This window comes from Chryseobacterium sp. SG20098, from assembly GCF_031844745.1.
Classification (GTDB): Bacteria; Bacteroidota; Bacteroidia; order Flavobacteriales; family Weeksellaceae; genus Chryseobacterium; species Chryseobacterium cucumeris.
In genome coordinates this window covers 1095761-1211103 of record NZ_CP134622.1, presented here as the reverse complement: position 1 = coordinate 1211103, position 115343 = coordinate 1095761, and the positions used below count along the sequence as shown (strand labels likewise).

The following is a 115343-nucleotide window of genomic DNA, read 5'->3' as shown; positions in this document are numbered from 1 at the left end:
TCTTTTTCAGAGCTGTCTAAAACCAGTTGATATCCGGAATCTTTTGACTCAGCTTTGATGATCTTTGTTTTCCCGTATTTTGGATTCGGAATAGAATTTCTTCCCTGTGGAGAAGGCACCATCATTAAAGGAATCTCTCCTGAACTCAGCTTTACACTTGTCCCTTTAAGTCCCTCAATAATCTTATGATCCATATAACTCTGAGGAATTTCTTCCATCGGAAATACATAGTCTCCATAATATTCTTGCGTCTTCTCTGTAATTGGATACTCCTGTCTTGAAACATCCCCGGAAACCCCGATTTCAAACTCAGCCATCTCATAATAAGGCCTTAATTCTTCATAACTTATCGGCCAGTCGACAGGGGCTTTCTCATCAGAATCTGGTTTTGGAATCTTGATACCATATTTTTCGGTAAGTTTAAAATCGTTGGGAAGCATTCTGGGTGTAGTTCCCAGCCAGTGAAGGGTTGTTCCTCCACCTACTCTTATCGCATCACTAGCAAAGGGCATTGGTCCAAATTGTACAAGATATCCTTTTTTATCTTGATAAGGCTGAACAATGTGTTCCATATCCAGAACGTTGGGAGAAGGAGCCTGCTTTAAGTTCGGATAAGGAGAGTTGGGAACTTTGGCTTCCTCTCTGTAAAAAGTACGGATATATTCATTATAAGTGGTCATTGAGGATACGGAATCCAGCTCAATACCAGCCTCCAGGCCAGCTTCATACATTAGGATTGATATTTCCCTGATGTTATCGGATTTTCCGGCATCTGCACGATGGACCATTTTTCCTTTGGTTATGTCAAATACATGATCGGATAATAGCTTTGCGATCAATGATCCTGCGATCCCCGTTCCTACGATGATCACATCTTTTTTGTTGGTAGTCTGGCTCATGAGTTGCTGTTTACAGGTTTAATATTCCATGATTTATATCCCGGCTGCTTGGCTCCCGGAGGATGGGAGTGCATCAGATTCCATACAAGCCCTTCCTTATAAGAGAGATCATTGATATAGGCTCCTTCCCAGGTTCCCAGATACCACATAGTGATTACTTTTCCGGCAATGTCATTCATTCCCGGGTTGCTGATAATTTCAGATTGAATGGTCTTTTTTAATTCCTCTTCACCGGAAGAACGTTCAAGGATATTTTTAGAAACGGTAAGGAATTCTACGAAGGTTGCTGCTTCCAGGCTTTTTAAAACATAAGTGTAATACGTTTCTGCAAGCCCTGTTGATTGTAGTTCGTTTACCGTAAATCCGGCAAGTGCTTCCGAGATAGACATAAACACGTCGAAATAATAATCGTCGACGTTGAGAATTTTGTTAATAATATTCATTTCGTGAAAAATTTGGGGTTAGATATCTTCATCTCCTTTTAAATGGAGGTTATCATGCCGATCGATCTACAGTTGCAGGATTTCAGGTAGCACCTCTTTTTCAGAAATGATTGAATGTATTTCAAGCGATCCATAGTTATCAATTTTGTTTATTCGAAATTAATCAGAACTCAGCAGATGAGATTCAGTATTTCTACGTAATTTGTGCTTATTTAAATTTACTTTTTTGTAAAAAATCCTTTCTATTAAGCTGTTTCAAGAGGTTTTGTTTTCACATAGTTTAGAATTATTTTAAATAATGTGGTATTGAATAGAGAATTAGATTTCACTGTTGGTAAAGTCAATATTCTAAAAAACAATAATAAATTGATGATCAGAATGTAACGAAAGCGAAACGGCAAATGTCTAATCTGTATAATTGAACTTTTTACCCAATTATCACTGGCCATGAAAAAAATTACCGTAACTTTATTATGCTTTGCTTCCTCTGTTTTGCCCGCACAAGGATTTAATAACAAAAAAGAAGAAGCTATTCTTTTCAAAAATTTGAATGAACAAACAGTTCATCAGTCTATTCAAAAGGAAACAGATAAGATATTCAATAAGTTGGTGAATATCAGACGGGATTTTCATGAAAACCCGGAGTTGGCAGGGAAGGAGAATCAAACTCAGGAAAAAATTAAAAAATATCTCCTGGATCTTGGAATGGAAGTTCAAACAGATACGTACGGACATAGTGTTGTAGGAACTCTGAAAGGAGATAAAAAAGGTAGAAAAATTGCCTGGAGATCCGATATGGATGCCCTTCCGAATGATTATCCCGATCCTGAAACTTTCAAATCAACAATAAAAGGAATTCAGCATGGTTGTGGTCATGATATCCATATGGCGATTGGATTAGGAATTGCTGAGGTTCTTGCAAAAAATAAGCAATCATTAAAAGGAACCGTCTATTTTATATTCCAGCCCGAAGAGGAAACTTTCAAAGGAGCAAAAGAAATGCTTCATAATGGATTACTTTCCAGAATAAATCCTGATGAAATCTACGGGTTGCATGTGACTGCTACACCAGTCGGGCAAATTATGGTGAAGGCCAATGAAATGTTTGCTTATCAGAAAAAAATAAGAATTCAGCTAAAAAACGGATTATCAGAAGACGAGCTCAACGACCTGGGAAAAAAGATCAGCAATTCATTATTCCGGACTTCTAACGGAGGCAAACCCTGGGAATTACAATCTATCGTAGATCCTAAAACAGGACTGACAAATCCTGATACCATTTTTAAAGATTATCTGTTCACAGACGGAAAATTCAATAGTTATTCCAAAAATAACGAGTCTTTTCTTGAAACTTACCTGTATGAGACGAATTCCTTTAATTTGGACAAAATAATTCCTACCGTTCAAAAAATTATTCAAGACAGCGGATATAAAGATCATCTTCTTTCCGTTTCATTTGTCCAGGGAAATCCAACTGTTGTTAATGATGAAAAACTGACCCGTTCATCAACAGAAATACTTCGGAATCTGTATGGCAAAAATGCAGTTGCTCCGGATTATGGTCAGGTTCCGTTTTTTAATGATGATTTTTCTTATTTTCAAGAAAAAATCCCAGGAGTATATTTCTTCCTGGGTGGTTCCAATTTTGAAAAAGGCGTGATCGCCATGAATCATTCTCCGAATTTTCAGGTGGATGAAGAAAGTATCAGAACGGGAGTTAAAAGTTTTGCATCCTTAATCGTTGAGCGTCTTAACAGAAACTAATTTTTCACCGCAATGGCATCAATCTCAAACAACATTCCGGGTAAAGCCAGCTGACTTACGGGAATAAGAGTACTGGTTGGCAGCCATGAAGACGTCCATGTCTTTTTAGCTTCCTCTGCCCATATCTCAAGTTTTTCCTGATTGTGGTCTACAATAAGCAAGGTGATTTTAATAACATTTTCAAATTTCATTGAATGGCTCTGTAAAACGATCTGTAAATTTTTTAAAGCATCCTGAACCTGAGTTTTGAAGTCGGCTGCCAATACATGATTTTCACCTACACCGCCGCTCTGTCCGGATATAAAACACATTCTGGAAGGAGATTCCACAGAAATACTGTGAGAAAAACCATAAGGACCGGGATTAAATAGCCCGGTAGGATTAATCAGTTTCGGTTGTTTATTATTTTCCATAATCTTTCATTTAATAAAGTAAAAGTGAGAGAAAAAAATCGGAAAAGTCTTTACATATGTTGAGAAAAATATTCTATTAATTCTGTAATATTGCTTGAATTGATCACGAGATTTCAATACAAAAAATGCTGTTCAGAGGAACAGCATTTTTAATTTTTACTCTACAACAATACTTTCAATTCCTTTCTGCAGAGCGGTATCCTGAATAACCGGAACAGAAAGCCCCTCTGCACGGACAACAGAAATGTCCGTCATTCCCATAAACCCAAGAGTTTTTTCTAAGTAAGGAACTACAAAATCATAGGCCTGTCTTTCCCCCTCAGAATACACTCCTCCACTCGAAAAAGCAAGATATACTTTCTTATTTTTTACAAGACCTTCAGGACCATTTTCACTATAGCTGAATGTTTTTCCTGCTCTGGCGATATGATCGAGCCATGATTTCAATGTTGAAGTAATACTGAAGTTGTATAGAGGAGCTTCAATAATGATAATATCAGCCTCAAGCAATTCATCAATGACGGTATCCGAAAGTTTTACTGTTTCCAACTGCTCAGAAGTACGGTTTTCAGCTGGAGTGAAAAATGCATTGATATGCGTTTCTTCTAAATGAGGAAAAAGAGGATTGGCCAAATCACGTTTCTTTAAAACACGGTCAGGATATTTGTCCGTAATTTTTTCTACAACAGCATTTCCCAGCTTTTTACTGATGGATGACTCGCTTCTTGGGCTTGAAGTAATATGAAGTACTCGTTTCATTTTTTTATTTTTTTTAAAATTGATGTTTCAAAATTATCTATATTTACTAATAAAAAGATAGTAGTTACCAAAAGGTTAGTGATAACATTTAGGTTAGTAATAAGTGAAAACAGAAACAATGGAAGAAGAAAAAATAGTGTATTCAAAGCCGCAATGCAGTAATCATCTGTCTGCTACAGAGGATGCTTTGTATGTTCTGGGAGGTAGATGGACCATCCGGGTGATGATTGCTATTCTGGGTGGACATACACGCTTCAATGAACTCCAAAGAACCATCAGTGGCATTTCAGCAAGAGTATTATCCAGTGAATTAAAAAAACTGGAGGTTAATCATTTGGTTGAAAGAACCGTTATCACAGACCAGAAGCCGGTGTTGGTAGAATATGTTCCCACGGAATACAGCGAGTCATTGAAAGATGTGATTGCAGCACTGGCAGATTGGGGCGCAAAACATAAAAAGAAAATTACAGCCTGATAAGTGGGTAGAAGAGTGGTGTTGAAATTAGAAATACTGTGTTTTTGTGGTATTTGATAAGTTGTAGCATTGCTTGCACTTTAAGTATTTTTGCTCAAATTAGTAACAAGATGGTCATAAGCGAAGATTTATTATTTTCTCACGAAGCCACTCTGGAAAATTATGAAGCAGGAGATGCTGTTTTTCAGGAAGGTACTGCAGCGAAATATTATTTCCAGATCAGACAAGGCACCGTGAAACTGAATACGTTTTTGGAAGACGGAAAAGAATTTGTTCATGGGTTCCCCTTTGACGGGCATTGCATTGGTGAAAGCTATTTATTTACTGATCATCATTATGCCATTAATGCCATTGCTGTGACCCATTGTGAAATTATTAAAATTTCCAAAACCAAAGTTCTCGAAATACTGCTGGAAAAGCCCGAATTAATACTTGAGATTAATAAATATATGGCTGACAGAATGCATTTCAGGTTTATGATTTCAAGTTTTCTGGCCATTTCAGATCCTATCGTAAAGCTGATGAAGCTGTTTGATCATATTAAAAAATATTTCGGATTTCAAGAACCTTATTCATTTCTGGTTCCCTATACCAGACAGCAAATCGCAACCTTAACCGGTCTTCGGGTGGAGACGGTGATCCGGTATGTCAAGAAAATGGAAGAGCAGAAAATGGTTAAAATTGAAAGTACTAAAATTTATTATTAGCTTTCCGTTATTCACTTTCCGTTAGATTATTATTTTAAAATTAAAACAGGCTGATGGGTATTCTGGTAAATTCCCTCGGAAATACTTCTGCTTGCCAGATAGTACAAAAAGCTGTGTTTACCGGGCAGTGCTATAATAAGGTCTGCTTTATCGGATGCTGCAAAGTTCAGGATACCCCTGATAATATTTTCATCATGAGAATAATGAATGCTGCTTGGAATCTCTGTTAAATGTTCGCGGATATAATCTTCCAGTTCCTTTTTCTGGCTTTCGTCCTCTTTTTCGCGGCTATTGATATTTAAAAATGAAAGACGAACATCTTGTTTGTGAATAACAGATTTGTGATGAAACAGTCTTTCCAATCTTTTAATACCCTTGATATCACAAGGAATAAATATATTCTTAACAGTAGTATAATGATAGCTGTGCGGTACAATTAGTGTTTTTACAGGGCTTGTTCTGGCAATACTAATAATATGCTCCGAAACAAAACTCTCAGTGGTAGAAGTCTGATCATCACTTCCCAGAATAATCAGTTCTACAGACGGCTCATTTTTTAAAAGCTCATTAATACTTCTGGTTAATGTCCAGTCACTCAATACCTTGGAAACCTTTATTTCTGGTGATTTTTCAGCGACAATTTTCATCAGCTGAGCGAATAGCAATTCTGTCCTTTGCAAGAGATTATTCACACTTTCTTCATTCACAAATGAATGCCCTTCTGCGATATGCAGATAATCAAATTCAGATTCTCCTGCGGTTTTGAGCAGGATAATATTTTGATATTCGTAGGCTTTTGCCCAATCTGCTGCAATTCTTACTGCATTTTCCGTAGTTGATGTAAAATCAACAGGTACAAGGATTGTTCTCATATTGTATGATGTTTTGGTCCTGATTCTTCCAGGTTTGCGGTCATTTTTTTTACCAAAAGCAGAGCTTTGATGATTTCTTCTTCCTGAATGTCATCAGCTGCCTTTTTATAAAGATCCAATGCCCAGGGATAAACAGTTTCTACAATCTGTTTACCTTTTGGAGTTAAAAAGATCTGTTTATTTCTGCGGTCATTTCTATCAGCTATCCGTTCAACAAGATTTCGTTTGACAAGACTGTTGATAAGATAAGTAATACTTGACTTGTCTTTGCTTACTTTGTTTCCTATTTCCTGCTGGTTGATACCATAATTTCTTGATAGCAAGCCGAGGATTTCAATCAGTTCAAAAGACAAATCCGAATCATATTCATTAATAATGCTCTGAATTTTCTGTCGAAGACGGCTTTTCATTTCACTCATGGCAAGGCCAAGTTCCAAAGCAAGTTCTGATATGTTATTCTGTTTTACGGACATACTTTTATAATGATATAGGAGGCTAAAGCCCTTTCCAAAGGGTTTTTAGCATGACTTATTATAACAAATATACGAAAAATTAGTTTTAATTGAAACTAATTAATTATGAAATATTACATTGTAAACAAAGGAAACGTGAATCTACAGGAACAGGTTTTGCACTCTTAAATGTAGTAAAAGGTGTTAATTTAAAAATCTTACTCCGTCAACAGGATTAAGACTTCATGAAAGTAATCTTGAGAATGATTTCCTAAAACAACATGAAAAAATTACCTTGCTATATGCTGCTAAAGACGATGAGCATTGTCATGCGATTATTTTGAAAAAATACCTTGAAAGTATACAACAGATATAAAAAAAACAGAGACTAGTTCTCTGCTTTTTCTTTTTTAACGGCCTGGTGCATAATAAGAATGATCCCCAAGAGGAAACATGCAATAATCAGATAACGCCATGAAAGCCCTTTTTGATCCGTTACAGTTCCGCTTACCGAGATGATAAAACTTGTTACAGAAGTGATCACATATACCAATCCGCCCATCAATCCACCGGCAGTACCTGCATTTTTCGGAAAGTAAAGCATACTTGTCGTAAAAAAGGAGGTAAATAAAATTCCGGAACATATATGAATAAAAAAGGCAAATGGAATCATAATAAAAAGGCTTTCTGCAAAATAGCTGGTAGTGATCAACCCTGCAATCAGAATCAGCTGAAGAAGGATAGGTTGCAATATTCTTGGTTTAAAATCAAGAGTCAGCCTGCGTTTTCCTATAAAACCTCCAATCATCCACGAAAATCCTAAGATTAACGTACAGTATCCAATGACTACCGGTGTAAAATGAAAAGTGTTTTCAATAATAAATGGTCCGGTAATATTAAATAACATTACGATAGAGTAGCTGAGCCCCAAAATGAAAATACCCAGCATGAAAATTCTGTTCTTAAGCATCATTTTGTAAAGACTTATATTCTCTGAAAGATCCAGCTTCTTTTTCTGGGGAAGGCTCTCTCCGCTAAAAAACCACTCAAAAAGAAACAAAAATCCGGCATAAGCTGCCAGAAAATAGAAATTAGCATGCCAGTTAAAGATTTTCTCAAGATATCCACCAAGGAAAGGCGCCAGAATAGGACCACAAGACCAGACAATAGTAAAATAACTCAAATAATGTTTTACCCTTTCCGCATCGTAAATATCCACAAAAATAGCACGCGTTGCCACAACAAGTACTGAAACCGCAGCTCCCTGAAGAATACGAAGCAGACAGATCAGTAAAATACTGTTTGTCATCGTAATTAAAATACTGGTCAGAATCAAAAGGAATAATGCTATTAATTTGGGACGGTAACGACCAATGCTATCAAGAATTCCTCCTACAAACAATTGGGAAATTCCGTAGCTCAACAGATATGAAGTCAGGGTAATTTGAATATCTTTTTCCGAAACCATCATTTCTTTAGCCATAGAAGGGAACGATGGTAAATAAATATCAGTGACAAACCCTGAAAGCGGGATAGACACGAAAGCCATAATGGTAATTAATCTGATTCTTTGCTCAGATGCTTCTCTCAACATATTCATTCATTTTTTACATTGCAAAAATAAGTCAAGAAATACAAAACCGGATTTTAAAAGACAAAGTAAAAATTACAAAAATCAAATATTAAGATAAATTCTTAAACTTTAAGGGTGAAGTGCGGGCATACTTTTTAAAAAAATTATTAAAATGAGCAGGCTGGTCAAACCCTAAAGTATAGCCTATCTGGGCAATATCCCAATTGGTATACTTCAGCAGGTTTTTAGATTCTTCAAACATCTTTTCTTTAATAATCTGTGTTGTAGTAAGGTTCGTTACAGATTTCACCGAGGAATTCAGATGATTGACATGCACATTCAGATGCTCGGCAAAATCAGAAGGTGTTTTTAATGCCAGTGGATAAGCAGGAGAGTCTAAAGGAAACTGTTTGTTGAGCAACTCATCGAATAACTTGTATAAACGAACATTTGCAGGAAGTTCATGGGGATTGATGTCTTCCACGCGGTTTTCCAGCGCCAGATGCATTACAGAGGCTAGATTGCTTTTAATGCTGCTGCAACGGAAAGGATAGGGAGAATTGTTCATTCTGTAAATCTGATCAAAATAAAGAGTAGCCAGCTGAGCTTGTTCTTCTGTCAGGAAAATAACAGGCTTGCTCCATTCCTTGAACATTGATGTTTTTTTAAACAGGTTAAATTCTGAATTTCCATTAAAAAACTCCTGGTTGAACAAACAAAAATATCCTTCCTGTACATCGCTTTCACACTCCCATGAATACGGAATACTGGGAGAAGGGAAAAATAAAGCAGGACCATCTATATACAGTTGATGCGCACCATAATGAATAGTGCCTTTTCCAATGATAAAGCTTATTTTATAATAATCACGACGGTTGTAAGGACTTTTGAAACTACAGTATCTCCGCATAGAGATATTGAAGTGGGATTTTCCGGTTTCAAAATCCTCAGAATCAAATATTTTAATCTGATCTTTACGGATGCGTCTGTAATAATCTTCTATCGTTTCCAGCTGATCACTCATAGGTAAAAATTATAAAAATCAAAGATAAGTAAACTATTGTTTGCTTAAAATAATTTTAAATGAGATAATAGAAATAGTAATTATAGCTTTGCTCAATAGTATCAATACTAAGGTAACAAACTATTTATTATAAACTATCTGTGCAAATCTGTGGGCGAAAATAATTAAATCAACTTTTATTAATTTCCATTTCTAAAATATGAGAAGGAAGTTGAAAAGGTCCGGCCTTTGAACTGCTTGCTGCCACAAATCCGGATTCTTTTAAAAATGCTGCAAGCGGATCATGATCAAGCATATTGATCCAGATGATATCTGTGAAACTCACTGCGGATCTGCATTTCTTCCAAAGAGACTGTCTTGTTTCCGGAGAATCAAACTCTGATAGAATTACAAAGCTGATTTCTGTAGCTCTTTTCCCTTCAGGGACTCCTGGGTGTAAAGAACCACTTTTTATAATGCTGTATCCGATTGGCTTCTGGTCAGCATAGGTCATAATCAGTTGATTGGAAAGATTGTTCAGGTCATTGATCATTTTTCTCGGATCAATTTCGTGCTGAATATATTTTTTGATGTCTTCCTCACTTACAAACTCTTTGTACAATGTATAAACGGAAGAATCGATAATGGTTATAAGATCAGAAATTCCCTCTTCAGAACCCACTGTAAATTTTGAAATGATATCCATAGAATTTTTTTTATTCAAAATTATAAGATTAATCTATTCAAAAAGGATACAGTTCACTAAAATATCATCGGTACAGAAAGGTATTTTAGTAAATTTGTTCAGTACAGTTGTTGTGTTATGATGAAATCTTATAAGTACGAAATTTTTACGGCTGAAATAGAGAAGCAGATCTACAGTGGAATTTTACAGGAAAATGACAGACTTCCCTCCGTTCGTGATATCAAAGAAAAATACAAACTGAGTACAAGCTCTGTGCAAAGTGGATTTGAATACCTTATGATTAAAGGATTGATCAGAAGCCATCCACGGTCTGGCTATTTTGTCACAGGAATTCAGGAGGAGAATATTCCGGAAATAAAGACTCAACTTCCGGCAGTGGTGAGGGATGAAGTATTTATGAAAAATATGATACTTACTTCCAAAAGAACTTCAGAATTCAGCTCTTTTAACACGGCAGTGCCCGGAGATCTTCTGATTCCGCAAAAGCTTATTCTCAGAACAATGCAGGAAGTCATTCGGGAGAAAGGAGCATCATTGCTCAGGTATTATCCTTCAAACGGATTGGAGCCATTAAGGAAATATATTGCAAAACAAATGGGAACTTATGGCTGTATATTAAATCCAGACGAAATAATTATCACTGATGGCGCTCTGCAGGCCCTTACAATTGCTTTGAAATCGGTTACAAAAGCACGCGATGTAGTGGCTGTTGAGAGTCCATGTGTGTTTTCTGTATTGGAAGTCCTTGCTCATCTCGAACTGAAAGTCATTGAGATTCCTGTGCATTATAAAACAGGCTTTGATGTTGAATATTTTCAAAAAATCTGTAAGGAAAATAAAATCAGCGCTCTTGTCACTACTCCCAATTTTCACAATCCCACAGGTGTTATAATGAATGATGAAACTAAAAAAGAAATTCTGAGTATAGCAGAAATTCATCAGTTCTGTATTATTGAGAATGATATGTATTCCGATCTTTATTTTGAAGAACAAAGACCGCAAAGTATAAAAAGCTTTGATAAAAAGGGAATTGTGATGACGTATTCATCCTTTTCAAAGACGTTAGCTCCAGGAATTCGTTTAGGCTGGTTGCATGCCGGAAGTTTTTATGCAAAATCCGAAAGAGTAAGATTTGCTTTAGGGCGTTCGGTTTCTCCCATTTATCAGGAACTGGTTCTAAAGCTGCTACAGGGAAACAGTTATGAAAGACACCTTCGGGTATTCCGGAAAAAACTCAATAAGCAGGCTGTTCAGGTATTGGATATTTTAAGAAAGTCCTTTCCTGAAGGTTCTTATTTTCACAGACCGAGAGGTTGTTACAGTATTTGGGGAAAGCTTCCTGAGAATACGGATATGAAAAGATTCTATCAGTATTGTGAAGAGCATCAGATTTTGTTTACTCCCGGAAATACCTTTTCGTTCACTGACAGATACCATGATCATTTCAGGATTGTTTTTGCCGAAAGAATTACTTCTGAAAGCATTGTTTTATTAAAAAATGCAGGTAGGAGAGCGAAAGAACTGCAGTCTTAAACCATTAAAAATAATTAACTATGATAAGGAAACCAAATGGCTTTGTCAATAAGCTTTTTTAAGAAAATCTTATTTATTGTTTTTTTGATTCTTATTGATTTTGAGTGGTTTATTTAAAATTTTACGTTGGCTGTATATAATACCCAACTATATGGCTGATTTTCTACAATAATTTGATTTTATTTTAAAAATTAAATTGAATTTAGGAAAGACTCAGAAAAAATGATTAAATCCATTATTTTTTTTCGACACAATTAGGCTGGAATCACCATAAAACCTATATTTGCAGCCTAAATTTTTAAATAAATGAAAGAACTAATTGAAAAAATCAACGCAGAATTTGAAGCGTTCACAACTGAGGCAAACCAACAAGCGGAAAAAGGAAACAAGGCAGCTGGTACAAGAGCTCGTAAAGCAGCTTTGGAACTTAGCAAATTGTTCAAAGAATTCAGAAAAGTTTCTGTAGAAGAAGCAAAGAAATAATTCACCTTTAGCCGGCTTTTGAAGCCGGTTTTTTTATTTCCGAATACAATAACTGTTTTAGCGTGAAATATGTTAAAAATTCCCAGTTTTAGAATGTGTTTTGCTGAATTTAAATAGTTAGTGTTAAATAGTATTAAAGTGTATTAAATTTCTATTCTTCTATACGCTTCCAGGTTTATATTTGTGGTATTAATTAAAACTAATATAACAAATAACCATGAAGCCCTTTTATCTTCTATTCATTTTCTTTTTCGGTTTTTTTTCTGCACAGAAATTAAGAGTAGTTGATTCCGAAAATGGAAATCCTATTCCCAATGCAAGAATTATCTTTCAGGATCAAATCATTTATACCAATGAAGATGGTTTTGCTCCAGTAAATCCAGATGCTGTTAATTTTGAAGTTTCTGCTTCGGGTTTTCAAAAAGAGAAAATACAAGCCTTTAACGCTCAGGTAAAACTTAAACCTATCTATAAAAATATCGATGAGATCAAAATCATCAATGTAGACATTAAGAAAATATTTGAAGACATCAATAAAAATTACCATAAAAAATATTATGATGATCCTTCTCTTTATGACGTTGTATACAAGGAAAAAGGTTTTGATAACAATAAACTCTACTTTCTGGTCATTGCAGAAGCGAAGTTCTGGAGTAAAAATAACCAATATAATTTTAAAGATGGTTTTCGTAAAAACTATGATGAAATCCTCCAGATGCAGCTGAATAACGTTAAATATCTGAAGAAAGTAAATACTGATAGTGTTTTCACGGGAAAAACCAATGAGTTTTCTCATGAATACCTAGGAAACCTTTTCCTGAATTATGAACTTTACAGAACACTCCAGCATTTAAGAATGAAGGACTGTAAATATAACGGAAGGTTGATTTTTGAGGAAGGTGATGAACAGTTGATTACCTTTAAAATAGAGTCGGGAAGGGGAATTCAGATGAACGGGGAATTTAAATATAATAAAGCAGACAAAGTGATTACTTATTTTGAAACGCATTATTTTCAGACAGATTTTCCTACCATGAAGAAAATGACCACAGATGGAAGAGAATTTCAGTACAAACTTGGGGATGCCACGCTGATTTTTGATTTTTATAAGAAAGACGGTGTCTATGTACCTGCATTGACGAAGTTGGAAGGAGATGGTTTTACCGTTTTTTATAAAGATGAGACCCATGTAAGGAAATTCAGTCGTGAAATTATCTTTACTACTTTTACCAAAACTGATAAGAAAGGACTTAATCCGAAGGTTGATTTTAATATCAGTATCTGGAGTAATGTTCCTGTAAAAGAAGAAAAAGCTGGAACAACAATCCTTTCCAAGGAGGAACAGGCGTTTCTCAATGAAAAATAAAGTGTCATCTCTAAAGGCCATAAGACTGTCATATTGATGGTCTTTTTTATTAATTATAGCTTCTTTCGGAATTTTATTATTTCTTTTGAACAAAAACATTGATTATATAATTAAAAAACCTCTTTTTTAGGCTTAATCCTTCACTATCTCCCTAATTTCTTTTATCTTTAAACCAATCAATAAATAGTATGAGGATAAATAGATTTTTTGCAGTGCCTGCGGTAATGCTGGCCGCTCAGTTTTCATGGGCTCAGGTAAAGGTTGACCCAAAAGAAAGGCTTAGCCCTATCGTAAAAAGTTTTGTAGATGAAGTAAATAATAATTCCCAGCTGGAAAATCTGGCCTCTGAACTGCTGGATGGGATCGGACCTCGCCTTGTAGGAACTCCCGAAATGCTGGCCGCAAATGAATGGAGTGCCAATAAACTTCGTTCCTGGGGAGTGGATGCCAATCTTCAACAATTCGGAACCTGGAAAGGATGGCAAAGAGGGACGACTCATGTTGATATGACATATCCGCGCATAAAATCCCTTTCCGCAACGCAGCTGGCATGGAGTCCGGCTACTAAAAAAGCAATTGAGGCGGAAGTGATTATCCTTCCAAAAGTATCTTCTAAAGCTGAATTTGATCAATGGCTTCCTTCTGTGAAAGGGAAAATTGTATTGATGGCACAATATCAGAAAATAGGACGCTCTGATGAGCAGATTAAAGAATTTGCCACTCCTGAATTGTATGAAAAACTTAAAGCTGAAAAAGAACAGGCTGCCAAAGATTTTACCGCTTTTATAAAGAACATAGGTTATGATAATAACACGCTGCCGGAGGCATTGGAAAAAGCAGGGGCGGCAGGTATTGCTATTTCAAACTGGACCGGTATTATGGGAGCTAACAGGATCTTTGGAGCGAAAACAACCAGAATTCCAATGATTGATATCGACGTGGAAGACTATGGAATGCTTTATAGAATGGCGGAAAAAGGGACTCAGCCTAAAATCAAAATTGATGCTCAGTCAAAAGTGCTTCCTGAAGCCAAAAGCTTTAATACAATCGGAATGATCAAAGGAAAGGAAAAGCCTGATGAATATGTGATTCTTTCAGCTCACCTTGACTCATGGGACGGAGCTCAGGGAGCTACAGATAATGGAACCGGCACAATCACCATGCTGGAAACCATGAGAATTCTGAAAAAATATTATCCGAATAATAAAAGAACTATTGTCATCGGACTTTGGGGAAGTGAGGAACAGGGATTAAACGGTTCGAGAGGCTTTGTAATGGATAATCCGCAGATTATTAAAGGGGTACAGGCTGCTTTTAATCAGGATAACGGAACAGGGCGCGTTGTCAATATCAGCGGGCAGGGATTTGTAAAGGCTTATGATTACGTAGGAAGATGGCTTGATGGCGTTCCAAAAGCTGTAAGAAGTCATATTAAAACTGACTTTCCGGGTATGCCTGGCGGAGGAGGTTCTGATCATGCTTCGTTCGTGGCAGCAGGAGTACCAGGAATTTCTTTAGGTTCTCTGAACTGGGGCTATTTTGGATATACCTGGCATACAACGAAAGATACTTATGACAAGATCGTTTTTGATGAGGTCAAAAATAATGTGATTTTAACTGCGGCATTAGCTTATATGGCATCCGAAGACCCTGAATTCAGCAACCGAGAAAAAAGAGTAATGCCTCAGGATGAAAAAGGAGAGACTGTAAAATGGCCGGAAGTAAAAGAGCCTAGAAGAAGCTCTAAAGATTATAAATAGTTTTCTTTATTTGAAAACACGAAAAGAATAGATGTGATATTCTGATATACTATTCTTTTTTGACCGTTATTAGCTAAAACATTTATTTTATAGTTAAATAATATCTGTTGTTAGCCAATAACGGTTTTTTTATTATGAATTTTCTAAGAAATAGAATGTTTCTCATAACCTAAACCTAATAGTGATAAGATTTTGTTATCTTTAATATGAGATATACTTTAAACGGGCTATAAGAAGTATATTGTTTTAATCAGAAATGGATTTCATAATAAATGTATAGAGGATGCGAATTGATTAAATATTAAATAAATTTTTCCATTTTGCAACGGTATTGCGACTCAGCTTAAAATGTAGAGCCAATTGCGTATTATTAAGATAATTCTTTTTTTGATATTCAAGAATTTTATAGATGGTTTCCTTATTGTAAGAGCGGTGTGACTGATTAGCCTTAATGTTTTGGCTATAGTTAAATATGATGCTGTTAATTTCTATTACATCAAACGCTGACAGATTCTTCTTCGATAAAATTTTTGCGCATTCCTGCTTTTTTTCCGGATATTTCATGTCAACAAGATCACTGTAAATTCTTTTGTAATCAGGCGTCATTGAGGGCGATTGTTTGTGATGATTCATGATGTAGATTTATCAATTTATAGTCCTTTTTTTAGTAAGCTGTTTTTTGAATACAAATAAATACTAGAGTTCATAAATTAATTAAAGAGGGTGTCTCAACCAATCATAAGAATGCCTTCAATATTTGAAAATAATAAAGTAAACTGCTTTTCAGCTTTACAATAGCTTTATTCTTTAATGCTGCTTACGACTCTAGTATTTGGTCTTAATATTAACTCAACAATAAAAAGTGTATAACATTTGTGTTTTAATGTAAATGTATATTTCTATTCTAAATATTGCAAAATTTTATATACATCATTTATACATCTTTTTTTAAATGGCAAAAACAGACCAAAATCTATCACCAGTATAAGCTAATTAATTCCTAAAATAATTCAAAGGTATTTACTTGAAATCATGCATGTTTCATTGTGCTGTATCTGTGATGTATGTGTTATTTAATACATCGCAATGCTTATTTTATACTTTTACGACGAAACAAAAAGCAGTATAGTATGGAAAAAAAGAATGTATTAACCTTGTTAGTATTGTATTCTCCTGATACGTATTCCCAAATCGGGATTAATACTACTGATGCTAGAATTACTCTGGATATAGCAGGAGCTCCTACACAACCAGCTATACTGGTAAATCCCTTTTCCAATGCAAGAGTAAAACTCGGAGTTAATTCCAATGGCTCCACCATGTAGACAGCAAAATCCAAATTTGTTGATCAGAATAATGTTATCTAAAGTTTTGATATGTGAGTAGTACGGGCTTTTACATATAACAAATAAACAATGAAAAATATCATCATAATTTTAATAAGTACACTACTAATCTCTTCGTGTACTGTAAATAATACGCAAAAAAATATTTCTTATAAATCAGCAAGGAAGTATTTTGCTAAAAATACCTATGATAATAAAGATTTTACTGAAAAAATAATGAGTTCACAGGAGGAGTTCGAACGACTTTTTGGGGCTGCAGTAACAATGGGTACCGATGGGAAACCAACGCCTATTGATTTTTCAAAAGAAAATGTACTTGCTCTCATTTACCCTAAAACCAATTTGGAAGTGAAAATTATTCCTGTAAGTCTTCAGGAAAATAAGCAGAATACAGTGTATTCTTATAAAGTGCTTGAAGGTGCTCCAAATGGTTTTATCACTATTCCCAACACAATTATTATCATTCAAGAACCAAATTCAAAAAATAATTTTTCATAAAATAAAAGAATGATAACGGGAAATATTTCCGTATCAATTCAATCTAGTATTGACAGAACAGTATTTGAATATACAATATGATCAGAGCGAGTATAAAAAGAATATTTCAATTTTTAATGATGGTATTTACCTGTCTGTCTATTTTCACTGTCTTATATTCGCAAAATTATACTCCAGGGCAAATAGACAATGCATTAATAATTAAATCCGAGAATCTTAGAATAAGAGGTCAGAAAAAAGAATTAATTTCTTTAAATGAAAAATATATTACTATTTCCAAAAATCAGAATTATCTAAAAGGGGAGATTTTAGGTTATATCAATATTGCTAATATTTATGGAACTATAGGTGATTACAAAAATTCTTTTTATTATTTACAGAAAGCTGAAAAGAAAATTAAAAAGATTAATAGTGCTTATTTATCTGCAAAGCTTTACCAGGAGTATGGACAGGTGAATTATGTTATTGGTTTATACGTAAAAGCTTTGAAATACAATGCGCAGTCTATTTATTATGGTAAGATGATTTCTAATCATGGTGAAAAGGAAATATTATCAGGAATTTATGCAAATAGGGCAGATTTTCTGCATAATGTTCACCAGGATGACTCCTCACTTATTTATTTGCACAAAGCATTAAAAATAAAATCAAGCCCGGTAATTAATTCATTGATAGCAGATCATTATATGGTTTATAAAAAAAATATAGATTCTTCCTCATATTATTTAAATAATGCATTGAAGCTATTGCAGAAAATGAATTACTGGAATATTCAAAGAGGGCAGACCTATTACTATTATGGAAATTTTTTAAATAAGAATAAAGAGCCTGAAAAAGCATTGTTTTATTATGAAAAATCTGTTGCCATTCTAGAGAAAACCAAGAGAGTGTATAATATTCCTCTGCTTTATAAGACAATTTCAAGTACTTATAGTGAATTAAATGATGAGGAGAAAGAAAAGGAATATCTTGAAAAGTATACTAAACTAAAAGATAGTTTGAGCAGAGTCTGCAACGAAAGTGTTAACACTTCAATTGATGAAATTATAAGAGAAAAAGAATCTGAAAATACTTCAAAAAAGAATTTGTTTTTATTTTATAATATTGTGGTGTTTTGTCTTATTGTTATTTTGCTTTTTGTTTATATCCGTTATCAGAAGAATAAAAGCATTATAAAACAGAAGGAATTTGAGGCTCATGTTTTAAAAGAAAAACTCTCTCACTCTTACGATTGTATTATTGATCTGGCTAAAAAAAATGATCCTAATTTTCTCAATAAATTTCAGGAAGCATATCCGGACTTTGTTAAAAAGTTGCTGGCAATAAATTCTAATTTGTCGAAATCTGATTTAACGTTTTGTGCAATGATATGGTTGGGATTTTCATCAAAAGAAATTGCACAATATACTTTTGTGGAACATCGATCTGTTCAGAATAAAAAGAACAGGCTTAGGAAAAAATTAAATATTTCTTCAGATGTTGATCTGTACCTTTTCTTTAAAAATCTTTCTGATGGTCACGCTGAAAATAGCATATTAACATGATGTGTTATTTCTTTAAAATAAAATATGTAAACACCGTTTTTAGCTTTATAGCTGTTGTTTCTAAATGATGTATTTGTGATGTAGGTGGGTTTTGTCGCAAAAGCAGTATTGTGTTATATTTTTGCAAAAGTTTAAAATACAATACTAATTATGAAAAAGAAGGTTATACTTGTTACAAGTATTTTTTGTTCCTTATGTTATTGTTCCCAGGTTGGAATTAACACATCTACACCTATGAAAGCACTGCATGTCAACGGAGCTTTGCAGGTTGTAAATGAACTGAATGTGGGAGGGACTGCTTCTACTGCCGGTTCGGCAGGAGTTGCCGGACAGGTTCTTAAGTCTAACGGACCAGGAGCTGCTCCCACATGGCAAAATTTCGCAGGGGTTCCCACTTCTACAGGGACGGTTATTGTAGTAAATGGACAATTTCTGGTGGCTCAGGAAATTATTGTACAAATGACTAATGATTTTACAGTTATAGGTGGTTCCAATGGGGGTATTCCGGTTGCTATAGGAAGTTTAAATAATGAGATTGTGGATAATGAAAACCAGTATACGGGTTCAGCCGCAGGTAATTCATTTAGAGTGTCCGCTGACGGTGTGTATCAGGTGACAATGAATGCGCAGTTATCAACAGTTAACGGATCATCTCCTGTACTAGGTATCTGGGATGATACAACCGGTAACTGGGTTGCCCGTGTTAATGATTTATATGCAATAACAACTGGGAGTTTACAAACGTATACGCTTCTTACTTCTATTCCTATGTTGGCTGCTCATACTTATTCATTCAGACTCTATAATACAGATAATGTAACGATTAAGTATTTAAGCTCTGGGACTACAGGGTCTGGTCCTGTTACCCAAATGTCTTTACGAAGATTGAAGTAGAGTCTTTTATTTAAATTACTATTACTATATAATAAAAAAAACAGACTAAAAAATTTAGTCTGTTTTTTATATATCTTATTCTTTTTTTTCATTCATTGCTTTTTTAACAATTTATCGCATGAGTATAAATGATAGATTTAATTTATCTATGATAAATTGATATTAAAGTATAATTATACAAAAATTGAGTTCTTACTTGTTTTTATCTGCATACTTTGCAATCCATTTATAGAGTGTCGTTTTGGGAATTTTATAATCATTTATTATTTCCAGTTTTGTTTTCTTTCCTGTTTCAATTTGTTCCAGGATAAATTCTATGATTTCCTTAGTGTAGATATTTTTCCTGAATTCAGGTAAAGACGATATTTTTTTATGAGAAGCATTAGAAGAAAATTCCTTTTTAGGTGGAGAAAATAGAATAAGATGTTGTGAGTAGGCCCGGAAAAAATCATACTCTAACAGTTTGCTCCATCTCAATAATTTATCAGTTGTCAGATCTTCTTCAAGGAACATTTTTTCAATTTCAGATTCAGTACATTTCATAAAATTACATGCTCTCTGCATGTCCAATGCTTCTTCCAGAAACTTAGCTTTAATAATGCTGCCAATATGTATTTGTTTAAAGTTCAAAATAAACGGTATTATATGATTAAAATTATTTTCGCAAAATTGTAAACCTTAGGGAATTTATTGTGTCGATGTTAAAAAGAGTCTGAATTATAATGAATATCATCATAATTATAGATAGACAATCTTAATTCCTACTTGAGAAGATAAATAAGAGTAAAATTTTTCATCATTTTTGTTTTGTTCAAATTTAGCATGGATTATTTTTCTTTTATCAAATAGTCATACAACATAAGTACATCATTTTTTATCAAATGTTTATGGATAAAAAAAAACTCCCGAAAAACGGGAGTAGCAACTTTGATCAGTATTATAGATCTCTATAAAATCAAAAATGAAAACTGATTGTGTTATTAAAATATTAAAAGAGTTTGTTTTTTTGTGGGAATCAAACACTTTAGCCAGGTTGTTAATCTAACAATATGTATTTGTGTTTATGTGTCAAATAGTGTTAAAAAATTTTCCTGGTTTAAATTTATGTCTGATATTTTAAGTAAACAAAATTTTAGATACATCAAAGGTACATCAATTAATTTTTGACTTGATAATAGAGGGATTCTAGATGATGAAAGATCTTTCCTGAGAATGATCATAGAGTTTTATACAAGAGAGAAATTTATCAGATTGTTTCCAATATCAAATAGTTTGTATTGTGTAAATCAAGCTATAGTGAATTTTATATATTTAAATATTATTTCATTAATGATTTTTATATTAATTATTATATAGTGTTTATTTTAGAGAATATATTTGTATTTTAACTAAATTTGGGAATAATTTATGATTGTTTTTTGTTAATATTTTTATTTTATTTAATTTTGTGGCAACGAAATTGTAATTGTATAATTTGGATGGGAAATTTATTATCATATTCTGTTAATTTATTTATGTTAAGGATTGATATTATTTTTTTGTCCCTTTGAAACTTATTATTAATTTACTATGCAAACACTAAAGCTTAATCAATTTTTGAAAATATTGGTAAGCATTCTGATATACCTTTCATTTTCTACGTTGCTTTATTCTCAGGCATATACACATAAGTATATAGACAGTATGCTGATAAAAGTTAATGAGGATTTAAGAATAAGCGGTAGAAAAAAGGAATTGATTGACCTTAATAATAAATTTTGCAATATCAGTAAAAAACAAGATTACAAAAAAGGGGAGATACTTTCATATATTAATTTGGGTAATATTTATGCTACTGTTGGAATGTATGAAAAAGCATTCAAATATCTACAGGTTGCTGAAGAAAACCTTGAAGGGATTGATGATTATTATTTGCATACGAAATTATATCAGGAGTATGGTCAGGCTAATTATGTAATAGGACTTTATAAAAAAGCAGTTAAGTATAATTCGAAATCCATTTATTATGGTAAGCAAATAAAAGATCAACATGATCGAGAAATTTTATCTCTGGTTTATGCTAACAGGGCTGACTTTTTAAGAGAAAGTAATTCAATTGATTCTTCTTTAATCTATTTACAGAAAGCTTTAGAGATAAAGCCTACACCGGTTATCAATTCCACGATTGCTAATCACTATATGCTTTTTGCTAAAAATGAAGATTCAGCACAAATGTATTTTAACAGAGCGTTTTCTCTTTTAAAACAAAGAGAGTACTGGGATCCTCAAAGAGCTCTTACTTATTTCTATTATGGCAATTTTTTATTTGAAAGACAGGATTATACTTTGGCTTTAGACTATTACATTAAATCAGTGGAAATACTCAAAAAAACCCGAAGAGTTTATCAGATTCCTATGTTATATCAAACTATTGCCAAGACCTATAAAAAATTGAACAATGCCTCCAAGGAAAAAGATTATCTGGAGAGATATGCTAAATTAAACGATAGTCTGGGAAGGGTGAGGGATGAATCCATAAATAATTCTGTTGATAAAATAACTCGGGAAAAGGAGAAAGATGATGTAGACCAACAGAACTCAACCATACTGTATAACGTAATCATTTTTTCATTATTTTTCATTATTATTATTGTATATTATGTCTATAATAAAAAGATTACTAAAAAACGTAAAATCATAGAGGAGAAAGAATTAGAGACAGAACTTTTAATGAAAAAAATGTCTGTTGATGATGAAAGGCTTGTGTCTTTAGCCAGAAAAAATGATCCTTTATTTTTTAATGAATATCAAAATGCTTATCCTGAGCTAGTTGGAAGACTTTTAGAAATTAACCCGAAACTATCAACCAACGAACTTTCATTTTGTGCTATGATACAACTGGGCTTTTCTTCTAAAGAAATTGCTCAATATGGATTTATGCAGCACAGATCCGTACAAACAAAGAAAAACAGGTTACGAAAAAAATTACATATTCCATCCGACGTGGATATATATTTTTTCTTACAAAATTTAAATTCAAAATGATGCTTTTAACTGCACATACGGTATCTTACAGCAGCTTATCTGAAAATAAAAAGGCTTCCATGAAAAGAAGCCTTTGTGTTATAATTTAAATATGAACTTTCAGTTGTGAAAAGGTAAGAATTGCCGGTTCATATAATGGATCAGCCAGTTTTCCAAACCCATATTTGCAGAAAATAAATGATAGTCCATTGAATGTTGCTGAATCATAATCGGTTTGAGTATCACCAATGTAAACGGAATCTTTGGTAGATAACTGATTTCTTTCCATAAGAAACTGTATGTTTTCAGATTTATTTTTTTGGGTTCGTCCGTGAGACTCAAAATCAACAAACAGATCATTGAATTGATAATAATCTAAAAATGATTCAATATATCCATCCTGACAGTTGCTCACTATGAAAAGTGCATAAGTGTTGGCCAGATTCTTTAAAGTTTCTTCTACGCCATCGTATAAAGTCCCGCCTTCTAAGTGAAGTGTTTTATTTTCTTCGGCTACAATTTCAGAAAGAATTTCTTTAGCTTGCAGATCCGAAATGCCGGGAATAATATCTTTTACAATATCATGGGCTAACAGTCCCATATACTGATCCATGTCTTCGGGTTTCAGTTCTCTTTGGATTAACTCATGTTTGATCAATATCTTATTCCATATTTTGATGATGGTAGCTCTGGAATCCCATAATGTTCCATCCAGATCGAAGATTAGATTCTTTGTTTTCAAAATGACTAATTTGTGGTTTAAATTTAAGTAGGGTAACGTTTAAAAATTACAAAATCATAGTCAGCTGGACTCTTTTTCTTGCTTCATCTACTTCTGTTACTTTTACACGAACATGTTGATGAAGTTTTACAACCTCATTTACATCTGATACGAATCCTTCTTTCAGCTGGGAAATATGAACCAGTCCGCTTTCTTTGATTCCAAGATCCACGAAACATCCAAAAGCGGTAATATTATTGACAATTCCCGGAAGAATCATTCCTGCTTTTAAATCTTTAATGCTTTTGACATTCGGGTCGAATTCAAATACTTTTGCTGCTTTTCTTGGATCTAGTCCCGGTTTTTCAAGTTCTTTTAAAATATCCTTAATTCCTAAGATTCCAACTTCACCTGTAATGTAGTTTTCGGGTTTTATCAGGGCTATTTTTTCTTTATTGGCTATCAGTTCATTGGTTTTAATACCCAAATCTTTTGCCATTTTCTCTACAATTCCATACGCTTCCGGATGTACTGCAGAGTTATCCAGTGGATTCTTGGCATTGGTGATTCTCACGAAAGCTGCGGCTTGCTGGAAAGCCTTTTCTCCAAGTCTTGGAACTTTCTTTAGCTGTTTTCTATCTTCAAAAGCTCCGTTTTCAGTACGGTAATTCACAATGTTTTCTGCCATTTTTTCTCCGATTCCGGAAACATAACTTAATAGTGATTTGCTGGCAGTATTTAGATTAATTCCCACGGAATTTACACATTTCATCACGGTAGAATCCAGCTCATTTTTCAACTGGGTCTGGTCTACATCATGCTGATACTGTCCAACCCCGATGGATTTGGCATCAATTTTTACCAATTCCGCCAACGGATCAGAAAGCCTTCTTCCGATAGAAACTGCTCCACGTACTGTTACATCATATGATGGAAATTCATCTCTTGCAATTTTACTTGCAGAATAAACGGATGCTCCTGCTTCTGAAACTACAAAAACCTGCAAAGGTTTATCAAAAGCAATTTTTTTTATGAAGAATTCTGTTTCGCGGCTTGCTGTTCCATTACCAATAGAAATCGCTTCGATATGATACGCATTCACCATAGAACGGATCTTTTTCATAGCCATTCCGCTTTCATTTTGCGGAGCATGAGGGTAAAGGGTTTCGTTGTGTAATAGATCACCCTTTTCATCCAGGCATACTACTTTGCATCCGCTTCGGTATCCGGGATCTATTGCCAGAATCCTCTTTTCTCCTAAAGGCGGAGCAAGAAGGAGTTGGCTTAAGTTATCAGAGAAAATTTCAATGGCTTTTTTGTCTGCTTTTTCTTTAGCTTCCTGTAAGGCTTCATTTGAAATAGCAGGTTCCAGAAGTCTTTTATAACTATCTTTTATGGCCAGTGCAATTTGTTCAGAACTTTCATTATTAGATTTGATAATGGCCTTTTCAATAAAATCAATGGCTTCTTCCTTGTCTATTCCTACATTTGTTTTTACAAAACCTTCTGCTTCTGCTCTAAGCATGGCTAAAAGCCTGTGAGAAGGAGTTCTGCTAAGGCTTTCTTCCCATTCAAAATATTGGGAGAATTTCTGGGCTTCTTCTTCGTCTTTTTTAGCTTTTACAACCTTGGAGGTAACTACTGCTTTGCGCTGAAATAGTCTGCGAAGGTTTTTACGGACATACATGTTTTCGTTAATCCATTCTGCCATGATATCTCTTGCGCCTTGAAGCGCTTCTTCTTCAGAAGCAACTTCATTGTTCAGGTATTTTGAAGCCAGAAACTGAATGTCATTACTTTTCTGGCTCATAATGATTTTAGCTAAAGGTTCCAGGCCTTTTTCCTTGGCTGTATCAGCTTTGGTTTTCTTACGCTTTTTATAAGGCAGATAAAGGTCTTCTAGCTCCTGGATGTCAAAGCTTTCTTCTATTCTCTGTTGAAGTTCAGGAGTCAATCCATTCTGTTCTTCTATTGATTTTAAAATAGATTCTTTTCTCTTAACAATTTCATCAAATTGCTTACTGATTTTTGAGATCTGTTCGATTTGTGTTTCATCAAGGTTTCCGGTTTTATCTTTTCGGTAACGGGAAATAAAAGGAATGGTACAGTCTTCAGATAATAGTTGTAAGGTATTGTTGATGCTCTTTTCAGAAATATTGAGCTGTTTCTGTATAAATTCTACGGTCGTCATTGTTCTGTTTTCGGAAAGCTAAAATAGGGTTTTGGAATGAGAAAATGTAAATCGAAATGTATTAATCTCTTTTCTCCGGTTTATTAAAGATATTTTAATGGATTGATAACTAATGTTTAATTTTTTGTTTGCGATGTGATCATGTTTAAATATTTACTTATTTATGCTTGCTAAAATCTAATAACCGCAATAATAAACATGAAAAAAATATTTACATTATTCATCTGTTATTCTTTTATAATATCTTGTACAGTCACGGAATATGAGGAGCCTAAAAAGTGTAATTGCACAGTACAGAAATATGAGCGGACCGTGATTTTAAAAAACGGCAATGACGGTACTTATAGTGATTATTCTGACACAGGATGGGTAGTTAAGGGAAACCCACAGAAAGATAATTCTGCTGGATGCTCAAGAAATGGAACTCAAAAAGATACGGAATTCTCCAGTAGTTACGATTCTCAATACAGATGGGATGTATATCGTAAATGGGTGTATGATTGCAAATAATTTGAATAAATTTATATTTCTTGATATATGTTAAGATGATGCAAAGCAGGTTTTTCTATTTTTGTACCCGAAAACAACAAAATTTCAATAAACTTTTTTAAAACAGTTCAATATGAAAAAAATTAGCGTAATTGCATTAGTAGGAGTAGGATTGCTTTTGGCATCATGTGATAAAGGAAAAACAGCAGAAACAGCAGCTACGGCTCAGGAACAAACTGTAGCAGAGAGCAAAGGAGAAACACTGGCAGTAGATACAGTAGGTTCTGTAGTAAACTGGAAAGCTTTCCACAAAGGAGGAATGGCACCTCGTTGGGGAACACTTACAGTGAAGTCAGGAGATATCAGTGTTGATGCAGGTCAGGTTTCTGCAGGAAACTTTGTAATTGATATGAATTCTATCAAGGTAGATCCGGCTTCAGTAACAGAAAAAGATAAAAAACCGGCTGATCTTGAGGCGCACTTAAAAAATCCTGATTTCTTTGATGTGGCTAAAAACCCTACTTCAGATTTCAAAATTACAAGTGTTACAGATTTGAAAGAAGCACCAAAAGATGCTGTAGCAGGAGCTAATAAAACGGTAAGCGGAAACCTTACTTTATCAGGAAAAACAATGAATGTTACGTTCCCTGCGAAAGTAGAGGTGGCAGAAAATTCAGCAGCGATTCAGGCTAAATTCACTGTAAACAGAGCCGATTGGGGACTTAAATTTGGTACTTCTGAAGCAGATCCTGCAGAATGGATGATCAGCAAAGACATCGAGATTGCAATTGACGTAAAAGCTAAAAAATAAGTTATTTAAACATTTATAACTACAAGAGCTGTCTTTATGAAGACAGCTCTTTTTATTTGAAAATTTTTTTGCTCAAATGGAAAAGGAAATTAATTTACAATCTTGGAGTTCTGGATTCTTACACAATATTCACTTCCCAGATATAAAGGATTTCCGTGCTTCTCAGACCAGAATCCATCCAGTACGTCTCTATTCAGGCACCGGTACACAGCAACTCCTTTATAGGTTTTGTCATCTTCTCCTTCGTAGTTGAAATTAATCACTAAAATTTGGTCTTTATAAAATCCTGTCCCGTTTTGCTGATGGTCGCCAATCATCCATTGAGCAATAATGCGATTATTTTCATCAACAGATAAGGTCAATATACCATGATAAGTTGGCAGGAAAGATTCCTCCTGATTGCTTCCTTCAATAGAGTAGCTTCCCGCCAGATCGTGTACTGTCATTGATTTACTTTTTGAGAGCAAATTTAAAACATTAAGATCATATTGAATAATATTCATTGTACACTTAAAAATTAGAATGATTTACCTTAACTACACTAAATATACTTTACTTTGTAAATCTTCCTTAATGGTTTAAAAATAGTGAAGGTGTAAGTATATTTTTATAAATTAAGCTCTATTTTTGCGGCAAATTAAATGAAGAATGATTCCTTTTCTGTTGATAATAAACGTGCTCGCGTTAGGTGCCTTTGGTTTTGATAAATGGCAAGCCAAAAAGCATCAATGGAGAATTTCCGAAAATACCCTTTTAGGAATTTCTCTACTTGGCGGAATTATAGGAGCCGCTGCGGGAATGATTTTCTTCAATCATAAAGTTTCCAAGAAATCTTTTCTCATGAAATTTATACTGGTTGTTTTAATTGATCTTGTTATGTTTTACAGGTTGCTAAGGCTCTGAGTGTGAATGTTAAAATAGTTCTCCGAAATGTTAAATATTTGAATAACATATTAATTATTGTGTTTTTTTTATATTTTTATCATGCTAATAACATAAACAAAACAACATGAGAAATCTTAGAAAAATTTCCAGAACTGAAATGAAATCAGTTCAGGGAGGAATCGTTAAAGGAATGGTAAGATGCAAAGATGCCGACACATGCGCCGTAAGATGGGGATGGGCAACCGGATTCTCCAGTAATTGCGCAGAATTTGACATCATATGCGGTGAACCGCCTGTAATAGATCCATGCGAAATACAAGCTTGTGTATAAATAATTTAAAGAGTGTTTTTCGGACACTCTTTTTTATTGTCTTGTAAATAAGTATTTTAAACAAAATATTAAATATTTGTATAACTAAATATTTTTTCATTAAAAATCACTACTTTTGCACCCGTAAAAATCTTTTATGCAAAACATTAGAAATATTGCGATTATCGCACACGTTGACCACGGAAAGACGACTTTGGTTGACAAGATCATTCACGCTACCAACATTTTCAGAGAAAATCAGGAGAGTGGGGAGTTAATTATGGATAACAACGATCTTGAAAGAGAAAGAGGGATCACGATCTTATCCAAGAATATTTCTGTTACTTATAAAGACACAAAAATTAACGTAATCGATACTCCTGGTCACGCCGATTTTGGTGGAGAAGTAGAAAGAGTATTGAAAATGGCTGATGGGGTTATTTTGTTGGTGGATGCGTTCGAAGGACCAATGCCGCAAACAAGATTCGTACTTCAGAAAGCTTTGGAATTAGGATTGAGACCATTAGTGGTTATCAATAAAGTAGATAAACCAAACTGTCGTCCTGACGAAGTTCATGATAAAGTATTTGACCTGTTCTTCAACCTTGATGCTACAGAAGAGCAATTGGATTTCCCTACATTCTACGGATCTTCAAAACAAGGATGGTTCAACACTTCATTAGAGCAAACTGAAGATATCTTACCATTATTGGATGGTATTTTACAATATGTTCCTGAACCGAAAGTAACAGAAGGTAATCTTCAGATGCAGATCACTTCTCTTGACTTCTCTTCTTTCTTAGGAAGAATTGCAATCGGGAAAGTGACAAGAGGTGAGATCAAAGAATCTCAATGGATTGGTCTTGCTCAGGCAGATGGTAAAATTGTAAAAGGAAAAGTAAAAGAACTTTACGTTTTCGAAGGATTAGGAAAGAAAAAAGTAACTGAAGTACAAGCTGGAGATATCTGTGCTGTAGTAGGATTTGATGCTTTCCAGATCGGAGATTCTTTCGTAGATCTTGAAAATCCTGAGCCATTGGAAAGAACTGCAATTGATGAGCCTACGCTGAATATGACGTTCTCTATCAACAATTCACCTTTCTTTGGTAAAGATGGTAAATATGTTACTTCTAATCACCTGAAAGAAAGATTAACAAAAGAATTAGAGAAAAACCTTGCCTTAAGAGTTCAGCAGACTGATGATGCCAATACATTCCTTGTATTCGGTAGAGGTATTCTTCACTTATCAGTTTTGATCGAAACAATGAGAAGAGAAGGTTACGAAATGACAATTGGTCAGCCACAGGTTATCTTCAGAGAAATTGATGGTGAGAAATGTGAGCCTTATGAATCTTTGGTTGTTGACGTTCCTGAAGAATTTGCTTCAAGAGTTATTGACCTGGCAACTCAGAGAAAAGGTGACCTTCACATTATGGAAACTAAAGGTGAAATGCAGCACATGGAATTCGAAATTCCTTCAAGAGGTTTGATCGGATTACGTTCTCAGATGTTGACAGCTACGGCTGGTGAAGCTATTATGGCACACCGTTTCACAGAATATAAGCCTTTCAAAGGTGCTATTCCTGGAAGAAACAATGGTGTTTTAATCAGCAAAACAACTGGTCCTGCTACAGAATATTCTATTGCTAAACTTCAGGATAGAGGTAAGTTCTTCGTTGATCCGGGTGAGGAAATCTACACAGGGATGATCATTGGTGAACAAAACAAACCTGGAGACCTGGTAGTAAACATCGTAGAAGCAAAACAGCTGAACAACATGAGAGCTTCAGGAAAAGATAAAGATACCGGTGTTGCTCCAAAAATCTTATTCTCTCTGGAAGAATGTATGGAATACATCCAGGGTGATGAAGCGATTGAGGTAACTCCGAACTTCATCAGAATGAGAAAGAAAATCCTTTCTGAAGAAGAAAGAAAAAGAGTAGAAAGATCTGCGAAAGCATAGTAAAAATCTTATACATAAAATCAAAGCCTCGATTTTCGAGGCTTTTTTTCTATACCTACCCATTAAAATGCTTATTTTGGCATAATAATCTCTAAGAATAAAAAATAAATTTTAATGTAGTTTTGTGACTATGAGAATGAATAAATTAAAACTTATCGTTTTATTGGGCGTTTTTGCATCGTATACTACCTCATGTTCCGTTCAGAACAATGTTGTAAAAACACCCTCCACGAAGAATCCGACAAAACCAATCAACAATACAAATCCTCCAAAAGTAATTCCGGTAGCAACAAAACCAACAACAGGAACAGCAGCTTCAACGGAAGAAAATTTCAGAACCAATCTTCCGGAAATCAAAAGAGAATTCCGCGGAGCATGGATTGCCAGTGTTGCCAATATCAACTGGCCTTCAAGAAATGATCTTACAGTGGAACAGCAGAAAGCAGAAGCAATCAGCATGCTTGATATGCTGAAAGATAATAATTTCAACGCTGCTATTTTCCAGATCAGACCTTCTGCAGATGCACTTTATACAAGTAATATAGAACCATGGTCTTACTTTCTGACCGGAGAAACAGGAACTGCACCATATCCCAATTATGATCCGCTTCAGTTTTGGATCGAAGAAGCTCATAAAAGAGGATTGGAACTTCATGTCTGGTTGAATCCTTACCGAGCACATCATACCAACGGAGGAGCTGTGAATAAGCTGTCAATGGCAAACAAACTCTCTGATATAGTTGTCAGACTAAAGAATGGAATGTATTGGTTTGATCCGGCTAATCCGAAAACACAAGGCCATGTGTCCAATGTGGTAAAAGATATTGTAAAAAGATATGATATTGATGCTGTGCATTTCGATGATTATTTCTATCCTTATGCTACTTACAATAAAGGAGCAGATTTTCCAGATAACGCCAGTTGGAATGCTTACTTAAGCAACGGAGGGACTTTATCCAGGGCAGATTGGAGAAGAGATAATGTGAATAAATTTGTAGAACGTATCTATAAAGAAATTCATGCAGAAAAAAATAATGTAAGATTCGGGATCAGCCCGTTCGGAATTTGGAAACCCGGATATCCGATGGGAATTATAGGTTCCTCTCAATATGACGAGCTTTATGCAGATGCTAAATTATGGTTAAATAAAGGCTGGGTAGATTATTTCTCTCCACAGCTTTACTGGCCCATAGATTCTAAAGGACAAAGCTTTGAAGCTCTGTTAAGCTGGTGGCAGTCCGAAAATACAATGAATCGTCATTTATGGCCGGGATTGAATACTGTTGAGATTAAAGTATCAGACCGTCCAACAGAAATCAAAAACCAGATTGCTATTTCCAGAAATATCCTTAAAAATGATGCAGGAGAAATTCACTGGAGCATTGCAGGGCTTACTAAAAATCCCAATATGCTTCCCGCTTTGAAAAACGGTCCATACAATGAGAAAGCACTAGTTCCGAAATCTCCATGGATAAAAGCTGTTCCATTGCAGACGCCTACCTTATTTATTGCTGATAACGGAAGCTTTGCTCAGACAAGCTGGAGTACAAAAAATGCTGCTGATGTCTTTCTATGGGTGCTTTTTACTCAATATAACGGAGTATGGCAAACAGAAATTTTAACGCTTGATACCCTTTCAAAAGACATTCCTAAATCTAAAGATGGGAAAAAACTGAACGCAGTGGCCATCAAAGCCATCGATAGATTAGGAAATGAAAGTGATTATATAGCAAGAAGGATTAAATAGTAGGAATACAATCCATTATAAATTGGTCATTGCGAACCTTTAGGTGAAGCAATCTCAATCATAAATTAAAAAAACCGGTTCTCAGGCAGAACCGGTTTTATTTTAGAATAACTATAAATTATTAGCTTAAATGATTGTAAACCAGCACTATTTTTAATCGTGGTATAGGATTTTATAGCAAATAATGAACTTATCGGAACTGTTTTTGCATGATTCATTCTATAATCACCAAAATATAACATTATGAATACTAAAAGACTTTCCACCAACATGGAAAAGGCATTAAGTGATCAGATGAACAAGGAAATTCATGCATCACACGTTTTTTTATCCTATGGAATTTGGGCTGATGACAAAGGTTATCAGGGAATTGCCAACTTTCTTTACCGCCATGCTCAGGAAGAAAGAAATCACTCGATCAAATTCATGGAATATATTTTAAACAGAGGAGGAAAACCAAAGGTAGACGCTATTCCTGCTCCTCCGGCAGATCCTGAAAGTCTTACTGCCTGCTTTGATGGTGTATTTAAACATGAAGTTGACAATACCACTGCTATTTACAGAATCGTAGATCTTTCTATGGAAGAAAAAGACTGGGCTACATGGAATTTTATGCAATGGTTTGTTCAGGAACAGATTGAAGAGGAAACATTGGCTCAAAACTTAATAGATAAATTGAAAATCGCAGGAGGTGACAGAGCTACTGACGAATCTTTATTTACTTTAGATAAAACTTTAGAGGAAGCACCAAATGATGTTCCGCTGGCCCAGAATGCTACGGGAGCCAACCCATAAACATCCGGTGAATCCAAACCTTTTGAAAATCTGTCAGAATATTGGCAGATTTTTTTATTATGAAACTCTGCCAAAAATCACTATCTTTGCACACTCGTAATTCAAGGTTCTGAGTTCAATGTTTAAAGTTGAAGATTCCTTGAGTTGCTCCTAAACCTTAAACTTTGAATTTTACAATATGAAATGTGGAATCGTAGGCTTACCGAATGTAGGTAAATCAACTCTTTTTAACTGTCTGAGCAACGCAAAAGCTCAATCAGCAAACTATCCTTTCTGTACGATTGAACCGAACCTTGGAACGGTTTCTGTACCGGATCAGAGATTGTTTGAACTGGAGAAAATCGTAAAACCTGAAAGAGTTTTACCCGCTGTAGTTGAGATTGTTGATATTGCAGGTCTTGTAAAAGGAGCCAGCAAAGGAGAAGGATTGGGGAACCAGTTCTTAGCTAATATCCGTGAGTGTGAAGCGATTATTCATGTTTTAAGATGTTTTGATAACGGAAATATCGTTCACGTAGAAGGTTCAGTAGACCCATTAAGAGATAAAGAAATTATTGATATAGAGCTTCAGCTGAAAGACCTTGAAACCGTAGGAAAAGCAGTTGAGAAAGCTAAAAAATTCATCAAATCAGGGAAGAAAGAAGATATCCTTACTTACGAAACTCTTCAGAACTTACAGAAATTCCTTGAAGATGGTAAAAATGCAAGAGAATTTGCCACTGATGACTTTACAAAATCAATCATCGGAGAAGTTCAATTGTTGACAAATAAACCGGTTCTTTACGTTTGTAACGTAGATGAAAACTCTATCAAAAACGGAAATGAGTGGATTGCTAAGATTGAAGAAATGGCTAAAGGCGAAGGTGCTGAAGTAGTAGTATTAGCCGCTCAGATCGAAGCTGATATCAATGAGCTTGAAACTTTCGAAGAAAGAGAAATTTTCCTTGATGAGCTAGGGCTTACAGAACCTGGTGTTAACCGTTTGATCAGAAAAGCGTATGATCTTTTGAAACTTCAGACGTATTTTACAGCTGGGGTAAAAGAAGTAAGAGCCTGGACTATCGGACAGGGATGGACTGCTCCACAAGCTGCAGGAGTAATCCACACAGACTTTGAAAAAGGATTTATCCGTGCAGAAGTAATCAAGTATAACGATTACGTAAACTATGGTTCTGAAGTAAAAGTAAAAGAAGCTGGAAAGCTTTCTGTAGAAGGTAAAGAATATATCGTACAGGATGGCGACATCATGCACTTTAGATTCAACGTATAAGAAAAGTATTAAAGTTAGTTATAAAAAAAAGCGTTTCCATGAATTTGGGAGCGTTTTTTGCTTTTATACATCAAACTTTAACTATGAAAATCTGTTATTTTACAATTCTTATTTTATTTTTTTCATGTTCTCAATCTGTTGAGAAAAACTGTTTTACCAACAGAAGAGATCAGGTGTTTGAAGTTTATAAGGAACAGAAGCCTTATACTGTGAAGCAGATACTGAATAAAAAGGTTGATTATTTAGAAATTACTAGCCTTAAGAAATACCGCAGTTTTAGGCAAGACAGTGTTGAATCTTTTACCCATGCAGGATCTGAAGTATATGAAAAAATGGAAAAAAGGCTGGAAAGTCAGTTTAAAGTATTCAGAGAGAAATTTTCAGATCAGTTTGCGTTTTATTCTTCGCAGCAGGTAGGGAATGTTTTGTATGGTTTAGGACGAAACAGACTTGGCTTCTGGCTTCTGACTATTGAAAATGAAAAACCTAAAGCATATTTTCTTGGATTGAGTTTCAGCCATTATTACATCAACGAAATTCAGGAATTGCCTATTATCAAAGATGGGTTTCTTCAGTTTGAAGGAAGTCTTGTGAAAATTGTAAAGGTAGGAGGGCTTCCCGGATATGATGATTATTCTGCAATGGAAGACGGGAAACTTTTTAAAATGAACCTGAAAGATGTAACGAAGGATTCTGATCATGATGGTTATAATGATATCTTTGAGAAAAGTTTTGGACTTAATCAGATGGATAAGGATACAGATGGAGATGGCATTAATGACTTTGAGGATATGAATCCTTTATTTAAATCTGAGAAGAACAAATTTACTCAGCTTTATGAGCTTTTACAGCCCAATAATGGAATGATTAATATGAAAAAACTACATTATACATTTCAGATTTATGAAACTGATTGTGACTATTTTCATCACATTAACCCTGAGGCAAGAGTACTATTTGTTTCGGAAGATAAAAATAAGCAAACTCCTTATCTGAGGATTACGGATGTAACAGACAGGAACATTTCCAAAATTCAAATCAATGATAAAGATCCGAATATATTCTATATCTATGTTTCAGGAAGTGGATTTATTAATGATTATGCTGCAGAGTATATAAAGGGAAAATGGATGCTAAAAGATCTAGGTGGTACTGTGAGCTAAATGAATACAAATTAAAAATCGCTTCTTTTTAAAGAAGCGATTCATTTAATATCATTATAATATTGGAGGCTCTAAGTTTGGCCAACATGGTGGTTCTACACAACTAAAGGATTTTTTAATACAAGTATTTGATGTTGGCATACATACTTCTGTTACTCCTGGACGGCATTGTGGCTCATAGCATGATGGATGAGTTTGTGTACATATTGTTCCATTCTGTATACTACATATCATTACGCCTCCTTTAATGGTTTTCAACTCTTTTTTATTAAGTTTTTTACCATTATTTAAATGTTGGTTTCTCATTCGTTTAAGTTTTTTTTATGGTTTAGTTTTTTTTTGCTTTTACAATTCAATACCAGGCTGGCATTGAATTTCTGCACAGGCAAAAGAATATTTCTTACAAGTAAGGTCTGGAAGCAAGCACATTTCTTTTCCACCAGTAATTACTCTTAATTGTTTTTTATTCAATTTTTTTTCGTGATTTAAATCTTGATTTTTCATGATGTTTAATTTTTGGTTTAGTGAAGAATTCTATCTTTATGGTTGTGGTCTGCAGATTTTTTGGGCGCATCCCACAGAAATTTTAGTGCAGTTTCTGACATCGTCAGGGGGATAAGTTTCACAAGGAAATTCTGTACATGGTCTTGGTTCCATACAATCTAACATACCTCCTAAAATAGTTTTTAATTGTTTTTTTTCAAGCTTTTTACCTTTGCTTAATTCTACCTTTTTCATAATTTTTTTTTTATTAAATGATGTTTTATTTATAATTGAGGTCTGCACTCTTTTTGTGCACATTTTGGAGAAATGATTGTGCATCCATATGGATCAGAAGAAGGCTCGCAAGGGGTAGGACAAAGAACCGGTTCCATACAGTTGATAAGACCACCTTTAATGGTTCTTAATTCTTTTTTGTTTAATTTTTTTCCGATTTGACTGATTTGATTTCTCATTGATTTGATTTTTAATGGGTTAGTTGAACGAAAATAATAAAAATAAATGAGTTATATCACTGTGTATAGAAAAAAATGAAAAAAATATAATGTTGTATCTGTAATATTGTGATAAATTTTCAATAGAATAAGTGATTTCATTGAAATTTTCAATAAATCCATATGGTGTGTTTTTTTGAAATTTAAAAAAGTCTTGAGATCGGACGAGCAATCTGTAATCATTTCAAAAAAGGTTGATTGATAACTTCGTATATTTGAATTTTACAAATCATCTGCGATGGAAAAAATTGCACATACCTCACTGGAAGATTTTTACAAGGAGATGGCTGCCAAACTGGGCAAGGATCTTGAAAGTATTTTTCCAAAAGGACTTCATAAAGACATTGGTCACTTTAATGTTTTTGATATTTCCCAAACGATAGAAAGAGCCAAGACTACTTCTGAAATGCCTTATAATAGAAGAAAGTACTATAAAATAAGCTTTATAAAAGGAAGAAATAGAGCAGAATACGCAGACAAAGTAATTTCAATAAAGCAAAACGCTCTATTGTTTGCTACACCTAAAGTTCCCTATCACTGGGTTCCTGAAGCCCCGGATCAGTCCGGAAGTTTCTGTGTTTTTACGGAAGATTTCTTTATTAAGGATAAGTCTTATTACAATCTGGAAGATCTTCCTATTTTTCAGCCAGGCGGAGTTCCTGTTTTTGAAATTGACGGTGAGCTTGCAGAAGAGATTGAAAGCCTCTTTAAAAAGATAAAAAAAGAAATAGATTCAGATTATGTCTTTAAATATGATCTGATCAGAAACTATGTTCTGGAGCTGATTCATTATGGGCAGAAATTACAGCCTGCATCCAAAATTTCGGCTTCAAATGATGCATCCATGCGAGTGGTTTCCTTGTTTATAGAGCTGTTGGAAAGACAGTTCCCTATTGAATCATGGGAACAGAGACTACAATTGAAAACGGCAAAAGATTATGCAGACCGATTGGCTGTTCATGTCAATTACTTAAACAAAAGATTAAAGGAAAGCACCGGAAAGACAACCACAGAATTTATTTCGGACCGGATTATTCAGGAAGCTAAAATACTTTTAAAACAGACAAAATGGAATGTTTCAGAAATATCTTACGCCCTGGGATTTGAAGAGATTGCCCATTTTTCCAATTTTTTTAAAAGGAAAACAACGTTTACTCCATTGGAATTTCGTTCCTGATTTGAATTTTGCAAATTTCAGATTGATTCAAGCAAATACTACAGTCTGAAAATATCCCAACTTTGTACCATCAAAATAATCAAAATACAATGAACACAAAAACAAATATTGCACTGGTAACCGGAGGAAGCCGTGGATTAGGGAAAAATTCAGCACTTAAAATTGCTCAAAAAGGATTAGATGTTATTATTACCTACAGAAGCAACAAAGAAGAAGCTGATGCTGTTGTCTCTGAAATCAAGTCAATGGGAAGAAATGCTACAGCATTTCAGCTTGATACAAAAGATATTAAAAGCTTTGATGCTTTTGTAAAAAACGTAACAGATCATTTGCAGCAAAATACAGGAAGTACTCATATTGATTACCTGATCAATAATGCAGGAACAGCCTTATATTCCCCGATTACGGAAGTAACGGAAGAACAATTGGACGATGTGGTAGATATTCATTTTAAAGGAGTGTTTTTCCTGACTCAAAAATTATTGCCATTTATCAACGATGGAGGAGGTATTATTAATGTCTCTTCAGGGTTGGCGAGATTTGCAACACCTGGATCCTCTGTTTATGGATCTATAAAAGCTGGAGTAGAAATGCTTACGAAATACATGGCTAAAGAGCTCGGTTCAAGAAAAATTAAAGCCAATGTTGTGGCGCCGGGAGCTATTGAAACAGATTTTGGCGGCGGAAGAGTAAGAGACAATGAAGAGATCAATGCCATGGTAGCAGGTGCAACGGCACTGGGAAGAGTAGGTCTTCCGGATGATATTGGTGGAGTGGTGGCATTCCTGTGTACGGAAGATGCAAGGTGGATCAATGGACAAAGAATAGAAGTTTCAGGAGGAATGTTCCTATAGAACTTTTAAAGGCCAAAAAGCGAAATTTTTAATTTCCTTTTTGGCCTTTTTTATTATCTTTAATCTAGAGATCAGTTTATATGATTAAAGAATTTCTTGATCAGTACCCATACCTTCTGCTGGGACTGGAGGCCCTTTATCTTCTCGGGGTTACTTTCCTTGCGGGTAAGATTATTATGGATACCAGAAATACAAGCAAAACACTGGCTTATCTTCTGCTTATTATTTTTCTTCCGGTGGTGGGTATCATTATTTATTTTGTTTTTGGGGTCAACTTCAGGAAGAATAAATTTTACACCTTCAAAATAGAACGTAATGAGCAGATATATCAGAAAGTACAGCAATATATTGAAGAAACCCATCATAAAACACTGAATGGTCATCAGGAAGAATTGCAGAATTTTCTACTCACAGTTAATTTTCTTTATAATGCCGGAAATGCACCCATTTCTCATGGAAATCATACTGAAGTTCTGATCAATGGTGAGGCTAAATTTGAAAAAGTTTTCGAAGTACTTGAAAAGGCAACCCATCATATCCATCTGGAATATTATATTTATGATAATGATGAAGTAGGGAACAGGCTTGCTGATCTATTGATGAAGAAAGCAAAGCAAGGTGTTAAAATACGTTTTCTTTATGATGATCTGGGAAGTGGGAAATTAGGCCGGAAGTTTTTAAAAGGATTACAGAAAGCTGGGGTAGAAGTATCTCCTGTTAACAAAATTACTTTCAGGCTTCTTGCCAACAGAGTGAATTACAGAGATCACAGAAAGATTATTATTGTAGATGGTACTGAGGTTTTTACAGGTGGCATTAATGTTTCGGATAAATACATCAATCCTAATCCAAAACAGTACTGGAGAGACGTTCACCTTTATATTAAAGGAGAAGCTGCTTTTTATTTTCAATTTTTATTTTTCAGCAACTGGGTTTTTGCCACTGAAAAACTTCCTGAAATCTCAACGTCTTATTTCGGTTATAAAAAAACAGAAGCAGGAAGTTCCCTCGTTCAGGTTGCTGCAAGTGGACCTGATACCAGGCCTTCTATTATGTTGAGCACCAGTTCGGCAATTCTTTCTGCGAAGAAAAGAGTATATATTGTAACACCTTATTTTATTCCTGTTGAAACGGTATTGAATGCTATAAAGCAGGCTGGTCTTTCGGGAATTGATGTAAGGCTTATGGTGCCAAAATCAGGAGATTCGGTAGTGGTGAATGCCGCTGCCTATTCCTATTACGAAGAACTTCTGGAGAACAAAGTGAGGGTGTTCTTTTACAAGAAAGGGTTTATTCATGCCAAAACAATGATTGTTGATGACCATTTTTCGTCTGTAGGAACAGCGAATATGGATGTCAGAAGTCAGGAACTTAATTTTGAGGTGAATACATTAATCTTTGATGCTGAAATTAACCTTAAGCTTAAAAATCTTTTTATTGAGGATATGAATGATTGTGAAGAAATCTTCCTTGATGCCTGGAAAAAAAGGTCAAAATTTAAAGTTTTTTTTGAACACCTGGCAAGACTGCTTTCTCCGTTAATTTAAAATTCATCTGTGAATAGAAAATAAAAACTCCGGAAACATTTCCGGAGTTGTATGCATAATCTCTTTGCCTCTTTGTTTTAATCAGGAAGTATTAAATCTTTGATAAATTCTCAAGAGCTTTTTCCAGAGTTTCCTGCTTCTTGGCAAAGCATAACCTGATTACATTCTCATTCAGCTTGTTTTTATAGAAAGAAGAGAAGGGAATGCTGGCCACCTTATAATTGATGGTAAGTTCTGAAGCAAAATCAAAATCATTTTTATCAGAAATCTTATCATATTTCAACGCCTGAAAATAAGTTCCTTCACAATCCAGAAGTTCGAATGATGTACCTGCAAGACCTTTTCTCAGAAAGTCTCTTTTTTCCTGGAAAAACTGATTCAGATAAGTATAATGTTCGTCATTCTTCATGTATTCTGCCAAAGCCAGCTGAATAGGAGTGTTTACACAAAAAACATTGAATTGATGCACTTTTCTGAATTCTTCTGTTAAACTTTTGGGTGCTGCACAATAGCCCACTTTCCATCCGGTAACATGGAAAAGTTTCCCAAAAGAGGCTACAAGAAGGCTTCTTTCTTTCAATTCCGGATACTTACAGATGCTTAAGTGCTGTTTTCCATCAAAAACAATATTTTCATACACTTCATCACTCAAAATAAGAATGGAAGTGCCTTTTACCAGATTAATAAGTTCTTGTAAGTCATTTTCTTTCAGGATTTTTCCTGAAGGATTGTTAGGATTATTAAGAATGATCATCCTGGTTTTTTCACTGACAAGATTCTTTACTTCCGCCCAGTTGATTTCATAATCCGGAGCTTTCATTTCAAATCGTTTTACAATACCTCCGAAAAGTTCTACCGTAGGTTCATAACAATCATACGCCGGTTCAAAAATAATCACTTCGTCATCCTTTTTGATAAATGATGCAATAGCCGTGAAAATGGCCTGTGTGCCGCCTGCAGTAACTGTTATTTCAGATTCCGGATGGTAAACTGCCTTATGGCTGTTTTCAATTTTTCGTGCAATTTCTTCCTTTAAGCCAATCATTCCGCCAAGAGGAGCATATTGGTTGAAGCCTTTTTTAATAAAATAATCTACATGATTTAATAATTCTGAATCTGGCATAAAATCAGGAAAGCCTTGAGACAGATTGATGGCTTCATTCTCATTGGCAAGCTGAGTCATCTGGCTGAAAATAGTAGTTCCTACATTGGAAAGTTTTGATAAAGGAAGTTGTATCATAAAAACAGTTTTGTTGACCGAATTTAATGAAATAATTAAAACAGATTGAACTTATAGTAATAAAAATTAGAAAATAGCATATTTAAAAAGAATAATGAAAAATTTTACAATTAAATGTCAGTTTCGGAATATACAACAAATCTAAACATTTGTTTAAATTTCCCTTTTAAATCAATAAAAAGATACTTACATTTGTTAGACCAACAACCATAAAAACAATGACAATGAGGATTAATAAGACAGAGTTTCCTGAAAAGTCTATTTTATCTCAAGGGAAAAAAGATTTTGATTATATGGATAGTTTTCAGGGAGAACTTGCCAATGACGGAGGAAACATCGATATCTCGGAAATAGGAAAAGCTTTCTTTACAAGCGGACCAAAATGGGGAAAGAAAATGTTTGCTTTCAGAAATAAAATAGTGGGATTATTCGGATTAAAAACCGGAAATGAAGCAGAAAAGCAACCAACAGAGAAGGATTTTCAATGTGAAGTAGGAGAGCGTGTAGGGCTTTTTAAGGTGTTTGATAAAACCAACAACGAAATTGTTCTGGGAGAAGATGACAAGCATCTGGATTTCAGAGTTTCTCTTTTCATAGACAAGAATAAAAAAGAGATCAATAAAAACTCCCTTACCATATCCACTACTGTAAAATTTCATAACTGGCTGGGAGTGCTGTATTTTTTACCCGTTCGGCCTTTCCATAAAATGATTGTACCAGCGATGCTGAAAAATATGATTGGGCAGCTGGAAAATAAAAGGTAATGTTTGAATCCTTACATGAAGTAGGACTGAAATAAATTAGTTATATAAAACGACCATCCTGTTGTAAGGATGGTCGTTATTTTTAATGGAATAAACTTAATAAAAGCTCAATAATAAATCAATCTGTGCATTGCTTACTCCTGCGGGTCTGTTCGCTTTAAGCTGAGTGCTTAAACTGCTTAATCCATAACAATATTTTAGAAGATTAGTTTCAATATTGGCTAAAGTATAGCCGGTAACCTGATCATTGACTGTTCCCATAGGCTGAGAGCTAAATGACTGTCCCAATTCGTTGAAGTTATCCACTAAGTTAATAAATAAGCTTGTGTAGTCAGAACTTGTATTCAAACTCCAGAACTGATATCCGAAACGATTAGGGAATACAGGTGGATTAGAGGGATTATAATTTGGAGTTCCGTAATTTGCAATACCTCTTTCTCTATATTCTATTCCTGTTACAAACCATTCTACAGCGCATGGCCAGCTTTCTTGCAGCATCGAATTAACCTGTGAATACTGAACTGCCCCGGTGTTCATTTTGATAACATGCGAAGTATGGGCAAGTTCATGTACAGTCGTTGAAAAATAATCATCAGACTGATATTCTGTCGTTGACCCAGGTCGGAATCTTGCTATCTTCAGGTAAGGAAAAACCACGTAATTGATTCCCTGCCAATCTTTAGCTGTATTCTTCGCTATAATATGTGAACGGTTTCCACTAGGTCTGACAGGTCTTTGTAAGCCTCCAATATCTTTATAAAAATAACGGTAGGCTGCTCTAAACATATGGCCCTGCATATTTTCATAGCCAGGCATGATGTCATGGCTCCAATGATTACTTTTGATATTATTCCGGATCACATTGGAAGGGCTAATCTGGTTATCTTTAATTACAAAATGCTTTCTATCCATATGCAGCTTGAAGTCTACTTTTTTGTTGTTTGGGAAAGGTGTACCGTCCAGTCCGTACTGGCCATTTGCATTGGTGATTCCTTCTCTTGTTCTCAAACCCCTTTTAGCGGTAACTTTGGCGCCTTCAAAAGGGATCAGTGTATTTAACCTTGTATCAAAGATTCGAATGGTACCATATATTGGGGCACCACCTCCGCCTCCTCCGGGATTCGGGTTTGGATTGGGATACCATTGCCCGGGTTCTCCTATATTATCCCAGGGCTTATAGTCGCTAGGTTCCCAAGGAGTGAAACCGGATATGTTTTCTGCTCTATTGACCAGACTATAGACGAATTTATAATTCATATTACCAGTGCCTAAGAGTTCAATATCCTCTTCAGGAAGGTACGCCTCCTGAAGAATTTCATAGCTAATACCGGCAGGTAAGGCTGTTTCATTCCTCACAGTTGCATATTGCGGTGTAGGCTGATCGGCCGGAACATCAGGATTATGATAGAATTTACCGACCACCAATACTTCTTTATCAAGTGGATAATCATAAAGAATAAGATCGGATTGTTGTAGTGCTTCCAGTTCATCTTCCGTTGCCGGATTGAATTTAATGTATTTGTGTGTAGAGCGAATATTTACAGCAGTCAATGATCTGTTGCCTTCTGCTTTTGGCTCGGCCAGCAATGATTTGTAAGCAGCCATCATGTTTTCAATTGTGTATGGAATAGGAAGTTGTTCTCCTAATACGGTGGGTTCTCCCTCTTCAGCATATTTTGTTTCATCCTCTGAAGTGAGATCCCTGTTCATGAGTTGGGAATTGGATGCTTCAGTTTCATATTGTTCTATCACATCAGAACAGGATACGGATAAAAGAGAAACCAAAGCTATGTAGAATATTATCTTTTTCATGTTTTAATTTTTAGTTTTTATATTATTTTCTGGTCCGGAATTAAGACTGTTCCGAAACTTTTTCTTTTAAAAACCACATTCCAATCGGTAGACTGGAATGTATTTTTAAAATCATTATTATTTAGGCTCAATCCATGGTAATCCATTCCATGGCATGGTATAAATAAAGGGAAGACCTCCGATAGGTTGCGGATTAGGCGCAATAGGAGGCTGGGGTTGAGGGATTGTTCCAGGGTTACTTGGGGTAATAAACGCTGTTCCTCCGGCAATGGATCCCATTTGATTTCTCTTGAGTACTTTTCTAGTGATTTTCATGATAATTTTTTTTTGTTTAACATGACGAAAGTAGAGAAGATCCTTAACAAAAAACAGCTCCAACTAATAAGTGCGGAGGTTGAATAAGTAAGTGCGAAAGAAAATATTTTTATTCGGGTTTTCCTATGGTGGAAAGGAAGTCATTCTTCTTGCGGTAGGAGACATCCAGAACGGATCCATCGCTCATTACTACCTGTCCGCCTCTGCCTTTAATATATTCCTGAAGATGGTTAATATTAATAAGATGCTTATGATGTATTCTGAAAAAATAGTGTTCCATCAGAATGGGTTCAAACTCATGAAGCGTTCTGGATACCATTATTTTTGATTTATCAGCAAGATAAAAAAGAGTATAGCTTGAATCTGCTTCACAGCGTATGATATTGGATATTTCTACCAACTTAAATCCCTGAAGAGTAGAAAGAACGATTTTGTTATCTTTAAGAAGAGGATGATTAGGAGTCTGTATTTTTTTGATATTGTCCAGGGCTTTATTGACAGCAATAATAAAATCAATTTTTTTTATAGGCTTTAAAAGGTAATCTGTAGCCCCATTTTTAATCGCCTGAATAGCAAAATTTTCGTGTGCTGTGATGAAAATAATCTGAGAATGGACTTCATTAAAGTTTGACAGTAAATCGAAAGTGGTTCCGTCACCCAACTGAATGTCCAGAAACAGAATGTCAGGAGAGTTTTTGATAAGATAAATATAAGCCTCTTCAACGGAGGAAGCCTGGAATTCTATGTTGATTTCAGGAAATTCATTTCCCATAAGTAATGCAATATAATCTCTACCATCTTGTTCATCATCAACAATGCATGCCTGTATTTTATTTCTCATAAGGTTGTATATAAAGTTTAATTTGTGTCCCCTGTCTGTTGTTTTCCGGAAACGCATTGATTTCTAAAAATATATTGGTATCAAAAAGCTGTTTGAAAGTCTCAATTCTTTTATGAGAAAGTTTTACCCCAAAGGAGTTGTCTTTTTTCAAAGATTCCTGATTGGAAATTCCTATACCATTATCTTCAATGGTGATGCATAAAGAAACATTCGTATAATCAAAGCTGATAAGAATTTCTCCTTTTCTGTCCTTTAAGCCTGAAATGCCATGTTTTATTGCATTTTCCACAAAAGGCTGGATCAGTAAAGAAGGAATCGTCCAGTTTTGATCTACCTGTTCAGAAATAATAATTTTATAATCAAAAAGATCTTTTACACGAAGCTTTTCCATATCAAGATACAATGTGAGATATTCTACTTCATCTTTTATAGGCATGAAGGTTTTTTCTGAATAATAAAGCGTTTTTCGGATCATCTTGGCAAAAATATCCAGATAGTTTTCTGTTTCGAGGTAATCTTTTTTATACAATAAAAATTGGATGGAATTGAGACAGTTATAAATAAAATGAGGGTTGATCTGAGCCTTAATAGCCTGGAGTTCAAGTTCGGCAATCTTCTTTTCATACTCCATTTTTTCCATTTTCTTATTCTTTTTTTTGTGCAGATAAGAAGAGATGATCATCAAGAGAGTTCCGATGATGACGATGGCCAATATCAGCCTGAACCACCATGTCTGCCAGAATAGAGGTTTTATATGAAAAGTGAGATCGGAAGAAGCGTAGGATTGTTTTCCGTTATATCCCAAACCATAAACCCGGAAGGTATATTTACCTGGGGGAATAGAGTTGAAGATGACTTTAGAAGAATTATTGATCTGCCACGAGTTATTAAGGCCTTCCAGCTTATATTTATAGCTTATTTTTCCCAATGAGGGATAATCAAGAAAGCTGAGATTGAAAATAACAGTATTGTGGGGATAAGCAGTCAGGCTTTTCTGCAGGTCGTAATGCTCATTATTTTCAATAGACACCGAATTAATGACGACCTTTTTATGAATGAATTTTTCCTGTGTCAGTAGTTTTTTGATGGAAAATATTCCAAGTCCTTTAGAAGTTCCAATGAAGATGGTATCATTTTTTATTGCACAGCCGGCCACTGCATCAGAGGGAAGCCCGTCTGTCTGGGTGAAGTTACTGATATGTTGATTTTTTGCTGTCAGCTCAACTCTGGATATCCCGGAATTGGTGCTTGCCCAGAACGTATTGTTATTTTCTACTTCTATTTTTTTAACCTGGTCATTGATTAATCCATCATTTTTCCCGATTTTTCTTATAATTCCTTGAGTATTAAAAAGAATAATCCCGTTGAGGTTAGTAGCTCCCAAATAGGTGTGATCATCTAATTTTTTAATGTCCGTAAAATAATATCCTTTCAAGAATAAAGTCTTTTTTCGGGTTCTGATATTGTATTTGTACAGATCGCTGAAGCTGCCGGTAAACAGATTCTCTTTGTCGTAAGGGAAAACGGTGTATACCCGTTCCGGAAAAAGGGTAGTTGTTTTTTTACTTTTTAAACTGTAGGTCAATAAACCTCCAGATGTACAGAAAAATAAGGAATCCTGGGTGTAAGGGACAATGTTTTTTAAGGAACAGTATATTTTGTTAGAAGTATTATTGGCTATATCATGAACAATCACTTTACCTGATAAACCGAAAATGGAAATATTCCCTTTTAAATAAACAGAGATGTTTTCATCTTTATCACCTTTATCAAGGATGATATTTTTTATCTTATTGTCTTTGCTGATAAGAGCTCCGGCAGATTGATTGTAGCCGAGAATAATATTTCCGTTATCTTTTGCAATGGCTTTTATATACTCAGAATTACTTTTTACAGGCAAATTGATATGATTGGTAAAAAGGGATTTTGAGATGAAAAATACACCATTATTCCTTGAATTGAACCATACGTTATCATCCTTGTCTACCAGAACATTATTGATCACATAGCGTTCCAGTATTTTGATGGGAGTACCAAGGTTTCTCTTCTTTTCAGTAAGTGATTGGTTGAAATATAAAACCCCTCCATTACTTATATTCAGCCACAGTTTATTGTTTTTATCAATAAGTCCGTAGAAAACATTCTCTTGTGGGCTGCAATCATAAGAACTGATCTTTTTTATACCTGAAGGAGCAGAGAGCTGATACACTTCAATTGTATTTTTATTTAAGAAGACAAAAAGATCATCTTTTTCACAGATCATACTTCCGGTTCCTGCTTTCAAATGCTGCTTTTTTCCGGTAATGATGTTGTAGACAAGTATATCTTCCTGATGAGGATCATGCAAATAGAGATTGTAGGTGTGTGGTTCAAACCTGAGCGTTGCAAAATATCTTTTCCCGTACTCTAATGGGATAGGGATCTTTTTAACTTTTCCATTTTCATAGATGAAAATATTCTGAGGATTTAAATTGCCATAAAGATAAAGCCGGTTTCCATCACGGGTAACTTTCGGAATTGAGCTTGAAAATTGATTTTTTACGTACTCATTAATATTCAGATTGATAACGCGGCCGTTTTTTAAATAAGCAAAATCATTCAGAAATGGAAGAATGAATACCTCTCCGTTGGGCAAAGGTTCACAGGAGATAATATCAATATTCTTTAATCCTTCTTTCTTACCGTATTGTTTAAATTCTTTTCCGTCAAATCTGAATAAACCATTATCGCTGCCTATCCAGATGAAACCATTTTTATCTTGTCTCAGATGATACGTATAAGAACAATTTAATCCTTCCTCATCGCTATAGTTCACCATCCCGGGGATCTGTGAAGGAAATAATGAGGGAAAGAATAAAATTACAGATAATGTGAGGAAAGTAAATAAATTTTTCACATGATAATGATAATTTCGTAAATATATAATTTGATTAAGAATAATACAATGGTTGTAGTAGAATATTGAAAAAAAACAAGAGGAAAAAAATTCGGATAATTTTGGACAATTTTGTACTTTTGTATGTTTGCTGAAATCATATATGTCACAAGAAATAAATCCAACCTACTCCGAAGATAATATCAGAACCCTCGATTGGCAGGAACACATCCGTTTACGCCCCGGTATGTACATCGGGAAGCTCGGTGACGGTTCTTCCGCTGATGATGGTATTTATATCCTGTTAAAAGAAATCCTTGATAACTCTATTGATGAATTCAGGATGAGATCAGGGAAAAGAATTGAAATAAAACTGGACGATGGCAAAGTTACCATCCGTGACTTTGGACGTGGAATTCCACTAGGGAAAGTGGTAGACGCTGTCTCAAAAATGAATACTGGTGGTAAGTACGACAGTAAAGCGTTTAAAAAATCTGTAGGTTTGAATGGGGTTGGTACTAAAGCGGTAAATGCCCTGTCAGATTACTTCAGAGTTCGTTCTTTCCGTGATGGAAAAATGAAAGTTGCTGAATTCTCCCGTGGAATGATTACAGAAAACTTTGATGAGAAAGAAACCTCAGACAGAAACGGTACTGAAATTTCTTTTATTCCTGACGGAGAAATCTTCCTGCATTTCAAATACAGGAAAGAGTATATTGAAAGAATGCTCCGTAACTATGCTTACCTGAATCCAGGACTTAAAATTCTTTTCAACGGAGAAACCTATTATTCTGAAAACGGTCTTAAAGACTTATTGGAAGAAGAACTGGAAAGCGATATCCTTTATCCGATCGTCCATTTAAAGGATGATGATATTGAGGTAGCGATTACCCATTCTGACAAATCACAGACAGAAACCTATTTCTCATTCGTAAACGGACAGAATACAACACAGGGAGGAACACACCTTAATGCATTCCGTGAAGCGTATGTGAAAACAATTCGTGAATTTTTCAATAAAAGTTTTGATGCTTCTGATATCAGAAAGTCTATCATTGCTGCCATCTCGATCAATGTAGAAGAACCTGTTTTTGAATCCCAGACCAAAACAAAATTAGGATCTAATGACATGGGACCGAACGGACCTACCGTAAGGACATTCATTATTGATTTCCTGAAGAGTAAACTGGACAATTTCCTGCACAAAAATCCGGAAATAGCAGAAGCAATTCAGAGAAAAATATTAATTTCCGAAAGAGAAAGAAAAGAACTTTCCGGAATTCAGAAACTGGCCAGAGAAAGAGCAAAAAAAGTATCTCTTCACAATAAAAAACTTCGTGACTGCAGACAGCATTATAACGATCAGAAAGCCGAAAGAAAAGGAGATACGCAGATCTTCATTACCGAAGGAGATTCCGCATCAGGATCTATCACAAAATCCAGAGATGTAGAAACTCAGGCCGTATTTTCACTGAAGGGTAAACCACTGAACTGTTATGGTCTTACCAAGAAAGTGGTGTATGAAAATGAAGAATTTAACCTTCTTCAGGCCGCTTTAAATATTGAAGAAAGTCTGGAAGACCTGAGATACAATCAGGTAATTATTGCTACCGATGCCGATGTGGATGGGATGCACATCCGCTTGCTGATGATTACTTTCTTCCTGCAGTTCTTCCCGGATCTGATTAAAAACGGACATCTGTATATCCTTCAGACTCCGTTATTCAGAGTAAGGAATAAAAAAGAAACAAGATATTGTTATACTGAAACAGAAAGAATAAAAGCCTTAAACGAACTGGGGAAAAATCCTGAAATCACCCGATTTAAAGGATTGGGAGAAATTTCTCCGGACGAATTTAAGCACTTTATTGGTAAAGATATCCGTTTAGAACCTGTAGTAGTGGGAAAAGACCAGACGATTGATCAACTTCTGGAATTCTACATGGGGAAAAATACACCGGACAGACAAACCTTCATCTTAGAAAACCTAGTGGTGGAAGATGATACTGATATTGATAAAAAAGAAATACTGAATGAAGTAGAAAATTAAAAAAAAACTTATAACTTAAAAAACTGATTGTAAGAGCTATTGCAGACTGGAAAAAAAGCACAATTTTGGATGAAGTAGGAAATTATAATACTTACACAGCCAAAAAAATAAAATGAGACTAAGTAACCGTAATAAAGCATCAGTTTATAACTCTTTGAGTACACTGCTTTTAATGATTGCAGTGTTTGGGATAACTGTATTTGCAGCCAATGAATACAGATTTCATGCGATGGATAAAGAAAGTTATTTATTAATTATTATTCCTGTGTTGCTGCTGATTGTCTTTTATATCAGCGGAAGACAGATTTTTGAATACGACAGTGATGGAGAAGCTTTGAATTTTAAAAACAGGAATGTTATTCCTTTTTTAAATAAACCTCTTCATGACGAATTTCCAAAATACAAACTGATAAAATATGATGTGGTCAGTATTTTCTTTTTCAAAAGATTATACATTACCGTTTCCAGTAAAAATAATGGTTCTACCATACTCAAATACCAGATTTCTTATTTGAGCAACAAAGAAGTAAACGATTTAAAACTCTCTCTGAACAAAGTAGTGAAAGCTAATAAAGAGAAAAAAGATAAAACAGATGACGACAGAAGAATATTCGCATGAGGGTGAAAGCTTAAAAAAAGTTTCCGGGCTGTATAAAGACTGGTTTCTTGATTATGCTTCCTATGTAATTCTGGATAGAGCGATCCCTTCAATATATGACGGTTTAAAACCTGTTCAACGAAGAATTATGCACTCCATGCGGGAGCTGGAAGACGGCCGTTACAATAAAGTGGCCAATATTGTGGGAAATACCATGAAATATCACCCACACGGTGATGCTTCCATTACAGATGCCATGGTACAGATTGGGCAGAAAGAACTGTTAATAGATACTCAGGGAAACTGGGGAAATATTTATACAGGTGACTCTGCAGCTGCTGCGAGATATATTGAAGCAAGACTGACACCTTTTGCCCTGGAAGTAGTCTTTAATCCTAAAACTACAGATTGGACAAAGTCTTATGACGGAAGAAACAATGAACCTATTGATTTACCGGTAAAATTTCCCTTGCTTCTTGCACAGGGAGTAGAAGGTATCGGAGTAGGGCTTTCCACAAAAATACTTCCTCATAACTTTAATGAACTTATCAATGCCTCTGTAGCTTACTTAAAAGGTAAAAAATTTGAACTGTTTCCGGACTTTTTAACTGCCGGTTATCTTGACGTTTCCGAATATAACGATGGTCACAGAGGAGGAAAAGTAAGAGCAAGAGCCAAAATTACCCAGACGGATAAGCATACATTAGTCATTTCTGAACTTCCTTATTCCAAAACAACAACGGACCTTATTGACTCTATTCTGAAAGCCAATGAGAAAGGGAAGATCAAAATCAAAAAGATTGAGGACAATACTTCTGATAAAGTAGAAATCCTGATTCATATTCATAATGATGTTTCACCGGATAAGACCATTGATGCGCTGTATGCATTTACAGACTGTCAGGTGACAATCTCTCCGAATGCCTGTGTGATTGTAGGTGACAAACCAATGTTTCTTACAGTATCCGATATTTTAAAAACGAATACAGATCATACCGTTTCATTACTGAAGAAAGAATTGGAAATTGAGCTTCATGAACTGCAGGAAAGCTGGCACTTCTCTTCATTGGAAAGAATTTTCATTGAGAACAGGATTTATCATGATATTGAAGAAGTGAAGACCTGGGAAGATGTATTAAAGACCATTGATGCAGGATTAAAACCTCATACCAAACATCTTTTAAGAACCGTTACAGAAGAGGATATTTTAAAACTGACCGAGATCAGAATCAAGAGAATTTCAAGATTCGATTTAGATAAATTTAAAGAAAATATTGCTTCGCTGGAAGGTAAAATAGAACAGGTAAAGTATAATCTGGCTAACCTGATTGCTTACGCTATTGATTATTATTTAAATATTCAGAAAAAATACGGTAAAGACAAACAAAGAAAGACTGAGCTTAGAATCTTTGATACGATTGATGCAACAAAAGTAGCCGTAGCCAATGAAAAATTCTATGCGAATTTCGAAGAAGGTTTCATCGGAACATCCCTGAAGAAAGACCAGTATTTGTTTGACTGTTCCGACATTGATGATATCATCACATTCAGAAAAGACGGAAGTATGAAGGTGGTAAAAGTGGAAGCAAAAACTTTCATTGGTAAAGACATTCTTCATGTTGCCGTTTGGAAGAAAAACGATAAGAGAACCGTCTATAATATGATCTATCGTGAAGGAAGGGAGGGACCTTATTATATGAAACGATTCTCTGTAACCGGAGTAACCCGAAATACAGATTACCCGTTAGCTTCAGATAAAAAAGGATCAGAAACATTATATTTCTCAGCCAATCCTAATGGAGAAGCAGAAACCGTAACTGTGCTTTTAAAACCTAACCCTAGAATCAGAAAAAACAAAATGGAGATCAATTTCTCCGATCTTGCCATTAAAGGGCGTGATTCCAAAGGAAATCTGGTGACTAAGTACGCTGTAAAGAAAGTAGATATGAAGGAAGAAGGAGTTTCTACGCTCGCTCCCAGAAAAATCTGGTTTGATGATACGGTAAGAAGACTAAATGCCGATGCAAGAGGTACATTATTGGGAAGTTTCAAGGGAGATGATAAAATACTGACCATCAATACCAATGGTGAAGTAAAGCTGGTGTCTTTTGACTTGGGTAACCGTTTTGATGATGAATATCTGGTGTTGGAAAAATGGAGACCTGCACAGCCGATTACCTGTATCTATTACGACGGAGAAAAAGATATTTATTTCATTAAGAGATTCTTACTGGAAAATACAGTGAATGTACAGACTTTCATGCCTTCTGAACACCCGAAATCATTCATCGAAAATGTAATTGTTGCCAACGATGTTACTGCAGAAATTATTTTTGCAAAAGATAAAGGGAAAGAACGCGATCCGGAAACTATTAATATTGATGAGTTTATTGCGGTAAAAGGAATAAAAGCTATTGGAAACCAGTTTACGAAATTCAAAGTAAAAGCCATCAATATTACCATTCCTGAACCTGTAGAAGAAGAGCCTGAAGTATACGAAGATCCGGAACCAACAGGCGAAACGGATGAAGATGGAGGAATTATTGGAGATTTGTTCCAGGGTGACGGAAATAATGAAAATGAATAGACTAAACTAAGATGTCTGTTCAGATATAACATAAAAAGAACACAATGGATATAGTTGTTATCATTATCATTGCAGCCACATGTATTTTTAGTTACATGGGGTTCAATAATACAGCATTATTTGAGAAATATAAATTCAATGTCGGAGCGATTGCGAATCGTAAAGAATATGTAAGACTTATCAGTTCTGCGTTTTTGCATGCAGACTTTATGCACTTATTTTTTAATATGCTTTCTCTGTATTTTTTTCAGGGAGTCGTTATTAGTTTCTTTGGAGAAATAGGATTTTTGATTCTATATTTCGGATCAATGATTCTGGGAAATTTATTCAGCTTACAGATTTATAAAAACCAACCTTGGTATTCAGCAATTGGAGCATCAGGTGCGGTTTCGGGAATCATTTTTGCTTCCATAGCCATGGCTCCGAATGAGATCAGTGTCAACTTCTTACCAGGATGGTTATTTGGAACACTATATTTCGGATACTCAGTATACATGATGCTTAATCCTAAGCAATGGGATAATCTTGGGCATGCTGCTCACCTTGGAGGAGCGTTTTTCGGATTGGTGTACTCTATTGTCATGCATCCGCAGCTGGCCATGAGCAATATCCTTTTCTTAGGAATCATGTCACTTCCACTTATCTATTTAGGATATGAAATTTTTGTAAGGAAGCGAATAGGATAAAAGACTATTTTTAATCAAAATATCAAAACCAATGAACACATCAGAGTTAAACAGTTTCATCGTGATACTTATCTATGGTTCATTGGTTTTGCTTTCTCTGTTAAAGCTTGCCAATCCTTTAAAAGTAAACTATAAAGCTAATTTCTGGTTCGGGATATTTCTCTTTCTGTGGTCTACTTTTTGGCTGGATGAAGTACTGTTTCTTATCACCGGTTCAATCATTGAGTTTCATTCCTTGTTTTGGGTTAGACTTATTCAGTTTTTTACCCCTATTGTTTTTTACTTTAGTGTGCTGTTTTATACCAATCCTTCCTTTACTTTTAAACTTACAGTTGTTAAGTTTTTAATCCTTCCGGCTGCTTTTCTGGTTTGTCTTATATTGATCAAACTGGGATATAAAAAGCCATTTCAATATCTCAGTATAATTCTGATCCTGATTCAGGCCCTCTTCTATACGGCTCTTTCCTATATTACCATCAGGAAACATCAGAAAAAGATCCAGCAGTTTTCTTCCAATACCGAAGGAATCAATCTGAACTGGCTGGAATATATTATTCTTGTACTTTTTATTGTGAATATCATCTACGTGATTTATAATCTGTTCTATGATCCGAAATCACTGAATTTCTTTATCAATGCCGTCTTTTTGTCGGTTATTTACTGTGTAGGATATTATTCTCTGAAACAGAAGGAAATTTATCCTTTAGAAGAAAAACAAAGACAGGAACTGATCTCTATGGACGAAAATTCGGATCCGGAAGAAGTTAAAAGAAAACTTATTTCTGATGAAGAATTAGTAAGGATTAAAACTTCACTGGAAGGGATTATGGACTTACAAAAGCCGTATCTTGACAGCGAACTTAACCTGATCAAACTGGCTGAAATGCTTTCCGTTTCTACCCATCATCTTTCTTATGTCATCAACACAGGCTTTGGAAAAAACTTCTTCCAATATGTGAATGAATATAGAGTGGATTATGCCAAAAAACTGCTGAAAGAAACCAATAGCAAATTATCCATTTTGGGAATTGCCTACGAATCCGGATTCAATTCTAAGACCTCTTTTAATACAACTTTTAAAAAAGTGACCGGACAAACACCTTCTGAATTCAGAAAATAAGTTCAGGTTTATAAACTCTTACTTTTTATTTGTTTTAAATTTTTGATTTTCAGTGATTTATTTATTTCAGCTTCCCGTTCTTAAAATCAGTTCGTTCAGATAATCCGGAACATTCAGACATCCCCCTTACGATAGCTTTGTACCATACAATTTAAACTTATGGATACCAAAGAATCATATGCAGTCGTCACGGGAGCAAGCCAGGGACTTGGAAAATCATTTGCTGAAAATCTTGCAAAACAAAAAATCAATGTCATTCTTATAAGTCTTCCGGATCAGAATCTCAAAGAATTATCTGTAAAGCTCGAGAAACAGTATGATATAAAAGCTCGTTACTATGAAACAGACCTTTCTGTGCATGAAAATGTAATGAAGCTTACAGAATGGCTCAACTGTTCTTTTGATGTTCATATTCTGATAAATAATGCAGGGCTTGGAGGAACGAAAAAATTTACGGAAGCTTCTTCGGATTATATCAACACGATTTTACAGGTAAATGTAGCGGCCACCTCACTGATGACACATCAGCTGCTTCCTAACCTTTTAAAACAACCCAAAGCCTATATACTGAATGTGTCAAGTATGGCTGCTTTTTCTCCCATTGGTTTTAAAACTGTATATCCTGCTTCTAAAAGCTTTATTCATTCATTTTCAAGAGGACTGCATGAAGAATTGAAAGATACCAATGTTTTTGTAAGTGTTGTTAATCCCGGGGCAATGAAAACCAATAAGGATGTTTGTGAAAGAATAGAAAAACAAGGTTTTATGGGAAGATTAACACTTTTGAATCCTGATAAGGTAGCTTCATACAGCATCCGGCAATTATTTAAAAAAGATTCCGTAATTATGGTGAACCCAATCAGCTGGCTGGTGATGAAAATTTTACCCATATGGATCAAGTTACCATTAATGACCCAGGCCATAAAAAGAGAAATCGAAGCATGAAAAAAGTGTGTGTAACCGGAGCAACAGGGCTTCTGGGAACTAATGTTATCCTTAAATTATTACAAAATGGTTATTCTGTTACTGCTCTGGTGCGCCAAAAAAGCAGCTGGCTGGGCGAAGAAAACGAAAATCTGAAGCTTGTGGAAGCAGACCTTCTGTGCGATATTTCAGTGTACCTGACCGATATGGACTGTATTATTCATGTGGCGGCAGAAACACGCCAGAATCTTATCCGCTATGATGAATACAGAAAAGCGAATTACGAAGCTGTTGTGAATCTGTTTACCCATGCAGAATTGATGGGTGTAAAAAAGTTTTTGTTTGTGAGTACAGCCAATACCTTAGGATTTGGAAACACTGCATTTCTAGGAAGTGAAAAAGCACCCCAAATCTATCCTTTTACCCATTCTTTATATGCGCAAAGTAAGCTGGAAGCGGAAGAATATCTTTTAAAAAATAGTAAGAATACGGATGTTATCATTGTTAATCCCACCTTTATGATCGGAGCATATGACAGCAAGCCAAGTTCCGGGAAAATCATCTTCTGGGTATGGAAGAAAAAACTGATTTTTTATCCGAAAGGAGGGAAGAACTTTGTTCATGTGGAAGATGCAGCCAACGGAGTAGTAAATGCCGTTGAAAAAGGAAAGAATGGCGAAAAATATCTTCTAGCTAATGAAAACTTAAGCTACAGAGAGTTTTTTAAGAAAGTGAATCGGATTACCAGGCAAAATCCAATCATGATCCCAATTCCCAACAAACTTTTAAGTTTCCTTGGATTAATTGGTGATGTTTTGAGAAAATTTAAAATTAAAACAGATCTGAGTTCTTCCAATATGAAAGCTCTGCAGATTAGTAATTATTATTCTAATCAGAAATCAATAGAAGAGTTGGGAGTTCAATACCAGCCTATTGATAAAGCGATCAAAGATGCTGTTCAGTATTTTATTGAAAATCCTGTTAAAAATAAAAAAACCAGCTCCTAAAAGCTGGTTTATCCAATTATCTTGTGATTTTCTGAGTTACATTTTTATTGGAAATAACACAGGCTTTGCTGCAGTTATTGGCACTTGAAATATTAACCTGTACCAATGCCGGCAATGACCTGTACTCTTCCTTGTTGTAAGGCGCTTCAGTACCACTGCTTCCACCTCCTTTAATATCATATTGTACCTGGGCTACTCCTGTGAATCCTGCCGCAGGTTTGAAAGAGAGTGCTCCGGTAGTAGGGAAATAGGTCCATGTTCCCTGACTGTTGGTATAAACCCCTCCTGTGATATTAGGAATTACAGCTCCATTGTTATCCAGAAAACGGAATGAATTAAAATCAAGGTTGTTATACGAAAGGGTTGGCGGGTTTTGTCCACTTGCAGACGAATAAGCTGCATCATTAAGTAAAGGGTAGTAGATTGACTTTATCCCCGGGCAACCTGCAAACAAATCATCTGTTACTTCAGCAGCATAAGGTCTTGTAACCCCTAAATTTTTCAGTAAATGTATGTTTTTAGCAGCTCCGGTAGATGCTGCAAATCCAATTCTGAAAGTAGAAGGAGGCGAAGTATCCAGAGTCCTTACCGTAGTGTTGGAAATGGTAGTCTCGGTATATTTCAGTGAAGTAGGGTAGTAATAATTGTCAATCACCTTTTCTTTCACCGTTCCGTGCTGGATTTCCAAGGTTATATTGTAACCGCCTGCCGGATTGGGAACAAGGGTAACATATGCTTTCCGGAATCTTGCATCATTTTCATTCTGAGGAATTGTAGTTCCGCCACTTTCAATGCTGAACTGTTGAAATGCTGTATTTTTAATACCTATATATTTTCCTGTTGCCGTATCCAGATAAGCAGATCTGTTGCTGCTGGATGGTAAAGCATTGGTTGCGATACTGTAAAGCAGCGGATAACCGTTATATCCTGCGGGCTCAGCTGAAGACAGATACTGGTTTCCACGTTTTCCTCTTAAAGAGACATTGCTTCGCCCATCGGCTAGGCCTACTCCAAATATTCCGTTTCTAACCCTTTCACCTTGGTTAAAGCTTGTCTTAAAATTTCCGAATTCATCCAGACCTATTCCCAGATAGCCTCCTCTCAGTCCTTCCGTAGATTCTCCACCACGTACAAAACTATATCCTAATCCTCCACCAAAATATCCGAGATTAAGCTGGTCTTTCGGAATAGATCCATCTACCAGGAATATGGAAATTCCATCTCCTCCGTTGGTATTTCCTCCATAAATGGCAAATTCAAACTCGAACTTGATTCCCTGGTCACTTTTGAAAATTTTATCAGCAAGTATCACTCCTCCTGAAATATTATTGACACTTCGGGTAAGTCTTAATCCGTCCGTAGTAAAGGTAGCGTCATTCTGAACACCGCTGGTAGCCACCTTATAGGCTTCCTGAGGCTGTAATCCCTGTGTGAAATTAACAAAGTACGGATAACCGGTTCCCTGTTCATTTTGTGCCTGAATATTTTGTGAGAAAATAAATAAGGAAAAAATAAACAGATATCTTTTGTATCGTAAAATTGAGCTGTTTTTTATCATCACTCAATTATTTAACAACGAAAATAATATTGATAAAAGAACAGTCTGTTGCTGCAGCTTTTACATCATAAGTCATTACTCCATCATCAGAAATAGAAATATTACTGAATACATTAGGATCTGCATCTGTTACATAATAGTAAAGATCTTTACTGGATGGGAAAAAAGGAATTGAAGCGGGAGCACTGGTACTCTTTGCTTTTGGAGATCCAAACTGAGTTTTATACAATGTATATAAATCTTTGGTTCGACCATTGGCTGTTGTGGAAGTGTCAAAAGAAACACTAGGCATATAAAACATTTTTACGGCATTGCTGCTGATACAAAGCCAATCCGGTTTGAGAGGAGTACCGATATTCTGACTTAAACATTTCTTATCTGTATCGTAGATAAGAAGCGAGTTGGCAGGATTGGCAATAGCATCTCTTTGGACTGTAGTCAGTCTGGGTATCAGCATACCTTTATTTTGGCTGTAAACATCCAGAATTGCACTTTGATCAGGTATGGCTATATTAATCCCTACTTGAGCGAAAGAAAATGAACTGGCGAAAATGATTGGTAGAAATAATTTTTTAATCATGATGTCTTAATAATTTTTTATCTGTGTGTATGTTTTTTGGGGAAAGAATATTTTTAGGCTTAATTCTACAAAGGCAATAGTTATTACTGACACATTCATTAAAACAATGAATTGTTCTGCTCAAATAATAGCCAAATGAGACCTTTTGTTCAAAAGCTCACCAACAGATATAGCAAGTAATACTTCATAAAGAAATATCTTATGCCCACCTGAGCGGTTAGTCGAAAAAATAAATTGATTATGTAGCCGTATAAGCTCTTAAATAAGTAAGATTCATATTCCCTCGTGTTTTTTGCAAATATACAAAGAAATATTCATGTGTTTGTGTTTATAGAATTAATTCTAAACTTCTCTTAATAATTAACATATTTTGGTTTAAATTTTTACATAATTTACAAATCAATAAGATGGTTTTTATTATGCAAATCTTTCTATTCTACTAAGAAATCTTAAAATATGATGATATTGAGGTGTAGATATTTTAAAATAACGAAAAATATTAGTATTTTTAATATTAAAGGATTGAGAAAGACTCTACTTTGAAAAATTATTCAATGCATCATTCAGAGTGCTTACAAAATTAACATGTCCTGTTTTATTACTTTCAAAAATAAAATCCTTCATGCTCTTACTTTCATGTTTACTGAAATCACCTATAATAGCTAATCCTATACGATAGTTTGAGAACTTTTGAAGAATCTCTCCCGCCATTTTTGTTTTTAAATCAAAGAATTCAGAGGTAATGTTTTTTTCATGAAGAATGACTTTATCAAACCCTTGATAATAGATATCTCCCATAAGATCCAGTCCGTCTTGTGCAGACTGGATAATGATGTCATCAGAAATAATTTCTGCAATTTTTATCGTGTTGATTTCGTGTGATTTGATGAACATGGTATGGGTAATTATTTATTTCTTTCCATAAATGAATCTATCATTTTCAGATAAATCCTTTAATAATTGAGCGTTAGAAAAATCCAGATATAATTCCAGCGTTTCAGGACCCAGTTTCTGATTGATTTCCAGAAACAGAAGTCCATTCTCATTTAAATACTTTTTAGCATCTTCCGCAATTTTTCTGTAAAAGATCAAAGCATCTGAAGTAGGAGAGAATAGAGCCATTTTAGGTTCAAACTCTTTTACAGAATCAGCAATTTCGATCTCTTCTTCAATCCCGATGTAGGGAGGATTTGAAATGATGATGTCGTAATTTTCAGCCAGTTCAAAATTGAGATAATCAGCATGAATGAATTGGATTTCCAATTGGTGGTACTCTGCATTTCTTTTGGCTGTTTTCAATGCGTTTTCAGAAAAATCAATAGATGAAACTTCAGCTTCCGGAAAATGTTTCTTTAAAACCAGAGGAATAATTCCGCTTCCGGTTCCTATATCCAGAATCTTTAAACCTTGAACCTTAAACTTTGAATCTTTAATCTCCCTGATAGCCATCTCCAACAGCTCTTCAGTTTCAGGGCGGGGAATCAGAACATTTTCATCCACAAAGAATTTCATTCCGTAAAATTCTGTTTCACCCAATATCTGCTGATAAGGCCTTCCGGTTTTAAGTTCCGAAACAAGGTGATACAATTTTTCTTCATCGTCAATCAAAAGTTCCTTTTCAGCGAATCTTCTTTGCTGAAATGAATCAAAACCTACAATTTGCTGAATGAATAAAGATGATAAAAACATACTTTCCGACTCTGTATAAAGATCGGAAAGTTCTGTCTTGAAATATTTTTTAAATACTGAAATTGTCATTTATCTTGTAAAAATCAGTTTTGTATCTGTAGACTTTTCTTCATCAATTCTGTATCCTTCATAGTTGAATGCTTTTACATCCTCCAGTGTTTTGGCATTGGTTTCTGCACAGAATCTCACTACAAGACCTCTGGCATGCTTGGTATACACAACAATGGTCTTCAGTTTTCCATCTTTTAATTCATAGAAATCGAAATCGATCACGGTATGGTTCAGTTTCTTTCTGTCGATTACTTTTCCATACTCATTGCTGGCAAGCTGAAGCAGGACTTCTCCTTTTTTCATTTCAGAATTCAATTGTTCCGTAATCTTTTCTCTCCAGAATTCATACAGGTTTTTGTATTGCTCAAATTCAAAAGGACGACCCATTTCAAGCCTGTAAAGCATCACTTTATCAGAGGGCTTCAGTAAACCGTAAAGCCCGGAAAGTATTCTATAATTTTTCTGCAGGTAATCTACAGCATTCTTATCCAGTGTTTTGGCATCCAGTCCTCTGTAAACCTCTCCTGTAAAGGCAAACATTGCGGGAGCAGATTCTTTCGCTGTAGGTTTGGATTTCCATTTTTGATTTCTTTCCCAGTTTTCATCAGCAAGCTTAGGTGAAATTTCCATCAACTCAGAAAGATATTTAGGCGATTTTTCTTTTAAATAAGATTGTATCAATGCTGCATCTTCAATGAATCCTGGAGTAGAAGATTTCAAAAGATCTGTTGAATTTTCCACGTTCATTAATTTGGCAGGAGATGTTATAATTTTCATAATGTTAAAATACAGATAAGTGTTTCATATCAATAAAATTCATCATCATCATGGCAATAAAATCAATCATAAAATGACAGATGATCAGAATTTTAATATTTGAATAGCGTTTATAAAATATAGCAAACACGATTCCGATAAAGAAAGGTCCGAGAACCTGGCTTATGGTACCGTAAGTACTATGTAAAATTCCAAATAACACCGATGAAATAACAATTGCAACGGTGGGGTTGTTGTAGATTTTTTCAAGCCTGGACTGTACATAGCCCCGCATCAGCAATTCCTCTACAATAGCAGCGGTAAGGCATGTAAAAATAACTAAAAAATAGTTATTTCTAAAAATGGGAACAAGGTTGAGAAGCTTATTGCTTATTTTTTCCTCTATAAAAAACAGGATGACTGCATTCAGAATTCCTCCGCCAATCAAACAGATAAAATATAAGCTCAGTACAGCTTTGACATAAAATGCAGCTGAATATTTTGTCTCTTCCTTAAGTAAAAAAGCACTTTTTTCAACAAAAATAGTGTAGAGAAATACGAGAATGAGAATTATCCATAACGTAATTCTGCTGAGAAAGAAATTGACTTCTGTAATTCCTTTTATTCCGGTTATCCTTGTGACAGCCGGAAAAGCATACAGCATTGCTGCAGCTAAAATAGTAAACGTGAGTAAAATCCCTACAGCATATTTCCCGGTAAGACTCATAATTCAGTATCCTAAACCTTGAACTTTGAATTAAATGATCCCTTTTCCCTGACGGATAATCTCCGGTTCTCCTGAAGTAAGGTCTACAATAGTAGAAGCCACATTATCTCCATATCCTGAATCAATAACAATATCTACCAGATGATCATATTTTTCTGCAATAAGTTCAGGATCGGTAGAATATTCGATAATTTCATCATCGTCTTTAATGGAAGTAGAGGCAATCGGGTGACCTAGTTTTTCAACAATAAGCTGAGGGATCGGATGGTCAGGAACACGGATACCAATTGTTTTATGTCCTTTATATGCTAAAGGTAAACTTTTATTGGCTTCGAGAATGAAAGTAAACGGTCCGGGAAGATGACTTTTCAGAAATCTGAAGACAGAGGTATCGATAGGTCTTGTAAAATCCGAAAGATGGCTAAGATCATTACAGATAATTGAGAATTTTGACTTCTCAAGCTTCATTTTTTTGAGCTGAGCCAGTTTTTCCATGGCTTTGATATCAAAAATATTACAGCCTAAAGCATAAATCGTATCAGAAGGATAGATAATCAGCCCGCCGTTGTTTAAAGTTTTAATAACCTCATTCACAAGATTTTCCTGTGGGTTGTCCGGATAAATTTTTAATATTTTTGCCATAAAACAAAGATACAAATAATAAAATAGTTTTCATAAAAGTCCTTTATTTAAAAGAAAAATTAGGATTTGTAAAAAATATTCGTACCTTTGCAATCCAATATCGCGGGATGGAGCAGTAGGTAGCTCGTCGGGCTCATAACCCGAAGGTCATCGGTTCGAGTCCGGTTCCCGCTACTAAGTAAGTACTTTCGGTAAGTACTCTAAAAATATACCGCGGGATGGAGCAGTAGGTAGCTCGTCGGGCTCATAACCCGAAGGTCATCGGTTCGAGTCCGGTTCCCGCTACTAAGCAAGTGCTTTCGGTAAGCACTCTAAAAATACACCGCGGGATGGAGCAGTAGGTAGCTCGTCGGGCTCATAACCCGAAGGTCATCGGTTCGAGTCCGGTTCCCGCTACTAAGCAAGTGTTTTCGGTAAACACTCTAAAAATATACCGCGGGATGGAGCAGTAGGTAGCTCGTCGGGCTCATAACCCGAAGGTCATCGGTTCGAGTCCGGTTCCCGCTACTAAACGAAAGAGAAGCAGTAAGTATTGCTTCTCTTTTTTTATTCATTTCTCATCGTTTCATTTGTTTTTCCATTGCTGATAAGCTTCTCTCATACAATGACCACACGGACGATAGCCATTTTCTAAAGCTTCTTTCTCACCTGTAAAGAAAACCCTGTTTTCCATCTTCATTCTTTTTCCTGATCGACAGCTGAGTAATCCGTAGATTTTCAATTTTTTATTCCCTCCATAACAAATGTCTCGATGGTGGATTTTATTTCTAAGACTTTCGGCTGTGATCTGAGAATGCTGAATCATAGTTCACTTATTTAATAATTAGCTGGTTGCATCATGGAAGATAATTCCTAACGCATATCGGTTTCCTTCTCTCACTTCACTTACTCCATGTTTCATATTCACTCTGTAGTATCCTTTGGTCCCTTTTTCCGGTTTAAATTGAGTTGTAAAAATAAGCACATCCCCTTTTTTAGGTTTTAAAACAATGGCTTTTGACTGTGCTCTCGGAATCTGTTGGGTAAGCACAAACTCTCCGCCTGTAAAATCTTCGTCAGGTTCACTGAGCATTAATACAATTTGGATAGGAAAGCAGATATCTCCATATAGATCCTGATGTAAGGTGTTAAATCCACCTTTTCCATATTTCAAAATTAAAACCGTAGCTTTTTGCTGGCCGTTAAGATGACATTGATCTAAGAACTCCTGATGATCTGAAGGAAATTGAGTGTCGATATGTAAAGCTTTAAACCATGCATTGGCAATAGAAGCCAAATATGGGTAAATGGTTGTCCGTATGGTTTGAATAATTCCGGGTAATGGATAAGTAAAATATTTATATTCCCCCAAACCAAAACGATGTCTGGCCATGACGACTGTTTTACGATAAAGAGAAGAATGATCGTAATCTGATTTTAATAGTTCACATTCTTCCTCAGACAGCAGATCAGGAATGATGGCATATCCGTTTTGATGTATTGTTTCCGTAATGTGTTGCCAGTCTGTATTTTTGATGGTATGAACAATGTTTTTCATTGGTTTGATTTTATTCTGCAAAAATCTATAGTTCCTCAGAACAATACAATCCGAAACATGCGGTATTCATTGCGAAATTTAATAAAGATCAGGGTAAGTCTGTCTGGACTATGGTTTTAATATGATTCTGGATGATATCACTGGTCTTGTTTAAAGTTATTTTTGCCGTGTTAATAAAAATAGATATAACGATGAATTACATGATTAAAAAGGCAAGTCTTGAGGATCTTGATGAAACGGCTGGATTGTTCAATCTTTACCGTATTTTTTACAGACAGGAATCGGATCTTGAAAAAGGGAAGGCTTTTCTCAAAGAACGGTTTTTAAACAGTGAGTCTGATATTTTCCTTGCTGTAGCAGACGGAAAAGCCGTAGGATTCGTACAGCTTTACAAATTATTTCATTATACCAGATTGCAAAAACAATGGCTGTTAAGTGATCTTTTTGTTCATCCTGATTATAGAGGGAAGGGGCTTTCTGTGGCATTAATTGACCGCAGTAAACAATGGTGTGAAGAAACAGGAGCGTGTGGACTGATGCTTGAAACCGAAAAAACAAATGATATAGGAAACACGCTGTATCCACGCTGCGGGTTTGAATATGACGGACTGCATAATTACTACCACTGGTGGAAATAGAATAAAGTAAGTCAAACGTAATTGTAGAGCACCTTTTTTGAGGTGCTTTACTTCTATAATGAGAAGTAGTATTAGTTCTACAGTTTTGAACATTTAATTCTACAGGTATTTTCAGCCAGCAGAAGGCTATAGTCCTATTTTTGTAAAGCTCTTACAGATCATGGGTAGGACAGTTGATCTGTAGAGTGTATGCAAAAAAATCTCTGCCTAATTTTCTACTTTTTCCCCAAGGGTTTTATGATTAGTACCACAAAACTGCTTTTTCCGGCGGAGATTTTTTGCTTTTGAACAAAAAAGAGAACCACAATTGCGGTTCTCTTTTTTATTTTTAATATGATTTAGATGTTATTGTGCCAGTTGAGCGTAAGGAGTAAGCTTGTTGTCATCAGACATTGTCTGCCCTAAAAAGTCTCTTTTCTGATCCGCTTTCATTCTTCCCGCAGCATCGTTTGCATTGAAGTAAGCTTCACTTAGTTTTGTAGCAATATCAGCAGGTTTGAATTCAAATTTTGTATCTCCTTCAACACCCAGATATCCGTTCTTTCTTGTAAGGTTAGTAATATAATTATTATAATTGATCATCGTACCTCTCAACATATTGTTGTGGTATTCCATACATTTTTTAGCTTTTTTAGAAGAATTGTTCAGGATACAGTTTTTCATATTGTTTCTGTATAAAAACCATTCAGACTCTAAAATGCCATATTCTCTACCCAAAGCAATCTTTCCGTTATTCAAAATATTATTATCGCCTTCTTTTGTAGAGATCGTTTGAAGATGCTGAATAACCAATGGAACGGTATCTTCGATTTTTGATTTTGTATCTTTTAATATACTAAGATCGGCAGCAGGAGAACCTTTCTTTTGTGCTGTCGTAACATTGAAAATAAGCAGTAATAGTACAATCAATAAATTATATCTTTTCATGAGAAATTTTTAAAGCACTAAAATAAATATAATTTCCCGGTTAAAACAAATACATTTTAATATTTATTTAATAAAATTTAACAATTCTATAATGTATATGAACCATTGTTGTAAAAATGACGTCTTCAAGTTCTTTATTGACATGATTTTTGCAATTTAAATTGTTAATACAACTCAATTCGTGCATCCGAATTGACATTTAGTGTGAAAAAATATTTTGTAGAAGGATAAAAAAACACTACTCATAATGATAGTAGTGTTTTGTAAAGATTATTTATTTGAAATAATGAGTGATTTTATCACTTTCAGGAACCACTTTAGAGTCGAAATGTTCCAGTAATTTTCCTTCCGGGCTGATCAGAAACTTGTTGAAATTCCAGCTTATGGTGGCGTCCATTACTCCATTTTGAGATTTGTGAGTAAGATAATCGAATACAGGAGTGATTTTTGAACCTTTCACATCCACTGAAGTGGTAAGTGGGAAAGTGACTCCATAGTTCTTTTCGCAGAAAGATTTGATATCAACATTGTCATGAAATTCCTGATCTGCAAAATTATCAGAAGGGAAACCTACCACAACCAGTTTATCACCATAATCCTTGTAGAGTTGCTCCAATCCTTTGTATTGAGGAGTGTATCCACATTTGGAGGCTGTGTTTACAATAAGAATGTATTTTCCTTTGTATTCAGAAAAATCAATTTTTCCGCCGTCGATAGATTCAATTTTAAAATCGTAAATTGATTTTGCAGGTTTTGTACCTCTTGAATCATCCGATTTAATAAATGACGAAAGGCTTATAATCCCTATAAGCACCATTCCGATAAAAAGTATTTTTTTCATTTAGAAAAGATTTTAATATTAATGTATATGTTATTATTTATTTAATGGTAAAAGCATTTGATCTGCAGCCCATATTTTACCTTCTTCATCTTTAAAGATTTTTCCTTCATTTTCAATTTTTTTCAGGACTTTGCTTACCACTTCCCGTGAAGTTTCCAGACTTTCTGCTATTTCTCTGTGTTTGAGTTTTAAGCCCTTCCAGAAAGTCCTCACCAAGAAAATCAAATTTACAGCGAATAAATTCGTCTGCAATAATATTTTTTTGATCTATTTTATTTATTCTTTATTCTTTATTTTGAACGGTAGTTGAGCTCGTTTTTTTATTGCTGTGCAAAAACTATTTCTGATCGGGCAAAATATTAGCTTTCGAGATTAAATTATTTTATATACTGCTTTTAGTTAGTTGTTTTATCGCTCTTCCAGCCACTGAAGAAAACGGGAGGCTTTATCTTTGGTGACCAATGGCTTTTCCAGGGTGGTAATTTTCAGACTGACAAGAAGTTTTCGTGAAAAATAATGTTCCACTTCAACAATAGCTGTAAAGTTGATCAGATATTGTCTGTTAATCCTGAAGAACTGAGCTCCTGAAACCAGCTGCCCGATCTCATCCAATGACTGTGGAACTGAATATTCTTTCTGATCGAAAGTCACCAGTACAGTACTTCCAAACTGGCTGTAAAAGCAGGCAATTTTGTCAACAGGAATATTATTGTATTTATTATTGAAAAAGACCAGAAAATTGGTTTTTCCTCTTCCTGTTGTCAGATTATTCAGAATATCTTCCAGTTTCCGGTCGGGAGAAGGAGCATTTTGAAAGAAGTTTTTAAGATTATTGATCTTTTCAAAAGCGGACTGAATATCTTTTTTCTCAAAAGGTTTCAAGATATAATCCACTCCATTACTTTTAAAAGCTTCTATTGCATACTCGTCAAAGGCCGTACAGAAAATGACAGGCACTTTTATTCTGACCTGGCTGAATATCTCAAAACAGTTTCCGTCTGCCAGTTGAATATCCATAAATATGATGTCCGGAGTTTCAGTACCAGAAAGATATTTAACAGCCATAGCAACACTTTCAATATACTGTACAATGGTAGCTTCCGGTTGTACTGCAGCGATCATCCGTCCCAATGCCTTTGCGGTTTTTATCTCATCTTCTATTACTAAAACTTTCATCTACTATGGGTAATTTTACTGTGAAATTATGATCATTATGCAATATAGTAAGTTCTTTTTCAGCAAAATGCTTGTAACGTTCTCTGATATTTTCAATTCCTATTCCTGCGGATTCCTGGGGAATATTCTTGGGCTGGAAATTATTTTCAATAATAATATATTCGTTATCACTGTATAATTTTATGATTAACGGATTGGCCAGCGATACAATATTGTGTTTGATGCAATTTTCGCACAAAAGCTGCAGCGTAAACGGAGGAATGTAAGAATTTAAGATCTCTTCCGGAATATCTATTTTAAACTCTATGCCATCTTCAAATCTCGATGTCAGAAGGAAAACATAGGCATCCAGAATTGTGAGTTCCTTTTTTAAGGGAATAAGATCCATTTTTCTGTTGTCTAAGGTAAAGCGATAGAAATCCGCAAGCCTTACCACAAAATCTCCGGAACTTTCATCTTTTATGTCAATCATAGACTTCAGTGTATTGAGGCTGTTGAATAAAAAATGAGGGTTAATCTGCTGCTTCAGTAATTCATATTGGGCATTGAGATTATCCGTTCTGATTTGTTCAAGTTCAAATTTAATCTGTTGAGAATTATAAGTCTGATACAAAAGATACAGGAACATATAAATCGTCAGATTGATCAATACGCCCCGGAATTCGTACATCAATACCATGGTATTAAATCCATACTTGGGAAATATAATATGATGAATGAGCACTATGGATGCCATGACAACTACTCCGATGGATAAGCTGATCACCAGTTTTTTATTGAAAAATCTCGTAGATATATTCTGAATAGAAAATTTCGGCAGACTGTAGATATTAAAATACCATACAAACAGTGAGAATAAAAAGGAGATGGAAAAATCTATTGTCAGCTCTCCCAATGTAATATGCATACGCAGTATTTTGGGCACTGAAGCAAGAATCCCCATAAAAAGAGCACTGAAGAGAATGATTCTCGGATCAATCCTGAATACTTTTCTTCCGTTGGTATTTATATATTTTGCATAGATCATAAATAAAAATCAGGCAGTTAAACAGTCACAAAGATACAAAAGCTAAATAACGGCACGGCAGCACGTCCGTTATTTAGCACTGAGATTTCTATAAAAACACAAAATAGCGCTGCAGAAAGACATCCCGTAACCAGGCTTGAACCGAATGTAAATTTTTCCATTTTTTTAATAGTTTTTAATGAATACTATTTTTTATATGTGATTTTAAAATCCTGTGTTAAGGCATGATTGAAGGTTTCATACTTAGAATTGTAGAAACTCTGTTTGTAACATCTGCGTTCATCTTCTTCAATTCTTTCCCTTTATATTTTTGATATAGAATTTCTGAGTTTTCTGAGAAAGGCAGTTTACTTTTGATAACTTCTACAGACAGAAGGTTATTGGGGACTTTAGCCCCATACCAATAAGGATCGTCCTTTTGCGACCAGGTAACCAATGCCAGTATTCTTTCTTTACTATTGACTTTTCCAGCATTCTCCTTCAAATCATCAATTGCTGAATCGGTGCCGTAGAGCGTCATCATAGTCTGTTTTTTATGATTGATCGAAGAGGTTACAACCCTTAAGTTCATGGCATTAAAATCAAAACTTTCGGGAAGGGATGCATTTTGATTCACAGGTTCATATTCTTTTTGGGAATTGCAGCTCACAACAAATACGCACATTATTAAATAAACAATCAGATTCTTCATAGCTTAATGGTTAAGAGGAGAGGTAAATACAAAATCATTGTCTTTCATAGGGCGGTGGCAGCTGATGCACTCGTTGGCGAAATCTGCTGTCTTTCCATAGGGTTCAAGTTTGGGAGATAAAAATCTTGCCCATCCCCATCCTTTTGTAGAAGCGAATTTTTTGGAATCCTTAATCATATATTCCACTTGTTTAAAGGCTCCGGTAGTGACATTCCCATCACTATCTATTATCTGGTCCCATGCTACTTTTGCAATTATGGTTCCATCCGGCCACGGATTTGTTTTATGTTCTTTTGCCGCTTTTACAGCAATATCATTTCCGAATATGATACGCATGGTTCCATTATCAAACCTTTCTGTAGAACTTATCGGTTTCCAGTTTTTATAATCAGGAATATAGCTGATCCCATTCGGTGCAGTAGGGAATGATACTTTGGATGCCTGAGTATGGACGACTTGCTGAAGCTGTTTGTTATAAGCCGAAACCTTTGCAGTATCTGGTTTTTGTTTTGGAGCAAGAGAAGTCACATAGTTTTTCAGGATGCGGATATCATTTTCAGAAAGTTTTGCTTCGGGATGAAGTAATTCGTAGCTTTTTAGAGGCATTGCTTTCAGATTAATCTGGTTAAAAGCTTCCCAAAGTTTTGCATTTTGTGCAGGAGGAGCCAGTTTATCCCATTCAGAAAAATTAAGTCCTTCTTTTCCTTTTTTTATATGATCTGCCACCAGCCAATAAGCAGGTGCAATCTGATCAAACCACTTCAAATTTGTCTGATTAGAATGACAATCGAAACACGAACGCTGCAGGATCGCTCTAACTTCAGTAGGCACATGAATCTCTCCTGTTATGGGCTTTTGTACAATTTCTGGTCTGTAAAACTGAATCCCAATAAAGACAAACAGTACTATCACCAGGATGTTTTTTGTTTTTAATTTTTTCAAAAAACTATTCATATCTCTTTGTTTTTTATTCAAATTTCAGGACTTTTTGAGATATGTTTTTCTTAAAATCTGATCAATCGGACAAATTTTACTTTGAATCTGACATTTGTGATTATGAATTTTTTGACCTTATTTTTTGATCTGTACTTATCCTTGTTAAGATTTTAAGCCTTAACAAGGATTGCTACTAAAAGAGTTGAAAATCTTTGAGCAATTGGACCTGTTTAGTGTAAAAAAGCAATACAATTGAATAATTTTCTGTAAAATAAACAGCAAGTATTTCCATCCATTCAAAATTTAATAAATTTTAACTATTTTTATTGCATTGATTTTCAGTCGGTTAGTTTTTAAAATATTTTATCACTAAAAAAATAGTTGTTTGATTCATTTTTATTTTTACATTTGTATAACTAATTTATTAGTGATATAGAATAAGATGATTGTATATCACTTTAATTGATAAATGAACGGAATATGAAAATTCAGACTCTAACAAAAGCAGAAGAACAGGTAATGCAGTATTTATGGAAATTAGAAAAAGGCTTCCTTAAGGATGTGCTTGATCTTTTTCCGGAGCCAAAACCACACACGAATACTGTTTCTACCATTTTAAAAGTATTGAAGGATAAAGAATTTGTAGACTATCATGTATACGGAAGGCAGCATGAATACTTTCCGCTGGTTTCAAAAGAACAGTATTCCGGGAAAACCATGAAGAGCCTTGTGAAAAACTACTTTAAAGGTTCTTACAAAAGTGCCGTTTCATTTTTAGTTGAAAAAAATGAAATGACAGTAGAAGATCTTGAGATGTTATTAGATGAACTTAAAAAGAAAGACTAAGACCTATGGAAGCAATACTTTTATACTTTGGGAAAACTATTTTATGTTCAGGTGTAACATTTTTGTATTATCAGTTGTCATTAAAAGACAAGACATTCCATCATTATAACAGATTTTATCTCTTGGGTGCTATTGTGATATCACTTTTGTTGCCACTCATCAGAATAGATGATTTTACGATAGAAGTAAATAATGATATGTATATGCTTCTTGACAAGATTCAGAATTTTAACACAGAAAAAAACATAGACAATGGTAACCTTTATTTTAACATTATTTTTTCAGCTCTGGGACTGGTTTCTCTCTATTTTTTAGGGAAGCTGTTGTTTGGGATTTTCAAAATCCAGCAGTTTAAAAACCAATTTCAGAAAGAAAGTTTTGACGGGATCAATTTTTACCGTACAGACCTTACCGAAGCTCCATTTTCTTATTTTAAAAACCTGTTCTGGAAGAATACAATCACATTGAATTCTGATATCGGAAAACAGATTTTAAAACATGAAATGGTACATATTGAGCAGAAACATTCTTTTGATAAGATCTTTATCGAGATTATAACCTCTGTTTTCTGGTTCAATCCGTTCTTTCATCTTATTAAAAGAGAAATTAATCTAATCCATGAATATCTGGCTGATAAAAAAGCCGTAAAACAATCGGACACCAAAGCATTTGCGCAGATGCTTTTAGCAAGCCACTTTTCCGGAACACAGTTGCCTGTTACCAGTCCGTTTCTAAGTTCAAACCTTAAAAAAAGACTTAAGATGTTACAAAAACCAAAAACCAAGTTCGGATATGCGCGAAGAATTTTTGCCTTGCCGGTTGTATTCTCTATCGCTTTTGCTTATCTGGTAAATGCTAAAAACAGAGAAATTGAAGAAACAAACCTTTCCATTAAACAAGTCGTTTCAGAAATCAAGAAAGATACGATAAGACCTGAAAAATCAGGTCAGGAAAAAATTGCAGAACTAAAAACCGTATCGCCTGAAGACCATACAAAAATTTCAGGACTTGAAAAGAAAATAAAAGAAAAAGAGAAAGAGCTGGAAGGTTTGGATCCCGAAAGTGATCTCTTCAGCGATAAAATAGAAGAAATAAGCAATCTTGCTTCAGAGATAGGAGAAATTGCTTCAAAAGTTGAGGTTGATAAGTATTTCAATTCTGTTGAATGGAAGAATCAGATGAAGGAGCTCGAGAATATGGAACCTCTCAGTAAAAAAGAGCTTCGAAAAATAGAAAGAGCAGCAAAAAAAGCGGAAAAAGCAGCTGCGAAAATAGGAGAATTGCCCATTCCTCCAGCCTCACCTAAAGCGCCAAAAGAACCCAAAATAACCTATTTTAAAACAAACAGAATTGTTAATTATAAAGATCTGAGCGATCAGGAAAAAGAAGAGGTACGCAAAGCAATGGCCGAAGCTAAAAAAGCAATGAAAGAAGCCACTAGGGCCAGAATAGAAGGAGAAAAAGCACGGGTAGAAGGTGATAGAGCACGTGCTGAAGGTGATAGAATCAGAGTACAGAGTGAAAGAATCAGAATTGATGCGGATAGAATAAGAAAAGAAGCTGAAAAAGCACGCGTGGAAGCAGAAAAAACAGTACAAAATTTCAGAGGAGGTAATTTTACGATGGTAAGTTCTTCTCCTAATGTGATGGTAATGCATGCTGACTTTATTAAAAAAGACGGGAATGGCAATATTTCAATGAATGGAGTTAAAAAATTCAATATAAGCCCCGGTGACGATTCCAGATACAAATACTATATAGACGGAAGAGAGAGTTCGAAAGAAGATATTAATACTTTGAAACCTGACAATATCGCAAGTATGCGAGTTATTAAAGGAAGTCTTGTAAAAGGGACCGAAGGGGAAATAAGAATTGAAACAAAGAAATAAAGTTCCATCAGGCTTTGTCAGTTCCAGATTGGCAAAGCCTTTTTAATACAATTTAGCATAGATTATGGGAAAAAAATATTTGATTTTACTAGCATTTTTAGGGGTTTTTGCCAATGCACAAGTCAACAGATTCTTTTATGACTATAAATACATCGCTGATTCTACCAATAAAGCAGATGTGAAAAGTGATATAATGTTTCTGGACATTGATAAAAACGGATCTAAATATTACAGTCGCGAAAAGTTTGTTGCAGATTCAACAACAAAAGCAGATATTGCAAAGCAGATGAAAGGAGGATTTGGGAGCAGTATTAATATTAAAAAAAATATAAAACCCGGTACAATTTCCTCAACGGTTACAAAAAAGTATCCGGATTACAGTGTTTCATTCTCAGAAAACATTGGGAATACCAGCTATAAAATGCCGGAAGATCAAAAGCCTGAATGGAAAATACTTCCTGAAAAGCAGAAAATCGGAGAGTATAATACCCAAAAAGCAACTACCAATTATGGAGGAAGAAGTTGGGTAGCATGGTTTTCTACAGATATTCCTTTTCAGGATGGTCCTTATAAATTCTATGGATTGCCGGGACTTATTGTTAAAATTGAGGACATTACAGGCTCACATATAATAACCCTGATGGGTAATAAGAAAACGGAAGCTGCTTCGCAGGAAGATATTCAAATACCTGGTCTCATTACAATAGGTTTGGGAGGGAAAGAAATAGAGATCAGCAAAAAGCAGTTTAAAAAAGCCTGGAAAGATTATCTTGCTGATCCTACAAAAGATATGAAGCAAACCATGAGCACGCTTCCGGCAGGAGCTGTAGTGCAAATGAAGAATCAGGATGGTAAAAGCATTGATATGAATGAAATGTACAGGAATATTGAAAAAAGAGCAAAAGAAGACCAATTAAAAAATAACAATAAAATAGAACCGGATTTGTTCAAGTAAAATTATATATTTTCTAATATCTGCAGGATGGCATTTTTGTCATCCTGTTTTTTATTTTAACAAAAGACATTGAAGAAAAAAATGATAAATATCAATTCATCATGTTATGATATATTTAGTATCTTCAATGAACAATAAGTAATAGCAACCAAAGTTATATCTCATGACAGAAAAGGAAAAATGTGCAGCAGGGCTTTTATACAATGCCAATTATGATAAAGAACTGATTCAGGAACGTATTGCCTGCAAAGATCTGTGCCAGGAATACAACGGTCTGAAAAACTCAGATACAGAAAACAGATACAGACTTCTTAAGCAAATTATTGGCAGTATAAAAGAGAATATCTGTATAGAACCCAATTTCTGGTGTGATTACGGATATAACATAAAAGCAGGGGAGAACTTCTATGCCAATCATAATCTCGTTATTCTGGATTGTGCTAAAGTAGAGTTTGGTGATAACGTTTTTATCGGACCCAACTGCAGTTTTTATACTGCAGGCCATCCGCTTGATGTACAGCAAAGGAATGAAGGTCTGGAATATGCACATCCGATCAAAGTTGGTGATAATGTGTGGTTGGGAGGAAATGTGGTTGTACTTCCAGGTGTTTCTATCGGAAATAACTCGGTGATTGGAGCTGGAAGCGTGGTAACGAAAGATATTCCCGAGAATGTAGTGGCCGTGGGGAATCCGTGTAAGATTGTGAAAAATATCCTGAAAGAATAATATACAGACCACCATAAAAATAATATCCCGGAACGCTACATTGTTCCGGGATATTTTATATCTAAATAAGGATCAGTGATTATGCTAATTTCTGAGAATCTGCAACAAACTGAGCCAATCCGCTGTCTGTTAATGGGTGCTTCAATAAGCTCAAGATCGGAGGAAGTGGAGATGTGATAACATCAGCTCCGATTTTAGCACAGTCGATGATATGCATTGAGTGACGGATAGAAGCTGCCAGGATTTCAGTTTCGTACATATAGTTATCGAAAATCAATCTGATTTCCTGAATAAGGTTCAAGCCGTCTGTAGAAATATCATCTAATCTTCCTAAGAAAGGAGAAACATAAGTTGCTCCCGCTTTAGCCGCCAAAAGAGCCTGCCCCGGAGAGAAGATCAATGTACAGTTTGTTTTGATTCCTTTATCGGAAAAATATTTTAAAGCTTTGATTCCGTCTTTGATCATCGGAATTTTTACAACGATATTCGGGTGAATAGCAGCCAATTCGTCTCCTTCCTTAATCATTTCTTCATACGTTGTAGAAAGAACTTCTGCAGAAATATCTCCGTCTACAAGTTCGCAGATCGTTTTATAATGGTTTTTGATCGCTTCAGCACCCTGAATTCCTTCTTTGGCCATTAATGAAGGATTGGTTGTTACACCATCTAAAATTCCAAGGTCTCTTGCTTCCTTGATTTGCTCTAAATTAGCTGTGTCAATAAAAAATTTCATTTTGATAAATAGATTTATTGATACAAATATAGGGAATTAATTGGGTTCTGAGGTATGAATTTTAAGTTACGGAGTGACTGGGTTAGAGGGTTTGGGGTCGGGAGAGTAAGTGAGTTTGAGGGTAACTGTTTTATAAAATAATAAAAAAGAAATTTTATACCTATTCATTAAACTATTATTTTTGCTTCTAGCTTCTAGCTTCTAGCTTCTAGCTTCTAGCTTCTAGCTTCTAGCTTCTAGCTTCTAGCCTAACTGGTTTAAATTTATCATCCATGAAAAACAAAAGCTTCACTGCCACATTGGAAATCATAGGAATTAATCCCTTTGTATTTGTTCCGGAAGAGATTCTTGAAGAAATTTTTAATGAATCAGGGAGAAATAAAAGTCCTATTGCTGTAAAAGGGACTGTGAATGGGAAAGAATTTAAGCAAAATCTGATGAAATATCTGGGAGAATGGAGGCTGTATGTGAACCTGATAATGCTGAAAAACTCTCCGAAAAGAATAGGAGAAGTTATTGAAGTTGTTCTGGAATACGATGATTCTGACAAAAGTATTTCTATTCATCCCCAATTAGAAAAGGCGATTAAAGAAAGTGCAGTGGCAACAGCAAATTTTGAGAACCTGATTCCTTCAAGAAGACATGAGCTGATCCGGTATATCAATAATTTAAAAACCGAAGCCAGTATTCAGAGAAATATTGATAAAATTATCAGACATCTGCATGGCGAAACAGATTTTTTCGGAAAGATGATTGAGTAGGATCATAGCCAGACAAAATTTCAAATATATGTGTTAATAAGCCACAATGTTGCTGATGAAGCTTTATGATCATACGCTTAGAAAGAATCAATGAAATTGATTTCGTCCTTGGCTTCCTCAAAAATTTAACAATAGTTACTTAATGTTTGCGTTAAATCCAGGCCATGATTTTTGATATTTAAACATATTTACATAAACAAAAATGCCGAAAAAACTTTCCGGCATTTTATTTTTACTAAGAATTTAATGTTTTGCTAAGCTTTACAGCATCTTCGTTGGTTGGGTCATACTGTATAGATTTTGCAATGTGTTCTTTTGCTTTATTAGGATCAGTCTTCTGTTCTGTAAAGGCAAGATAGAAATAAGCGTATGCCAGATTCTTCTTATTTTGCTCTACTTCTTCAGGTTTTACTGTTGCAATATATTTTTCATAAGCAATTTTTGCATTGGCATCATCTTTTGCAGACTGATAGGCGTAGGCCTGGCTGTAATAAGATGGAGCCCAGTCCGGTAATAAAACAGATATTTTTTTCCAGGTATCAATGGCATTAGGCCAGTCTGAAGCATCCTGATAAGCTGCTGCTAATTTTGCTAAAGATTCTGTGTCCTTTGGATTGGCCTCAATCTGTTTTTTAAGACTTTCAATAGTTGGATTCGCTGTTTGACTCGTTGCTGCCGAAGTTTCCGGCTGAGTCGTTTGTGCATTTACAAGACTTACACTTCCTGCTAGTATTAAACCTAAAAATAGGCTATTAATTTTACTCATTTTCATAATCTTATATTTTAAATTCATAATCTAAAATTCAATAATAATTCCACAAAATCTAAAATTTTAGAGGCTTTAAGTTTTTTTAGAAAATATTAACGGGATTGATGTTTTTTTTAGTTTAATTTTTGATTCGTTCATCTTTGAAGCTATCTTTGTAATTCATTTTTTTTATTAATACCTATAATTTCGCCATATGAACATTATATTAGCTTCAACATCCACCCTTTTTGGTGGAGAATATCTGGAATACTTAAGAGAAGAATTAATCCAATTATACAAGGGAATTGACGAAATTGTGTTTATCCCTTTCGCAAGACCAGGCGGGATTTCCCACGATGACTATACGGCTAAAGCACGTTCTTTCTTTGAGACCATCAACATAAAAGTAAAAGGGCTTCATGAATTTGAAGATAAAAAAGAAGCCATTCATCAGGCAAAAGGGTTCTTTACAGGAGGCGGAAATACTTTTTTATTGGTTAAAACTTTACATGAAGAAGGGCTGATGTCTGTCCTGAAAGAAAATGTATCTGAAGGAAAAGCTTATCTTGGATGCAGTGCAGGAAGTAATATCGGAGGTCAGAATATGAAAACGACGAATGATATGCCGATTGTATATCCGCCAAGTTTCGACTGTATGGGATTGGTTCCTTTCAATATCAATCCACACTATCTTGATCCCAATCCGGATTTGAAACGTAATGGAGAAACCAGAGAAACCCGTATTCAGGAATTTCTTACTCAAAATGATATCAAAGTGGTAGGGCTTAGAGAAGGAAATTGGATCAGACGAACAAATGATTCCATTACTGTAGAAGGAAGTGAACTGACAAGAATTTTTGAAAAAGGGAAAGAGCCTTACGAAATAGAATCAGGAAGCAGTCTTTAATGAATAAAGAAGAAATCAACCATTTCATAGAACATAATCTCATTAATTTTTCAGTGAACAGCACCGGATGGAATGATCTGATCCGGAACTTGCTGTATGAATTCGCTGTAGCAGGATGGAATATGGATTATCGTGTCTTTGGAAAAGAAAAGTTTGGTGAATTGAGATGTTATACCTATTCTGAAGATGAAATACTCAATACCAAACTTAAAAAGATTAAAAGTAAATATTCAGAACTTTCTGTCAGGACGTGTGAGATCTGTGGAGAAGAAGGCAAGATGAGAACAATCGGCTCATGGCAGACCACATTATGCCTGAATCACTTTCTGGAACAGCAGCCCGTTATTGAAATTGATGACAAACAGAATATCAAAAGAAACAATGAGACTGTTCTGAATATTAAAAATATTGTTAAAGCTGAGATAGAATATGATCTTCAGAGATTATGGCTTTTTATAAATAAAACGGAGTCGGTGTATTTTTCATGGCAGGAGCCTAATTATTATCTGCTTTTAAGAACAATTCCTTTATCATTGTTTCCGAAAGACAGACAGCAGGAAATTTCAACATTGTTTCAACACTTGAATGATTGTGAAATATGCGGTTATAAAGCTATGTTCCAAAGAAATTGTCTGCGCTGTCATCATGAACCGTGGAATGACTCCGGATATTTTATTCAGGATTACGGAGAACAATCAAATTATATCAAAGAGTGCCAGATGGATATTTTCATAGATGAAGATGATTATGAGAAATATTTCAAACATGATTGTTCATTTGAAAAATCTCCTGACCATCAGATTCTTTTCACTTCCGATGACCTTATTGAGTATAAAAAGCTTTTATTTTAACTATATTTGATTAGAATTAAATAGAGCAAAAGGTTCAGCTGCCGGCCAGCATCAATAGTTTTGCGAACTGTATCTGATACCTGCTTGCTTAGATCCAAACAACAATGCAATGAAAAAAACACTTGCTGTTCTTGTGCTTTCTGTACAGATAGTTGCTGCACAGAATATAGCCCAAAAATTAGATAAAGTAACAAAGGATCTTATGGATTCTTCGGGAGCAGTATCTTCCGCTTTATCTTTTTATGTTTCCGATGAAAATGGTAATTTTATATATGAATATCAAGGAAATAAGGGGCTTTCTACTGCTTCTACGCAAAAGATTTTTACAGCAGGAGCAGCACTTGAAACATTAGGGAAAAACTATACCTTCACCACCACTTCAAGCTATTCCGGAAATATCTCCGGAGGAACGCTGAACGGAAATCTTTTTATCAGCTCCAACGGTGATCCTACATTAGGAAGCTGGAGGTATGATGGGTATAAACCTGAAAATTTTAAAAGGAAACTGATTGATGCCATTAAAAATTCAGGAATAACAAAAATATCAGGAGACCTTGTTATTGACGATTCTTATTTTGACCATCAGACGATTCCGGGAGGCTGGCCGTGGGACGACCTTGGGAATTACTACGGAGCAGGAGTTTGGGGAATCAACTGGAAAGAAAACCAGTTTGACATCAATATCAACGGAACTGATTTTAAAAACTTTTCTTATCCTTTAGAAGGCGTCAAGTGGCTTAATGATCTTAAGGCAGGAGGGAACTCAGATCAAAGCCTGATCTTTACTGCTCCTCATTCTGATGTGGCATTAATTAACGGTATGCTTCCTGCTGGAAAAACCGTTACTGTTTCCGGTTCTACTCCTAATCCACCACTCCAATTAGCAACAGAAGTAAAACAATGGCTGAAAGAATCAGGAATTGAAATTTCAGGAAAAGCAATCACGAATTCTCAACTTGAAATAGAGGGAAAGCAGGCTGTAACAGCTCCGAAAAATAATATTCTCCTCACTTATCAGTCTCCGACTTTAGATAAAATTGTCTATTGGTTTTTAAGAAAAAGTGTCAATCTGTACGGAGAAACATTAATTAAAACTTTAGGCAAAGAGAAAAAAGGTAATTCAAGTTTCAAAAGCGGAGTTTCTTATCTGAAAGAATTCTGGAAATCTAAAGGAATTAATCCTAATATGATCAATTTTGCTGACGGAAGCGGGCTTTCTCCACAGAATTATGTAGCGGCAAAAGCAGAAGTTCAGGCCCTTTTATATGCTAAAAAACAATCATGGTTTGAGGCTTATTACGACGGATTCCCGGTTCAGGATAATGGAATGAAGATGAAAAGCGGGACGATGAGAGATACCAAATCTTTCGCAGGATATCACACCGCAAAAGATGGGAAAAAATATGTATTTTCGATTATCATCAACAACTATCAGGGAAGTGGAAATACAGAGCTGCAGAAAATCCTGAATGTTTTAAAATAAAATACTTTGAGAAAATCCATACTCACCAGACTCAATAACTGGATCATTTTTGTTGTGATGACTACTTTGGTGATTGCTATTGTAGTAGCATCAACATCGCTTATTAATTTTCTCAGAAAAGAGGAGATCAAAAGGATCAGTCTTCTTTCTAAAGCAATTAGAATACAGCAGGAGGTAAAGACTCCGGATACCGATGTGTTGGATCTGCTGCCGGATATTCTGAATATTAACAATACCATTCCATTCATTGTAACAGATAAGTTCAAAAATCCAATTCTTGATCTCGGATACTACAGAAATATTCCTGAAAGTACGATTAAGGATCCTGAGAAATTGCAGGATCTGATCCGGAATATGGAGAAAAATTATGACCCTATTGAGATCAAAGTGCCGGATGGAAATAATCAGTTTGTATATTATGACAACTCACGTCTGCTTAATAATCTTCGGTATTCGCCCTATATTTTAGGACTGTTTATTTTACTGTATTTTGGTTTTTCTTTCTGGTTTTTCAGAACAATAAAGAAAACAGATGAAGGCTATCTTTGGGCAGGTTTGGCTAAAGAAACAGCACATCAGATAGGAACGCCTTTGTCTTCTATGATTGGCTGGATAGAAATAATGAAGCTGGATAATCCGGATTCAGACGGCGTACATGAAATTGAAAAAGATATTGAAAGACTGAGAACAATTTCAGAGAGATTCTCAAAAATTGGTTCTATTCCTGAGCTGAACGACAGAAATTTTAATGAAACCATTCAGGAGAATTATGACTATTTGAAAACAAGAATTTCAAGGAAAATCAATTTTACACTTAATCTTCCAACATATACTGTTCTGGTTCCTCATAACAAAATTCTGATGAGCTGGGTGATTGAAAATCTGGTGAAAAATGCAGTGGATGCGATGAAAGGTGAGGGTTCCATTACTATGTCGGTCTTTGAAAGAAATAAAAATATTTTAGTTGAAGTAAAAGATAATGGAAGCGGAATGACCAAACAACAGGCCCGAAATGCTTTTAATCCGGGATATTCTACCAAGAAAAGAGGCTGGGGATTAGGGTTGTCACTGGCAAGAAGGGTTATTCATGAATATCATAATGGAGATATCAGGATTTCTCAGACTGAAATAGGAAAGGGAAGTACCTTTAGAATAACGATTAAAAAAGAGGAAATTCTTTAACAACTACTATTTACCATTAAGAAACCTAACAGGTTTTGAAAACCTGTTAGGTTTGAATCAAATAATAAAGATCAGCCTAAGAAAAATAAAAAGCGGGGAAAATTTCCCCGCTTTTCTCTTTATTTTTTACCAGTAAGCCACTGGGTCTGTAATTTCAGTTCTTCCGGAGTCGGATTCGCCTTGAATGAAGGGGTTTCCATGGTCATTTTATCCAGAATCGCTTTTCCTTTCAATGTCATTTTCTCTTTCTTACCGGCATTATCTCTTAAAATAGTTACCGTAACTTCCTGTCCGTCTTTAATGGTTCTTGTATAACCAATAAAATCCTGTACTTTTTTGATGTCTACCGTTCTTCCGTCTAAAGCAAGTACCTGGTCAGTGATTTTGAATCCGATACTTTTTGCAAATGGAGATAGTGCAGAATGATCGTCAAAAGCAAAAGCATTAGTCTTTTCATCAAAACCTGTCTGATTCGGGTCTTTGATAAACCAGAAAAGAGGCTGGCTTTCCTGCTTTTTAATATCCACACCTACCATGCTCAGATACTGGGCATAAGGTGTTGGCTGGTTTCCTGCAATATATTTGTTATAGAAATCTTTTACCTGAGGATATCCGGTTACCGTTACCAGTTCGTCAATCAGTTTGTCATCTTTGAAAGGTTTGTTTTCACCAAATCTTTGAGACAGTTTTCTGATCATATCACGGTATCCCATTTCCCCGTTGGACAATTTTCTAAGCTCGATGTCTAAGCACATTGCTAAAAGAGCTCCTTTCTCATATACGTTTCTGTACTGATCTTTGTAAGGTTCTACCAATACATTTTTACTCATTACTGTAAATGGCATCGTATCATCATAGCTCTTGGAGTTGGCAATTTTTTCACCAATTCTTTCAAGGAACTGATCTTTGTTGATCAATCCTTCCTGAATCTGGAATAAGTTGGCAAAATATTCCGTTCCGCCTTCGTACATCCATAAGTGCTGAGACATTTTCGGATCTGCATAGTCGAAATAGTGAATCTCTTCTGAATGGGTCTTCAGAGGATTTACAGTATGGAAAAATTCATGGGAAACCACATCAGTAATGGTATTGTCAATAGCATCTTTCGGCATTGCTTCCGGAAGAACCACACTTGTAGATTCGTGGTGTTCCAAGGCTCCAAAACCTTTTACTTTAGGCCCGTCACCACCAGAAAGATAAAGCATGATGGCATACTTTTTATTGGTGTTCATATCCCCAAGGAATTTCTTTTGGGCAACAACCATTTTTTCAAGATTGTCTTTGAAATCTGCTGCTTTATATTTTCCTGTTGGAGAATATACACCCAGTACAAGATCCATTCCTCCTGCATTGAAGGTAATATAGTCCGGTTTGGTGTACATTAACGGAGAATCTGTCACCTTAGCATAGTTAGCCAGAGTAAACGTATCTGTACTCTCAGATTTATCCTGATCCACCAACGCTGTGGTTCCGTAAAAATCAGTTGGTTTCTGAACCACCAGCTGATAAGGAACATCCTGCATATTCTCAATATATCCAATGAATCCATGAGTATTGATCATGTATACTTTTCCTTCTTCAATATCAGTTCCTGAAGGAGAAAATACGGCTTTATGCTTTGATGTATCCAATTCATCATCAAAACTGTCATTCACAAGATATGAGATTTTGGAAAGTGCCTGAGCATTTTTCAAGGAGTAAGTATTGTCATTTACTTTAGTATAAGTAAGTTCCTTTCCTTTATTATCGTAAAATTTGATTCCTTCGATGAATCTTCCATAGTCGTCTACAGAATAAGTCCCTGGAACCGTTTTGGGGAAATGAAATTTAATATCTCCGGATTTCATTTTCGGAAACTCCATGGTAACGGCTACTTTATCATCTTTTACATTAACAAGGTCAATGGTGGTTTTTATAGACTGAGCATTCGCTAAAAAAGCAGCAAAAATACCAAGGCTAAGTACTGTTTTTCTCATTAGGTTTAAATTAATAGTTAAATAGTTGCTTTTTTTCTGAATTTGTTACGAAGAAAGTATTAAACTTTTCTTAAAATTTCAAGGTTAAAAAGCGAAAAGGCAAATCTGCTGATGTGCGGATTTGCCTTTTTCTTTATTTCGTTTCCTTATAATTGATATAATAGTTCGGATTTAGCTCAACCGGAGTACTCTTTTTAAGCTTCACAGTCTGCCATTCTTCCGTTGGAGTTATGGTCTGTTCACTATTGATGATGATTGGTAATTTCAGGTTTTTTACCACATCCGTATAACGGAACTTTAAAGTATCACCATTTTGAGCATATTCAAGGGTTGGTATTTTAATGGTTCTCAGATACTGATCAAAGACCGTTGAAAAATCAATTCCTGATTTTGAGGAAATATAATTTTCTACCTGTTGCGTGGTAACCGTCTGATGATAAAAATCTTTATTCAAACCTCTTAAAATCTGTCTGAACTTTTCATCATTATTGATCACCTGTCTTATCGTGTGAAGCATATTGGCTCCTTTCGGGTACATATCTCCGCTGCCTTCATTTCTTACACCATACTGGCCAATAACAGGAATGTCATTGTCTATCAATTTCCTGATCCCCTGAACATAGATGTCAGCAGATTTTTTGTCCATATATTTTTCAGTGAAAAGAGTCTCGGAGTAATTGGTGAAACTTTCATGGATCCACATATCAGCCTGGTCTTTTGCGGTAATATTATTGGCGAACCATTCGTGCCCGCTTTCATGAATAATAATGAAGTCCCAGTTTAACCCAACTCCTGTCCCAGAAAGGTCTCTTCCAAGATAGCCGTTCTGATATTTGTTTCCATAGGCTACATTACTCTGATGTTCCATGCCAAGGTGAGGAGACTCTACAAGCTTGTATGAATCTTCATAGAATGGATACGGACCAAACCAGTATTCAAATGCGGAGAGCATAGGTTTCACCTGCTCAAACTGTTTCTTTGCCTTGTCCAGATTATAGTCAATTACCCAATAATCCAGATCCAGTTTTCCTTTTTCACCCTCAAATGTATCTTTGAAGTTTACATATTTTCCTATGCTTGGGATAATGGAGTAGGCGTTGATAGGATTTTTAACTTCCCAGGTATAAGTAGTTTTATTTCCGGTTGTTTTTTTATCGGTTAGTCTGCCATTACCTACACCTACCAGATCGTTAGGCGTTACAATTTTCATAATGATCCCGTTATCAGGTTCATCACTCCAGATATCTTTGGTAGGAAGCCATATGGAAGCTCCTATTCCTTCGTCAGCAGCAGTCATCCATGGATTCCCTTTTTCATCTTTCGTGAAAACCCATCCGCCATCCCATGGTGCTTTTTTTGCTATGGTAGGCTTTCCGGAATAGGTAACGTTAATGGTATATTTTTCGCCTTTTTTGAATTTCTTATTCGTTGTAATGAAGATAAAGTCTCCATCTTGTTTATAATTGGCAATAGGAAAATTCCCTTCCACCTTATCCGCTTTCATCGGCTGTTGAAGGTCAATCTGGAAAACAGGATTGGTAACATCTTTTATGATCTCAAAACTGATTTTATTATTTCCTTTAATGCTTTTCTGTTCAAAATCAGGTTCTACAGAAAGATCATATTTTTTGACATCCCAAAAATTTCTGAATTCAGTATTAGAACCTTTTAAAGTATCCTGTTTAGTGAAAACCTTATCCTTTTCAAAGAACTGTCCGAAAACCAGTCCTGATGCAAATAAGAGTGTATATGACAATTTTTTCATTTAAACTTATATTAAATCTTTTCAAAAGTATAAAATTAAATTAATAGCACATGCCGGAAATCAAATTAAATACAGATTTTAAGAAGGTATAAAAAAAGCCCGGTCATTGCCGGGCTGTAAAACTGATTAGGTTTATTTTTTGATGAATTTCAGATTTGAAGTCGTTCCTTTATCTTCAATTGAAATAATATAAGCTCCTGTACTTAGGTTTGATACAGAGATTTTATTATCATTAATCTGGCCATTCATTACTTTTTGACCAGCCATATTTGTAATGATAAATTGAGCTTTAGATGAAATCTGAGTTACGTTCAATACATCACTTGCCGGGTTAGGGTAGATCTGGATTGAACTCTTATCTTTCACTGTCTCACTGGTAGAAAGCTGTTGCTGAATCAATACCGGATAATCCTCAACTTCACCATACTGCTGGTTGCTACATCCGCTACTTGGTTGACTTTCATATCCTAATACAACTCTCATAATTACGTTTCCTCCGGTATAAGCGTCTGCCGGTACAGAGAATGTTCCGGAAACAGGTGATACGATACTAGGTGCGCTGGTATAGATGACTTCAGAAGAAGAGAATACTCCGTCTTTGTTAAAATCTATCCATGCTGTTACTCCGTCGTTATACTGAGAACCTGTCCATCCTTTGGTGATACTTACATTATTTCCTGTAGATCCGGACATCAGCGTAATCAGTTTTGAAGAATCTGTAGTATAGTCTGTATAAGGTGTATTGCTGCTGCTGTTTGAAACAGGGCTCATACCCGCACCGGTTACTGTAACATTGGAAATATACTCGTCAGCAGCATTTGTTCCTGTGATTGAACACTTAGCAAATGGAGAGGTTGTAAAATTCGTTGATGCTGAATAAGAACCAACAGAAGCACTACAAACATTAGCTACCTGTACTTCATATTGAGTAGCTTCAGTAAGTCCTGAAATGTTATAGGAGTTTGTTGAAACAGGTACTGTAGTCCATGTTGCTGTTCCTACTTTTTTATACATTACAGAGTATGTTGCTCCTACTAACGCTGTCCAGTTTACAGATGCTGAAGTTCTTGTAATACCGGTTACAGTAATTCCTGTTGGAGCAGATGTTGTACAAGCACTCGCAGATGCGGATACAGTAGCATTTCCAATAGCGTAGAATACATTATCAATGGCGCTTACTCTTATTTTTACACTGGCACCTGTTGCCAAAGAGGAGAACGAGAACGGCTCAGATCCGTCATTCGCTGTAGATGGACTGATAACGGTCCATGTAGTTCCATTGTCTGTAGTATAATCTATTTTAACGTTTTGTACATTATAAGGAGCGTTATTGGTGTTTACCACATCCCATGTAACCGCTCCAGGTGTATTATTGTAAACCGTAGTTGATGTTACTTTGAAAGGACCTTCATTTCCTATATCTACTTTCATCAGACTGCTTTGTGTCTGTTGTTGTGCAGCATCCGGATTATTATCTCTCACGGTTACTTTGAAATTCATTGTTCTTGGTATGTTGGATACTGTCTCCCAATCAGAAGCACTGGTAAGAGTACCATTAAGAACATTAGTGAATTTAGGGAAATAACGGGTAGGGGAGGTTGTAGGCATTAGAGATCTGAAATTCGCTCCATTATTTCTGGTTGCACTTACGGGCCCAAAAGCAGATGTAGCCAGATCATATTGTTCCCAGGTATAAGTCATTGGATCATTTTGTGTATCCGTTGCAGAAGCTGTTAACACAAAGGCTGTTCCTTTAGGGATCATTTTATTAGCCATTGGCTGAATAGAAGGAGGTGTATTGGCTACATTCGTAATAATTCCACAGTCCTGAGCATTGACATATGCACCTACTTCTTCAATATTTTTAGTATGAAAATAGGCATCCGAATGCATCTGGACATTGTAGTTTGTAATACCGGCATATCCCATAATGGAAGATCCGGATCCCGGTTCCATATGGGCACCATGTAAAGCAATAGACATAGTGTGTGCTGCACCGAACTGGTGGCCGATCTCATGCGCTACAAAATCGATGTCATAATTATCTCCAAAAGGCTGATCCGGAGTAGAAGGAGAAGTAATTCCTGCCCCTTTAGAAGTTGCATCATTATTATTTGCAGGGTTTCTGCAGACATTTCCTACATCTCCGGCGCTTCCACCACCACCTCTGTGGCCAAAGAAATGTCCTATATCATAGGCGGCATTACCTACACCGGCAGTATTGGTAAGCGTTTGCTGAAGCTGCAGGTTCCATGCTCCAGGAGCGCTATAAGTTCCGTTTGAATTGGTGATTACATTGGAATAAGGGTCCGTAGCCGGATCTGCAAATATAAGTTGTGGAAGATCCTGTACAATCATATGGATTCCAAAATCTTTTTCAAAAACACCATTTACACGGTTCATTGTAGCGTTAATGCGGGCTGCTGCTGCAGGAACACTTCCGGCAAGTTGCGTATATTCACCGTTTACAGATATCGCAATTCTGTAGGTTCTGTATTTTTGTTCATTACTTTTATTAGCGCTTCCTAAACCCTTTAAAACATTTTTTGTTTTAAGCAGTTTATTCATTTCTTTCTTTGCCTTTTCAGGCTCAGAAGTTCTACATTCAAAAGGATCTTCATGAGATTTGTTGGATTTGAAAAAGACTCCATATACATCCTTTTCTTTATTGATCGGTTCTATGAATTCGTATTTTCCTGTATCAGTATCGAATGTCATAGACTGAAAATCGTTTGGTGCTGTACTGAACCGGATTTGCTTATGCGGATTATCCAGCCCGATACCTGAGTATGCTCCCAATTCATATCTGTCCGCCATAGATTTTTCTACTACCGGCGAACTGTAAACTGAAAATCTTTCAATTCTTCCATCTGCTGTAGGGAGAGAAACGATTACAGCGCTTCCTCCTTTTCCTGCTTCAGGAGCATTCTTTAGTTTATTTCTTAATGCAGAAAGATCAAATTTGTAGGCATATTCTACTTTTACTTCTTTTCTTACGGGCGTAACTTTTTCCAAGACTGGTTCCCAGCGTTGTGCCTGTAAACCACTTAGACTTAAAGCCAATGCACAGACGAAAATAATTCTCTTTTTCATATTTTTTTATTGTTGTTATTGAAGTTTTAAATATAGTGTATTTTTTTTAATCTTTAGTTAGTGATAGATTGTTAATTACTCCCAACTTTATAATTTTAGTTGAATTTTATCGTTATTTTTAATTATATTAAGAATAAATATAATTAATGTTGATTTTTTTTAATAAAAAAAGTGCTACCATTCAAATTGAATAGTAGCACTTAAGCTTTATTAGTAAAAAATACTTTTATTTCTGTACTGCAGGAAGATTTCCGTTGCTCTTCTGTACTTTTTTATAAGTGAACGTACACATCATAATACTGAATTCATATAAAATAAGCAGCGGGAATGCGGCCATCAACATACTCAGAACATCTGCCGGGGTAATAATTGCAGCCACTACCATAATCAGAACAATAGCATGACGACGGTAGGTTTTCATAAATGTAGGCGTCAGAATTCCGATGCTCGTAAGGAAGTAGATCAAAATCGGGAAAAGGAAAATAACGCCCATACCCAAAACCACCTGTAAAAATAAAGTGGTATAATCACTTAAATCATAAAGCGGAACGATAATGTCTGAGATTTTAAAAATAACCCCGAAATTAACGGCGAACGGAAGTATAAGGAAATAACCGCATAATACTCCGGTCATGAAAAGAATCCATACCGCATTAATAATATAAATAGAGTTTTTTCTTTCTCTCGGATGTAAAGCTGGGCCAATAAAACGCCACAGTTCCCAAACAATATAAGGAAAAGCAGCCACCATTCCTCCAAAAATTGAAACAGCCATCATTACATTGAACTGCTGATACAACCTCTGTACACGAACGGGGAAGTCCTTTGGAAGATGAATACTGTCTTCCCCCAAAATCATTCTTGAAAAATGATTAACCACTCTGAAAGTCGGGAAATCATTTCTGGTAGGCCCAAAAAAGATATGGTCCATAATCCAGTTGATATTAAAACCAACCACAAAAGCCGCAATTATGATAGCAATAATCGAACGGATCAGATGCCCTCTTAATTCTCCTATATGTCCAAGGAAGGACATGTCTTTACCATCACTCACAGAATAAAATTTTAAAGCGCAAATTTATAAAATATTTAATTAAATGACCGATGTTGGTTTTTAAAATTATCGAGGTACATATAAAGCAAAATCAAAATCCCTTTCTTTAATATCCATTTCTGTTAAAAGATCTTCTGCGGCTACGTTGATTTTTTTCCACCTTTCATCATGGCTAAGATCTATTGATTCGAAAACCCATTCTTCTTCTGTGACTTCATCCGACACCTTTTTAAAATCTGATATTTTCTGTCTCAGTGATTCGTTGATGAACTTATTCCTGAATAACGATTCTATTTCTTCGCTGTATGAGAATATACGCAAATCATCTCCGATATCTGTCAGAGACAGGCAGTCTGCAACAGAATGAAACTTTTTATCATCATAAGTACAGAAGATCAGGCATCGTATGACACGATCAAAATAGTCCTGACTTTTTTGATCATAGTACGAATTTCTATCATGAGTAGAATATTCAGGCCTATGATCAGGTTCCAACGGAAAATGATTTACCTTATTACTTTGTGAATCCTGATAGTCAAGATATTTTTTCAAAAATATTGGGAATAGAATCAGTAAGTAAAGAATAATCATCATAATACCTTAAAAATATTTAATTAAATTGCTGATCCGAAGGTATAATGCCTGAAATCTATTATTTGAATTCTAGTTAATCCCTTCGTCCAGCAGTTTATGCAGGTCTATAATCCCGAAATATTTTCCGTTTTCCGTTACTACAAGTTGGCCGATATTATTTTCTTTCAGAACTTTCATGGCTTCTTTAGCCAGAGCTTCCTTTTCAATTGTTCTTGGATGGGCAGACATGATATCTTTAGCCAATACTTTACTGATATCTTCTCCTTTCATCAGCATTCTTCTTAAATCTCCGTCTGTGATAACACCAATAATCTGATCTTCATTGGTCACGACTGTAATTCCGTGGCTTGAAGCACTGATGGAAATGATGACATCTCTTATCGAAGAATCTTCTGTTACCTGAGGTTTTTGGGAAGAAAGAAACTGTTCTACTTTAGACGTAAGATTCTTTCCTAGGCTTCCCCCAGGGTGAAATTTGGCGAAATCATTAGCTTTAAAATCGTTCAGTTCCATTAAAGCAACAGCTAAAGCATCTCCCAAAGCCATTTGTATAGTTGTAGAACTTGTAGGAGCCAGTTTATTCGGGCACGCTTCGACATCCACATGAGTATCCAGAATAACTTCTGAAAACTCAGCCAGTTTACTGGATTTATTTCCAGTCATTCCGATCAAAGCAGAAGAATAATCTTTTAAATAAGGAACCAGATTGGCAATTTCAGGAGAATTTCCGGAATTGGAGATGCATAAAACAACATCCTGTTTCTGAATAACTCCAAGATCTCCATGAATAGCTTCCGAAGCATGTAAAAACTGAGAAGGTGTACCTGTAGAATTTAAGGTAGCCACAATTTTGTTACCCACATGGGCAGATTTCCCTATTCCTACTACAATGAGCTTTCCTTTTGCCGAGTGAATGATCTCTACAGCCCGGGCAAATTGGTCATCAATTCTGTTTTTTAATTTTTCAAGTTCAGAAATTTCTATTTCTAAAGTGCTTTTTGCAATTGATATAATGTTGGTTCTATCCATTTTACGATGATAAGGTATACAAAAAAGTTTATAAAAAACGTTATATTTTAAAAAGAATATTTAATATAAATTTTATTTTTTATAAATTCGTTCGCTTTTATTTTAAGCAGAATTTTTATAACTTTGGGTGAGATGCAAATTTAGCAATAGAAAATTAGATGAGCGCAAAAAAAGCCAATTTATCAGGCGAATTGAAAAAGTATTTTGGGTTTTCTACATTTAAGGGCCAGCAGGAACAGATTATAGATAACCTATTGAATGGGAAGGATATATTTGTTTTAATGCCTACAGGTGGCGGAAAATCATTATGTTACCAGCTTCCGGCTCTTATTTCGGAAGGAACAGCAATAGTAGTTTCGCCCTTAATAGCGTTGATGAAAAATCAGGTAGATGCCGTGAACGGCCTTTCATCTGATGATGGGGTAGCACACGTACTGAATTCATCATTAAACAAAACGCAGACCAAACAGGTTTTTGACGATATCAAAAGCGGCAAAACCAAACTTCTGTATGTAGCTCCTGAATCATTAATTAAAGATGATTACCTGGATTTTTTGAAAGAAGTGAAAATTTCTTTCTTTGCTATCGACGAGGCTCACTGTATTTCAGAGTGGGGACATGATTTCAGACCGGAATACAGAAATCTGAAACAGATTATCGACAAAATCGCCAATGTACCGGTGATTGCTTTAACGGCTACTGCTACTCCTAAGGTTCAGGATGATATCCAGAAAACTTTAGGAATGACCAATGCATTGGTATTTAAAGAAAGTTTTAACCGTCCTAATCTATATTATGAAGTATGTCCTAAAATCAATGTAGATAAGGAAATCGTTAAATTTATCAATCAGCATAAAGGGAAATCAGGAATTGTTTATTGTCTGAGCCGTAGAAAAGTGGAAGAATTTGCCCAGCTTCTGCAGGTAAATGGCATCAACGCTCTACCTTATCATGCCGGTCTTGACCAAAAAGTGAGAGTAGCGAATCAGGATAAATTCCTGATGGAAGAAGTAGATGTAATTGTGGCTACCATTGCCTTCGGGATGGGAATTGATAAACCGGATGTCCGTTTTGTCATTCATTACGACTTCCCGAAATCATTGGAAAGCTATTATCAGGAAACCGGAAGAGCGGGAAGAGATGGAGGCGAAGGTCATTGTCTGGCATTCTATGATCCGAAAGACATTGAAAAACTGGAGAAATTCCTGGCTCAAAAACCCGTTTCAGAAAGAGAAATCGGATTACAGCTTCTAAATGAAGTTGTAGGCTATGCGGAAACTTCCATGAGCAGAAGACAATATATCCTATACTATTTTGGAGAAAGTTTCGATCCGGTAAACGGAGACGGAGCCAAGATGTGTGACAATTCATCCAATCCACCAAAATTAAAGGATGCTACAGCAGATTTAAAAAAGGCGCTGGAGCTGATCAGTGATACAGGAGAAAAATTCAAATCTAAAGACCTGATTTCCGTTATCGTAGGAAAAGAAAATGCGGTAACAAAATCTTATAAGCTGGAACAAAGTTCTCATTTTGGTTTTGGGAAAGACGAAAAAGATAATTACTGGAAAACAATTTTGAGACAGGCCACTGTTCAGAATTTTTTACAGAAAGATATTGAAACCTACGGGGTTTTAAAAATTACAGAGAAAGGAAAAAGTGTCCTGAATGGTAAATCTAAAGACATCTTTTTAATTGCTGAAGACCGTGAATTTGATCTTACTCAGGCAAAAGCTGAGAGCGACCAGGTACAGCAGCAGGCTGGAGGAGGGCTGGATCAGAACCTTTTCAACCTGTTGAAAGAATTAAGAAAGAAAGTAGCCAAAAAACATGGAATTCCACCATATACAGTATTTATGGATCCAAGTTTGGAGGATATGACGGTTCAGTATCCAATAAGTGTAGATGAGATCACCAAAATCTATGGTGTAGGTGAAGGAAAAGCCAAAAAATATGGTAAAGAATTCGCAGATTACATCAAAACATACGTAGAAGATAACAATATCGAACGTACTCAGGATATGGTATTGAAACAGGTGGCCAATAAATCCAGCCATAAAGTTTTCATCATCCAGAGCACTGATAAAAAGATTGACCTTGAAGATATAGCAAGAGCTAAAAACCTTTCTATGGATGAACTTCTTAAAGAAATGGAAAGAATTGTCTATCAGGGGACAAAACTAAATATCGATTATTATATTGAAGATAATTTTGATGAAGACATTGTAGACGGATTCATGGAATTCATGAACGAATCTGAAAGCGACAGTATGAAAGTATTGCTGGATGAATTCGGGGATGAATTATCTGATGAAGAAGTAAGAATGTTGAGAATTAAATTCATCAGTGACGTAGCAAATTAAGAAAATATTAATTAAATAAAGTAAGCTTTTCATTAGAAAGGCTTACTTTATTTTTATAGCGTATTAGGTGTATAATAGATAGTAAATAAAATCAGATTTTAAAGCTAAGTTAATTTCTGTTAATTGCTATCAAAACAGTAATCTTCATCCTTCCGATATTTGACTTTTAACCAAACTTTTTAGTAACTTTGATAAGATGAAAAAAATATCTGTCATATTTATTCTGCCGGACTTAGAAACCGGGGGCGCAGAAAGGATTGTTACCACAATAGCGAATCATCTTTCCAGAGATCGGTTTGAGCCTAAGATTTTGCTGTTACGTAAACAAGGCGGATATTTGAATTTTCTGAAAAAAGATGTTGAAATTATCGATATCAATACCGAAAGAATAAGACATTCTTTAAAACCCATTTTAGGAGAAATCTATAGAAGAAAACCAGATATTGTATTCTCCGGTTTTGGTGAAGTAAATGCTTATTTGTCCCTGTTCATAAAACTTTTTCCAAGAACAAAATTCATTGCAAGGGAAACTAATGTGGTGACTCAGCATGTAACCCGCAAAGAGATTAAGTTTTTCTATAATTTTTACAATAACTATCAGAGAATCATTGCTCAAAGTGATGATATGATGAAAGATCTTGTGGATAATTTTAATATTAAAAAGAAAAAAATTATCAAAATCAATAATCCTGTAGACTTTGATTTTATTGAAGATAAAATGGCTGTTTCTTTAAAACCTGAATGCTTCAAATACAATTATAAAAATGTAGTGGCCATTGGAAATCTATCTTCCAGAAAAGGGTTTGATAACTTGCTGAAAGTTTTTTCAAGGCTGAAGAATGAAAACATTATGCTTCATATTTTAGGAGATGGAAAAGACAAAGATCTTCTGCTTCAGACAAAAGAGCTTTTAGGATTGAAAAAAGTGATTTTCCACGGCAGACAGGAAAATCCCTACCAATATCTGAAATATGCAGATTTATTTGTGCTTTCTTCACGATACGAAGGTTTTCCCAACGTTCTTCTGGAAGCAGGAGCGTGCGGAACTTATTCTTTAGCCAATAACTGTCCAGGCGGAATCAATGAAATCATCCAGCATAATGTAAATGGTGAAGTTGCCAATATTGAAAACTATGATGGCTTTGCCCAGCAGATTGTAAAGGTACTGCAGAGCAATTATAACAGAGATGCCATAAAAAACTCTATTAAATCAAGGTTCTCGAAGAATATTATTCTGGATAAATATGAAAAGGTTTTGTTGGATCTGATCAAACCTTCATAGCCCTATTTGCTTTATAGGCTGTTAATTTCTTACTTTTGGAGTTATAAATTTTATCTGAAAACCAATTTTTTCATTCATGAATAAAATCCAAAAATTAGGATGCGCCTGCGAGAAACCGAACTCCAGCTATACAGAATATAGAAGCTCAGCATTAGGAATTGATCATACCAACGGAAGATATGGAGAAGTAACGATTCAACAGTGCAAGTTGTGCCAAAGAATATGGATTCATTATTTTGTGGAATATGAGCATTATCCTAAATCAGGGAGATGGTACAAAGGAATTGTTTCGAAAAAAGACCGTCCTCAGATCACTCCTGAAAATGCAGTAGAATTTCTGGAAGGCCTTGAATGGTATGTGTATGGTGGCTCATTTTTTGAAAGTACAGGCGAATTCGGACAGGGAAAATTGAATCTGTAATATTTGTATTGATTTAATAATATCAAATCCATGAAACCATTTATCATTGTTATTTTGATGCTGAATACTGTTGTAATGACGGCTCAGCAGAAGGCCATTTCCAGAAAAGAATTGTTAAAAACAGCTCTTGATCAGAAAATGAAATCTACCGAAATTCAGGAAATAACAATGGCCGCCGGACAAGGAGCTCCTGAACATCTTCATCCCTGTCCCGTTTTGGGAATCATCAATTCCGGTGAAGCTGTTTTTCAGATCCAAGGAAAAGAAAAAGTGGTACTTCATGAGGGAGATGCTTTTTACGAACCTAAAAATGTGAAAATCCTTCATTTTGACAATGCGTCATCTGACAAACCTCTTGTGTTTACCGCAATTTATCTCAAAAAAGGGAATGAAGAAAATATAAAGTTCATAAAATAATACTTTTCATCAAACTAAAGCATATAATTATCATTTTTAAAATTGATAAAACTCACTTTGGTGCTTGGTAATTTATATGTAAATTTGTGAGAATTAAGATAGATAATAATAAACAAATTCATACAATAACATGAGTCAATTCGATGTTACCGTAATAGGTTCTGGTCCCGGTGGTTATGTTGCTGCTATCCGTGCAGCACAATTAGGTTTCAAAACAGCAATTATTGAAAAATATTCAACTTTAGGCGGAACTTGTCTTAACGTTGGATGTATTCCGTCAAAAGCGCTTCTTGACAGCTCTGAGCATTTCGAAAATGCAAAACACAATTTTGCAGGTCACGGAATCATCATTAACGAGCCTCAAGCAGATATCGCGAGAATGATCGAGCGTAAAAACGAAGTGATCAAGCAGAATACAGACGGAATCAGCTATCTGATGAACAAAAATCAGATTACTGTTTTTGAAGGAGTAGGAAGCTTCGAATCTGCTACTCAGATTAAAGTGACAAAAAACGACGGTTCTTCTGAAACGATCGAGTCTAAATATACCATTATTGCAACAGGTTCTAAACCATCTACATTACCTTTCATCTCTTTAGACAAAGAAAGAGTGATTACTTCTACGGAAGCTTTAAACCTTAAAGAAATTCCTAAGCACTTAGTAGTAATCGGTGGTGGAGTTATCGGTCTTGAACTAGGTTCTGTATACCTTAGATTAGGAGCTCAGGTAACTGTTGTTGAATTTATGGATAAAATCATCCCTGGAATGGATGGAGCTTTAAGCAAAGAATTGACTAAAGTTCTTAAGAAACAAGGAATGAAATTTATGCTTTCTACTGCGGTTTCTGCAGTTGAAAGAAACGGAGATACTGTAAAGATCACGGCTAAAGATAAAAAAGGTGAAGAAGTAGTTGTAGAAGGAGATTACTGTTTGGTTTCTGTAGGTAGAAAACCTTACACAGACGGTCTTGGTCTTGAAAAAGCAGGTGTTGAACTTGACGAAAGAGGAAGAGTAAAAGTAAACGACCACTTACAGACGAATGTTGCTAATATCTATGCAATTGGTGACGTTATCAAAGGTGCGATGCTGGCTCACAAAGCTGAAGAAGAAGGAGTTTTCGTTGCTGAAACATTGGCAGGACAAAAGCCTCACATCAACTATAACCTGATTCCTGGTGTTGTTTATACATGGCCGGAAGTTGCTGGAGTTGGTAAAACTGAAGAGCAGCTAAAAGAAGAAGGTGTTGCTTACAAAGTAGGATCTTTCCCGATGAGAGCTTTAGGTAGAAGCCGTGCAAGTGGTGATATCGACGGTCTTGTGAAGATTATTGCAGACGAAAAAACAGATGAGGTTTTAGGAATGCACATCGTAGGAGCAAGAGCTGCTGACCTTATTGCTGAAGGAGTAATTGCTATGGAATTCCGTGCAAGTGCTGAAGACATCGCAAGAAGTTCACACGCTCACCCAACCTATGCAGAAGCGATCAAAGAAGCTGCATTGGATGCTACGGCAAAAAGACCTATTCATATGTAATATCTGATTAAAAGATTTAATCATTTAAATATTTAAAATTAAAGGCTGTTTCTTATGGAAACAGCTTTTTTTGTGGTGCTTTTGGCATGAAAATGGAGATCGTATTTGAAAATTTCATGTATGAAAAAGATTTTTATCAGTTGGATGCTTTTGGCGGGAATCAGCTCATGGGCACAGGAAGCAGGAAAGGCAGGAGAATTATTAAAAAATGAGGCTTCCACTACAGAAATGAGAACCTCTAAAAGCCCGGATGAAAGAAATAAAACTTTTGATCAACCGAGATCTGGAAATAATACAACTCTGAAAAGAGGAAATGAAAATAGAATAAAAAATCCTAATTATCAATGGAACAGAAACTACGGTTATGCAGAAGTTTTTCTGAGAATTCCTGAACAGGGATTTTTTACTGTGGAAGTTGGTGATCAGATGATGGCAAACGGTTCAGGAAAGTATAGGTTCTTTGATTTATCATCAGGGAGAATGCCCATTTCAATCTATGAGAATGGCTTTCTGATCTATAGAACAACATTGATTCTTCGTAATAACAACAGAATGGTGCTGGATTTCTTTACCAAGGAAGGTCTCTATCTTCTGGATTCTTATCCTGTGCAAAATCAATATGGATTTAATGACTGGAACGATATCTGGAACAATCCTTACGGAAATCACTCCGGAGACTGGTCTCTTCAGGGAAATGTGATGGATAATCATTCTTTCCGTCAGTTTTTTGATATGATGATGAACAATGAGAGTTTTGATGAAGGGAAAATTAAGATGATCAATCAGCAGATGCGTACCTCTATGTTTACTTCAGTACAAATAAGAGATCTGGTGAAAGCGCTCAGTTTTGATAATAAGAAATTGGCACTCGCTAAATCAATGTACCAGAATTGTGCAGATAAAGACCGTTATTTCTTGGTTTATGATGCTTTTGATTTTGAAAGCAGCAAACGTGAGCTGATGGATTATATTTCGAACTTATAATGTTCAATAGAAACGGGCTTTAGACCATTTATTTTATACAATCAATTCATTGGCTTCAGCCAAAACATATCTTTAAAACATTACATTTTTCATAGTTTCATAACTTTTTGTAAAGCAATTAAAACAATTATAATTATATAGACTAGGATAGCATCTTCAAATTTCCGTACCTTTGTCAGCTAATTTTATCATCAATGCAACTCGGAAAAACTCAAACTTTAACAATTTCAGAAAAAATTAATTCAGGATGGATCCTCGTAGATGAATCCGGTGAAAAGGCTTTTCTACCCAAAATCTTTATTCAGGATGAAAAAGAAACAGGTGAGGATGTTGAAGTTTTTGTGTATCAGGATGACGATAAATTAAAAGCAACTACTGAGATCCCATTGGCGGAAGTAGGTGAATTTGCAGTAATGAGCTGTGTGCAAAGTCTTCCGAGCGGAGCTTTTATGGACTGGGGAATCATTAAAGATTTATTTATTCCTTACAAGCAGCAGAAAACCAAAATCATCGAAGGCAAAAGATATCTGGTTTATATTTATGTAGACGAAGATATGGAACTGATTACCGGTACCACGAAGTTCAAGAGAAATCCTCAGTATGATGAACTTCCGTTCAAAAAAGGGGATAAGGTAGATCTGATTATGATGAATGAAAGTGAACTGGGCTGGAATGTGATCATCAACAAACAATACATTGGTTTGATCTATGCTTCCGATGTTTTCAAAAAATTATATCCGTTGTCAGAAGAAACAGGATTTATCAAAGCGATCCGTGAAGACGGTAAAATAGATGTTTCTTTACAGCCAGAAGGATTTGAAAATATTGACGAGTTTAAACAAAAGATTCTGAACAAACTGGAAGAAAACTACGGACTTCTGTATGTTTCTGATAAATCATCTCCCGAAGAGATTAAAGATGAACTTCAGATGAGTAAGAAAAATTTTAAAAAAGCAATCGGAGGACTTTATAAAGATAAGATCATCGATATTTCAGACGATAAGATCAAATTATTATAAAAACAAAAAACGAGCAGAATTTCTGCTCGTTTTTATTTTACTATCTGTTCTTAATCAGAAGCCATCCGTTGTAGATTCTTCCATCAGAAACTTTTATGGTATACCAGTAATTTCCTGTAGAAATAGGATGGGATTCATATCTTCCGTCCCACTGGAAAGGTTTATTTCTGATAATCTCTTTGTAGATTACAGCACCTCTTCTGTCATATAAACTTACCTCCGTTCCCGGATAGTTTTCCAATCCTGCTATTCTCCACGCATCATTGATTCCATCACCGTTGGGACTGATTGCATTGGGTATATTGAAAATCGAGAAGTTCTTCTGCCCGATAATACATCCGGATTTTGTTCTCACATACACAGTATATTCTCCCATATTTAAATTAGTGAATATATTAGAATCCTGCCATGTGAGATTATCTAAAGAAAACTCATAATTTCCGTTCTGAGAAAGAATTACACTTGCTGTATTGTTTGTAATATTCACAGAAACAATATGTGCTAAAACAGAATAGCTTACCTGGGTAGAGCTTGTACTTTCACATCCGAAAACGTTGGTTACTTTAACAGTATATGTCCCTGGAGTAGATACTGTAATCGTTTGAGTGGTTGCTCCGGTACTCCATTCATAAGACTTAAATCCAGGGCCTGGATCTAAAACAACCGATTTTCCTTCACAGAAATCAAGCATATCAGGAAGCAGAACAATAGGTTTTGGATTAAGCGTAAGGTTTAATCTCACCACCTTAAAACATCCGTCAGGAGTTGAAACCCTTACGTGGATAAGGGTTGTCCCGACATTCAAAATATAAGCAGAAGGATTAGAAATAGGGTTTCCTGAAGTGTCAGTATAAGTGAAAATATAATTCCCTGGATTATTAATAATACTTGCTTCATATGAGTGAAGATTAACAACCATTGAATTAGCAGTAGTTGTATTACATTGTACCTGCGTAATGTCTTTTGCGGGCACATTATTGGTAGATAAAGTTACTGTAATTGCCAGTTTTTCAGATTCACAGTTGTTTAAAGTTTGCGTTACATAATAGATTTGTCCGCTTATCAGAGGAGTTGACATTGGAATTACATTTCCTGCTGCATTATAAAATTTAAGAGCAGTTCCCGTTACAACCAGTTTTTCTAAAGTAGGGTTGGCAGAAGCACAAAAATCCTGATTTACATTGGCTGTCGGTTTAGGAGTTGTATTTACCGTTACCTGAATGGCTGTTTTATTACTCTCACAGCCATTAATAGTCTGAGATGCATAATAGGTTTGTCCATTAATAAGAACAGTTGTTGCAGGTACAATATTTCCTGCCGCATCATACCATTTTATATTCTGACCTGTGATCTGGATGTCAGAGATTTTAGGATTATTGGTTGTGCAGAAAGTTTGTGGAGTGTTTCCTGTAGGGGTAGCACCTTGTATTGAAAATACTTTAAAAGGAGCTTTTTCACTTTCGCATTCCGTATTTTGTTGAGTAACATAATATTGAGCTCCTTCAATAATATAGGATGAGCTGCTAATTAAGTTGCCAGCTGCATCATAGAATCTAATATTTTGGTTATTATTAATGTTCAGTTGATACAAACTCATCTGATTAACGTTACTGCAAAAATAGAAGTCAGTTACTGTAAGTTTGAGAGGTGCATTTTTAATGATCACTTTTACAGCTAATCTCTTGTTATTAAAAGGACAAGATTCATCCTGAACAGAAGCATAATAAATAATGTTGTTCTGTAAAGGAGTAGTGCTGCTTAGAGGTGTAGTGGATATTAAAGAATCATACCAGGTTGTATAGGATGTATTAGGGTATAGATCATGTACTGTTGGATTGATTGATGAACAAAATGTTTGTATTTTATCTCCATCTGGAGTTCCGTTATAACATTTGCCAAACTTTTGAATAAAAGAGCTTATATCATTATTTGTATATTTTATTTCTTTAATATCCTGATCAGGATTAAAGTCCTGATATCCATCATAATTTCCGGCAAGAATCATATTTCCTTCATAATCTATACTTTGGTCAAAAGTATAAGAAGAGAAATCACTTTTATTGAATATTAGTTTACCATCATTTCTGAATTTTAAATAATATGTCTGAGCATCATTTGATAAATAACTGTAATTAAGCCCTAGGTCTATTCTTTTTACAATTTCTTCTGTATTATTATTTCCATTGATAACCTTAATCATATTATCAGCATAACGCACAAAGAAATTTATAGTATTGTCAGCATTGAGCTTAATAGAACGAAAGTCATAGCTTACGTCTCCTTTGATGAGGGAGTTCCATACTAAATGACCATTGGGGGTTATTTTATAGATCATTGTACGTCCATCAGCAGGAGCATTTATTGTGGTATTTGGAAAAGTAATATTTTGTGCATTGTAATAATTACTGGCAGTATAAATATTATTAGCGTTATCAATTTCAATCTTTGAGTTCGCAGTCCCAAGATAGGCACTTAAATAGGTTAATGGTTGATACCACGTGAAATTTCCGTTAGTATTGAATTTTGCCAAAAAACCCTGATTGTAATTAACACTGGTAGAAGGAAAAGAGTTATTATCTATTTTCAAATACGCTTCAAAGTTTCCAAGAATAATAATATTTTTGTTATGATCAGTTTTTACTGCATGTATTGATGGGGTATTGTGAGCATGGAGAGGGCGGGCCCATGAAAAAGCTCCAGCGGAAGTATTCTTCATAACAAATAAACCACTTGGAGGAGGCAGATAAAATACTGCATTAGGATTAGGATCCAAATCAGTAAGAAATTGTGGAGGGTAGTTTGTATAATTTCCTGTAGAGATGATATTGTTATCTAAATCAATTGTACAGGCCATATTATAAACATAATTATAAATATTCCCAAAGACAAAGTTTCCGTTAGTATCTAGCTTTACCATGAATGAACTACCGGAGTTAATCCCTGTATCAAAAATAGTCTCTGAGTTAGGGTTCAGTTTTAAATCATGCCCATCTGTATATCCTGTAAATACAAGATTGTCCTGTTTATCTACAACTAAGGAATTTAAGGATGATGAATATTTTGATCTGATTTCTTTTACCCAGATTACATTTTTGTTCTTGTCAAGTTTTGCAATAACAGCTCTTGAATCTTCATCTGCACTGCTGGTTTTTGTAATATTATCAAATGTAATGCTATTAATGCTGGGAAATGCAAAACGTCCATATCTTCCTCCAACATAAATATTTCCTTGAGAATCTGTATCACTAAAAGCAATATAATGCTGAGATTCTATAATAGAGCTTTTGGTTTGAAAATGCCAAAGCAAATTTTGTGAAAATAGAAGTACCGCATTCAAAACCATGAACAGCGAAAGAATTTTCTTCATCAGTTATTAATTTTTTGCGGCAAAGATATAAAAATAGCTTTCTTATTGAATAATAAGTAATCGTAAACTTTCATCCACAAACATGATGCATGTCATGACAAATGTGTTTAATTTTTTTGTTTAACAATTTTGTCAAAAATAATTTTTACTATAAATTTGCACAAATTTGTTTAACAAAAATGTCAAATCAAGCAAAAAAAGACCAAACACAGGAATTGATCAAGGAGACAGCGAAGAATTTATTCTTTGTGAAAGGAAAGTTTGATGCTACTACGCAGGAGATTGCAGATGAAGCAGGAGTGAACAGAACGCTTATTAATTATTATTTCCGTTCAAGAGATAAGCTTATCCAGATCATCTTTGATGAAGCGCAAAGAGTAGAACAGGAAAAATCGAAGATCATTCAGAATTCAGCTCTTCCTTTTAAAGAGAAGATCAGCAAATTCATAGAAAGCAGTCTTTCCACAAGCCTTCAGTATCCGTATCTGGAAACTTATATCGTGTCACAGATCAATAAAGGAACCTGCCATCACAGAGAAATTGAGGAGGATATCCTGAACGATATGTACAAGGATATTGAAAAAGAAATGGAATTGGGAAATATTGAGAAAATGGCTCCGGTTCAGTTTATTCTGAATATGGTTTCACTGCTGGTATTTCCAAGTGCAATAAGACCATTATTTATGGAAAATCTTTTAATTAATGATGAAGAATATGATAAGATTATTTCTGAAAGAAAAGAGATTATTATCAATATGTTGTTCAAAAACTAAAAAAAACTAAAGTATTTCTGAAAATGATTCGTCAAATAGAAATAAATAATGAATGAAAATTAAATAAAAAATAAACGAAGTATAAAATTATGAATAGAAAACGTATAACTGCTACAAAGCTAAAAATTGGGATAGCTTCAGCATTTATGATTTTCGGCTCAACACTGATGTCTGCCCAGCAGCAGGTTTCCCTGCAGGAAGCTATTAAACAGGCACTTCAAAATAAAGCAGAAGCTAAAAAAGCTGCTTTACAGGTGAAAAAAGCCGAATACAAGATTGATGAAGCCAGAGCCGGTGCCCTTCCTCAGGTCAGTGCTACGGCAGGTTTAACCTATAATCCGATTATTCAGGAATCTTTGCTGGAATTTGGAGGTGAGAAAATCAGAGCTCAGTTTGGGCAGCCTTGGGGTTCAACAGCTTCTGTACAACTTCAGCAGGCGATTTTTGATCAGAGAGTCTTTACAGGATTGAAAGCTGCAAAGTCAACTAGAGAGTTTTACGTACTGAATGCTCAGTTAACCAATGAACAGATTATTGAAAATGTTGCAACAGCTTATTATCAGGTGTTCGTACAGGAGGAAAACCTTAAAACGGTAACAGCCAGCTATGCCAACACTGAAAAAGTAAGAAATGTTATTAAAAGTTTGGTTGATAACGGTTTGGCAAAAGCAATCGATTTGGACAGAACCAATGTTCAGCTCACCAATATCGGTTCCAACAAGCAGGCTTTAATCAACTCTGTTGAACTTTCAAAAAATGCCCTTAAGTTTTATATGGGAATCCCGATTTCTACAGACATCGAGCTTGAAGAAAAAGAAATCGAACCAAAACCTGAGCTGATTGCGAGCAACGTAAATCTTAATGATCGTACAGAGCTTAAAGTTTTAAATAAAAACAGGGAACTTTTGGTTTTCAATAAAAAAGCGACTGAAGCTTATCTTTATCCATCAGTAAATCTTACGGCGAACTACGGATGGGGAGCTAACGGAGCAAAATTCCCATTGACCAATGGCCTTAGTAAAGGCGTTCTCTGGAGCGATTTTTCAGCAATTGGTTTGAATGTCAATATTCCTATTTTCACGGGTGGAGCTACCAAAGCGAAAATCAACCAGGCAGAAATAGATATTCAGGATCTTGATGTTGATATTGAAAACACTCAACTGAGCTTAAGTTTAGATTATAAAAATGCCGTTACCAATATGGAAAATGCATTGATCAATCTCGAAAGCATGAAAGATAATGTAGGATTGGCAGAAAGAGTTCAGAAAAATACCCAGTCAAACTACCAGTATGGACTGGCAACACTTACGGAAGTGCTGGATTCTGAAAATGCTCTTACGCAGGCAAAACAGAACTATTCCAATGCATTGCTGGATTATAAACAGGCAGAGATCAAGCTGATAAAAGCTAAGGGTGAACTAAACACACTACAAAACTTATAATAAACTAAAATGAAAAAAACTTTAATATATATCATCGTAGCAGCTGTACTGGTTGGTTTAGCCGCTTACAAGATTGCGGGTAACAAAGAAAAACAGACGCAGGAAGTAAAAGAAGTTGCCAAGCAGGTGGATAAGATCAATGTTAATATTGTAACCGTTACAAGAGAAAATATTGATACAGACTACTCAGCCAACGGAACTTTTATTCCTAAGCAGGAAATGAACCAGTCTTCTGAAATATCAGGACGTATCGTAAGCGTTCTGGTAAAAGAGGGGTCAAGGGTAGGAGCAGGACAGGTTTTGGCAACGATTAAAAAAGATGCTATCGAAGTGGATGTTACCCAGGCTCAGAACAATCTGCAGAATGCTATTATTGATAACCAACGCTATGAGAACGCATATAAAACAGGCGGAGTTACAAAACAACAGCTTGACAACTCAAGACTACAGCTGAAAAATGCTCAGGCTGCAGTAAGAGCACAGGGTGTAAAAGTAAATGATACAAGCATCCGTGCAGGAATCAGCGGTACCATCAACAAGAAAATGGTTGAGCCCGGAACGGTGGTTTCTCCTGGAACATCGATGTTTGAAATCGTTAATATCAACAGTCTGAAGCTTTCTGTTTTGGTAGATGAAAGCCAGATCGGAAAAATCCAGTTAGGTCAGGAAGTTCCGATTAAAGTAAATGTTTTGCCTGAAGATTCTTTCGTAGGTAGAATTACTTTCATTGCTCCTAAAAGTGATGCTTCTCTTAATTTCCCTGTTGAAATTGAAGTACAAAACAGAGGAAACCTTAAGGCTGGTATGTATGCAACGGCTAAATTCAGTACAAACAATGGCGCAGAAACTCAGAATATGCTGACCGTTCCTGCAGAAGCCTTTGTTAACGGAGTAAGCTCAGGACAATTATTCGTTGTCCAGAATGGTGTTGCTAAATTGATCAAAGTAACCATCGGAAAAGTTTACGGAGATAAAGTTCAGATTTTAAGCGGATTGAATGGAGGAGAGCAGGTGGTTACCAGCGGACAGATCAATCTGGACAACGGATCTAAAGTGAACATTATAAAGTAGCAGATCTATGAAGTTAGCAGAAATATCGATCAAAAGACCCTCGCTGGTAATTGTATTATTTACAATTCTGACGTTGGGAGGTATCCTGAGTTATACGCTCATGGGATACGAATTGATTCCAAAGTTTGAAACCAACATGGTAACCATTTCTACGGTCTATCCTGGAGCTTCACCTGCAGAGGTGGAAACCTCCGTGACCCGAAAGATTGAAGATGCCGTAGGTTCTTTGGAAAACGTTAAAAAAGTAGAATCTTCTTCATACGAAAGCTTATCCGTAATCATGGTTCAGCTGAACGATGGAGCCGATGTAGACTACGCTTTGAATGATGCACAGAGAAAGGTAAATGCGATTCTGGCAGACCTTCCGGAAGATGTAAAAGCACCGTCTCTGAATAAATTCTCCTTAGATGACTTACCGATTATCACGATGAGTATTTCATCGGATAAACTGAACAGTAAGGACCTTTATGACTTATTGGATAAAAAGATTGAACCTATTTTCTCCCGTGTAAATGGGGTAGCTCAGGTGGACCTTGTAGGTGGACAGGAAAGAGAAATTCAGGTAAATCTTGATGAGAAAAAATTACAGGGGTACGGACTTTCAATCGGAGACGTGCAACAGGCCATTCTTTCATCAAACTTAGATTTCCCTACAGGAAGTTTGAAAACGAGAACTACAAAATCTACGATCAGACTTTCAGGAAAGTATAAATCTACAGAGGAAATGAACAACCTTGTTGTTTCCAATAAAAATGGAGCTCAGGTACGTTTATCTGATATTGCAACAGTTTTCGACTCTCAGAAGGATGTTGAAAAAGTAGCGAGATTCAATCAGTTTCCTACGATTTTGATGCAGGTTAAGAAACAATCTGATGCCAATGCGGTAGCAGTATCTGAAAGTGTTCAAAAGACCATTAAAACAGTAGAAGAAGCCTATAAAGTTCAGGGAGTAAAAGTGAAAATCGTAAACGATACGACAGAATTTACCCTTGAATCAGCCAACCACGTTATTTTCGACTTATTCTTAGCGATTATCCTCGTGGCAATTGTAATGTTACTATTCCTTCACAGTATCAGAAACGCATTCATCGTAATGGTTTCTATCCCGGCTTCATTGGTGGCGGCGTTCATCGGAATGAACCTGATGGGATATACTTTGAACTTAATGAGTTTACTGGGACTATCCCTTGTGGTAGGTATCCTGGTGGATGACGCGATTGTAGTTCTGGAAAACATTTACCGTCACATGGAGATGGGGAAAAGTAAGATCAGAGCTGCGTATGACGGAGCTTCAGAGATCGGATTTACCGTTGCTGCGATTACCTTGGTAATTGTGGTGGTATTCTTACCGATTGCGATGAGTTCAGGTCTTGTAGCCAACATCCTTGCCCAGTTCTGCGTCACGGTAGTTATTGCCACCTTATTATCTTTATTGGCTTCATTTACCATCATTCCTTGGTTATCATCAAGATTCGGTAAGCTGGAGCATTTAACAGGTAAAAACTGGTTCGAGAAATTCATTCTTTGGTTTGAAGGATTAATTGACAAGTTTACACACTGGATCACAGGAATCCTTGAATGGTGTCTGAAAACGACGTTAAGAAGAATTTCAACAGTGGTGATCACGTTCATTGTTTTAATCAGTTCATTCATGCTGGTAGCATTCGGGTTCATTGGAGGTGAGTTCTTCCCGCCAATCGACCGTGGCCAGTTCCTGGTACAAATGGAATTGTCAAAAGATGCAACCGTTGAAAAGACAAACCAATTAACATTAGATGTTGAGAAATTCTTAAGAAATGATAAAGATGTTGTAGATCTTATCACAACAGTAGGACAGCAGTCTACAGGTTTTGGTGGAGCTCAGGCAACTACTTACCAATCCGAGGTTCAGGTGAACTTAACAGATAAGTCTGAACGTTCTGAAAGTACCAATATCAAAGCTGCAAAAATAAAAAGACAGCTGGAAGAGAAATTCACAGGAGTTGAGTTTAAAACAGCTCCAATCGGTATCATGGGTGCTGAAAATGCTCCTATTGAAATGGTTGTAACCGCTCCGGATAACGCTACCGCAGTAAAAGAAGCAACAAGAATCCTTGAGCTGTTGAAAAAAGTTCCTGGAGCAGTAGATGCAGAATTGTCAACAGATACAGGTAGCCCGGAAGTTCAGGTAAGTATTGACAGAGATAAAATGTCTGCTTTAGGTTTAAACCTTTCAAGTGTAGGACAGACGATGCAGACCGCGTTCAACGGAAATACTGACGGAAAATTCAGAGCTGGAGAATATGAATATGACATCAATATCCGTTTCGGAGATGTGAACAGACAGTCTATTGATGACGTTAAAAACCTTATGTTTACAAACCCTCAGGGACAGCAGGTTCGTTTAAGCCAGTTTGCTAACGTGGAAATGGGTTCAGGACCAAGTTTGCTTGAACGTAGAGATAAGTCTCCTTCCGTAAAAGTAAGAGCGAAAGCTGTTGGTAGACCGGTAGGTGACGTAGCTAATGAGTGGGCAAACCAGTTCATGAACAGCACCAAAAAACCTGTAGGTGTAGATTACATCTGGAGTGGAGATATGGAAAACCAGCAGGAAGGTTTCGGTACGTTAGGAATTGCATTATTGGCTGCTATTGTATTGGTATACCTGGTAATGGTTTCACTATATGACAGTTTTGTATATCCTTTCGTGGTATTGTTCTCAATCCCGCTAGCGATGATCGGGGTAATGGTAATCCTTGCCTTAACTGCCAACTCACTGAACATCTTTACCATGTTAGGGATGATCATGTTGATTGGTCTGGTAGCGAAGAACGCGATCCTTATCGTTGACTTTACGAATGCAAGAAAAGCAGCCGGAGCAAACACTCACGATGCCTTGGTACAAGCCAACCACGCCCGTCTTCGTCCGATCCTGATGACTACCATTGCGATGATCTTCGGTATGTTACCGATCGCATTGGCAACAGGGGCCGGAGCTGAGATGAACAAAGGTCTTGCATGGGTAGTAATCGGTGGTTTGACATCATCACTATTCCTTACATTGATCATTGTACCGGTAGTATACTCTTTATTTGACTCCGTTCTAAGAAGAATGGGTAAAGATACTAAAGTAGACTATGAAGCTGAAATGAAAGCAGATTACGTACACAGAGAACTAAATGAAGACGGATTTACTCCGAAGCATTTAGACAAATAAATTAAACCTTTAATTAACCGAAAGCGCCTCAGATCTTCTGAGGCGCTTTTTTGTTGATATTTGATGATTTAAAATTTAGTTATAGAGGTTTTGGCTAAAGCCATTGGATGATTTTTATTATTGTAAATGGGCTAAAGCCTATTTCTATTGATGATTATTGTGCATTAAGAAAATATTCAATAGGAGTAGGCTTTAGCCCGCTTAAATTTATAACAGCCAATATTGGCTTTAGCCAAAACATAACATCCGGTTTGGGCAACAAAAAAGCTTCCAGTAAAACTGGAAGCTCTTCTATATTGTTGTAGAAAAAATTAATCTGCCATAGCCTCTCCGGATTTTCTGTAAACGAAGTTTCCGTAGATATGTCTTCTTGCAAAACGGCTTGGTGAATCAGCGTTGATCATTTTGATATAGGTATTTCTTGGAACCCCCATATACTCATACATATTTCCGTTTAAGTGCTGAACCGTTAAAATTGATTTCTCCAGATAGAAATCCTGAATATTAGATTTTGTAATGGTTTCAGTATATTCTTCTTTATATTTTTCCTGTGTTTCAGGATTAATACTTACCAAAAAGTGGTAGGCTTCAATCACAGACTTGCTTTTTTCTTCTGCTTCCTGTTTTCCTGCTTCATCATTAATGAATTTGTCAGGATGGGTATCTTTCATCACATTTCTGTAAATCGTCTTTAATTCTCTTAAAGTAACGTTTTTATCAACTCCAAGAAGTGTTCTGTGTTCACCAATTTTTTTCATATCTCTAATCCTTATTTTCGGGGTGCAAAATTACGGATTTAAATCTGATAAACCATAACTTATTCATTATTAATTTATTTGAATGATTTTTTGTGTTGAATTTATAGTATGTAGAGGAAGGTAGAATGTGTAAAACTAACTTTTACAGCTAATTAAACTCTGAGTACAAATTTTTATTCAGTTTAAAATAAATAAATCCATTCTTGAAATCAATCACTGTATTGAACCTTTTTAAAAACTGATTACCAAAAAATCCCGCCATTTTTTCTGTAGAATCAATTCCTTCAGTAGAACCGGAAAGGGTAACCGGGAGATTATAAAGATACTTCTGAGCGAATTGAACAGCTGGGCAAAGAACAACAGGCATTTCATATACAGATCCATCGGAGCCTTGTGCTGTGGCTTTACCTATTGTTTTCATGGCTGTTACCAGAACATTCTTATTTGCAAAAGGAGAAGCAATCGTAAGTACATCATCCGCTCCGCTGTCGAGCCCAAAGAATCCTGAGTATTCTTTGTCATTGACCATGATAATGCTTTCTACAGCAGGGTAGTTGTCGATCATATGAAGTTTTACCTTTTCATATCCTGTTAAATCCATAAGCAGATCATCTTCGTCATAAAACCGGATTTCATTTCTATGATAATCTATTTCAATGAGTTTGCCCTTCATCAGATCCGTTCCGAAAACCCCGTCAAAATGAACAGATTCATAAGGAATAAGCGTAAATCGTATTTCTTTTTTCTCAATATTCCCAAACTGTATTGTGTTGTGGCTGCTGTAATCTACAGTATTTACTCCGTTGGAACCTCTGTTCTCAGACTTTCCGTCAATTTTCAGCGGAATCTTTTTCTTAGAATTACTATTAATGACAGAGCCATCTGCACCGGTATCAAAAAGGAACTTAATACTGTCCGTTTTATTGACTTTACAATATACATACACAGAATTGTTTTCCAGAAAAAACGGAAGAACAGAGATAGGTTTTTGAGCTGATACTGCTATGCAAAGTAGCAACGTCAGGAAAGCAACAATGTATTTCATGGAATAGTTTTAGAAGTACGAAAATAGAGGTAACGAGACCTTTCTCAAAGAAATCATAAGCCATTAACCCACTTTTAACCATTCCTTAACCGTTCTGTGAAACTTTACCAATAAAAAAACAACACTCAATCTGAGTGTTGCTATTCTATTTTTTTAGGATTAAATCTTTCAAACTATTTAATAAGCCTACGGCTGATCACAAGTTCTCTTCAGCTTGGTGAAAATCTTATCAAAATCTTTATAAGAGGTCTCTTCATTATTACGCTTTTGTCTGAAACTGCTGTTGGCACAGTTGTGAAAACCCAGACCAATCATATCAATTAATGCATAATCTTCTTTTTGAGGGTCATTCATTTTGGCATCAAATCTTGCCATTACACCCTTTGGATCAGCATTATTTTTGCTTTTAAGTTCAGTATACGCTCTCCATGCTGCAAACATCTTTTCTCTGTCGGGAGAGGAGATAGCATCAATCTGTTCTCTGCAGGTATCGTAATATTTACTGTTTCTCAGTGTGGTGGGATCAGAATACGCAAGGATTTCTTCTTTATTAAGCTGATATTCATTCTCAAAAGAATCAATAGTTTCTTCCATTAATTTTTTCCATTGAGGAAGATCAATTACTTTAAGGCTGTACAGTTCCTTTTTCTTTTCTTCATACTGCTTTTCCAGTTCCTGTAAATACGTTTCTCTGTTTTTACGGATTTCTTCAAGCTGGGCAATTTTAAAAACAGGTTGGGTGTCAAATACCACGCCATTGAACTGATACAAAAGTTTATTTACCCCGTCTATTTCTTCTTTTTTATATTTAGCCGGGTCAAAATACCCTTTATTGTCACAGTTAAAAGTCTGATAGCTGTAAGGGGTCAGATTGTTTGCTTTTGCAGGAGTTTTTTGCCCCCAAATAGTGATGGATAAGGCCAAAGCAAGCCCGATCATCATTTTTTTCATGTACATAACCTGTTGAAAGAATCCGAATTTTCTGAATTTCTATGCAAAATTAAGGCTTTAAATTCGAAATATAAAAGATTAAATAGATTTTCTCAATGGTTTTTGCAAATTTTATATGAATTTTATACTGACAATTTTGTATTTCAGAAATCCAGGAACATTAAATTCTAAAAAATGGATAGTAATAAACTGATACAGAGCTGTTTTTGTTAATAATAATTACTTACTTCAATAAGATTATAATCCGGATCACGGAAGTAAACTGATTTGATTTTTCCTACCGCTCCGGTTCTGTCTACAACCCCTTCAATGATTTCTATATTTTTCTGTCTGAGCTCTTCCATTATCTCATGAAGACCTGTCTCTGCAATGAAACAAAGATCAGCAGAGCCACAGGTTGGAGTCTCTGCTTTAGGCTCCAATTCATATCCTTTCTGATGCAGATTAATCTTTTGATTTCCAAAGATGAGTGCTTTTCTATCCTCTCCAAAAGTAATGACTTCAAAGCCCATAACATGAGTGTAAAATGCAATAGTCTTTTCAATATCTGCCACCGTTAGAACAAGATGGTCAAGGCTTTTAATTTTCATACATTAATTTTTAGATAATAACGTTGATCAAAATTAAGGCTATTCAGAAGATTGTAGTCCTGTAATTGATTGTTTTTTTAGATTTAAAATAATAGATTTACACACATTAACACGAAACCATGATTTATTATTTTTTTCTTCTTTTCATTATTGCCGTTTTGGGAGGAATTTCTTATCTGATAATGCGTTTTTTCGGCAAATGGACCCGGAATACTCAATATGAAGCATTTTTTAATACTTTGATATTTATTGCATCATTTTTTCTGGTGTCATTTATAAGTCTTTTAATCTTCTTTTCTAACGTTGACTTTTCCAGGTAGTAATGATTCTTTTCTGAGAATCAGATAAGCTATAAAAAGATTGATAAAAAGGGCTGCCCAGACATTCAAACCATAAAAAAGTTGGTAGTCATGACGGGTTTCATTATAAAACAGATTTTTAACAATTCTGAACGTAATGGCTGTGGTGGTAACCGTATAGCTTAAGATCATATACATCCTGTGTCTGTTCACATTTCCCTTTTTGATAAAAAGTATGGCGGCAATAGTGAAATAAGCCCAAAGGATATCCTGTATCAGAAATCCTGTGATTCCGATAATACCACCATTGGAAAAAAGTCCCAGAACAAAGCATGCCGGAACATTGATAATAAGGATGTTGTAGACATATATTTTCCCAATTATCTTATGAAGGCTTTTATTTTCAGTCAAAAACCGATTTGAAAACTGGGTCAGACCTGCCAGAAGACAAAGCGTTATGGAAAAGATATGAATGTAGAAAAAAATCATCCAATACGGATTATCCACAACCAGCTGCTTAAAAGCCAGAAATCCTATATTTTTTTCAAGAGAAGTATACTGGGAAATAGTTTTCAGCATAAGAATACTGAAAAGAATGACCAAAATTAAAGCACTTGCTTTAAAGATCTTTATTCCCAAAGACTTCATATGAGCTAAATTATTAATCTTCCAGCACGGCTCTGATCTGTTTTTCCAGATCTTCCATGTTTTCAAACTTTCTTAATTCCAGTGACTTTCCTGAAGATCTGAGCTCTTCAATAATATCAAGGATTAATTCTAAAGGTTCAGCTTCGTAACCAAACAGATTGCTGTCGAAATTAGTTCCTACCAATAATCCGTCGATATTCATTCCCAGACACCAGTTTTCTACAAACTCGTTGAGAGGAATAGGAGAAGGCTCATAATGATTCCATTCGTTTTCTATGCATGATTTTGCTCTGGCAGCATCAGACCAGAAACAAATGATCTGTACCTCTTCACCGTCTTCATATTCTGACTCGTTGGAATACGAAGTTGCATAGCCTTTGCCATCTTTTAAAGCATATACTGTTTCTGTTTCAGTGATTTTTTTAATAAAGTCTTTATGGCGGTTCTCCACAGTAATATGATCTTGAAGCATTGTATTTAATTATGAATGATAAATTATGAATGGTAGGTCTTATGAAATTTCACTCCTGTTGATATGAATAATTTCAGGATTTTGACCATCTGAATCTCTTTTAGATCTGCCATAAAGTCCTATTTCAAGATCGTTTGGGGATTCACTGTCCAGTTCGGAAGGATGTACATACGTATACATACCATAACCATGTCCGGAAACCAGCCATCCTTCAGTAAGGTTTAAATGAATTACATTGAAATCTCCGGCAGGACCTCCGGCATAAACCGGACCGAATTCTTTCATTAATTGTAATGCTTTCTCTTTTACATCTCCGATAATACTGATGTCATCAAAAATAATATAAGTGCCATTTTCAAAAAGAACCCAATCCTGAAATTTGGGATTAATGGCAAGTTTCACATGTTCAATCATCTGTTAATAGTTTAAATATGAGTTATAAGTTAATGTTTTTATTAGATATGCAGTTTTCAATTATCAATCATCAATCATCAATGATATCTTATTTCTACAGTATTCCTTTGATCCTCAAATGTTGCAGAAGCATGATGGTTTTTGCATCTTTGATTTCTCCTGTATCAATCATTTTCAGACTTTTTTCAAACGATAATTCCAGAACTTCGATATTTTCACCTTCTTCTTCCAATCCACCTCCGTCGTTGATTTTCATTTCATTTGAATACTCTGCAATGAAGAAATAAAGAATTTCCGTTACAGATCCGGGCGACATATAGGCTTCAAATATTTTCTCAACCTTGGAAATTTTATATCCGGTTTCTTCTTCTGTTTCCCTTTTGATACAGTCTTCCGGATTATCATTATCCAACAATCCTGCACAGGCTTCAATGAGCATGCCTGTAGAATTTCCGTTGATATAAGTAGGTAATCTGAATTGTCTGGTAAGAATAACGGTGTTTGAATCTGTATTGTAAAGAAGGATTACTGCACCGTTTCCGCGGTCATAGGCTTCTCTGCTTTGAGTTTCTGTAGTTCCGTCTTTTTTCAAAACAGAGTAGGTGACTTTGTTTAAAGTATACCAGTTATCTGAAAGGATTTCTGTGTTTAATAAGTTGATATTCGGGTTTTTCATGAGAATATTTTCTGTGTTATAATAAATAGGTGTTAAAATATTTTTCTAATTAATTTTTCCTGAATTTACTTCTTTAATAAGTCTTTTAAAGCGTTCTCCAGATCCGGAAATTTAAAATGGAAACCTGCATCCTGAAGTTTCTTTGAGGAAGCTCTGGAACCTTCCAATATAGCAGTAGCCAGCTCTCCGAATAAGAGTTTCAGTACAAATCCGGGAACATTAGGCATAAATAGTGGTTTTTTAAGTACCTGGGCAATCTTTTTTGTAAGTTCTTTATTGGTGGCATGTTGTGGAGATACAGCATTATAAGCGCCATCTATTGCTGGGTTTTTTAAAGCAAATTCATAAATAGAGCAGATGTCTTCAATATGAACCCATGGCATATATTGCTGCCCGCTTCCCAGTGGAGAGCCGATATAATATTGAATAGGGGGGATCATTTTCTTTAATGCTCCGTCTTTTTCAGAAAGTACTACAGCAGTACGTATTTTCACAACTCTTTCTGCGAGATCCTGTTCCTTAAAATCGTCAGCAGCTCTTTCCCATAAGACAACCACTTCACTTAGAAAATCGTTGCCTGGTGGATCTGTTTCGGTATAAATTTTTTCTGAGGTTTCAGTACCATAAAAATTAATTCCGGAGGCTGAAATAAAAGACTTTAGCTTAATCTTGTTTTTTCTTAAAGTTGTTCGGAGTAATTCTGCAGAATCTACACGGCTTGAAATCAATTCTCTTTTTCTTTCCGAAGTCCAGCGCTTTTCTGAAATATTGGCACCTGCAAGATGAATGATATGAGAAACATTGTCAAGGGCTTTTTCATCTATAGTTTTTTTTTGGACATCCCATTCATAGTCATGATCATGCACTTTTTTTCGCGTCAGAAACCTGATATCATATGCGTTACTTATTTTTTTTGCCAGTTCTTTGGCAATCATGCCGCTGGCACCGGTGATCAGAACAACTTCTTTCATAATATTATATTTGTGATGGGTAGGTTATGCCTGATTTTTTACTATCAGTAC

At 35.4% G+C, this 115343-nt stretch carries 111 protein-coding genes and 4 tRNA genes (2 of these 115 running past the window's edge); 58 read left to right on the top strand and 57 right to left on the bottom strand.

Annotation, left to right across the window (positions count from 1 at the left end; all coding sequences use genetic code 11):
• Positions 1-899: the 5' end (the start) of a GMC oxidoreductase gene (locus tag RHP76_RS05565; RefSeq protein ID WP_311229675.1), read on the bottom strand. The gene continues 1177 nt to the left of window position 1, outside the view; only the first 899 of its 2076 coding nucleotides appear in the window; it begins with the start codon at positions 897-899; the stop codon falls past the left edge of the window.
• Positions 896-1342, bottom strand: coding sequence for a hypothetical protein (locus RHP76_RS05560; protein ID WP_311229674.1), 447 nt, complete (start codon positions 1340-1342; stop codon positions 896-898). The genes RHP76_RS05565 and RHP76_RS05560 overlap by 4 nt, the downstream gene beginning before the upstream one ends.
• Positions 1343-1789: 447 nt before the next feature.
• Between RHP76_RS05560 and RHP76_RS05555 the strand changes: the two genes are divergently transcribed.
• Positions 1790-3106, top strand: coding sequence for a M20 metallopeptidase family protein (locus RHP76_RS05555; protein WP_123279960.1), 1317 nt, complete (start codon positions 1790-1792; stop codon positions 3104-3106).
• On the opposite strand, the gene RHP76_RS05550 is transcribed toward RHP76_RS05555, so the two are convergent.
• Entirely contained in the window at positions 3103-3519 is a 417-nt protein-coding gene (locus RHP76_RS05550; RefSeq protein ID WP_120231519.1) for a RidA family protein, read from the bottom strand. The two genes, RHP76_RS05555 and RHP76_RS05550, sit on opposite strands and share 4 nt — an antisense overlap.
• Positions 3520-3675: 156 nt before the next feature.
• Positions 3676-4278: an FMN-dependent NADH-azoreductase gene (locus tag RHP76_RS05545; RefSeq protein WP_120231518.1), complete on the bottom strand. Its 603-nt coding sequence runs from the start codon at positions 4276-4278 to the stop codon at positions 3676-3678.
• A gap of 118 nt (positions 4279-4396) precedes the next feature.
• Here RHP76_RS05545 and RHP76_RS05540 point away from each other — a divergent pair, with 118 nt between their 5' ends.
• Both RHP76_RS05540 and RHP76_RS05535 read left to right on the top strand, forming a co-directional pair.
• Positions 4397-4753: a winged helix-turn-helix transcriptional regulator gene (locus tag RHP76_RS05540; protein WP_120231517.1), complete on the top strand. Its 357-nt coding sequence runs from the start codon at positions 4397-4399 to the stop codon at positions 4751-4753.
• 110 nt (positions 4754-4863) lie between these two features.
• Complete coding sequence (locus RHP76_RS05535; protein WP_120232217.1) at positions 4864-5460, top strand: Crp/Fnr family transcriptional regulator; 597 nt, start codon at positions 4864-4866, stop codon at positions 5458-5460.
• Between the two features lie 29 nt (positions 5461-5489).
• Here the strand turns inward: RHP76_RS05535 and RHP76_RS05530 are convergent, their stop codons facing one another.
• The gene (locus tag RHP76_RS05530; protein ID WP_311229673.1) at positions 5490-6332 is read right to left on the bottom strand and encodes a universal stress protein; all 843 of its coding nucleotides are present in this window, start codon (positions 6330-6332) and stop codon (positions 5490-5492) included.
• Positions 6329-6805 carry a MarR family winged helix-turn-helix transcriptional regulator gene (locus RHP76_RS05525; protein ID WP_311229672.1) on the bottom strand — a complete coding sequence of 159 codons (477 nt, stop codon included), beginning with the start codon at positions 6803-6805 and terminating at the stop codon, positions 6329-6331. Before RHP76_RS05525 ends, RHP76_RS05530 begins: the two co-directional genes overlap by 4 nt.
• Positions 6806-7079: 274 nt before the next feature.
• Here RHP76_RS05525 and RHP76_RS05520 point away from each other — a divergent pair, with 274 nt between their 5' ends.
• Entirely contained in the window at positions 7080-7160 is an 81-nt protein-coding gene (locus RHP76_RS05520) for a hypothetical protein (protein ID WP_277695598.1), read from the top strand.
• A 12-nt stretch (positions 7161-7172) separates the two neighbouring features.
• Here the strand turns inward: RHP76_RS05520 and RHP76_RS05515 are convergent, their stop codons facing one another.
• The 3 genes from RHP76_RS05515 to RHP76_RS05505 form a co-directional block, all read right to left on the bottom strand.
• A complete protein-coding gene (locus RHP76_RS05515; protein ID WP_047433437.1) occupies positions 7173-8378 on the bottom strand; it encodes an MFS transporter in 1206 nt (401 codons plus the stop codon).
• A gap of 88 nt (positions 8379-8466) precedes the next feature.
• Complete coding sequence (locus tag RHP76_RS05510) at positions 8467-9381, bottom strand: helix-turn-helix domain-containing protein (RefSeq protein WP_062675181.1); 915 nt, start codon at positions 9379-9381, stop codon at positions 8467-8469.
• Positions 9382-9550: 169 nt separating this feature from the next.
• The gene (locus RHP76_RS05505; protein ID WP_120231514.1) at positions 9551-10066 is read right to left on the bottom strand and encodes a hypothetical protein; all 516 of its coding nucleotides are present in this window, start codon (positions 10064-10066) and stop codon (positions 9551-9553) included.
• 117 nt (positions 10067-10183) lie between these two features.
• Between RHP76_RS05505 and RHP76_RS05500 the strand changes: the two genes are divergently transcribed.
• The 4 genes from RHP76_RS05500 (at position 10184) to RHP76_RS05485 (ending at position 15208) form a co-directional block, all read left to right on the top strand.
• A complete protein-coding gene (locus RHP76_RS05500) occupies positions 10184-11599 on the top strand; it encodes an aminotransferase-like domain-containing protein (protein WP_311229671.1) in 1416 nt (471 codons plus the stop codon).
• Positions 11600-11905: 306 nt separating this feature from the next.
• Positions 11906-12082: a BF3379 family histone-like protein gene (locus RHP76_RS05495; RefSeq protein WP_002978882.1), complete on the top strand. Its 177-nt coding sequence runs from the start codon at positions 11906-11908 to the stop codon at positions 12080-12082.
• Between the two features lie 217 nt (positions 12083-12299).
• Positions 12300-13448 carry a carboxypeptidase-like regulatory domain-containing protein gene (locus RHP76_RS05490; RefSeq protein WP_311229670.1) on the top strand — a complete coding sequence of 383 codons (1149 nt, stop codon included), beginning with the start codon at positions 12300-12302 and terminating at the stop codon, positions 13446-13448.
• A gap of 188 nt (positions 13449-13636) precedes the next feature.
• Entirely contained in the window at positions 13637-15208 is a 1572-nt protein-coding gene (locus RHP76_RS05485; protein WP_311229669.1) for a M28 family peptidase, read from the top strand.
• 294 nt (positions 15209-15502) lie between these two features.
• On the opposite strand, the gene RHP76_RS05480 is transcribed toward RHP76_RS05485, so the two are convergent.
• Complete coding sequence (locus RHP76_RS05480) at positions 15503-15841, bottom strand: hypothetical protein (RefSeq protein ID WP_062675177.1); 339 nt, start codon at positions 15839-15841, stop codon at positions 15503-15505.
• Positions 15842-16338: 497 nt separating this feature from the next.
• Here RHP76_RS05480 and RHP76_RS05475 point away from each other — a divergent pair, with 497 nt between their 5' ends.
• The 4 genes from RHP76_RS05475 to RHP76_RS05460 all read left to right on the top strand — a co-directional run bounded on the left by RHP76_RS05475 (position 16339) and on the right by RHP76_RS05460 (position 19490).
• Positions 16339-16533 carry a hypothetical protein gene (locus RHP76_RS05475; protein ID WP_062675176.1) on the top strand — a complete coding sequence of 65 codons (195 nt, stop codon included), beginning with the start codon at positions 16339-16341 and terminating at the stop codon, positions 16531-16533.
• A 90-nt stretch (positions 16534-16623) separates the two neighbouring features.
• The gene (locus RHP76_RS05470) at positions 16624-17052 is read left to right on the top strand and encodes a hypothetical protein (RefSeq protein WP_311229668.1); all 429 of its coding nucleotides are present in this window, start codon (positions 16624-16626) and stop codon (positions 17050-17052) included.
• Between the two features lie 116 nt (positions 17053-17168).
• Positions 17169-18596 (top strand): LuxR C-terminal-related transcriptional regulator, encoded by a 1428-nt coding sequence (locus tag RHP76_RS05465; protein WP_311229667.1) that lies wholly within the window; start codon positions 17169-17171, stop codon positions 18594-18596.
• A 234-nt stretch (positions 18597-18830) separates the two neighbouring features.
• The gene (locus RHP76_RS05460; protein WP_280210649.1) at positions 18831-19490 is read left to right on the top strand and encodes a hypothetical protein; all 660 of its coding nucleotides are present in this window, start codon (positions 18831-18833) and stop codon (positions 19488-19490) included.
• A 192-nt stretch (positions 19491-19682) separates the two neighbouring features.
• Here the strand turns inward: RHP76_RS05460 and RHP76_RS05455 are convergent, their stop codons facing one another.
• Entirely contained in the window at positions 19683-20120 is a 438-nt protein-coding gene (locus RHP76_RS05455) for a transposase (RefSeq protein ID WP_120231458.1), read from the bottom strand.
• Between the two features lie 1053 nt (positions 20121-21173).
• On the opposite strand from RHP76_RS05455, the gene RHP76_RS05450 reads away from it, so the two are divergent.
• The gene (locus tag RHP76_RS05450) at positions 21174-22514 is read left to right on the top strand and encodes a hypothetical protein (protein WP_311229666.1); all 1341 of its coding nucleotides are present in this window, start codon (positions 21174-21176) and stop codon (positions 22512-22514) included.
• Between the two features lie 85 nt (positions 22515-22599).
• Here the strand turns inward: RHP76_RS05450 and RHP76_RS05445 are convergent, their stop codons facing one another.
• Entirely contained in the window at positions 22600-23235 is a 636-nt protein-coding gene (locus RHP76_RS05445) for an HAD family hydrolase (RefSeq protein WP_311229665.1), read from the bottom strand.
• Between the two features lie 46 nt (positions 23236-23281).
• Positions 23282-25405, bottom strand: coding sequence for a Tex family protein (locus RHP76_RS05440; protein ID WP_311229664.1), 2124 nt, complete (start codon positions 25403-25405; stop codon positions 23282-23284).
• A 312-nt stretch (positions 25406-25717) separates the two neighbouring features.
• On the opposite strand from RHP76_RS05440, the gene RHP76_RS05435 reads away from it, so the two are divergent.
• Positions 25718-25915: a hypothetical protein gene (locus tag RHP76_RS05435; protein WP_311229663.1), complete on the top strand. Its 198-nt coding sequence runs from the start codon at positions 25718-25720 to the stop codon at positions 25913-25915.
• A gap of 112 nt (positions 25916-26027) precedes the next feature.
• Positions 26028-26705, top strand: a complete 678-nt coding sequence (locus RHP76_RS05430) for a YceI family protein (RefSeq protein WP_062675166.1) — start codon at positions 26028-26030, stop codon at positions 26703-26705.
• Between the two features lie 89 nt (positions 26706-26794).
• Here RHP76_RS05430 and RHP76_RS05425 read toward each other — a convergent pair whose 3' ends face one another.
• The gene (locus RHP76_RS05425; protein ID WP_120231452.1) at positions 26795-27151 is read right to left on the bottom strand and encodes a hypothetical protein; all 357 of its coding nucleotides are present in this window, start codon (positions 27149-27151) and stop codon (positions 26795-26797) included.
• A 202-nt stretch (positions 27152-27353) separates the two neighbouring features.
• On the opposite strand from RHP76_RS05425, the gene RHP76_RS05420 reads away from it, so the two are divergent.
• The 7 genes from RHP76_RS05420 to RHP76_RS05390 all read left to right on the top strand — a co-directional run bounded on the left by RHP76_RS05420 (position 27354) and on the right by RHP76_RS05390 (position 34838).
• The gene (locus RHP76_RS05420; protein ID WP_120231451.1) at positions 27354-27608 is read left to right on the top strand and encodes a DUF1294 domain-containing protein; all 255 of its coding nucleotides are present in this window, start codon (positions 27354-27356) and stop codon (positions 27606-27608) included.
• Between the two features lie 106 nt (positions 27609-27714).
• The gene (locus RHP76_RS05415; protein ID WP_062675163.1) at positions 27715-27921 is read left to right on the top strand and encodes a bacteriocin-like protein; all 207 of its coding nucleotides are present in this window, start codon (positions 27715-27717) and stop codon (positions 27919-27921) included.
• A 136-nt stretch (positions 27922-28057) separates the two neighbouring features.
• Entirely contained in the window at positions 28058-29863 is a 1806-nt protein-coding gene (gene typA / locus RHP76_RS05410; protein WP_062675162.1) for a translational GTPase TypA, read from the top strand.
• Between the two features lie 130 nt (positions 29864-29993).
• The gene (locus RHP76_RS05405) at positions 29994-31610 is read left to right on the top strand and encodes a glycoside hydrolase family 10-like protein (protein WP_311229662.1); all 1617 of its coding nucleotides are present in this window, start codon (positions 29994-29996) and stop codon (positions 31608-31610) included.
• A 243-nt stretch (positions 31611-31853) separates the two neighbouring features.
• A complete protein-coding gene (locus RHP76_RS05400; protein ID WP_062675160.1) occupies positions 31854-32405 on the top strand; it encodes a ferritin in 552 nt (183 codons plus the stop codon).
• Positions 32406-32583: 178 nt separating this feature from the next.
• Complete coding sequence (gene ychF / locus RHP76_RS05395; protein ID WP_062675159.1) at positions 32584-33675, top strand: redox-regulated ATPase YchF; 1092 nt, start codon at positions 32584-32586, stop codon at positions 33673-33675.
• 83 nt (positions 33676-33758) lie between these two features.
• Positions 33759-34838 (top strand): hypothetical protein, encoded by a 1080-nt coding sequence (locus RHP76_RS05390; protein WP_277694973.1) that lies wholly within the window; start codon positions 33759-33761, stop codon positions 34836-34838.
• Positions 34839-35183: 345 nt separating this feature from the next.
• Here RHP76_RS05390 and RHP76_RS05385 read toward each other — a convergent pair whose 3' ends face one another.
• From RHP76_RS05385 to RHP76_RS05375, 3 genes are read right to left on the bottom strand one after another with little or no spacing between them, the layout of a single operon-like run.
• Positions 35184-35342, bottom strand: a complete 159-nt coding sequence (locus RHP76_RS05385) for a hypothetical protein (protein ID WP_311229661.1) — start codon at positions 35340-35342, stop codon at positions 35184-35186.
• 36 nt (positions 35343-35378) lie between these two features.
• Positions 35379-35576, bottom strand: a complete 198-nt coding sequence (locus RHP76_RS05380; RefSeq protein WP_062675157.1) for a hypothetical protein — start codon at positions 35574-35576, stop codon at positions 35379-35381.
• Between the two features lie 29 nt (positions 35577-35605).
• Positions 35606-35794: a hypothetical protein gene (locus RHP76_RS05375; protein WP_062675156.1), complete on the bottom strand. Its 189-nt coding sequence runs from the start codon at positions 35792-35794 to the stop codon at positions 35606-35608.
• A gap of 277 nt (positions 35795-36071) precedes the next feature.
• On the opposite strand from RHP76_RS05375, the gene RHP76_RS05370 reads away from it, so the two are divergent.
• The 3 genes from RHP76_RS05370 (at position 36072) to cls (ending at position 39411) form a co-directional block, all read left to right on the top strand.
• Positions 36072-37010, top strand: a complete 939-nt coding sequence (locus tag RHP76_RS05370) for a helix-turn-helix domain-containing protein (protein WP_311229660.1) — start codon at positions 36072-36074, stop codon at positions 37008-37010.
• Between the two features lie 89 nt (positions 37011-37099).
• Positions 37100-37864 carry an SDR family NAD(P)-dependent oxidoreductase gene (locus RHP76_RS05365; RefSeq protein ID WP_123279977.1) on the top strand — a complete coding sequence of 255 codons (765 nt, stop codon included), beginning with the start codon at positions 37100-37102 and terminating at the stop codon, positions 37862-37864.
• Positions 37865-37944: 80 nt separating this feature from the next.
• A complete protein-coding gene (gene cls / locus RHP76_RS05360; protein ID WP_311229659.1) occupies positions 37945-39411 on the top strand; it encodes a cardiolipin synthase in 1467 nt (488 codons plus the stop codon).
• 91 nt (positions 39412-39502) lie between these two features.
• Here cls and RHP76_RS05355 read toward each other — a convergent pair whose 3' ends face one another.
• Positions 39503-40651, bottom strand: coding sequence for a methionine aminotransferase (locus RHP76_RS05355; protein ID WP_311229658.1), 1149 nt, complete (start codon positions 40649-40651; stop codon positions 39503-39505).
• A gap of 224 nt (positions 40652-40875) precedes the next feature.
• Here RHP76_RS05355 and RHP76_RS05350 point away from each other — a divergent pair, with 224 nt between their 5' ends.
• On the top strand, positions 40876-41415 hold the full coding sequence (locus RHP76_RS05350) for a DUF2867 domain-containing protein (protein ID WP_280210680.1): 540 nt from the start codon (positions 40876-40878) through the stop codon (positions 41413-41415).
• A gap of 96 nt (positions 41416-41511) precedes the next feature.
• On the opposite strand, the gene RHP76_RS05345 is transcribed toward RHP76_RS05350, so the two are convergent.
• From RHP76_RS05345 to RHP76_RS05330, 4 genes are all read right to left on the bottom strand, one after another.
• Positions 41512-43227 (bottom strand): hypothetical protein, encoded by a 1716-nt coding sequence (locus RHP76_RS05345; protein WP_311229657.1) that lies wholly within the window; start codon positions 43225-43227, stop codon positions 41512-41514.
• Between the two features lie 117 nt (positions 43228-43344).
• Entirely contained in the window at positions 43345-43542 is a 198-nt protein-coding gene (locus RHP76_RS05340; protein WP_131797524.1) for a hypothetical protein, read from the bottom strand.
• Between the two features lie 109 nt (positions 43543-43651).
• A complete protein-coding gene (locus tag RHP76_RS05335) occupies positions 43652-44383 on the bottom strand; it encodes a LytR/AlgR family response regulator transcription factor (protein ID WP_311229656.1) in 732 nt (243 codons plus the stop codon).
• Positions 44373-47201 (bottom strand): sensor histidine kinase, encoded by a 2829-nt coding sequence (locus RHP76_RS05330; RefSeq protein ID WP_311229655.1) that lies wholly within the window; start codon positions 47199-47201, stop codon positions 44373-44375. Before RHP76_RS05330 ends, RHP76_RS05335 begins: the two co-directional genes overlap by 11 nt.
• Before the next feature lie 220 nt (positions 47202-47421).
• Here RHP76_RS05330 and RHP76_RS05325 point away from each other — a divergent pair, with 220 nt between their 5' ends.
• The 7 genes from RHP76_RS05325 (at position 47422) to RHP76_RS05295 (ending at position 56230) form a co-directional block, all read left to right on the top strand.
• Entirely contained in the window at positions 47422-49308 is a 1887-nt protein-coding gene (locus RHP76_RS05325) for a DNA topoisomerase IV subunit B (RefSeq protein ID WP_062675146.1), read from the top strand.
• Positions 49309-49420: 112 nt separating this feature from the next.
• Positions 49421-49927: a hypothetical protein gene (locus tag RHP76_RS05320; RefSeq protein WP_065119656.1), complete on the top strand. Its 507-nt coding sequence runs from the start codon at positions 49421-49423 to the stop codon at positions 49925-49927.
• Positions 49902-52493: a DNA gyrase/topoisomerase IV subunit A gene (locus tag RHP76_RS05315; protein WP_120231437.1), complete on the top strand. Its 2592-nt coding sequence runs from the start codon at positions 49902-49904 to the stop codon at positions 52491-52493. Before RHP76_RS05320 ends, RHP76_RS05315 begins: the two co-directional genes overlap by 26 nt.
• A 44-nt stretch (positions 52494-52537) precedes the next feature.
• Positions 52538-53179, top strand: coding sequence for a rhomboid family intramembrane serine protease (locus RHP76_RS05310; RefSeq protein ID WP_034696498.1), 642 nt, complete (start codon positions 52538-52540; stop codon positions 53177-53179).
• Between the two features lie 31 nt (positions 53180-53210).
• Complete coding sequence (locus RHP76_RS05305) at positions 53211-54299, top strand: helix-turn-helix domain-containing protein (protein WP_311229654.1); 1089 nt, start codon at positions 53211-53213, stop codon at positions 54297-54299.
• A 159-nt stretch (positions 54300-54458) separates the two neighbouring features.
• Positions 54459-55244, top strand: a complete 786-nt coding sequence (locus RHP76_RS05300) for an SDR family NAD(P)-dependent oxidoreductase (protein ID WP_311229653.1) — start codon at positions 54459-54461, stop codon at positions 55242-55244.
• Positions 55241-56230 carry an NAD-dependent epimerase/dehydratase family protein gene (locus tag RHP76_RS05295; RefSeq protein WP_311229652.1) on the top strand — a complete coding sequence of 330 codons (990 nt, stop codon included), beginning with the start codon at positions 55241-55243 and terminating at the stop codon, positions 56228-56230. Before RHP76_RS05300 ends, RHP76_RS05295 begins: the two co-directional genes overlap by 4 nt.
• A gap of 16 nt (positions 56231-56246) precedes the next feature.
• Here RHP76_RS05295 and RHP76_RS05290 read toward each other — a convergent pair whose 3' ends face one another.
• From RHP76_RS05290 to RHP76_RS05260, 7 genes are all read right to left on the bottom strand, one after another.
• The gene (locus RHP76_RS05290; RefSeq protein ID WP_311229651.1) at positions 56247-57788 is read right to left on the bottom strand and encodes an L-type lectin family protein; all 1542 of its coding nucleotides are present in this window, start codon (positions 57786-57788) and stop codon (positions 56247-56249) included.
• Between the two features lie 7 nt (positions 57789-57795).
• Positions 57796-58368 carry a phage tail-like protein gene (locus RHP76_RS05285; protein ID WP_311229650.1) on the bottom strand — a complete coding sequence of 191 codons (573 nt, stop codon included), beginning with the start codon at positions 58366-58368 and terminating at the stop codon, positions 57796-57798.
• A gap of 534 nt (positions 58369-58902) precedes the next feature.
• Positions 58903-59262, bottom strand: a complete 360-nt coding sequence (locus RHP76_RS05280; RefSeq protein ID WP_062675137.1) for a DUF4180 domain-containing protein — start codon at positions 59260-59262, stop codon at positions 58903-58905.
• Positions 59263-59277: 15 nt separating this feature from the next.
• The gene (gene prmC, locus RHP76_RS05275; RefSeq protein WP_311229649.1) at positions 59278-60126 is read right to left on the bottom strand and encodes a peptide chain release factor N(5)-glutamine methyltransferase; all 849 of its coding nucleotides are present in this window, start codon (positions 60124-60126) and stop codon (positions 59278-59280) included.
• Positions 60127-60885, bottom strand: coding sequence for a peroxide stress protein YaaA (gene yaaA / locus RHP76_RS05270; protein WP_311229648.1), 759 nt, complete (start codon positions 60883-60885; stop codon positions 60127-60129). It abuts the gene before it with no gap.
• A 4-nt stretch (positions 60886-60889) separates the two neighbouring features.
• Positions 60890-61591 carry a CPBP family intramembrane glutamic endopeptidase gene (locus RHP76_RS05265; protein ID WP_311229647.1) on the bottom strand — a complete coding sequence of 234 codons (702 nt, stop codon included), beginning with the start codon at positions 61589-61591 and terminating at the stop codon, positions 60890-60892.
• A gap of 30 nt (positions 61592-61621) precedes the next feature.
• Positions 61622-62233: an L-threonylcarbamoyladenylate synthase gene (locus RHP76_RS05260; RefSeq protein WP_034696488.1), complete on the bottom strand. Its 612-nt coding sequence runs from the start codon at positions 62231-62233 to the stop codon at positions 61622-61624.
• Between the two features lie 101 nt (positions 62234-62334).
• On the opposite strand from RHP76_RS05260, the gene RHP76_RS05255 reads away from it, so the two are divergent.
• The 4 genes from RHP76_RS05255 to RHP76_RS05240 all read left to right on the top strand — a co-directional run bounded on the left by RHP76_RS05255 (position 62335) and on the right by RHP76_RS05240 (position 62740).
• A tRNA-Met gene (locus RHP76_RS05255) sits at positions 62335-62407 on the top strand.
• A gap of 38 nt (positions 62408-62445) precedes the next feature.
• Positions 62446-62518: transfer RNA gene (locus RHP76_RS05250), tRNA-Met, on the top strand.
• Between the two features lie 38 nt (positions 62519-62556).
• Positions 62557-62629 (top strand) — tRNA-Met (locus tag RHP76_RS05245).
• Between the two features lie 38 nt (positions 62630-62667).
• Positions 62668-62740, top strand: a tRNA-Met gene (locus RHP76_RS05240).
• 58 nt (positions 62741-62798) lie between these two features.
• On the opposite strand, the gene RHP76_RS05235 is transcribed toward RHP76_RS05240, so the two are convergent.
• On the bottom strand, positions 62799-63038 hold the full coding sequence (locus tag RHP76_RS05235; protein ID WP_311229646.1) for an Ada metal-binding domain-containing protein: 240 nt from the start codon (positions 63036-63038) through the stop codon (positions 62799-62801).
• Between the two features lie 18 nt (positions 63039-63056).
• Positions 63057-63770, bottom strand: a complete 714-nt coding sequence (locus RHP76_RS05230) for a 2OG-Fe(II) oxygenase (protein ID WP_311229645.1) — start codon at positions 63768-63770, stop codon at positions 63057-63059.
• Between the two features lie 191 nt (positions 63771-63961).
• Between RHP76_RS05230 and RHP76_RS05225 the strand changes: the two genes are divergently transcribed.
• Positions 63962-64408, top strand: a complete 447-nt coding sequence (locus RHP76_RS05225; RefSeq protein ID WP_311229644.1) for a GNAT family N-acetyltransferase — start codon at positions 63962-63964, stop codon at positions 64406-64408.
• Between the two features lie 345 nt (positions 64409-64753).
• On the opposite strand, the gene RHP76_RS05220 is transcribed toward RHP76_RS05225, so the two are convergent.
• The 7 genes from RHP76_RS05220 to RHP76_RS05190 form a co-directional block, all read right to left on the bottom strand.
• Positions 64754-65335 carry a hypothetical protein gene (locus RHP76_RS05220; protein WP_311229643.1) on the bottom strand — a complete coding sequence of 194 codons (582 nt, stop codon included), beginning with the start codon at positions 65333-65335 and terminating at the stop codon, positions 64754-64756.
• A 274-nt stretch (positions 65336-65609) separates the two neighbouring features.
• A complete protein-coding gene (locus RHP76_RS05215) occupies positions 65610-66176 on the bottom strand; it encodes a glutathione peroxidase (protein ID WP_034695630.1) in 567 nt (188 codons plus the stop codon).
• Between the two features lie 33 nt (positions 66177-66209).
• A complete protein-coding gene (locus RHP76_RS05210) occupies positions 66210-66428 on the bottom strand; it encodes a helix-turn-helix domain-containing protein (protein ID WP_311229642.1) in 219 nt (72 codons plus the stop codon).
• 156 nt (positions 66429-66584) lie between these two features.
• Positions 66585-67352 carry a LytR/AlgR family response regulator transcription factor gene (locus RHP76_RS05205; RefSeq protein ID WP_311229641.1) on the bottom strand — a complete coding sequence of 256 codons (768 nt, stop codon included), beginning with the start codon at positions 67350-67352 and terminating at the stop codon, positions 66585-66587.
• Positions 67327-68379, bottom strand: a complete 1053-nt coding sequence (locus RHP76_RS05200; RefSeq protein ID WP_311229640.1) for a sensor histidine kinase — start codon at positions 68377-68379, stop codon at positions 67327-67329. The genes RHP76_RS05205 and RHP76_RS05200 overlap by 26 nt, the downstream gene beginning before the upstream one ends.
• Before the next feature lie 217 nt (positions 68380-68596).
• Entirely contained in the window at positions 68597-69070 is a 474-nt protein-coding gene (locus tag RHP76_RS05195; RefSeq protein WP_311229639.1) for a hypothetical protein, read from the bottom strand.
• A 3-nt stretch (positions 69071-69073) separates the two neighbouring features.
• A complete protein-coding gene (locus RHP76_RS05190; RefSeq protein WP_123279910.1) occupies positions 69074-70024 on the bottom strand; it encodes a heme-binding domain-containing protein in 951 nt (316 codons plus the stop codon).
• Between the two features lie 462 nt (positions 70025-70486).
• Between RHP76_RS05190 and RHP76_RS05185 the strand changes: the two genes are divergently transcribed.
• From RHP76_RS05185 to RHP76_RS05170, 4 genes are all read left to right on the top strand, one after another.
• Entirely contained in the window at positions 70487-70852 is a 366-nt protein-coding gene (locus RHP76_RS05185; RefSeq protein WP_034695620.1) for a BlaI/MecI/CopY family transcriptional regulator, read from the top strand.
• A gap of 5 nt (positions 70853-70857) precedes the next feature.
• Complete coding sequence (locus tag RHP76_RS05180; protein WP_311229638.1) at positions 70858-72741, top strand: M56 family metallopeptidase; 1884 nt, start codon at positions 70858-70860, stop codon at positions 72739-72741.
• A gap of 64 nt (positions 72742-72805) precedes the next feature.
• Complete coding sequence (locus tag RHP76_RS05175; RefSeq protein WP_311229637.1) at positions 72806-73696, top strand: GLPGLI family protein; 891 nt, start codon at positions 72806-72808, stop codon at positions 73694-73696.
• A 163-nt stretch (positions 73697-73859) separates the two neighbouring features.
• Entirely contained in the window at positions 73860-74423 is a 564-nt protein-coding gene (locus RHP76_RS05170) for a sugar O-acetyltransferase (protein ID WP_311229636.1), read from the top strand.
• Positions 74424-74502: 79 nt separating this feature from the next.
• Here RHP76_RS05170 and fsa read toward each other — a convergent pair whose 3' ends face one another.
• Positions 74503-75156, bottom strand: coding sequence for a fructose-6-phosphate aldolase (fsa, locus tag RHP76_RS05165; protein ID WP_002978975.1), 654 nt, complete (start codon positions 75154-75156; stop codon positions 74503-74505).
• A gap of 272 nt (positions 75157-75428) precedes the next feature.
• Here fsa and RHP76_RS05160 point away from each other — a divergent pair, with 272 nt between their 5' ends.
• Positions 75429-75917 (top strand): YdeI/OmpD-associated family protein, encoded by a 489-nt coding sequence (locus RHP76_RS05160; protein ID WP_311229635.1) that lies wholly within the window; start codon positions 75429-75431, stop codon positions 75915-75917.
• A gap of 235 nt (positions 75918-76152) precedes the next feature.
• On the opposite strand, the gene RHP76_RS05155 is transcribed toward RHP76_RS05160, so the two are convergent.
• Positions 76153-76683, bottom strand: a complete 531-nt coding sequence (locus RHP76_RS05155; RefSeq protein ID WP_228432525.1) for a tetratricopeptide repeat protein — start codon at positions 76681-76683, stop codon at positions 76153-76155.
• Between the two features lie 196 nt (positions 76684-76879).
• On the opposite strand from RHP76_RS05155, the gene pepE reads away from it, so the two are divergent.
• From pepE to RHP76_RS05135, 4 genes are all read left to right on the top strand, one after another.
• Positions 76880-77572 carry a dipeptidase PepE gene (pepE, locus tag RHP76_RS05150; RefSeq protein WP_311229634.1) on the top strand — a complete coding sequence of 231 codons (693 nt, stop codon included), beginning with the start codon at positions 76880-76882 and terminating at the stop codon, positions 77570-77572.
• Positions 77572-78423, top strand: a complete 852-nt coding sequence (locus RHP76_RS05145; RefSeq protein WP_311229633.1) for a hypothetical protein — start codon at positions 77572-77574, stop codon at positions 78421-78423. Before pepE ends, RHP76_RS05145 begins: the two co-directional genes overlap by 1 nt.
• Positions 78424-78532: 109 nt before the next feature.
• Positions 78533-79906 (top strand): D-alanyl-D-alanine carboxypeptidase/D-alanyl-D-alanine endopeptidase, encoded by a 1374-nt coding sequence (dacB, locus tag RHP76_RS05140; protein WP_288441698.1) that lies wholly within the window; start codon positions 78533-78535, stop codon positions 79904-79906.
• Positions 79907-79912: 6 nt separating this feature from the next.
• Positions 79913-81088, top strand: a complete 1176-nt coding sequence (locus tag RHP76_RS05135) for a sensor histidine kinase (protein ID WP_120231414.1) — start codon at positions 79913-79915, stop codon at positions 81086-81088.
• Positions 81089-81207: 119 nt separating this feature from the next.
• Here RHP76_RS05135 and RHP76_RS05130 read toward each other — a convergent pair whose 3' ends face one another.
• The 6 genes from RHP76_RS05130 to RHP76_RS05105 all read right to left on the bottom strand — a co-directional run bounded on the left by RHP76_RS05130 (position 81208) and on the right by RHP76_RS05105 (position 90599).
• Complete coding sequence (locus RHP76_RS05130; RefSeq protein ID WP_062675115.1) at positions 81208-83064, bottom strand: M61 family metallopeptidase; 1857 nt, start codon at positions 83062-83064, stop codon at positions 81208-81210.
• A gap of 133 nt (positions 83065-83197) precedes the next feature.
• Complete coding sequence (locus RHP76_RS05125) at positions 83198-84829, bottom strand: M1 family metallopeptidase (protein ID WP_311229632.1); 1632 nt, start codon at positions 84827-84829, stop codon at positions 83198-83200.
• A gap of 132 nt (positions 84830-84961) precedes the next feature.
• Positions 84962-87922: a reprolysin-like metallopeptidase gene (locus RHP76_RS05120; RefSeq protein ID WP_311229631.1), complete on the bottom strand. Its 2961-nt coding sequence runs from the start codon at positions 87920-87922 to the stop codon at positions 84962-84964.
• 226 nt (positions 87923-88148) lie between these two features.
• The gene (gene tatC, locus RHP76_RS05115; protein ID WP_183037386.1) at positions 88149-88976 is read right to left on the bottom strand and encodes a twin-arginine translocase subunit TatC; all 828 of its coding nucleotides are present in this window, start codon (positions 88974-88976) and stop codon (positions 88149-88151) included.
• A 66-nt stretch (positions 88977-89042) separates the two neighbouring features.
• Positions 89043-89570: a hypothetical protein gene (locus RHP76_RS05110; RefSeq protein ID WP_311229630.1), complete on the bottom strand. Its 528-nt coding sequence runs from the start codon at positions 89568-89570 to the stop codon at positions 89043-89045.
• Positions 89571-89639: 69 nt separating this feature from the next.
• Positions 89640-90599, bottom strand: a complete 960-nt coding sequence (locus RHP76_RS05105; RefSeq protein WP_120231410.1) for a KpsF/GutQ family sugar-phosphate isomerase — start codon at positions 90597-90599, stop codon at positions 89640-89642.
• A gap of 158 nt (positions 90600-90757) precedes the next feature.
• Here RHP76_RS05105 and recQ point away from each other — a divergent pair, with 158 nt between their 5' ends.
• The 7 genes from recQ (at position 90758) to RHP76_RS05070 (ending at position 98619) form a co-directional block, all read left to right on the top strand.
• Positions 90758-92962 (top strand): DNA helicase RecQ, encoded by a 2205-nt coding sequence (gene recQ / locus RHP76_RS05100; RefSeq protein WP_120231409.1) that lies wholly within the window; start codon positions 90758-90760, stop codon positions 92960-92962.
• 196 nt (positions 92963-93158) lie between these two features.
• Entirely contained in the window at positions 93159-94244 is a 1086-nt protein-coding gene (locus RHP76_RS05095; protein ID WP_062675108.1) for a glycosyltransferase, read from the top strand.
• Positions 94245-94320: 76 nt separating this feature from the next.
• Positions 94321-94665 (top strand): hypothetical protein, encoded by a 345-nt coding sequence (locus tag RHP76_RS05090; RefSeq protein ID WP_062675107.1) that lies wholly within the window; start codon positions 94321-94323, stop codon positions 94663-94665.
• A 30-nt stretch (positions 94666-94695) separates the two neighbouring features.
• Complete coding sequence (locus RHP76_RS05085) at positions 94696-95082, top strand: cupin domain-containing protein (RefSeq protein WP_062675106.1); 387 nt, start codon at positions 94696-94698, stop codon at positions 95080-95082.
• Positions 95083-95212: 130 nt separating this feature from the next.
• A complete protein-coding gene (gene lpdA / locus RHP76_RS05080) occupies positions 95213-96616 on the top strand; it encodes a dihydrolipoyl dehydrogenase (protein ID WP_047429636.1) in 1404 nt (467 codons plus the stop codon).
• Positions 96617-96736: 120 nt separating this feature from the next.
• Positions 96737-97600 carry a proline and serine-rich protein 1 family protein gene (locus RHP76_RS05075; RefSeq protein ID WP_311229629.1) on the top strand — a complete coding sequence of 288 codons (864 nt, stop codon included), beginning with the start codon at positions 96737-96739 and terminating at the stop codon, positions 97598-97600.
• A 194-nt stretch (positions 97601-97794) separates the two neighbouring features.
• A complete protein-coding gene (locus RHP76_RS05070) occupies positions 97795-98619 on the top strand; it encodes a CvfB family protein (RefSeq protein WP_120231406.1) in 825 nt (274 codons plus the stop codon).
• Positions 98620-98659: 40 nt separating this feature from the next.
• Here RHP76_RS05070 and RHP76_RS05065 read toward each other — a convergent pair whose 3' ends face one another.
• A complete protein-coding gene (locus tag RHP76_RS05065) occupies positions 98660-101986 on the bottom strand; it encodes a T9SS type B sorting domain-containing protein (RefSeq protein WP_311229628.1) in 3327 nt (1108 codons plus the stop codon).
• A gap of 179 nt (positions 101987-102165) precedes the next feature.
• Between RHP76_RS05065 and RHP76_RS05060 the strand changes: the two genes are divergently transcribed.
• The 4 genes from RHP76_RS05060 to RHP76_RS05045 all read left to right on the top strand — a co-directional run bounded on the left by RHP76_RS05060 (position 102166) and on the right by RHP76_RS05045 (position 108468).
• A complete protein-coding gene (locus tag RHP76_RS05060) occupies positions 102166-102759 on the top strand; it encodes a TetR/AcrR family transcriptional regulator (protein ID WP_062675102.1) in 594 nt (197 codons plus the stop codon).
• An 89-nt stretch (positions 102760-102848) separates the two neighbouring features.
• Positions 102849-104201, top strand: coding sequence for a TolC family protein (locus tag RHP76_RS05055; RefSeq protein ID WP_311229627.1), 1353 nt, complete (start codon positions 102849-102851; stop codon positions 104199-104201).
• A gap of 9 nt (positions 104202-104210) precedes the next feature.
• Complete coding sequence (locus RHP76_RS05050; protein WP_062675100.1) at positions 104211-105272, top strand: efflux RND transporter periplasmic adaptor subunit; 1062 nt, start codon at positions 104211-104213, stop codon at positions 105270-105272.
• A 7-nt stretch (positions 105273-105279) separates the two neighbouring features.
• Positions 105280-108468 (top strand): efflux RND transporter permease subunit, encoded by a 3189-nt coding sequence (locus RHP76_RS05045; protein ID WP_062675099.1) that lies wholly within the window; start codon positions 105280-105282, stop codon positions 108466-108468.
• Between the two features lie 311 nt (positions 108469-108779).
• Here RHP76_RS05045 and RHP76_RS05040 read toward each other — a convergent pair whose 3' ends face one another.
• The 10 genes from RHP76_RS05040 to RHP76_RS04995 form a co-directional block, all read right to left on the bottom strand.
• Positions 108780-109226 (bottom strand): KTSC domain-containing protein, encoded by a 447-nt coding sequence (locus tag RHP76_RS05040; protein ID WP_047429652.1) that lies wholly within the window; start codon positions 109224-109226, stop codon positions 108780-108782.
• Positions 109227-109374: 148 nt separating this feature from the next.
• Entirely contained in the window at positions 109375-110271 is an 897-nt protein-coding gene (locus tag RHP76_RS05035) for a retropepsin-like aspartic protease (RefSeq protein ID WP_123279893.1), read from the bottom strand.
• 186 nt (positions 110272-110457) lie between these two features.
• Positions 110458-111222, bottom strand: a complete 765-nt coding sequence (locus RHP76_RS05030; RefSeq protein ID WP_120231402.1) for a hypothetical protein — start codon at positions 111220-111222, stop codon at positions 110458-110460.
• A gap of 209 nt (positions 111223-111431) precedes the next feature.
• Positions 111432-111812, bottom strand: coding sequence for a VOC family protein (locus tag RHP76_RS05025; protein WP_311229626.1), 381 nt, complete (start codon positions 111810-111812; stop codon positions 111432-111434).
• Positions 111813-112096: 284 nt separating this feature from the next.
• A complete protein-coding gene (locus RHP76_RS05020) occupies positions 112097-112759 on the bottom strand; it encodes a DUF2306 domain-containing protein (RefSeq protein ID WP_288441715.1) in 663 nt (220 codons plus the stop codon).
• Between the two features lie 13 nt (positions 112760-112772).
• The gene (locus RHP76_RS05015; RefSeq protein ID WP_288441716.1) at positions 112773-113231 is read right to left on the bottom strand and encodes a DUF2750 domain-containing protein; all 459 of its coding nucleotides are present in this window, start codon (positions 113229-113231) and stop codon (positions 112773-112775) included.
• Positions 113232-113270: 39 nt separating this feature from the next.
• Positions 113271-113645: a hypothetical protein gene (locus RHP76_RS05010; RefSeq protein WP_288441717.1), complete on the bottom strand. Its 375-nt coding sequence runs from the start codon at positions 113643-113645 to the stop codon at positions 113271-113273.
• Positions 113646-113739: 94 nt separating this feature from the next.
• Positions 113740-114321 carry a GDP-mannose pyrophosphatase NudK gene (gene nudK, locus RHP76_RS05005; protein WP_288441719.1) on the bottom strand — a complete coding sequence of 194 codons (582 nt, stop codon included), beginning with the start codon at positions 114319-114321 and terminating at the stop codon, positions 113740-113742.
• A gap of 65 nt (positions 114322-114386) precedes the next feature.
• Complete coding sequence (locus tag RHP76_RS05000; protein ID WP_288441720.1) at positions 114387-115292, bottom strand: TIGR01777 family oxidoreductase; 906 nt, start codon at positions 115290-115292, stop codon at positions 114387-114389.
• Between the two features lie 24 nt (positions 115293-115316).
• Positions 115317-115343: the end of a hypothetical protein gene (locus tag RHP76_RS04995; RefSeq protein ID WP_062675090.1), read on the bottom strand. It continues 318 nt past the right edge of the window; the window shows 27 of its 345 coding nt (coding positions 319-345); the start codon falls outside the window, past its right edge; its stop codon occupies positions 115317-115319.

Bases quoted from the DNA above. Each gene is read 5' to 3' on its own strand.
- RHP76_RS05560 (WP_311229674.1), bottom strand. From the start codon at position 1,342: ATGAATATTATTAACAAAATTCTCAACGTCGACGATTATTATTTCGAC.
- RHP76_RS05555 (WP_123279960.1), top strand. From the start codon at position 1,790: ATGAAAAAAATTACCGTAACTTTATTATGCTTTGCTTCCTCTGTTTTG.
- RHP76_RS05550 (WP_120231519.1), bottom strand. From the start codon at position 3,519: ATGGAAAATAATAAACAACCGAAACTGATTAATCCTACCGGGCTATTT.
- RHP76_RS05545 (WP_120231518.1), bottom strand. From the start codon at position 4,278: ATGAAACGAGTACTTCATATTACTTCAAGCCCAAGAAGCGAGTCATCC.
- RHP76_RS05540 (WP_120231517.1), top strand. From the start codon at position 4,397: ATGGAAGAAGAAAAAATAGTGTATTCAAAGCCGCAATGCAGTAATCAT.
- RHP76_RS05535 (WP_120232217.1), top strand. From the start codon at position 4,864: ATGGTCATAAGCGAAGATTTATTATTTTCTCACGAAGCCACTCTGGAA.
- RHP76_RS05530 (WP_311229673.1), bottom strand. From the start codon at position 6,332: ATGAGAACAATCCTTGTACCTGTTGATTTTACATCAACTACGGAAAAT.
- RHP76_RS05525 (WP_311229672.1), bottom strand. From the start codon at position 6,805: ATGTCCGTAAAACAGAATAACATATCAGAACTTGCTTTGGAACTTGGC.
- RHP76_RS05515 (WP_047433437.1), bottom strand. From the start codon at position 8,378: ATGTTGAGAGAAGCATCTGAGCAAAGAATCAGATTAATTACCATTATG.
- RHP76_RS05510 (WP_062675181.1), bottom strand. From the start codon at position 9,381: ATGAGTGATCAGCTGGAAACGATAGAAGATTATTACAGACGCATCCGT.
- RHP76_RS05505 (WP_120231514.1), bottom strand. From the start codon at position 10,066: ATGGATATCATTTCAAAATTTACAGTGGGTTCTGAAGAGGGAATTTCT.
- RHP76_RS05500 (WP_311229671.1), top strand. From the start codon at position 10,184: ATGATGAAATCTTATAAGTACGAAATTTTTACGGCTGAAATAGAGAAG.
- RHP76_RS05495 (WP_002978882.1), top strand. From the start codon at position 11,906: ATGAAAGAACTAATTGAAAAAATCAACGCAGAATTTGAAGCGTTCACA.
- RHP76_RS05490 (WP_311229670.1), top strand. From the start codon at position 12,300: ATGAAGCCCTTTTATCTTCTATTCATTTTCTTTTTCGGTTTTTTTTCT.
- RHP76_RS05485 (WP_311229669.1), top strand. From the start codon at position 13,637: ATGAGGATAAATAGATTTTTTGCAGTGCCTGCGGTAATGCTGGCCGCT.
- RHP76_RS05480 (WP_062675177.1), bottom strand. From the start codon at position 15,841: ATGAATCATCACAAACAATCGCCCTCAATGACGCCTGATTACAAAAGA.
- RHP76_RS05475 (WP_062675176.1), top strand. From the start codon at position 16,339: ATGGAAAAAAAGAATGTATTAACCTTGTTAGTATTGTATTCTCCTGAT.
- RHP76_RS05470 (WP_311229668.1), top strand. From the start codon at position 16,624: ATGAAAAATATCATCATAATTTTAATAAGTACACTACTAATCTCTTCG.
- RHP76_RS05465 (WP_311229667.1), top strand. From the start codon at position 17,169: ATGATGGTATTTACCTGTCTGTCTATTTTCACTGTCTTATATTCGCAA.
- RHP76_RS05460 (WP_280210649.1), top strand. From the start codon at position 18,831: ATGAAAGCACTGCATGTCAACGGAGCTTTGCAGGTTGTAAATGAACTG.
- RHP76_RS05450 (WP_311229666.1), top strand. From the start codon at position 21,174: ATGCTGATAAAAGTTAATGAGGATTTAAGAATAAGCGGTAGAAAAAAG.
- RHP76_RS05440 (WP_311229664.1), bottom strand. From the start codon at position 25,405: ATGACGACCGTAGAATTTATACAGAAACAGCTCAATATTTCTGAAAAG.
- RHP76_RS05430 (WP_062675166.1), top strand. From the start codon at position 26,028: ATGAAAAAAATTAGCGTAATTGCATTAGTAGGAGTAGGATTGCTTTTG.
- RHP76_RS05425 (WP_120231452.1), bottom strand. From the start codon at position 27,151: ATGACAGTACACGATCTGGCGGGAAGCTACTCTATTGAAGGAAGCAAT.
- RHP76_RS05420 (WP_120231451.1), top strand. From the start codon at position 27,354: ATGATTCCTTTTCTGTTGATAATAAACGTGCTCGCGTTAGGTGCCTTT.
- RHP76_RS05415 (WP_062675163.1), top strand. From the start codon at position 27,715: ATGAGAAATCTTAGAAAAATTTCCAGAACTGAAATGAAATCAGTTCAG.
- typA (WP_062675162.1), top strand. From the start codon at position 28,058: ATGCAAAACATTAGAAATATTGCGATTATCGCACACGTTGACCACGGA.
- RHP76_RS05405 (WP_311229662.1), top strand. From the start codon at position 29,994: ATGAGAATGAATAAATTAAAACTTATCGTTTTATTGGGCGTTTTTGCA.
- RHP76_RS05400 (WP_062675160.1), top strand. From the start codon at position 31,854: ATGAATACTAAAAGACTTTCCACCAACATGGAAAAGGCATTAAGTGAT.
- ychF (WP_062675159.1), top strand. From the start codon at position 32,584: ATGAAATGTGGAATCGTAGGCTTACCGAATGTAGGTAAATCAACTCTT.
- RHP76_RS05390 (WP_277694973.1), top strand. From the start codon at position 33,759: ATGAAAATCTGTTATTTTACAATTCTTATTTTATTTTTTTCATGTTCT.
- RHP76_RS05385 (WP_311229661.1), bottom strand. From the start codon at position 35,342: ATGAAAAATCAAGATTTAAATCACGAAAAAAAATTGAATAAAAAACAA.
- RHP76_RS05380 (WP_062675157.1), bottom strand. From the start codon at position 35,576: ATGAAAAAGGTAGAATTAAGCAAAGGTAAAAAGCTTGAAAAAAAACAA.
- RHP76_RS05375 (WP_062675156.1), bottom strand. From the start codon at position 35,794: ATGAGAAATCAAATCAGTCAAATCGGAAAAAAATTAAACAAAAAAGAA.
- RHP76_RS05370 (WP_311229660.1), top strand. From the start codon at position 36,072: ATGGAAAAAATTGCACATACCTCACTGGAAGATTTTTACAAGGAGATG.
- RHP76_RS05365 (WP_123279977.1), top strand. From the start codon at position 37,100: ATGAACACAAAAACAAATATTGCACTGGTAACCGGAGGAAGCCGTGGA.
- cls (WP_311229659.1), top strand. From the start codon at position 37,945: ATGATTAAAGAATTTCTTGATCAGTACCCATACCTTCTGCTGGGACTG.
- RHP76_RS05355 (WP_311229658.1), bottom strand. From the start codon at position 40,651: ATGATACAACTTCCTTTATCAAAACTTTCCAATGTAGGAACTACTATT.
- RHP76_RS05350 (WP_280210680.1), top strand. From the start codon at position 40,876: ATGAGGATTAATAAGACAGAGTTTCCTGAAAAGTCTATTTTATCTCAA.
- RHP76_RS05345 (WP_311229657.1), bottom strand. From the start codon at position 43,227: ATGAAAAAGATAATATTCTACATAGCTTTGGTTTCTCTTTTATCCGTA.
- RHP76_RS05340 (WP_131797524.1), bottom strand. From the start codon at position 43,542: ATGAAAATCACTAGAAAAGTACTCAAGAGAAATCAAATGGGATCCATT.
- RHP76_RS05335 (WP_311229656.1), bottom strand. From the start codon at position 44,383: ATGAGAAATAAAATACAGGCATGCATTGTTGATGATGAACAAGATGGT.
- RHP76_RS05330 (WP_311229655.1), bottom strand. From the start codon at position 47,201: ATGGTGAACTATAGCGATGAGGAAGGATTAAATTGTTCTTATACGTAT.
- RHP76_RS05325 (WP_062675146.1), top strand. From the start codon at position 47,422: ATGTCACAAGAAATAAATCCAACCTACTCCGAAGATAATATCAGAACC.
- RHP76_RS05320 (WP_065119656.1), top strand. From the start codon at position 49,421: ATGAGACTAAGTAACCGTAATAAAGCATCAGTTTATAACTCTTTGAGT.
- RHP76_RS05315 (WP_120231437.1), top strand. From the start codon at position 49,902: ATGACGACAGAAGAATATTCGCATGAGGGTGAAAGCTTAAAAAAAGTT.
- RHP76_RS05310 (WP_034696498.1), top strand. From the start codon at position 52,538: ATGGATATAGTTGTTATCATTATCATTGCAGCCACATGTATTTTTAGT.
- RHP76_RS05305 (WP_311229654.1), top strand. From the start codon at position 53,211: ATGAACACATCAGAGTTAAACAGTTTCATCGTGATACTTATCTATGGT.
- RHP76_RS05300 (WP_311229653.1), top strand. From the start codon at position 54,459: ATGGATACCAAAGAATCATATGCAGTCGTCACGGGAGCAAGCCAGGGA.
- RHP76_RS05295 (WP_311229652.1), top strand. From the start codon at position 55,241: ATGAAAAAAGTGTGTGTAACCGGAGCAACAGGGCTTCTGGGAACTAAT.
- RHP76_RS05290 (WP_311229651.1), bottom strand. From the start codon at position 57,788: ATGATAAAAAACAGCTCAATTTTACGATACAAAAGATATCTGTTTATT.
- RHP76_RS05285 (WP_311229650.1), bottom strand. From the start codon at position 58,368: ATGATTAAAAAATTATTTCTACCAATCATTTTCGCCAGTTCATTTTCT.
- RHP76_RS05280 (WP_062675137.1), bottom strand. From the start codon at position 59,262: ATGTTCATCAAATCACACGAAATCAACACGATAAAAATTGCAGAAATT.
- prmC (WP_311229649.1), bottom strand. From the start codon at position 60,126: ATGACAATTTCAGTATTTAAAAAATATTTCAAGACAGAACTTTCCGAT.
- yaaA (WP_311229648.1), bottom strand. From the start codon at position 60,885: ATGAAAATTATAACATCTCCTGCCAAATTAATGAACGTGGAAAATTCA.
- RHP76_RS05265 (WP_311229647.1), bottom strand. From the start codon at position 61,591: ATGAGTCTTACCGGGAAATATGCTGTAGGGATTTTACTCACGTTTACT.
- RHP76_RS05260 (WP_034696488.1), bottom strand. From the start codon at position 62,233: ATGGCAAAAATATTAAAAATTTATCCGGACAACCCACAGGAAAATCTT.
- RHP76_RS05235 (WP_311229646.1), bottom strand. From the start codon at position 63,038: ATGATTCAGCATTCTCAGATCACAGCCGAAAGTCTTAGAAATAAAATC.
- RHP76_RS05230 (WP_311229645.1), bottom strand. From the start codon at position 63,770: ATGAAAAACATTGTTCATACCATCAAAAATACAGACTGGCAACACATT.
- RHP76_RS05225 (WP_311229644.1), top strand. From the start codon at position 63,962: ATGAATTACATGATTAAAAAGGCAAGTCTTGAGGATCTTGATGAAACG.
- RHP76_RS05220 (WP_311229643.1), bottom strand. From the start codon at position 65,335: ATGAAAAGATATAATTTATTGATTGTACTATTACTGCTTATTTTCAAT.
- RHP76_RS05215 (WP_034695630.1), bottom strand. From the start codon at position 66,176: ATGAAAAAAATACTTTTTATCGGAATGGTGCTTATAGGGATTATAAGC.
- RHP76_RS05205 (WP_311229641.1), bottom strand. From the start codon at position 67,352: ATGAAAGTTTTAGTAATAGAAGATGAGATAAAAACCGCAAAGGCATTG.
- RHP76_RS05200 (WP_311229640.1), bottom strand. From the start codon at position 68,379: ATGATCTATGCAAAATATATAAATACCAACGGAAGAAAAGTATTCAGG.
- RHP76_RS05195 (WP_311229639.1), bottom strand. From the start codon at position 69,070: ATGAAGAATCTGATTGTTTATTTAATAATGTGCGTATTTGTTGTGAGC.
- RHP76_RS05190 (WP_123279910.1), bottom strand. From the start codon at position 70,024: ATGAATAGTTTTTTGAAAAAATTAAAAACAAAAAACATCCTGGTGATA.
- RHP76_RS05185 (WP_034695620.1), top strand. From the start codon at position 70,487: ATGAAAATTCAGACTCTAACAAAAGCAGAAGAACAGGTAATGCAGTAT.
- RHP76_RS05180 (WP_311229638.1), top strand. From the start codon at position 70,858: ATGGAAGCAATACTTTTATACTTTGGGAAAACTATTTTATGTTCAGGT.
- RHP76_RS05175 (WP_311229637.1), top strand. From the start codon at position 72,806: ATGGGAAAAAAATATTTGATTTTACTAGCATTTTTAGGGGTTTTTGCC.
- RHP76_RS05170 (WP_311229636.1), top strand. From the start codon at position 73,860: ATGACAGAAAAGGAAAAATGTGCAGCAGGGCTTTTATACAATGCCAAT.
- fsa (WP_002978975.1), bottom strand. From the start codon at position 75,156: ATGAAATTTTTTATTGACACAGCTAATTTAGAGCAAATCAAGGAAGCA.
- RHP76_RS05160 (WP_311229635.1), top strand. From the start codon at position 75,429: ATGAAAAACAAAAGCTTCACTGCCACATTGGAAATCATAGGAATTAAT.
- RHP76_RS05155 (WP_228432525.1), bottom strand. From the start codon at position 76,683: ATGAGTAAAATTAATAGCCTATTTTTAGGTTTAATACTAGCAGGAAGT.
- pepE (WP_311229634.1), top strand. From the start codon at position 76,880: ATGAACATTATATTAGCTTCAACATCCACCCTTTTTGGTGGAGAATAT.
- RHP76_RS05145 (WP_311229633.1), top strand. From the start codon at position 77,572: ATGAATAAAGAAGAAATCAACCATTTCATAGAACATAATCTCATTAAT.
- dacB (WP_288441698.1), top strand. From the start codon at position 78,533: ATGAAAAAAACACTTGCTGTTCTTGTGCTTTCTGTACAGATAGTTGCT.
- RHP76_RS05130 (WP_062675115.1), bottom strand. From the start codon at position 83,064: ATGAGAAAAACAGTACTTAGCCTTGGTATTTTTGCTGCTTTTTTAGCG.
- RHP76_RS05125 (WP_311229632.1), bottom strand. From the start codon at position 84,829: ATGAAAAAATTGTCATATACACTCTTATTTGCATCAGGACTGGTTTTC.
- RHP76_RS05120 (WP_311229631.1), bottom strand. From the start codon at position 87,922: ATGAAAAAGAGAATTATTTTCGTCTGTGCATTGGCTTTAAGTCTAAGT.
- RHP76_RS05110 (WP_311229630.1), bottom strand. From the start codon at position 89,570: ATGATGATTATTCTTTACTTACTGATTCTATTCCCAATATTTTTGAAA.
- RHP76_RS05105 (WP_120231410.1), bottom strand. From the start codon at position 90,599: ATGGATAGAACCAACATTATATCAATTGCAAAAAGCACTTTAGAAATA.
- recQ (WP_120231409.1), top strand. From the start codon at position 90,758: ATGAGCGCAAAAAAAGCCAATTTATCAGGCGAATTGAAAAAGTATTTT.
- RHP76_RS05095 (WP_062675108.1), top strand. From the start codon at position 93,159: ATGAAAAAAATATCTGTCATATTTATTCTGCCGGACTTAGAAACCGGG.
- RHP76_RS05090 (WP_062675107.1), top strand. From the start codon at position 94,321: ATGAATAAAATCCAAAAATTAGGATGCGCCTGCGAGAAACCGAACTCC.
- RHP76_RS05085 (WP_062675106.1), top strand. From the start codon at position 94,696: ATGAAACCATTTATCATTGTTATTTTGATGCTGAATACTGTTGTAATG.
- lpdA (WP_047429636.1), top strand. From the start codon at position 95,213: ATGAGTCAATTCGATGTTACCGTAATAGGTTCTGGTCCCGGTGGTTAT.
- RHP76_RS05075 (WP_311229629.1), top strand. From the start codon at position 96,737: ATGAAAAAGATTTTTATCAGTTGGATGCTTTTGGCGGGAATCAGCTCA.
- RHP76_RS05070 (WP_120231406.1), top strand. From the start codon at position 97,795: ATGCAACTCGGAAAAACTCAAACTTTAACAATTTCAGAAAAAATTAAT.
- RHP76_RS05065 (WP_311229628.1), bottom strand. From the start codon at position 101,986: ATGAAGAAAATTCTTTCGCTGTTCATGGTTTTGAATGCGGTACTTCTA.
- RHP76_RS05060 (WP_062675102.1), top strand. From the start codon at position 102,166: ATGTCAAATCAAGCAAAAAAAGACCAAACACAGGAATTGATCAAGGAG.
- RHP76_RS05055 (WP_311229627.1), top strand. From the start codon at position 102,849: ATGAATAGAAAACGTATAACTGCTACAAAGCTAAAAATTGGGATAGCT.
- RHP76_RS05050 (WP_062675100.1), top strand. From the start codon at position 104,211: ATGAAAAAAACTTTAATATATATCATCGTAGCAGCTGTACTGGTTGGT.
- RHP76_RS05045 (WP_062675099.1), top strand. From the start codon at position 105,280: ATGAAGTTAGCAGAAATATCGATCAAAAGACCCTCGCTGGTAATTGTA.
- RHP76_RS05040 (WP_047429652.1), bottom strand. From the start codon at position 109,226: ATGAAAAAAATTGGTGAACACAGAACACTTCTTGGAGTTGATAAAAAC.
- RHP76_RS05035 (WP_123279893.1), bottom strand. From the start codon at position 110,271: ATGAAATACATTGTTGCTTTCCTGACGTTGCTACTTTGCATAGCAGTA.
- RHP76_RS05030 (WP_120231402.1), bottom strand. From the start codon at position 111,222: ATGAAAAAAATGATGATCGGGCTTGCTTTGGCCTTATCCATCACTATT.
- RHP76_RS05025 (WP_311229626.1), bottom strand. From the start codon at position 111,812: ATGAAAATTAAAAGCCTTGACCATCTTGTTCTAACGGTGGCAGATATT.
- RHP76_RS05020 (WP_288441715.1), bottom strand. From the start codon at position 112,759: ATGAAGTCTTTGGGAATAAAGATCTTTAAAGCAAGTGCTTTAATTTTG.
- RHP76_RS05015 (WP_288441716.1), bottom strand. From the start codon at position 113,231: ATGCTTCAAGATCATATTACTGTGGAGAACCGCCATAAAGACTTTATT.
- RHP76_RS05010 (WP_288441717.1), bottom strand. From the start codon at position 113,645: ATGATTGAACATGTGAAACTTGCCATTAATCCCAAATTTCAGGATTGG.
- nudK (WP_288441719.1), bottom strand. From the start codon at position 114,321: ATGAAAAACCCGAATATCAACTTATTAAACACAGAAATCCTTTCAGAT.
- RHP76_RS05000 (WP_288441720.1), bottom strand. From the start codon at position 115,292: ATGAAAGAAGTTGTTCTGATCACCGGTGCCAGCGGCATGATTGCCAAA.